The following is a 115,343-nucleotide window of genomic DNA, read 5'->3' on the forward strand; positions in this document are numbered from 1 at the left end:
AAAAAGCGCCTGATATTGTCAGTAAAACCGAGCTTGTTGAACATATTTGGGGAGATGAATCTCCATCAAGCGATGCATTAAGAAGTCATTTATATACAATTCGAAACGCCGTTGACAAAGGCTTTGACACACCAAGACTAGAGACCATTCATGGAAAAGGCTACCGACTTAAATAATCGCTCACATCAACCGAGCTTTTTTAAAAAAATCCGTTGGACATTTGCCGTCCTTACCTTTTTGATGTTCGGGCTATTTTGGGCGATTATTTATATCGCAGAAGATCAATTAGAAATCATTAGCCTACATCACTGGTTAGATACCGAAGCCAGTCAATACACCAGAAAATACGCTCAATTAGGCAAAGATACCCCACTGCCTAATGAAGAAGAGTTTTCTACGTATTGGAGTGAAAGGGAGCATCCTCTTTGGCTTAACAACTACAAAAAAACCGGGTTATACGAACAACTTCTAGGTACAGAAGATAAGCACTTTATTGTCATCGACCATCCTTCTGGTGAGGGTTTACTCTATATTCTCTTTCAAGATGATGCAGATGATTACTTAGATGAATATGAAGCCAACTTACACTCGATTACTGTCGGTCTTGGTATTCTTACCACTATTCTAATGATCTTATATGGAATTTATTTTGTCCGTAGTATTTCAATACCTCTACGTCATATTCAACACAAAGTTGATCTAATGTCGCCTGAGCATCCTGATTTCACTATTGATACTAAATACCAAGAAACCCAAGACATTGAACGATCATTACTAAAAAGTAAACATCATATTGCTCAATTTTTTACCCGAGAAAAAGAGTTTAGTCGCTTCGCTTCTCATGAATTACGTACACCAATTATGATCATTCAAGGCTCAGCTGATTTGCTCGCAAAAGTACCCGACCAACCTAGAATCGCACTCAAAGCGATTAATCGATTACATCAAGCGAGTGAAGAGATGACACTGCTTACTGAAACCTTTTTGTTATTGGGTAAGCAAGAAATTGAAACTCATCATTTCCATCATTATCAAATAGAAGAGATCTTAAAAACACAACTTGAACATCTACAGCCTCTATTCGCAAAACAAGAGATGGGCGCTCAACTGACGATTATTGAAGATGATCCTTGCCTTGCTCCGAGCAGTTTTATAACGGTTGTGATTAATAACCTAATAAAAAATGCGTTCAATTACAGTGCGGGGGATATTCAGATAAACCTAAATAAAAACCACCTATGCATTATTAATTGTCATGATGGTAACGACACTTATAACGCAGGTTATGGCTGTGGGTTGGTTATTGTGGAACGTATTTGTGAGCGAATGAACTGGGAATTTGAGATACAAAAAACCGAAAAAGATTTCATGACAACCGTTATGTTCAGCTCTTATGAACTCTCATAATGGTCAGGCACAGATAATAGACAGTAAAATAAAATAGATTTTGATACACTTTACATAAATAACACCACAAAGAATGGATGCCAGCGTGAGCCAAATTAATTCAGTTTCAAATTTATCGAACATCAACGTATTCCCTGTAAAATCAATCGCAGGTATTTCACTACCTAGCGCTCAAGTTGAAAAGCAAGGCTTACAATGTGACCGCCGATTCATGGTTGCGTCTTTAAATGGTAACATGATTACCGCACGTACTCATCCACAAATGGTAAAAATCAAAGCCATTATTGAACCAGATGGATTAGTTCTATGCTATCCAGGATTGATTGATCTGCATTTCACCTTTGATGAATTAGAAATGAAAGAGATCGATACTACGGTTTGGAGCGATACTTTTACAGCTTACTCTACTACAGAAGAAGCTAATCAGTGGTTCAGCTCTATTTTAGGTACTGAAGCACAATTGCTATTCTCTGGTCAGCAATCCAATCGTATGCGTGAAAAAATTCAAACCAATGTGAGTTTTGCCGATGGTTACCCATTATTAGTGATCAGTGAAGCCTCACTAGCGGAACTGAATAAGCGCAGTAGCAGCCACCATACTATGGCTCAGTTTCGAACTAATTTAGTGGTTTCAGGCAACGAAGCCTTCATTGAAGATTCTTGGAGACGTATTCGTATCGGAGAGGTAGAGTTTGAAGTGGTTAAGCCTTGCCAACGCTGTATCTTAACCACGGTAAACCCAAATACCGCTCAATACCATCCAAATAAAGAGCCGTTAAAAACCTTCTCAACATTCCGTGCTGATGATTCTGGTAACGTATATTTTGGTCAAAACCTCGTTGCTAAAAATGAAGGAACAATAAGAATAGGCGATAAGATCGAAGTCTTAGAAACCAAAGAAAAAGAGTATTATGCAGACTCAAATAAACACGCTGTTACTTCAGTTACAATTCAAGATAAGCAAACAGATACCGTATCAGAAGAAGTCACCATTAGCTTAAATGGGCATCTGTTTAAAGGTAATACACAAGACCCATTATTAAATCAAGCTGAAGCTGCTGGCCTTAGCATTAACAACAGCTGTCGTGCTGGCTTATGTGGCGCTTGCCGTGTGACGTTAGAATCTGGAGAAGTAGAACAAGAAGACTCTCCTGCACTAAATCAGAATTTAAAAGAAGCAGGAATGATCTTAGCCTGCTGCTCTATTCCTAAAAGTGATATTGAAGTAATTGACTAACATTATTATCATACCACGAGATAATAATGTGATAGAGAGAAGAGACTAGGCTGAACTCCTTCTCTCAGTTACAATGAGCACAATTCGTAATCAAAGAGATCCCCATGTCAGATCAAGAAGAATTTGAAGTAGAAGCGATTGGTGTTGAAGTTAATGTTCAACCTATCGAACTCTATAAAGTATTAAAAATTGCCAATGTTGTTAGCGGTGGCGGTGAAGCCAAACATGTGATTGGTGAAGGCTATGTGGGTGTAAATGGCGAATTAGAGCAACGTAAACGTCGTAAAATGTACGATGGTGATGTGATTGAATTCAATGAAGAATATTACGTAGTTATTTGTGACACGCCTATTGGTGAGTTACCTGAGATAAAAGAAAAGCCTCAACCTATTCCTGTTGAGCCTGAATACTCAGAGCCAAAACCTAAGAAAGAAAAAAAAGAGAAAAAGAAAAAGCAAAAACCAGAAATCCCAACAACGATTGATCCAGAGAGTGGACGTCGTTCAATTAACTTCTTCTAAAAAAAGGCTCAATATTTAACGATATTGAGCCTTTTTTATAAACATACACGACCTGCATTAGATTTAACAAAACAAAGAGGTTTTATGACAACACAAACAAAGAAAGTGTTGATACTTTTTGCACACCCTTCTCAACACCGCTCAGAGGTAAATACCTCATTAATAAAGGCCGCCAACAAAATCAACAATATAACGGTTGTTGATTTGTATCATGACTACCCAAAATTCAATATCGATATTGATAAAGAGCAGCAGCGTCTACTTGAACATGACGTAGTTATTTTCCAATTTCCACTTTACTGGTATTCAACCCCTGCGATTTTAAAAGAATGGCAAGATATGGTCCTCGAATATGGATTTGCTTATGGCACAGAAGGTAAAGCGCTGAAGGGAAAAATCTTTTTATCCGCAATTACTGCCGGAGGCAAAGAAGAAGCTTATCAAACCAATGGTTATAACCAATTTACCATTCGAGAACTGCTACACCCTCTTGAACAAATGGCGTCGTTAACCAGTATGGAATACATTGCCCCATTAGTTTTATTTGGTGCCCGTACCGCATTAGAAGATCAAAGAGTAGAAAGACATACTGACCGTTTTATGAACTTACTCACTGCATTAATTGAAGACCGTGTTGATATTGACGTCGCGAAAACACTGCCAAAATTAAACCACTCGTTTGATCTATTTATTAAGGAATCAAGCTAATGACAGGATATTTTCTACAAGCCTTTATTTACCTGTTTGCCGCAGTGATTGCTGTTCCTATCGCCAAACGTCTTGGACTTGGTTCTGTACTTGGTTACTTAATTGCAGGTGTAGTTATAGGCCCAATCATTGGTTTAGTTGGTGAGGAAACAACCACTATCCAACACTTTGCTGAATTTGGCGTTGTTATGATGCTGTTCCTAGTTGGTCTTGAGCTAGAACCCAAAATGCTATGGGGAATGCGTCACCGACTAATGGGCTTAGGCGGTTTGCAAGTTGGTGGAACGACTGCAATTGTTATGGCAATTGCCTTTTTCTTTGGTCAACCGTGGACCATTGCACTAAGCATAGGGTTAATCTTTGCACTCTCTTCAACCGCGATTGTTTTGCAAACCTTTAATGAAAAAGGGTTAGCAAAAACAGAAGGTGGACAGAATGCCTTCTCTGTCTTGCTATTTCAAGATATCGCCGTTATTCCAATGTTAGCTTTCATTCCATTATTAGCCTTACCTGAGTTAGTTGAAAAAGCACAACTGGCAGCCGCAAGTGCCGCTGAACACCATGAAGAAATCAGCCTAGTTGCAGGGCTTCCTGGTTGGGCCTATGGCATTGTAATTTTAGCCTCTATTGCTGTGGTAGCGGTTGGTGGTCATTATCTAAGTCGCCCACTTTTCCGCTTTGTTGCAAGCTCAGGTTTACGAGAGATCTTCACTGCGACCGCATTAATGCTCGTAATTGGTATTGCAGCATTGATGAGTTTAGTGGGGCTATCTCCAGCACTTGGAACCTTCTTAGCCGGAGTTGTATTAGCCAACTCCGAGTTTCGACATGAACTAGAATCCAATATTGACCCATTTAAGGGGTTGTTGCTTGGACTCTTTTTTATCACCGTTGGTGCGGGTATCGATTTTGGTATTCTGTTTGATGACTTTTTTACCATTATTGGGCTGACTCTTGGCGTAATGGCACTAAAGGCTGCGGTCTTATACGTTCTTGCCTTAATTTTTAAGATCAAAAACAGCAACCGTTGGTTATTTACATTAAGTCTAGCGCAAGCGGGCGAGTTTGGTTTTGTTCTACTAAGTTTCACGGTTCAAAGTCATGTACTTCCTCCTGAAATAGCACAGCCATTATCGTTAGTGGTTGCACTTTCTATGTTCCTAACTCCGGGGCTATTCATTCTGTTCGATAAAGTGATCTTACCTAGATTTGAGCAAAAATCGAATGATCGAGAAACAGACAGCATTGATGAAAAAGGGACTGTAATCATCGCTGGCGGAGGCCGTTTTGGACAAGTAGTCAACCGCTTCCTAGTTTCAAATCATGTTAAAACAGTAGTACTAGATCATCAGGCAGATCAAGTTGATACACTACGCCAAATCAATACCAAAAGTTACTTTGGTGATGCAACCCGTCCTGATCTTCTTCATACTGCGGGGATTGAACACGCCGCCATGTTAGTGGTCGCTATCGATAACCAAGAGAGCAGTGTTGAGTTGGTCAAATACGTTAAACACACTTACCCTAACGTAAAAATTCTTGCTCGTGCGTTTGATAGAGGCCATTCTTATATGCTTCGTTGTGCAGGTGCTGATTTTATCGAATCAGAAACTACGCGCTCAGCACTAGAAGTAGGTGCAGAAGCCATGCGTGGCTTAGGTCAACACCCCTTCCATGTTGAACAACAAAAAATAGCGTATAAAAAGGTTGAAAATCAAAGCTCTGACAAATTGTATCAAGCATGGTTAGATGATTCAGAAGGCGAGAGATTTGATAATAACTATCGTAAACTCTTCATTGAGCTTGAAGGCACCATTAAGCATGCCATGAGTAAAGATCGTTCTGATAAACACAACCAATCAGAACGTGCGTGGACACCACCACCAAAAGGTTATGCTGATGATCTTGATGAGTAATCACATTAGTAAATAATTAAAGTCTCTACACATAAAATGCCCTACTCATTACAGACTAGGGCATTTTTCTTTGCAATTAAACAATCCTTATTCTTTGCATTCAGAGTAACAACTTGGCTTTCTTGGGCACACAGCTCCACGAGAACAAATCACTCTCGCATCTGTTTCTAAACCACGTTCAATCCAATTGATATTTAATATCTTAGCGACACTGATTAGCTCTCTTTTTATTCCTTTTGCTATTGGACTCTCTCCGCCATTTTTGACACACGCTTTTTGCAAATCTCGCGCTAATGACACCGCATCTTTACCCTGTGCTTCAATGGCCGGATTTAAGTCAATTCCGGCACACAGCACACGATTATTACCCGCAGGGTCAGTCATGTTGACCGATTCACAGCAATAAATACGAGGCTCATTATTAACATTCAGGATAGATATTTGCGCCGAACTCCCCTCTCTTGGCTCTGATAATCGACGAAATACCGCCCAGTGATGGCAAGGATCATTCACTTGTTTCATGTTCCCCCAAGGCAGAGGAATACCATTACCTCGATACACCGCTTTAAGCTTACCCGGTGCATACGCATCAAAATAATGCCAATGTGGATAAGGAGAAACCACCGTCATTCGTCTCATCGCAACCGAAGGAGACACTCCTGCTAAACGATGGGTATCTATTTCATATCCATGTCTATCAAGTAATTGTCTAAACGGAACTCGTGGACACAATAACGCACCAGCAAAGAAACTGGATTCAAAATCACGCCATGCATTCAAAATATCTTGTGCATTGAGAGAACTGTCTGTGTGATGTATTTCATCATCAAATACACGATGACTACCAACAGACAAAGAACTCTTCAGTCCTTCTTTGTTATGTAAAACACAGTGCCCAATATAAACCGCTAAATCGTATTTTAATCGTGTTGGGTGATTCTTTAAGATCTCATTCAAATACACCGTACATGGGGGTTCAAAAAAAGAGGTCAACAGCTCCTTACCATTAACACCGAATTCATCCACCATTGATTTAGGCGTTTCTTTTACCCATTTGAATATCAAACCATGCTTAGCGGCAATATCCATCATCTGCTCAACGCTGAGTGGCAATTGTTTTAATCCAACCTCTTCAGCAGCACGTTCTAGATCAGGGAAAGTGATTTTGATTATTTTCTTGATGAGCACGAATAAGAAGATGAGCAAATTGACGGCCTGTCACCCCTGTTTGATTAAGCATTTCAGGAATAGCAATTTGAAGAATATCGTTAGAGAACAGAAAACTCGGCTCCAATGCCATCCCACTTATCCCGCCTTTTCGTCCTTTATCTGGCGTGATGGCCTGCGGTTCTGGTTCACTGTCTAAAAACCATGAGGATTCTTTTTGAAATACCGTAGCGATGACTTCTAACATATCAGCGCTGGGAACCCGCTTCCCTCTCTCAATCATTGAAAGATAAGACACAGAAGGAGAGTTTTCAGGGTCCACACGAATACAGCGAGTGGAGAGATCTTCCATCGTTAAGTGATTGCGTTTTCTCAGATTACGAATTTTTGTTCCAAGAAAATGACTTTGTCTAATGATACTTTTTGACTGACGCATCTTGTAAAATTCACACTGTTAAGTTTTTGTTGTGAAATTGTAATCAAAACTAAGCTAAGCTTCAATACAAGTAAGCAAACAACTCTGACCAGTGTGACTTACTTACCAATGTCGACAAGAAGTTGACATTAATTTAAGGACTATTTATTCGAGGGCAAGACTATGGCTATCACAAATATAAACAACACTAATAATGCACAACAAGAAACTCCGTTTATGGCTGAAGCTGTCTCTGCCGTGGAAAACATGGATGCAGGTCATACAGAAGAGAAACAGCACCAAATCAAAAATTTACTCGATCAACTGTTCCCTTTATCAAAAGGATCCCATCAAGAGGTAAGTAACTATCTATTGGATTATCATCATTTAGTTGTATTTTTTAAAGATGGCAGTTGCAGTGGTTTACGTAATCCAGGGAAGTTTGTGGCATTTACAGGTCACCGCTCATCTCCAGATACTATTCTTTTAAAAGACAACAGTGGCAGTCATGTTGAAATCATTTTTGGTCATCATGAACCGGGGAAAAATACATTAGTGACCATTGAAGATATTGAAATGGAAACCTGTACCACCTTTAGTCAAGATTTCAGTCTAGCGGCGATGAGGCATTGGATAAGCTTATTAAAACGTGATGATAAATCTCACCCTAAGGCACGTAAAGAAGATAAAGAATACACAGCCAAAAACGGAGACGATTACCAATTGGCTTGTTGTTTTAGTCTTTAATCTCTTTATTAATCAAGACTCATATTAATTCATAAACAAAAGCAAGGAGGCTACTTTAATGAAAGTGGCCTTCTTTTTACCAAACTACATTAATATTGAACCCATATGGCCTTGTTTATCAGAGTACATGCTACGATCAGCTTTATGTAATAATTCATCAACCGAGTTCATTTTTGAATCAAACCGACTATAACCAATGCTAGTTTTTACTGTGATCAGGTGATTCTCAAACGTAATTGGATCATCCCCGATACTGCTTCGGATCTTATCAATTACCTTGTGTATATCTTTAATCTCATGAATTCTTGGCAATAAAATTACATATTCATCACCCACCAATACGAGCAACAACATCATTACTTCTTAATACCTTACTCACACGATTTGCCACTTCTTTAAGAACAACATCTCCTGCTATATGACCATAAGTATCGTTAATATCTTTAAATTTATCTAAATCTAGATTCAATAATACGAATTTTTTTCCTTCTTTTTTTCCTTTAGAAAAATTAACATTCAATGTATACATGAAGTATCGTCGATTTGGCAGTTTTGTTAATTCATCTTCAAAACAGCGATTCATCGCCACTACATATAACCGAAACATTATAGTTATTGACAACAACATAACAGTAAAAAAAGTATAACCAACCAAGCGCATGACATACACTCGATACCATGAGTACACCTCTGTAATATTAATTTGTTTGATGGCTATTTGCCAACTTCCATAAGGCAAAGCAACATTTTCTATTATGATAGGGTTATTAAAAATACGTTTCTCACCAAGAAAAACATCACCATCAGAACCTTTACTGTCTTTCCCTCTCATAGCAACAGGGTAATCTGACGCCAATTTAAATATTCCCGTATTAGTAAATAATGTATCACTGTTGATCACTATACTAACGGAGCCCCAATATTCTTGATTAAGAGGCGGATCAGAAAATATAGGCATTCGAGCAATAAAAGCACGCCCACCTTGAACAAGATCGACTGGCCCTGCCACAAATATACTCTTCATTTGACGTGCTTTTTTAAGTGTTAACCACTGAACGGGTAAAGTTCTAAAGTCTAACCCCAATGCTTTTTCATTTCCTTTAAAAGGGTAGACATAGCTAATAACATCATTAGGAGCTATGGCTAAATGACGAATATGACGAGAATCTCGATACAGTTCTTCAGCAATTAAAGCCCATTGCTTTAGTGTTGCATTAGGGTTTACCGTTAACAATGTAGCTAAACTATTTGCATAATAGATATCAGAATGAATCGCGCTCTCTAAGTTAGAACGTACTGCGCCTAGCTCTGCTTTCGATTGAGTATTAAGTTGATTTTGTAGAAACTCTTTATGTCTAAGGTGCAAGTTTTCAACAATCAAAAATATAGCCAGAATACAAAATCCTAAAATGGCTATAATTGTCGATTTCTTTGTTAGGAATAACTTAACTCTCATATTAATTTTCCTGCCAATAGTAAGACCAGGTCATTAATTCTATAATCTGTTTATAATGTTGGTAAATCATCTAATAACAAGTTACACCTGATGATTAAGTTCTTTTTTAATCAATGTTAATACTGTTCTCAAGCAACTAAAACTATAAGAATAAACAAGTAACTAATGACATTCATAGGGCTTAATTTTCATCCTTTCTGATTTTGTTAGTTTAGATACAACTAATTCATATGAATGATCAATCCACTCTTTAACCATACCGATTGGTACTTCACCATCAATGGTTACCGTAATCCAATGCTTTTTATTCATATGATAACCTCGCTCAATACATTGAAATTCCTCACTCAAAAAAGTGACATTTTCAGGCTTTGCCTTAAGGGTTATTGCTAGTTTTTCATTTCGATAACCAATAAGGCCAAACATTTTATCAAGAACTTTAAAAACATGAGCTTCTGGGCCAAATGGATACGATGCTACACAATATGGCTTAGCAAGCAGATATCCGCCTAATTCTCTTTCTGTCATTTCCTTTCCTTCAATTACAAACCTTGATTTCAATGGTAATATTCACTTCTAAATCTATCGAGGAAGCCATTATGTTATCCGAATTAAAGCTTATTCCTATTGCACTATTATGTGCCTTTCTTTCAATTGTAGGTCATTTTATCCTTAGTAGCCTTTTTTCTGATGCAGATTGGCTTGAGTATGCTGCCGCATTAATCCCACTAAGTATGATCGTTATTGTTTATTTTGCTTTCCAGTTTGCAGAAAAGAATGATGAAAGATAGCTCGTTAAGCTAAATAGAGTGCTTCAGTTTATACTGTTCCGGAGTACAATCTGCATACCGCTTAAACATAGTAATAAAAGGGCTAGTTTGATTATAGCCTAAGCTAAAGGCTATCTCTTTAATTGACATTTTTTTACGCAATAGCTCCAAGGAATAAAGATATCGGATCCTTAAGCGCCATTCGGTAAAGCTCATTCCTAACTCATTTTGACAATGACGTGCCAACGTCCTTTCTGTCGTATGATTTCTAGCTGCCCACTCAGCTAAAGACGTTTCGTCGGCAGGATTTGCTTCTAACGCTTCTAATATTGGTTTTAATAATTTGTCTTTTGATGTTGGTAAAAAGCGTTCACTTTGTTTAGCTACCAATAATTGATCAAATAAAACCTTAATGAGTCTATCTTGTTGTTCATTCTCTGGTTGTTGAATATTCTGTTCTCGTAATTCAGCAATAAGAGCCTCTACCAAAGGGCTTACTTCTAACAAACACGTATGAGAAGGTAATTGTTGAGCTAATTCAGAAATAATATTCACAGAACAGTACGCTATTGGTTTACGGTTATAACTTTGGTGCTGCACACCAGCAGGTACCCAAATAGCGAAATGGGATGGTGCTAAAAATCTCTGACCTTCGGTTTCTAACTCTAAAATACCACCACTAATAATCTGTAATTGCCCCCATGAATGAAAATGAGAGCGTGTTTCTGTATTTGATCTAAAAGCATCAAATAGTAAAAAGATCTCAGAGGGTAAGTTCTCAAAAGTAACTGATGCTTGTATATGCCGTAGATGTATCATTATACCCTCAAAAATATTACAGGTTAGTAGCTAAAGTAAAACAAAAATAACTAACAATAATATATAAACACAGTTAGTTACTGCTAACAAGGTTATTAATAGAAAAAGAACAGAATGTAGTTAAAAAGTAAATTCATTCACAAGTTAAAATATAAGGGTAATTATTTCTTTCTATTACAATTTTAGTCGATTACTTTTAAGGTGAAATTATTTGCATTACAAATTAATAATGATTAACATCTATAAAAATAGTCAACAAAACATTAATATCACAGAAAAATCAATAAAATAGAAATAAATCATTAAACTAATTTAATTACGCACTAAATTAGTTTAAAAGAACTAATTAAAACATCAAATTTGTAATGAAACGATTGTTAAAAATTGATAACAAACATTCATGAAGTTTATTTAGCTCCTATTATAAACATACTGGAAATAAATTTCATAATATATTAAATCGTTTCCTAATATTAATAACTTAAACATCCCTGAGGTTTATTGTGTTAGATGAAAACACCTCTATGGAAAGTATTTCTCGACGGATTGAGGCTAGAAAAACAGAGTTACGACTCACAAATACTCAAATAGCAACTGCTTGTAATGTATCGACAAGAACTGTGATTAACTGGACTAGTGGACTTTCAAGTCCACACATATCTAAGTTGATCCCATTAAGTTTTATCTTAAAAAAAGAAATTAACTGGATCATTTCAGGAAGTGAGAATATTCCTGACTGGTTAGGCGTAACCATGCCTGATGTGATCGAATTCCATCAAGAACTATCCAAATATTCTAAATCTGAACGTACCATGTTGTTTCGCTCAATAAGCAATCTAATACAACAATTTGGCTTCATTTTGAAAAACAATAAACGAATCTAATTTCAGGCTAGCCCATCGTAATCTACGTTTGCGCTAGCTATAAACTTGAAGTCAATCGCAAAAACAAACCATAGACATGTAACATATGCTCTTTATTGTTAACTCCGTCACTTTACATTGACAAATTTAACATTAGAATGTCGCTGAATTAAAATAACGGCACATTATTCTATTTAGGCGGAACTCACTATGTCATTTAAACTTCTGAAAACTTCTCTTGCTCTAGCGATCAGCGCAAGCCTTCTTGTTGGTTGTAATGATTCAGATGATAAAATTGAATCTCCAGCGGTTAAAATTGCTACTTATAATTTATCTTTCGACCGTAATACTTTCGAAGATCTAGTTGCTGAAATGCAAATTTCACCAGAAGCACAAACAACATTAGTTACTGCTTATTTAGATAACACTATTTCTGATGCGGATAAAACAACGGCTGAAAAAGTCATTCAAATCCGTAACGTTGCTGCTGTAATTCAGAAAAACCGTCCTGATGTAATCATGATGGCTGAATACAACAATGATGGGACTGGAGAGAACAAAGACGCATTAGCTGGTTTTCAAACTAACTACTTATCTGTAGCTCAAAGTATTGATGGTGCAGGCGGTATTGCTAATCTATCTGCTATTTCCTACCCATTCTTTGAATCATACGCAACCAATACAGGTTTAGTAAGTGATCTAGATTTAGATAATGATGGTCAAAAAGGCCAGCTTCCTGGTGATGCTTGGGGCTTTGGTTTCTACCATGGTCAATATGCTTTTGCTCTAATGTCAAAATATGAAATTGACACTGATAAAACTCGTACTTTCCAAGAATTTAAGTGGAAAGATCTACAAGGGGCTGAAATCCCAACTATTACTAATTGTAATGACCCATACAACCCAATCCCTGAAGGAATGGTATTGTGGCGATAACTGGTATACAGCTGCTGAGTGGGAAGAAATTCGTCTATCGTCGAAAAACCACGTAGATGCTCCAATCATCATTCCAACAGAGAATGGTAATGAAGTTGTTCACTTATTGATGTCTCACCCAACCCCACCTGTATTTGATACAGGTAAAAACAAAGCACAAAACGCAGCAGAGGTTGAATTTTGGCATCAATACGTTAAAGGCCAAGAATTCTTTTATGATGATAACAATACCACTGGTGGTCTAAGTACAGATGCTCATTTTGTCATCATGGGTGATTTAAATCTTGATCCTGTTGCTGGTGACGGCATTAGTAGTGTTATGCAAACACTGCATAATGATCCATTATTGAACCAAAACGTAATGAATGGCAACCTATACCCAACAAGTACAGGTGCAGTGGAACATGCCGCTGATGAAGGTAAAGTTCACCCATCTCCTGAGCGTATTACTTCTACATTTGGCTTAGGTGTCGATTTCGCAATGCCATCAGCAACCCTTAACGTGATTGAGACTGGCGTATACTGGTCTGCCACAGGTGAAGAAGGTCGTAAATTATTCAATGATGATCGCATTGGTAAATACGGTAATGGCAAAGATGTTTCTTCAGACCACCGTATGATTTGGGTTAAAGCTCAATTCTAATTTGACTTTATTTTCAATGTAATAGCCTCGCTTATGCGGGGCTTTTTTTTATTTAGGAAAAGCCTCTACGCAATATTTTAAACCCATCACAATCACCCCTTAACTTGAGCTGATATTGTTTATTTTCATGACATATCGCAAATTCTGTTGTTTTATTTTCAGCCATACTTTGCACTTGTTTTCTTTTCAACTATGTAGAGTAATATTATGAAACAACTTGTTGAACGCTTTCTTTCTTATGTAGCTATCGATACTCAATCAAATCCTTCAGCACCTCAATGCCCAAGCACTGAAAAACAGTTCAATTTAGCTAATCAATTAATCTCTGAGCTAACTGAGCTTGAACTTTTCTGATGTATCTTTAGATAAAAATGGTTATGTAATGGCACGCTTACCTTCAAACGTCGATTACGATGTACCTGCCATTGGTTTTGTCGCTCATATGGATACGGCTCCTGACGCATCTGGTGAGAATGTTAAACCTCAACTTATAGAAAACTATCAAGGCGACATTATTACCCTTGGCACCAGTGGCGAAGAGTTAAACCCAGCTCAATTTCCTGATTTAAAAAACCTTATCGGTCATGATCTCATCACTACAGATGGAACGACTCTACTTGGTGCAGATAATAAAGCAGGCATTGCTGAAATTTTAACGGCCATTGCTGTACTAAAAGCTAATCCAGAAATCCCACATGGTGATATTTGCATTGGCTTTACGCCAGATGAAGAAATTGGTCGTGGCGCAAACCTATTTGATGTTGAAAAATTCAATGCTAAGTGGGCGTATACTATCGATGGTGGCCCTGTGGGTGAATTAGAGTATGAAAACTTTAATGCCACCAGTGCTGATGTTATCTGTCATGGTGTTAACGTTCACCCTGGCACAGCCAAAGACAAAATGATCAACTCGATGAACATTGCTGCACAATTTCAATTGATGATGCCAGCTAATGAAACTCCTGAAGGTACAGAGGGCTATGAAGGTTTCTATCACCTAAAATCAATGGAAGCTGGCGTTGCAAAAACTGAGCTTGGTTACATTGTGCGTGACTTTAGTCGTGAAGGCATGACTGAGCGTAAAGCCTTTATGCAACAAAAAGTCGATGAGCTAAATGCGAAACTAGAAAAAGGCCGTGTTGAACTGATTTTAACTGACAGCTACTTTAATATGCGTGAAATGGTAGAGCCTCATCCACACGTCATTGAACTGGCTAAAGAAGCAATGACAGTGTGTGACGTACAACCTGATATCAAGCCAATTCGTGGCGGCACTGATGGTGCTCGTTTATCTTTTATGGGTTTACCTTGCCCTAATATCTTTACTGGTGGTTACAATTTCCACGGTATTCATGAATTCATTACGATTAATGGTATGAAGCAAGCGGTTGATGTAATTGTAAAAATTGCAGAGTTGAACGCAATCAATAATAAATAATTACCTTTTTATAACCATAATCGAGTAGGAGGAGGCCTCACGGCCTCCGTCCTCTCACACCACCGTACAAGCGTGGATTGCATACAGCGGTTCCGAATACATTTTCAGTGCTTTATACCCATCAAACAATAAGTAAATATCGGAAGGCAACGCCTCAAAAGTAACTGATACTTGTATATGTCGTTGAAGTGCAACTGTTTAATCTCACTTTGTTTAGATTCCCTCTAGTAAACATATCTAAGCATAGTAAGTTATGGTGGACAAATAACATTGATATAAATGAATAGAATAACCAAAAAACAGCACACTTCATTCATATTTTTATATATAAAGTTTATTCTAAAATAGCCAGAAATAAATCGGAATAAATTTCTCATAAACTATTTGCAATAATATCCTAATGTGATTAATATGCATCTACAAAATCAATCCAATACATTCTTGTTGGATACTTATCAATAAATCAACGTGCTTATCTTAGATAGATACTTTGTTTTAACATGCAATATCAGCGCTCCATTCATTGGAAATCGCCCAACTAAAACTATATTTACAATTTGAATTACAAAACGATTATATCGTATAATCCAAGTCCGTAACTTTATTTACAATAAATACCGTTACTTAATGAAGTTAATTTCATAGCATGCCTCATATCTTGTCTATATTATTTCATCTTGAAGATTGAATCGTTTCTAATTTATTACATTTACATTTTCGAGGTATATTGTGTTAGATGAAAACACTTCAATGGAGAGCATCTCTCGACGAATCGAGGCTAGAAAAAAAGAACTAGGACTTTCTAATACTCAAGTCGCAACTGCTTGTGACGTATCAACTAGAACAGTGATAAACTGGACTAGTGGCTTATCTAGTCCACATATTTCAAAATTAATTCCATTAAGCTTTAGTATTAAGGAAAGAATTAAGCTGGATCATTTCTGGTAGTGAAAATATTCCTGATTGGTTAGGTGTAACTATGTCTGATGTGATAGAGTTCCATCAAGAGCTATCAAAGTATTCAAAATCAGAAAGAACCATGCTATTTAAATCCATTAGTAATTTAATTAATCAATTTGGCTTTATTATGAAAATCAAAGAGATTAGTTAAATTGTAAATTTATCTTTATATAAAATTAGCCGAAATGGTTTCAAATAACCATTTCGGCTTTATTTATTTTTGATTCAATAATATAGAAACCAGTTTATTGAAAGGCATTGGTTTGTAATAGTAATAACCTTGAATAATATCTATACCGTTCTCTATAACCAACTCTCTTGCTCTTTCATTTTCAACTCCTTCAGCTACAATTTTCAAATTAAAATTCTTAACCATTGAGATCACCGACTGAAAATATTGATTATGCTCACATCCTTGATTACAAGTTAATAATAACAATTCACGATCTAGCTTCACTGTATCAAATGGCAATGATGCTAAATGAATGATTGAAGAGTTTCCGGTTGAAAAATCATCTAGAGCTACACTGTAGTGGTCAAGTAAAACTGGCCACCGTTTTATATTCTAACCAATATTGTTGCTCTGCAAGGTTAGGTGGTAATCCATCATTGTGCTGATGAGGCCTGATATTACTGAAGTAACCAATTATATATTTGGTTATTGAATGTTTTGCTTCAGCAAAACTTTTATATCCATTCTTAGGAACCCATTCACTTTTTAAACTTCTAAAGAATCTTTCCATTGGACTATTATCCCAGCAATTACCACGACGACTCATGCTTTGAGTTATTTGATATTGCCATAATTTTTGCCTGAACTTTAAACTTGTATAGTGGCAACCTTGATCGCTATGGAACATGACATTTGATGGTTTTCCTCGTAATTCATACGCTATTGAAAGTGCTTTCGCTGTAAGGTTACTATCAGGTGAAAGTGACAATGACCAACCAATCGGTTTTCGTGAAAATAGGTCAATAACAACAGCTAAATAAGCCCACCTTGTACCAATCCAAATGTAAGTGACATCACCACACCAAATTTGATTTGGTTGCTTAACGTCAAATTGTCGTTTCAATAAATTAGGGGCAATAATACTCTCATGCTCCGCTTTCTTATAATTATGCTTCGGTATTTGCGTGCTTACTAAATTAAGCAATTTCATTAACTTAGTCGCACGATAGCGGCTAAGTGGTATCCCTCTTTGGGATACCATTTTTGCTATACTTCTCGCCCCAGCAGAGCCATTACTAATGCGATGTACTTCTTTAACTTCTGAGTATAGCTCTAATATTTCACCGTCAACATTTCTTGGTTTTGCCTTCCAATACTTATAACTACTCCGATGAATACCAAAGGTTTCACAAAGAATGCTTATACTGTGGCTCTGCCTGAGTTTATCTATTAATGCGAATTGTTCAGTGAGTCTGACATCAACAGAGCCGTAGCCTTTTTTAGTATTTCATTATGCTCCTCGAGACGAGCAAGTTTCTTTTTTAACTCGCGAATTTCTATTTGTTCGGGAGTGATGGGAGATGCCGCTGGCATCACTCCACTTAACTCATCTTTTAGCTGCTGAACCCACTTAGTCATCGCGGATTTACTTACGTTCATAACCTGGGAAGCTTCAGTAATTGAGTATCCTTGCTCAATGACTAACTGAGCGGCTTCTAACTTGTATGTTGCGCTATAGTTCTTTCTTGGACGTTTTGTCATTATGTACACCTATTTAATTCTGAAATGATTATATCATTTCTAATTAGGTGGCCAAATTCACTATGCCACTACACACTAAACCCAAACAATTTCAAGTCATTTAAGATATGAAGAACCTGCTCTTTATCTGAAATTAATTGTGTCTCTGTTAATTCTATCTGGAAGTAATGCGAAGCTATTTCATTTTCGATGATAAATAATTTTAGCTTTTCAATAACTTCTAAATTAAGTAATGTTTCAATAGAAAAATTAAAACTAACACAGAAACTGTTGGAAATTAGGTTTTTATTTATAAGATACTTTGTTACTAATATTGTATTTTCAGCAATCAAGAGATCGAGATCACTCACAACACCTTGCTGCTCTGCTACTGGAATAAATTCCACTGGACTAATATTGCCAAATTCACTTACTTCCCAACGAGCTAATGACTCAAAACCAACAATTTTTCCTGATTTAACTTCAACTTAAGGTTGTAAATGTATTGAAAATGACTTCTTAGAAATCGCTTTTACTAAATGAGTTTCGATGTATTTAAGCCGATTAAAGTCCCTTGCTATTTTTTCATCAAAATAGCTTAAACCTTTCTTTCCTTTAGACTTACTAATCAACTCAGACAAATGTGTTAGGATTTATTTAAATAAGAAATCTATGGAAGAATTTGACTATAATAAAATATTTAAGAAATCAAAAAACAATTTAAAAAACAATTTAAAAAACAAGTTACAAAACGAATCAGCCTATGCTTGAGCATCACATTCGAATTATTTTATAAAAAATGCCCGATGATTAATAACCATCGGGCATTTTATTTTACGTTATTACATACTTATACGCAGACTTCAGGCTCTGGGTTTAATACCTTTTCAACCTTCACCGCTGCTACTTTAAACTCAGGGATCTTCGCATGAGGATCTAGTGCTGTTGTGGTCAATTTATTCGCCGCCGCTTCTACAAAGTGGAACGGAACAAATATCACGCCTTCTTGCATACGCTTAGTCACAAATGCAGGCGCTTCAATCGTACCACGACGTGTTGATACTCGAACCATTTCACTGTTTGAGATACCTAAGCGCTCAGCATCTGCCACACTCATCATGGCGCGAGGCCCAGCAAGGTTGTTCAACCCTTTGGTTTTACGCGTCATGGTACCTGTATGGTACTGTTCTAATAAACGTCCCGTCGTTAATACTAACGGATATTCTTCATCCGGAAGTTCTGCCGCATATCTAAATGGAACCGCTGCCATTTGGCCTTTTCCACGTAAGAACTGCTGATTATGCATGATACGAGTTCCTTGCGGATTAGCATCATTACACGGCCATTGAAGTCCATTCTTACCAATAGCATCCCAATGCATCCCTTGGTACTGAGGAGTCACTTGAGTGATTTCTTCAGTAATGTCTTCAACTGATTGGTAATTCCACTCTCCGCCCATTGCATTAGCAATCTCTTGAATTATCCACCAATCTTCTTTCGCTTCACCCGGAGGATTAACTGCCGGAGAAATACGCTGAACACGACGCTCAGTATTGGTAAAGTGCCCCGCTTTTTCTGCAAATGAGCACGATGGTAAAATCACATCAGCATACGCTGCCGTTTCTGTCATGAAGATATCTTGTACTACCAAGAAATCTAACGTCTCTAAACCGTGAATTACGTGCGCTTGGTCAGGATCACTTAATACTGGATTCTCACCCATAATAAATAAACCTTTCACTTGCTCATGGCACGCCGCATCAATAATTTCGGTTAACGTTAAGCCTTTCTTACTTGGTAAGTTTGGCTTGTTCCATGCTTTTACGAATTTCTCGTAAACCGCAGGATTCTCCACTTTTTGGTAACCCGGAAAATCCGTTGGTAATGCGCCCATATCACACGCACCTTGTACGTTTGATTGACCGCGAAGTGGATTAATACCACCACCTTCAATACCAATATTGCCACACAACATTTGCAAATTAGCAATAGAGCGAACATTGTCATGACCAGTAGTGTGCTGCGTAATACCCATTGAATAGTAAATTGCAGTACGCTCGGCAGTGCCAATATAACGCGCCATTTCAATCACATCTTGCGCTTTCACGCCGGTGATTAATTCAATTTTTTCCGGCGAATATGTCTCTGACATCACTTCTGCTTTCAGTTCATCGAAGCCTTCAACACGCTCAGTAATGTACGCTTGATCATGCCAGTTATTCTTAATGATCTGTTGCATAATACCGTTAAGTAGCATGACATCCGTACCCGGACGTTGCGCGACATACAGCTCAGCGTGATCAGAAATATCCACTTGCTTTGGATCGGCAACAATCAAACGCGCACCGTGATGGCGGATGGCTTGTTTAATATGAGAGGCAATGATCGGGTGAGCAGATGTCGTGTCTGAACCAATAATAAAGATCAGGTCTGAATGCTTGATACTTGGAATATCATTGGTCATTGCACCGCTGCCAATAGAAGCTTCTAAACCCGTTACCGTAGTTGAGTGACACAAACGTGCACAATGATCGAGGTTATTGGTTTCAAACTCACGACGTACCAATTTTTGGAACGCGTAGTTATCTTCATTGGTCGTTTTTGCAGAAGAGAATCCCGCTAATGCATTGCCGCCATGTTGAGATTTAATTGCAGTGAACTTATCTGCGACTACTGTGATCGCCTCTTCCCAACTTGCTGGAACTAACTCACCGTTCTTACGAATTAATGGCGTTTTTAAGCGTTCATCACTGCTAACAAAATCAAAGCCAAAACGACCTTTCACACACAGCATGCCTTCGTTTACCGGAGACGATTTCGCACCTTGAACGTATTTAATTTTGTTTGTTGATTCATCAACCATCATGGTTAACTTACAACCCACACCACAATAAGTACAAATCGTATCAACTGGTTTTAATATTTCGATTCGACCTTGAGATTTATCACGGGAATCAACCAATGCACCAACAGGACAGGCTTGAACACACGCACCACATTGCACACAGTTTGAGTTACCCATGTCATAACCGTGTTCAAAACCAGCACGACATTCAGGACGAGAAGCATTGGTACCATCTTCATTTTTCATGAAGCTTAATACACCATGCACGCCTTTTTCGTTACACGCTTCGACACACTGACCACAGCTAATACAACGGTTCGCATCAAACACAATGAATTCAGAGCTAGTATCGATAGCAAACTTCTGCTTACTTTCGTTGCTTAAATCGGTTTCATTGGCTTTGTATTCCGTTGCATAGTCACGTAAACCACAGTTGCTGTTTGCCTGACATGCACACTCTAAACAACGTTCTGCCTCACTAATTGCATCCGCATTATCAAAGCCCGTTTCGACTTCTTCAAAACTTTGCTCACGCTGCTCAGCCGTAAGTTCAGGCATGATCACGCGCATCGCTTTTTGGATATGTTCAAAGTACTGAGGATCAACCTGCTTCGTCTTCTTCTCTTTTTGAGAATTAAACTGTTTGGTTGGAATTTTTTCCATATCACCTTTAAAGAAACGATCAATCGCTTCAGCCGCAATACGACCATCAGCAACCGCTTCAATCGCTGTCGCTGGCCCGCGACGGAAATCACCAATGCTAAAGATGTTTTTCACACCGCTATGCATGGTTAGACTATTAGAATCAGCCGTGTTCCAACGTGTTAACGGCAAATCAATATTGTCATTTTCTAAAAAGCTTAAATCTGGTTTTTGAGATACCGCAGAAATTACAGTATCAAAGTCTTCAATGAAGAATTCACCAGTTGCTTTTGGACTACGACGACCAGACGCATCCGGCTCACCCAATGCCATTTTTTCTAAGCGAACTTGGGTAACACGACCTTCTGAATCCGCAATATTCTCAACAGGATTAGTTAAGAAATGGAATTTAACGCCTTCATGTTCAGCTTCAACCACTTCGTAATCTTCAGCTGGCATATCTTCACGAGTACGACGATAAATAAGCGTAGTGTCAGCACCATCACGCACCGCAGTACGAGCACAATCAATTGCAGTATTACCACCACCAATCACAGCCACTTTTTTACCAGTGATCAGTTTAGATTCAGTCACATAGTCTTTTAGGTAATCAACACCTAAATAACAGCCACCAAGTTCACTGCCTTCATAATGCATTTCTACCGCTTTTGAGGCACCAACAGCCAAACAGACAGCATCGTACTCATCACTCAATTGAGACAATGAGAAATCTTCACCTAACTTAACTGAGGTTTGGATCTCCATACCATTACGGCACATCAGTTCAATTTCTTTATCTAGAATCGATTTTGGTAAACGATATTCAGGGATACCATAACGTAGCCAACCACCGGCTTTAGGCATCGAATCAAATACCGTTACATTGTAACCTTCATTAGTGAGGTAATAGCCACAGGTCAAGCCTCCAGGGCCACTACCGATCACAGCAATAGATTTACCCTTGTCTGCTTTTTTCGGTGGTACGTAAGATTCCTGCGCATTCAAGTCTGCATCCGCAGCGTGACGTTTTAACTGACGAATAGCCAACGGTTCATCAACTAATCCACGGCGACACTCGGTTTCACAAAAAGCAGGGCAAACGCGACCAATCGATAATGGCATTGGTAATGTTCGTTTAATAACTTCAATCGCTTTTTGGTGATCATTTTGCGAAATATGGTACAGATATGATTGTATATCTACGCCAGCAGGACATGCCGTTTGACACGGGGCCTCACAATCTGCGTAGTGATCAGAAAGAATTTGATTCAATGCACTTTGTCGACGCTTCACTAATGCTTCAGACGAAGTAATCACTTTCATACCTTCAATCGCTTTGGTTTCACAAGCGCGTTGAATACCTTGCCCCTCAATATCTACGACACACAAATCACACGGTATTTTTTCACCATTGATATTGTTTCCGCACAGTGACGGGATCTCGACATTGCATTCCTTTGCAGCAGCTAAAAGTGTTAACTCTTCATCGATAGTGAATGTTTGGTTATCTATAGTTATTTTCATCATTCAGTACCCTAGATTTATTACTAATTATCTTGATTATATCATTTGATCTCTATGCAATTTGAAGTGCATCGCAAATCTGAGGCTGACTCATTCGAAAACGCGCAAATTATTCTCTCTACCATCGGGTAAAACCTCATAAAAAGCCTTCGTTTAATGAAAAACATGTGACTCATGTACCATCGCGAAAATAAAACGAAAGCGCGAACGAGCATAATTGCGCTAAATCAAAGAAAGTGTAGAAGATAAATACCATCATAGATTCATACATAAAAAGTGGTAAAAAGAGAGTGAATTATGGACAAAACGTCTCGATTAGAAACTTCCGTAATCATCATTGGAGGTGGTGCGACAGGCTCGGGGATTATGCGTGACTGTGCTCTGCGCGGTATCGATTGCATTTTGATTGAAAAAGACGATTTAGCTTCTGGAACCACAGGGCGAAACCATGGTTTACTTCACTCAGGGGCTCGCTATGCCGTTACTGATAATGAATCCGCCAAAGAATGTATCCATGAAAATAAGATCCTAAAAACTATCGCAAAGCACTGTGTTGAAGATACTCAAGGCCTATTTATCTCTCTTCCAGATGATGATTTAGATTTTCAAAAGCAGTTTATTGAGTCATGCCAAGTTGCTGGTATTGACGCGAAACAACTCACGCCTAAAGAAGCCTTATTACTTGAGCCAAACGTCAACCCTAACTTAATTGGTGCGGTTCAAGTACCAGATGGAACACTTGACCCTTTTCGTTTATGTGCGGCAAATGTACTTGATGCGAAAGAAAATGGCGCTCGTTTGCTCACACATACTCATGTCACCTCGCTTATTCGTCACCAAGACACAGTACTTGGGGTTAATTGCATTGATGTTAGAACCAACCAAAAGATTGAAATATTTGCTTCAGAAGTCATTAACGCCGCAGGTATTTGGGGACAAAACATTTGTGAATACGCTGATTTAAGTATCAAGATGTTCCCAGCTAAAGGCTCATTATTGATCTTAGATTATCGTATAAATAATTTGGTGATAAACCGTTGCCGTAAACCTTCTGACGCCGATATTTTGGTACCGGGTGACACTATTTCATTAATAGGAACAACCTCTGAGCATATTGATTATGACAAAATAGATGACCTTCATGTCAGTGCTAAAGAAGTGGATATCCTACTAAGCGAAGGCGCGAAACTTGCCCCTATTATGGCGAATACTCGAGTACTTCGTGCTTATGCTGGTGTTCGTCCGCTAGTCGCTGTTGATGATGATGGATCTGGCCGTAATATAAGTCGTGGGATTGTCTTACTTGACCATGGAGAAAAAGACGGACTGAACGGCTTTACGACCATTACGGGTGGTAAGTTAATGACCTCTCGTTTAATGGCTGAAATGACCACCGATCTTGTGGCGAAAAAACTAAGAAACACTCAAGAATGTACCACTCATCTTCGTCCACTCCCTGGCTCAAACAGTGCTTCTATTGCAGCGAAAAAAACCGCAAGCCTTGCAAAACCGGTCTATCAAAGTGCGGTTTATCGTCACGGTGAACGAGCACAAAGCTTCTTAACTGATAATGCTAAAGATCAAGCGGTGATCTGTGAATGTGAAATGGTGACTCAAGGTGAAATTAACTACGCCATCAATCAATTAGATGTTCACAACCTGGTTGATCTTCGTCGTCGTACCCGTTTAGGTATGGGACCGTGCCAAGGCGAGTTATGTACGTATCGCGCTGCTGGGCTTTTTGAAGAGTGTGGGCAAGTCTCTGGCAATCAATCAAGCCAATTATTAACGCACTTTTTAGAAGAACGCTGGAAAGGCATTAAGCCCGTTTTTTGGGGTGATGCATTGCGTGAAGCAGAATTCAGCTATTGGATTTATGAGGGATTATTTGGCGCAAGTGATATACCAACCGCTAGCACCAATACTGATACAGCGATAACGTCAGAACAAACAGAAGCGTCTCAACAACAAAAAGAACAAGAGGCAACATTATGAATTTCGATACCATTATCATTGGCGGTGGCATGGCTGGCTTAAGTTGTGCTCTACGCTGCTTAGAAGCCGGATTAAAAACAGCGGTGATTGCCTCTGGTCAAAGTGCCCTACACTTCTCATCAGGCTCTGTTGATGTATTAGCAAAAACACCCGATGGCACGCATGTTATCGACCCAATGTCAGCAATTGATGGATTTTCAACTCATTACCCTGAACATCCTTATGCCACATTAGGAAAAGAAACCGTAAATCGTGCAATTGATTGGTACCAAGCAACGTTATCTAGTATTGGCGTTCCATTAGCTTCCCAAGCAAACGGATGTAATCATTATCGATTAACGCCTTTAGGTACAATGAAATCAACATGGTTATCACAACCTTTTGTTCATCAATTCCCGATGGCATTAGAAAATAATACAGTGCAAAAAATCGTACTGATCACAGTGGATGGCTTTCGTGATTTTCAACCAAAGTTGGCGCAAGATAACTTAAAGCAAATCACTCAATTATCTGAGGTTGAAATTTCAACAGCAACCGTCTCTTTGTCTGCTTTTAATGACATTCAACGTAATCACTGTGAGTTACGATCCATTGATCTTTCTCGATTATTAGCAAAACGAGCGAACCTACAAGAATTTGCACATGCATTGCAGCAACACGCCAACCCCGGTGATCTTGTCGTGATCCCTGCTATCTTTGGTAATGGCAAAGGCTTGGGACTTTTAAAAGAAATTGAAGCATTAACTCAACTGACTTTATGTGAAGTTCCAACCATGCCACCGTCATTATTGGGTATTCGATTAGAAGAAACCATGAAACACGCTTTCATAGATCAAGGTGGAACGCTACTCAATGGAGATCATGTTATCCAAGGAGAGTTCTCTTACGTTGATAAAGAAGATCCTGAACATTCACATTACCGATTAAACCGAATTTTTACTAAAAATCATGGTGACTTCCCACTACAAGCAAAGCAGTTTGTACTAGCCACTGGCAGTTTCTTTAGCCAAGGCTTAAAAGCAAGTGCAGATTCAATGGAAGAGCCTATTTTTGGCTTAGATATGGATCAAACGGCTTCTCGAACAGATTGGTACAGCTCTGCTTTTTTTAGTCCACAATCGCACCCGTTTTTAAGCATGGGTGTAAAAACGACGTCACAACTACAAGCGATAAAATCAGGTCATGTTATTGATAACTTCTATTGCGCAGGTGCCATCTTATCTGGTTATAACCCTGTATTAGAAGGTAGCGGCAGTGGTGTGGCAATTAGTTCTGGCTTTCATGCTGCCGAATCAATAATCAAGCAAATAAAACCTGAGTTTTTATCAGACAATAAAATGAAACAACAAGAGGTCGCATTATGAGCAGCCCACTATTTCGATCTGATCTATTAAAAGACAGATTTGCAAAAGACAATCTAATTTTTAGAGCACCAGCAAATACTAGCTTTGATCAATGCTTAAAATGCACCGTATGCACCGTGTATTGCCCTGTTGCTAAAGAGAATCCTAATTACCCCGGTCCAAAACAATGTGGACCTGATGGTGAGCGTTTACGTTTTAAAAGCCCAGAATATTATGATGAAACCTTAAAACTTTGCACCAATTGTAAACGTTGTGAAACCGCTTGTCCGTCAGGGGTTAGAATTGGAGACATGATTGCGGTAGCTCGTGGAATACACGGAAAACCGGCTTATAACATGAAGGGGATCCGTGATTTTGTACTAAGTCATACTGATCTATTTGGCTCAGTAGCAACGCCTGTTGCCCCTATTGTAAATGCCATGACTAGCGTGCCATTAGTTAAAAAAGTGATGCACAAAACCATTGGGGTCCATGACCATAAATCGCTGCCTAAGTATTCTCACGGTACTTTCCGCCGTTGGTATAAAAAAGAAGTATCAGATCAATCAATCTATCAGCAACAAGTTCATTATTTCCATGGTTGCTTTGTAAATTATAACCATCCACAACTGGGTAAAGATTTCATTAAGGTCATGAACAACATGCACATTGGCGTGCAGTTATTAGATAAGGAAAAATGTTGTGGTGTGCCATTAATTGCTAATGGATTTCACAAAAAAGCACAGAGAAACGCCGAGTTTAATGTCGCTAATTTAGAAGCCGCCATTGAGCGCAGAGATGTGCCAATTTTATCAACCTCTTCAACGTGTTCATTTACGTTACAACAAGAGTACCCACACGTATTAGATGTAGATAATAGCAAAGTAGCGAAGAAAATCGAATACGTTACCCGCTTCATATTAAAAGAGATCATGAACGGCCGTGGTCCTAAAATGAAACCACTTAATAAGAAGATTGTGTACCATACGCCTTGTCATTTAGAACGCAGTGGCGGCAATATTTACACCATCGAATTGTTACGTGCGATACCCGGTTTAGAGGTACAGGTATTAGATAGTGAATGTTGTGGTCTAGCAGGAACTTACGGCTTTAAAACAGAAAACTACGATACTTCAATCGCTATTGGTAAAAACGTATTTGACCAAATAAAAGTCGCTAAGCCAGATTATGCCATTACCGATTGTGAGACCTGTAAATGGCAGATTGAAGAAAATACTAATGTTACTACGATTCATCCAATTTCTTTGTTGTGTGAAGCATTAATATAATAAACAAGCTAATAGTATTTATCGGTAAAGTAAGGTTTCCCCAACCTTACTTTACCTTTAATTAAGAACCTTTAATCTATCTAAAGGTTCTATCTACCTAAAAAAGACTAAATAAAAGATAAACGAATTAACTTTTAACAGTCACTGTGACATTTGAAGATGATGTTTTTCCTTCATTATCTGTTACGGTTAATTTAAATGTTAACGAGCTTTCAATATGTGGCGTTAATACATACGCATATCGAGTATTTGGATATGCAATTTCTGTTTTAGGTCCACTAATTTGTTCCCATTGATAACTTACAACATTACCGTCAGGATCTGATGATTCTGTACCATCTAATGCAGCCCATTGATTGGGGCTACTCCATATATCTTGAACAACTGCAATAGGTGCTTTGTTATTATCCATTACACCAACTGTGATCGTTTTAATTGCAGAATCAGATACACCTGATTTATCTGTTATAGTTAATTTAAATTGTACAACAGAGCCATCATTAGGGCTGATAGCATAAGCATATCGGCTGTTTGCATAATCAATACGTACTTTAGGACCTGAAATTTGTTGCCATAAATACGTAACATCGCTCCCTTTAGGAATAATTGATTGAGTACCATCTAAAGCAACCCATTGATGCGCTTGCACGGTAATATCGTTACCAACATTAGCTTTCAAACCATCATTTTCTACTTGTATATTTCCTTGGTATGCTTTGGCATTATGCTCTGTTACCGTTAAGCTCATATTACCTTCTACTGGCATATCAAATTGAGCAACGCCATTCTCATCTGTTGTAACAACATAAGATTGGCCAGAGGTTGTTACTAATGCAACACGAGCTTTTGCTAAACGATCACCTCCTTCACGGACAATAACATCAAAAGTTGCTTGCGATGTTTTCTGCAATTGTGCTGGGTAAGTTACGGTAAGCTCACTTGGTCTTTCTGTTCTTAGCTCAAGTTCTGGATCACCAAACCAGCTAAAGAAACGTGAAGTTAATACTGCAGTATTATTCTGCGTGCCATAATGTCCAAAAAGACGATCTTTAGCTCGGTTTACAGCCATAGCTGGTCGCCATGAAACAGGATAAATATCACTCGACCAATTACCATCATAGTCATCCCATAGACTATCTAAAATAGCAGCATGCATTAAATCGTTATAGCCAGAGTAACTGACTCTCGCAGCGCCTGTAAATCCAACAGCACCGCCATTCGCGTTACGCATCCACGATTCTGCAAACGAGTCCTTACCATCAAACCAGCCTGTTGCACAGTTTAAGCTAAATACAAATGGGGCCATGTTGTTATTAGTTAGAGCGTTTACTTCCGTTGCCGTATAATGAGGGTCTGCCCAACCAGAACCGTCACCATAACCATGGTCTCGATGCATAACAAACCCCACACCTTGATTAATAGCATCTGCAATTTGAATATGGTTTCCGTTACCTTGATCTTTCCAAACCTGTGGAACCGTTTTAGGTGGTGTAACGCGAGCAGTACCATAATTCCAACCACCATATTTTAATTCTTTAGTTAAATCTGCATCCCACTGTAATGCCGTATGGATTTGATATCCTTTACTAAATAAATCACCTTCACCTGAGAAGAAATCATAATCTGCCCCTAAAAAATCAGCAGCACGATGAAGATCTTCCATAAACATCCGATCTGCAACTTTGTTATCGTTGCTATCTTGATATTGTCCTGCTAGTAAAACATGGTTATAACGATCTGAATCAGCCGGGTTTTTATCATAATTCAAGCTACGGTTAACCATGGTTGTAATTTGTGCTTCGGTATCTCCAGGAAAACGGCCTAATACGATATCTGCATAATTATCATCTCCATCAACCAATGCATATTCATAATCTGTATGCCAACGGTGTGCATCACCATGATAAGGATGCCCTACTACCTCATAAGCAGGCACATCTTCATGATCCCCGACCAAAAGCACATAAGATGTCATTGTTCCTTTACTATACGAGTTTTTAATGTAGTTTTTTATTTTATCTTGAGTATTACCGACCTCAGTGATCGTCGCGACATGAACTTGGTAACCTTTTTTACGCTTCCATTCAACGAAAGGAACTAATGTTTCTTCAAATCTATCAGCAGTAATAATCAAATAATCGGCTTTTTGAGCGGGTGTTAATACAGCATTATTATTTGAATTCTGTTTATCTATAACATCTATATGTTCGCTATTTAAATCAATCGCTGACCCATTATTTTTATCAAAACTAAGTTTATCTTGACGCTTTGGTTCTGCGGTTTCAGGTAAAACATAGTTAACATTAAAGCGAACATTTTGTGCAAATCGGACCGTTTTTTCTATTGGATTAAAATCAATTGGGCGATATGAGATTACCGCATAACTTTGACCACGGACACGTATTGTCTCAACCACAGAGATTACAGGAAGTGAGTGTTCAGCTAATGCTTGATAGGCCGTTTCATCTTTAACAAATGGCATGTTTTGGTCTGGTCGATTTCCGTTTTCTTCTACTACATCAGGGAAAGGGAGCTGAACAGGATCAACCACCATATCGCTATATGTTTTTGACCATTCAACATGTTGAATATCGAGCTCTAATTGAGCTCCATCTGGTATCTGAATTAGCTGGCGATAACCTGTTAGGTTTGGCTTTCCTGGGTCATTTGGTGCGGCACCATCTGGTAACAAAATACGATTATAAACATTCCCATCAGCCATTTTTATTTTAGCAAGAGTAAGTTCTGTTAATTTGGCTTCAAAAGTAGCGCTATTATGATGTTTTTGTAAAACAGAAATATACTGTTCTGCACTAGTTTCGTTAATGCTAGATCTAACATCAGATAAAGGTGATAACTTAATCACTTGCTTATCAAATAAGGCTGTATCTGTATGTTCAACGCCATTTGCAGCCGCAAATAATGTCGGTGAAAATATAGCAAGACTTAATAAAAGTTTAGCGTGGTTTAATTTCATAATATATCCAACCGTTTAATTTATGTTACTTAAATGTTTATTTTGTTATTTCTTATAACACCAATAGAGATATATAAAAATAAAATGATATTTGCCTTATACATGCCTATGATGAATTATTGAATATATACATTAATAATATTGATGAAAGGGAATTTATTTAATTAACTGCATAATTTTATAAAAAGTAGACTTTAATTCCATTATTATTATAATCTCAAGAATAATTAACAACATGAGTAGATAAAATAAATTCCAACTGATAAATCACGCAGTAAAATAAGCAAGATTAAATTAAACTTTATTCGCTACAATTAATATCTAAAGACAAATGAATAATGAAAATAGAAAACACTTTTGATCGTGATTTATAGTTTAATTAATTAACATTCACTTATATTATGAATGAGAATCCCAAAAATTCTAATTAGCCCTATTAATTTATAAATTTTTTGTTTTAATAATTTAGAACTTTTATTTTTTATCCGAAACATAAATATCAAAAATAAAGAAGGACTTTATGAATAAAACACTTATATCACTCCTATGCTTATCTGCTTTTGGTAGCATATCTTCAGTTGAAGCTTCCGAATCATCCACATTTTATTCTGATCAAACTGAAATCCACTATGGTCTTGGCGCAGAAACATGTAAACCAGGGTTTAGAACGGTAACACGTGATGAAGCTTTGAGAGCAAAAGACTTTATTATGAATAAATTAGGTAAATGGGGTTATGTCACTTTAGCTGATGGTTGGATTATTATGGGTCCAGGTTATCAAGGTGAAATAAAAAAAGGTACCGCAGATTCAGCCGTTTGTTATCCATTAAATGTAAAAACAGAGATCAATAAATTTGACCCTGTTTACATTGATGAAGGAACAAAAAAACGAGTTGAATGGAATCTGTTAAATAATAAAGATAATTTCATTATCCCTGCCGCCCAATTAGCCCATATATTAGGTTTTGCATGGGTTGGTGGTTCAGCTTTACCAACCGCTGGTGAAGATATGAAAGTATGGTGGGATTCAGCAGAACAAAATTGGAAGATCCGTGGTAATGATGGACCTTGTAATGGGTATCGTTGTAACGAAAAAAGTACAATCAGTGTGAAAAACTTTTCTTATACAATGGACCCTAAATCCTTCCATGTTGATGGTAATATTGTAAATTCTAATAAGAAATTAATTAACACTATTTCATCAAGTGCTATTAATAAAACGAGTATCCCTCAACAATATGTAATTGATATTAATTATAAAACATCAACTAACTGGTCTCAGCATAATGATTATAGCTTTAGTGAGAGCATTGCTGTAAGCACTTCATTTAAAAGCCCACAAGTTACAGGAGGTGTAGATAAATCGATTCAAGTTACAATAGGGGCAACTCAAGGCTGGGGAGAAAACAATGGAGGAGATGAAAGTAATACTGTAACGATTCAAGCTCGCCCATTAGTGCCTGCAAATAGTGCATTAAAGGTATTATTAAACGTTTATCGAGCTGATGTTTCTTACCCATACGTGTTTGATGCTGATGTTTCTTATGAGCTTGGCTTTTCAGGCTTCATGCGCTGGAGTGGTAATGGTTTATTATCTCACCCAGAAGATAGACCAGAAGAAACTGCTACTTTTGCCATTGGTCATTTTGCGGGTGAACAAAAAAGCCTTGATTTTCAGTGGGATCACCGTGATATCCCTGGCGTTAATCAAAAATGGGATTGGAGTTGGGTTTCCCAAAATTCAGGCTCTAAAGCCACGCGTTATTGGCTAGGTAAAGTATTGTCACCTAAAAAAGCACGAGTAAAAGGGATGTTTTATGCGGAGGACCAGTACACTGGTGAATTGTATTTTGAAGAAATACCACTATCACAAGATGAAAGTAGTGAAGTCTTGATGGCAAAAAATATTAAACAACAACTTGAAGATGCAGGCTTAAAAGAAGTGAATGTCTCAGTTAAGAAGAGTGATAGTAATTTAGATTAATTATCTAAATATAGTTATCAATAATAAAACCAAAATATTTAGCATTTAAAAAATAGTTAGATATTTTGGTTATCTTCATCCAGAGCACACCACTATTTTTTGATTAAGATCCTGCCGACGAGAAAACATTAACTCCTTTCTTATTATAAAGATAACTATCAATTAGTGCTGAATTTTCAAACGATCTTTTGATATAATTATACCCTTTAAATAAAATTTTATTATCTCAATGGGCGTTGTTGACTAAATCAAGGAACCTTTCGTAAATCTTGTGATCAGATCATTATCACTGATTTTAAAAGACTCATCTGATGAAAAAGTCGAAGAAGAAAATCACAAATTGACCAGCGTATAACCGTGCGTTAACTCAACGTAACTCAATTATATTTTTGGGTCGACAACTCTGCCACAGAAGCGTGGTAGAGGATTTCAATTCTCTGACGTGGTGATCCAATATTTTCTCTGATGAATGTGCCACTACATAGTCCCAATTATTCGAGTATTAGTAAACGAGCCAAAACAGTTGAAATAAAATATCGTAACCCATCGAGAGCTGCTATTCAAAAAACGCTCCTTCTGTTATTTATAACAACAGAAATAATCACAATTTTTCACTCATTGAGTTTACTATATGGTATTTCTTTGAAATTAATTAATAACTTATAGCTGCCAAAATCAGCATGAACACCTTGGATCAAAGAATTCCACTTTTTTAAAACAAGAATATGTGCAAAAAGAAAAAAACCACAAACCGATACCAAAGGAATACTTATAACAAAAATAATAATTAAATGTGCAGATATATGACTATTAATCAAAATAGTTCTTTCAAGAAGTTCAATCAAACCAAAAACACTTCCTCCGCCAAAAAAACTTAAGAAAATAATTAATTTTGCGCCTTGATAACCAATGTAACTAAGTGGCCTCTTTAATATTGGGCATGATTTAAACGAATAATAAGACCACAAACTAAATTTCCTTGCCTCTATTTCATTTCCTCTAACAATATGTTTTTTTATAAAATCACTGCAAAATTTATCCTTGTCAATAAAAAAATAACCACAGAAAAAGAAAAATATAAACAAAAACAAAATTATGCTTGTGAATAATACACTTACAATGCCAAACTCATGAAGGTTAAATACCATTGATACTATTGAATAATGAAATGTACTAAGATATAGATATAAAAAAAGTTGATTCCAGTGCTTTACAAATGAATTAACTATTCTATCCTCTGATTTAGTTAAAGTATAAATAATAAAAACAAATGATGGAATTAAGTATATGTATACTAAAAAAAACTGATAACTATAATCATAATTCAAAGAATAAGTTGGTATATTTAAAATACCAAAAAAAACATAAAAAAAACATAGAGTTGATTTAATTGCAAATGAAAAATCATCTTTATCTTTATTTTTCATACTATATCCCTATTAAAAATCATACATATCTAAACCATTCATTTTATTTACGCCAGTCCTGTTGACTAAATCAAGGAACCTTTCGTAAATCTTGTGATCAGATTATTATCACTGATTTTAAAAGGCTCATCTGATGAAAAAGTCGAAGAAGAAAATCACAAATTGACCAGCGTATAACCGTGCGTTAACTCAATTATATTTTAGGTCGACAACTCTGCCACAGAAGCGTAGTAGAGGATTTCAATTCTCTGACGTGGTGATCCAATATTTTCTCTGATGAATGTGCCACTGCATAGTCCCAATTTTTCGAGTATTAGTAAACGAGCCAAAACAGTTGAAATCAAATATCGTAACCCATCAAGAGCTGCTATTCAAAAAACGCTCCTTCTGTTATTTATAACAACAGAAATAATCACAACATTTCACTTATTAAGTTCACGATATGGTATCTCTTCAAAATTAATTAATAACTTATGGCTGCCAAAATCAGTATGAATACCTTGAATCAAAGTATTCCATTTTTTTAAAAAAAGAATATGTGCAAAAAGAAAAAAACCACAAACCGATACCAAAGGAATACTTATAACAAAAATAATAATTAAATGTGCAGATATATGACTATTAATCAAAATAGTTCTTTCAAGAAGTTCAATCAAACCAAAAACACTTCCTCCGCCAAAAAAACTTAAGAAAATAATTAATTTTGCGCCTTGATAACCAATGTAACTAAGTGGCCTCTTTAATATTGGGCATGATTTAAACGAATAATAAGCCCACGGACTAATTTTTCTTGCCTCTATTTCATTCCCTCTAACAATATATTTTTTAAAAAAATCACTGCAAAATTTATCTTTATCAAGGAAAAAATAACCACAGAAAAAGAAAAATATAAACAAAAACAAAATTATGCTTGTGAATAATACACTTACAATACCAAACTCATGAAGGTTAAATACCATTGATACTATTGAATAATGAAATGTACTAAGATATAGATATAAAAAAAGTTGATTCCAGTGCTTTACAAATGAATTAACTATTCTATCCTCTGATTTAGTTAAAATGTACATCAAAAATAAAGATGCTGGGATTAAATATATGTACACTAAAAAAAACTGATAACTATAATCATAATTCAAAGAATAAGTTGGTATATTTAAAAGACCAAAAAAAACAGAAAAAAAACATAGCGTTAATTTAATTGCAAATGAAAAATCATCTTTATCTTTATCTTTATTTTTATTTTTCATATTATACCCTATTAAAAATCATACATATCTGAACCATTCATTTGATTTACGCCTATCATCTGCTGTAAATCCATGTCATTTTTTTCTATTTGAATATTGATTAAATTGTTAAAAAAATCCCTATAATAAATTGCCTCTAAAAGATTCATATTTGTTGCATTAGGAAATGCCTCTTTTAAAAACATCTTAATATCTTCTTTCAATCTATACTTATTATCCATGTAGTCTAATAAAACACCAACGCCAACGGTTACTACCATACCCATTCCTATTATAACAAAAATTGGAATTGCAACTTTAAACAATCCCATGATAAAAGCAATAAACGAGGAAACGGTAATTCCAACAACTGTTGCGGTAAAAACTTTAAAAAAAGTAACCCCTAATGCTCCAGCTAGTTCCGCAAAATTTTGTTCTGTTAAATCTTTTGAAACAAAATCATAAACATCAAAACTTGAAGAGAAAACTAAACCAATTGCATTTGCACCCCGCAGTGGGATAGCATCTGAAAGTACTTGCTTGCTAGCTTTAATTAAATCACCAGATCTTACCTTACTCACTATTTCAGCGTAACCACTGACAACACTGATTTTATCATTATTCACACCATAATTAATAGCTGTAAGAAAAGTACGAGAGTTTTTATTCCCCTTAAAAACAATTCCTAACTTTCCATTCCACTGACTCATTTTTTGAACACTAAATCGCCCGCCCATCATAACTTCATTAAGAAATGAGCGAGCTGAACCTCGACCATAAACAGAGTCATAATGGTCCATCAACTTAGCATATTTTATTCCATCGTTCATTACAGATGCAAAACTATTTGATAATAATGAATTATTTTTAAATGTCTCCATTAACGAATTAATTTGTTCATCATCCAAAGTATCCAATTTATAAGTATCTTGTGGGCTATTTGGTATAAGATCTAACGATGGCGAAGCTAGAAAAAAATTCAAATACTCCATTTCAATATCAGCATTACCAGTAAAATAACCATTACTTATAGTTTTTTCAGGTTTTGTACATAGTATTGTTGCTGCACGTAAATCTCCAGGCTGATTAATATATTCTGTTGGGATATTATCAACCAACGTATAAGCTTGGTTATTAATATACAATTCTAATGAATTACATGTATTATTAATTGAATTAGATAATAATACTGATTTTTTCGTAAATTCTTCTGGTAATGAATCAGTTTTTTTTCCATTGACAGAAAATTTGATATCCATTGATTGACCACTTTGATTATCAGCCCAAAACAAATTACCCGCAGGAGTTGTAACAACGACTGGCTCTCTATCTTTTGAAGTCGTTGTTTTTGCATTACCCAAATAAATCCATTCTTCATCAACCATTATATTTCTCTCCAAAAAATATCGAACGCTTGCTCTAAATCTTTACTGTTAATTAAGCTCGTTTCACCTTTCGTATTTGTCACACCTTCAACCACTTTTCCATCTTCAAAAACCAATTTATAATTCTTAAATGCGTGAGGGAGGCCGCTCACATCATCTTGAAGAACAATTTTTTGGTTAAATCTCATAATCTCTTCAAACGGTTCCATTTTAATTTGTTTCGAAGCAGCTGCACTTGGGTTGATTAAAACCTTACTACCTTGAGCCTTAACAGAGGATTGTCCATCAATAGTAATATCAGACCCATACAGATGGATTAATCCATTTTTCTTCATTATCAAGCCTGAATAACCTGACTGAACTTTTATTTCCTCAGCACTGATTATGGTATGACCTCCATCAGATTTGATTGATGCGTTATTACCCACTTCTATCGTTAAGTTACTGCCAATATTTAACACATCATCAGAACCTATATCACTGGTTCTCGCCCCCATGATTACCGTACTTTGCTCGCCCTCTACTGTCAGATCATCATTCTTACCTATCGTACTATTGCGGTTTCCATTTATTTCTAATTTATGCTCAACTGCTACATTTTTTTCCATGTTAGCGTTGTAGTTTATGTCAACATCTTGATGAACTGTTTCTGTAAACGTTTGGTGAGTCATTGATGTTTTATGGCCTTCGATGGTTTCTTTTCTATCATGTTTTATTTCATTGATTTGATTACGTCCGACCTCTAACTCTTCATCATTTCCTATGGTTCTGAATCGGTTATTAAGCACCTTTGTCTTCATGTCTTTTTGAGCATGAAAATAGACTTGTTCTTGATTAGCTTCATCTTCAAACGACATTTCGTTATAACCTCCCCTTTATGAGTTTGGGTACGAAACACCGTTTTGGTTTTATGCTCTGGCAAGGCGTAAGGTGGCGTGTTCAAGCCATTGTATACTGCACCTGTAACTAAAGGTCTATCTGGGTCGCCCTCTAGAAAAGCAACCACCACTTCATGACCTATTCTTGGTAAATAAACCGCTCCCCATGTAGGAGCTGCCATCGATTGACTTACACGTAACCAACAACCAGAATTTTCATCGTTATTACCATAGCGGTCCCAATGAAATTGGACTTTAATGCGCCCCATTGGATCGGTATAAATCTCTTCACCAACAGGCCCAACCACTACAGCAGTTTGAGAGCCATTAATCACAGGAGCAGCTAACTTTTGTGCTTTATATTCAACATCACGATGGATACAAGTAAACTGGTTTTGATACGTTGTTGGTAACTCGCTTGATTCTTCTTCATGTACTTGTGGGTTGTAACCACTGTGCGTCACTGAGATCAACATATAATCACGATTGATTTCACTTCTTGAATGCTTTGCTAGATCGAAACTGTAGCCTGCGGTTAAGCGCATAATATTACTTGCCGCTTCAATTTTATTATTTTCAACCTGATTATCAGCTAATAAGTAATTAGCACGTTGCTGACCTTGATGCGTATTATCGTAACGACCTGGATAATCAAAGAATGCTAAATCGGCATCACGCTCGCCTTGTTGCTGCACTGATTGCGGAATACGCGGTTGCTCGTAGTTATAATCTGTTTGAGTGACATGACCCGTACGTACACAGTTATAGGCATTTAACTCAAAGACATGCTCTCTATCCGAGTTTCCACCACCATCCGATTGATAAACCAACGGACCAACATAAGAAGCATTCAATGGCGAGCTTATTAACTCAGGAATAGCATCACTTTTATCTACAATTACCATTGTATGGTTACTAACTGTATGTTCGAAGTAATACCATAAGCCATGCTCTGCCAATAGACGCTGAACAAAATGACTGTCTGTCTCGCGATATTGGAGTAAGTATTCTTGGTTAGGATAGGTATTCGACAGCTCAAAGCGATAATCTGTCACTACTGCACCATCAAGCACTTCCGTTAATATATCGACAATAGATTTATCTTGGAAAATACGACAATCTTGGCGTTGAGTCAAAAACCATAATTGAGGAACGAGCGTAACTTTATAACGTGAAAAACGACGACCAGCGCCTAAATAACGCACTTCATTCACTACCACATGAAATAATCGTCCGCTATCAAGACCTTGCCCTAGCACCTTTAACAAGGCAGGTTTTCTACTTAAGGCACTAAACTCAATATCAGGATCTAATGATAGCAACGATAACGTCATGGTAAATGGCTGAGAAACGGCTTCAACCACATTAAAACTTTCAATCCGAAAATCGTGGTTTGTGCCAACAACTTCAAATTTAAACTCTATCTCGCTGCTCATTGTATTCACTTGATAGATAACAAAGATAAATAGAGCCACATGAAGCTCTAATTTTTGATAGTGGTGACGTTCACCTCTTAATTTAGTAAAAGCAATTAATGAGCCAATAAAAATCACTTTAAATACAATGAGTTAAAATACAGCATTAAAGTAAAACAAGAAGTAGATACAATAAATTAGATAATTATCCAATTTATTGTATCAAAAAGGCGTTGTTGACTAAATCAGGGAACCTTTCGTAAATCTTGTGATCAGATCATTATCACTTCGGTCTTACACTGCTCAAGTCGATGAAGTCTATGCCAATGTTAAAGCGATCAACAATGCCATACATATATGTGACATTCATCTCGTTATTTTCAGGTGTTCATGTAGGATCAGTCTAGTAAAGCGTGATAAATTAGAGTTAACGTTAATATGGATATCATCAATAATATGCTTGAGAACAACTACTTTATTTATCAACCAAACTACTTCAAGGGGTCTATTGTCTCTTATGAAGCACTACTGAGGTTCAAACACTCTAATGAATTACCTCAGCACTTTATTTCAACCATTAAAGACAAAGTAAGATTTGATAAAGATGTTATTACTCATGTGATTGCAGATAAACTAAGTTTACGCTATCAACATAATATTCATATATCGATTAACATCTCAGTAGAAAGTTTAGAGTCTGATGATTTCCTCACTTATTGCGAAACCATTTTTAAAGAACATAAAGGATTTACTTTAGAGTTTAATTTCAATAAGAAGACGTTTGATATAAATAAAGTTAAAATAAATATGCAACGTTTAAGGAAGCTAGGAATATTCTTAACATTAGATGATTATGGTACTGAATGTGTTTATTCAGACCCATTACTAGAATTAAATTTTGATTATATAAAAATAGACCGCTCTCTCATTAGTACAATTAGTGATGATTATCTATCCTTTTGTTTTTTACGCTCACTTTATCACAAGTTAAATACATTTTTAGGAAATACAGTTGTAATTAAAGGTGTGGAAAATATAAATCAACTTAATTTAATTAATTCTTTTGGCTCTGTTATTTCTCAAGGCTATCACCTTTCATATCCACTGCCTTTATCGGAACTAGATAACAATCGTAACATAAAAAATATATTGTCAAAAACTGATTTATCACCTCAAGCTCAACCTATTGATAGGTTTATTTATAACATTAACATCGCAAAAAATGAAAAAGAATTAACAAAAGCACTAGAAAAATTAAAGCCTCAAGACCCGTTTAACTTATTAGCTATCGATTATAATGACTTCAATTTAGATGTATTAAACAAAAAATATCAAGAATTACTAGAAGGAATTAAATCCCCTTCTATACTCTTCACTACAAATCTAATGAAGCATTGTAATTGTCTCTTTATTTTAAGAGATGAACATGGTGTAGCTATATACAATAACAAAAAGCACATTGATTATTTAGGCTGTGATCTCATTGGTATGCCAGTTCAGGAAGTATTAGCTCGATTTCCTGATTATCAAACATGTTTACAGCTTGATCAGCAGCTATTAAATAAATCGTCGGATATTTTAATATCTAATGAAACTGTTGAAGTTGATTCACAAACAACTCATTTCCATACATATCGTCAAAAAATACAATACTTTAATAACACCTTTATTGTGATTTTTATTTATGAAGATGATACCGCTGCTAAAATATCAATTGATAGCCTAACCTCATGTTTTACAAAAGAAAAATTAGACCACATTAATGTAAATGCATATAACACCATGGTTTTCATTGACTTAGATGGTTTTAAAAATATTAATGATAAATATGGTCATCAATTTGGAGATCAGCAATTAAGAAAATCCGCTCAATTTATCAACCAATCACTGAGGAAAGAAGATCTATTAATTCGATTCGGAGGAGATGAATTTGTACTTTGCTTAAATTCACACTCAATCAAAGATATTAATCAAAAAATGTATACTATCCGTTCTAATTTTGAACAACATTTTAAAAAAAATAATTTAGAATTATCATTTTCTTTTGGCTCAGCTCTACTGGATAATGATATAAAATCTGCAATAGAAACAGCAGATAAGCAGATGTATATCAATAAAAGAAAACGTAAAAAATGTCTGTAACATTAATTAAGACAAGTAGTTATCCTAATCATTAAACAATAATTGCGGCTTTCTCACGAAAGCCGCTTTAATATTTCTATTATTTACAGTCTTTATTAAAAATACTTTCTACCCACTGTGGATTATCAACAAACGGGTTACGATTTCCTTGAATATTTTGAATCTTACTATTACGGTTAAATTCAAATGTATCTACACTATCTTGTTTATGCCACTCTAATAAGGCACACACATTACCAAGTGCATTTCCATTATCTGTTACCGAAGGAACCAACTCTAGATCTGGAGTTTTTGGGTCCTGTCCTTCATAACGAGTTGCCATGTAGAACATCATTCGTGCTACATCACCTTTAACTTCATCACGAGGCTCAAAAGAATCACTGTCTCTTTTATTCCCTGGAGCTTCAGATAGTTCAGTGCCACCGTTATCGAACTCTAAGTTCCCACGAGCACCATTTACCGATTCATCACTTGGTCTTAAATGATGGATATCAGTATAACCGTAAGCACTTTTATCATTAAAACCACCGTTAGATTTAGGGTAGCTATGCTCTCTGTTCCAGTTATCCTGACCTAAATTACCTTGTCCTGATTTTTGACCTTTCTCTTGAGAACGCCCAGTATATATTAGAATAACGTTATTCGGATTATTTGGATCTTCATCCGTAATATCTAACGCATTCCCACACATCAAAGCTACTTGAAGAGTATGGTAACTTAGTGATACCTGTCGAAATAATATGGTTTAATGCTGATTTAAGCTCATCACCTGATTTATTTAACGCACTATCATAATAGCCATTTGGATTATAAATCTCTCCAGGTTCTACAGGTGGATCTACAATCATAGTTTGGCAAGTTAATGTAGGTAAACCACCAACAACATGAGGATCATGAGCCTGTTCATAAGCGGCATTAGCGTTAAAAGCACATGATATCAATAAGGTTAATACTATTTTTTTCATAACTTTTTGATTAGAGGCATTTAGACCTCTCTCCTATAAGAAAGTTGAAGATTATTTATTTTGCTTGCTACGCAAAAAACCAAATCCAAGCAGTGCTAATAACCCACTAACTCCTGCACTACCACCATCGCTTTCACTATTTTTAGCAACCACTAGTGTTGATGAGTCAATCATTTCACCATCTACCGTTGTCGTCACAGCATATTGACCAGCAGATAAGCCTTGATTAAAAGTAACTTCTGTCCAACCTAATGCAATCTCAAACTCATTTAATGTATCTTTAGCAACATTAGACGCTGTTGCTACGTAAGCGCCATTAGCATTAGTGATACTGACAACCACCTCATCTCCCACTTTAAGATACGTGCCAGCACCTGCCGCCGTTAAATCTACAAAATGCTCAAAGCCTTGCCCATCAACAGGAGTGATTGGGCGAGGCTCATTCAGAGGTTCAGAAGGAAGCTTAACGGGTGTACCTGGTACAATTGGTTGATCTGGGTTTTCAGGATAAATAGGATCAACAGGTTCAATCGGTTTACCATCAAATGAAATTGAAATGACGACAGGATCATGAACTGCCGAACGGAATTCATCACGGTATTCTTGACCTAAAGCCGCTGCATTTTCGTAGGAAAGTAACGCTGACTCTCCCGCGTTAATATTCCATTGCATAGCATCAATAATCTTAGATTTTAACCCTACAGAAGTCAGGATGTAATCTAAACTCCCAACTTTGTCATTGCTTACTGTATTATAAGAGTTAGGGTGTAAAATCTGTAATGGGTTTTCATAACCATAACTTGTTTCAATCACACCTCCCGCTTCGCCATGTAGCTTTTTATCATCAACATAGGTGTTGATAGCTGCATGAATTTGATACTCTTCGTCAATACCCTCACGCTGAGTAAGTACTAACATTGGGTCTTCACTAGCGTACGAGTTTAAACTACCTAGGATAATTTTCTCGCCTTCAATCTCCGCCAATTTCTGTCCTAAGTAATCAGCAGCAGAAACACGTAAATTCTCACAAGAACCTTGATAATCACTATCTAAAAGCTGTTCACTAGTCGCCATATCATCCAAACATGGTGTCTGCTTATCTTTTAAATGACTGACGGCAACGGTTAGTTTTTCATCGCGATCTTTAAACGTAAAAGTTGGAATAAGTGCATCATGCTGAGAGAACGTTTCACCTGTATTTTCTCCACGTTGCTCTGGCATTGACCATACTTCTAACGTATCTAACCCTACTTTACTAGCACGATAAATTACTTGGTTACTTGTCGCTAAAGAACCAACATAAGTTAGTCCTTCATTACTTGCAATATGGTATTGATCAGCTTCATCCAGCTCTAAGTTCAATTGGGTAACTAAGTATGATATTGCTGAACTTTCATCAAACCCATTATTTTCAATTTCCATCAAACCCACAATATCTGCGTTTAATGCTTTCAAAGCTGTAACCAGTTTTTCCGTTTGAAGAGTAAACGCCTCAGAGCTTTGTGCGCCATATTCAATATCAGAAGATAGATGAGGATTATTACTGCCACCACCCTGCAAACTATTAAAATATTGCTGAGTATTAAATGTAGCAATACGAATATCACCCTCATTTAATGTCAATAAATTATCACGATCGGTATCACTAACAAAACTGTCTTTATTTGCATTTTCAGTAACATAAAAACGGTAATCAGAATAAGAATAGCCGAGTACACCTTCCATATTGTTAACTATATCTGCGACTCGAATATAGTCATCAGTTGATCCGTTTTGATCAACATCAGTTACACCAAATTCTGGATACCATGGTGGCGTGCCTGATGTCACTTTTTCAAATGACTCTACAACTAAACGCTTATCTGTAATGCAGTCGGCTTGTTTAAGTGATTCATCAGAGCTAGGAAACGCGTGTTGATTTGGATGCTCACTTAATACGGCATTTGATAACACCATATTAAAACGTTTTGGACCGCTATCTAATGCATAGCTACGTGTCACTTTCATGTCTGACACTGAGGTTAATTTAACCAACATCCCTTCATGACGCTCTAAGGTAAAGTCAAAATCTGTGTCGCTAAAAGATGCCTCTAACTCTGTTGCTGTAACCGTTCCTGTACCAACCACTTTCGATTCATTAGCAAGTAATCGAGTCCAGCCATAGTGCTCTTCTACCAGACCTGTAACTTCAATTTTATCTCCAATCGAGATACCACTAACATCAGATACGACAAAAATACCATCTGATGTTTTTGGATCATTATCTGGTGTTTCATCTTGCATAAAGAAGCCAACAGGTAAATCACCATCTAGTGCTTCTGTTTGAACTGCAGTAATAATGCCGACAACGGTAAATTTTTCATCTGAAATAAATTTATTATTAGCAGGATCAGTATAAGGAGATGCCCAACCTGAGCCTTGAAGCTCACTAATTTTAATACTCGGTTCAGGATCTGGTGTTGGTTCAGGAGGCGTTACTCCATCTACAAGCCCTAATCCATCATTGGTATTTTTAGAAAACTCTTCCCATTCAGCTTCATTATATAATGCTGATGGTGTGGTATTTAATCGACGTAATGTTTTATCTTTACCCCAATTTTTAGTGGTTGGAACATCACCAACAATATCCATCACGCTGCCATTGTGCATCAATGCAACCGCATCACCACCGTTATGTACTAATGAGCTACTAGTAATCACTTTAATTGAGCTTGATAGTGGCGTATCCGTTTCATTATTACGAACGACTACAACTTCACTTGGTTTTAAAACATTACCAGAAAGATCAACCATAGTTGATTCAGTTTCATTACCATCTTTAAATCGGGCTAATGAATATCCATCTAGACTTTCAACGTCACTGCCATTGTTAAATAATTCAATAGCTTTATTACTTGAGCTACCTTCAACATATTCAGTAATGACAATATCTGCATAAGCACTAGCTGATAAAATAGAACTAATAGAAAGTGCAATTAAACTCTTTTTCATAAATAAACCTTAATAATACCAATCAAATCAACTGACGCTGTGCAGTAGATATAGATTGATATGAAGAAAATTATATTTCACTCTATTAATGAGATCTCTGACGTGCAGAAATAAGCATCGCATACACGAAATAGAAAGAAATATATTAAGAGGGAGTTTTAGAAAGAAATAAGGCTAGTAAATACTAGCCTTAATTTAATTTTCTTGATTAAGAACGGCGACGGCGTAAGAAGCCTAAACCTAGAACAGAAAGTAATGCGCCAAATCCAAATGAACCACCTGAGCCATCATATACAGGCGTTGTTGGTTTCACATTATTTGAATCACGCTTAATTAAGTTTACTGCCATTGATTTGCTTTCAACAACTGATGAAGTTTCAACAGCGGCTTGCGCTGATACATCTCCACTAGCACGGGTAAGCTTCATCGTGAAAGTATAAGCTCCTGTAGATAAACCAGCCGCATCAAACTTAACCGTTTGAGCACCATCTTTAGCCAAAGTTACTTGAGATAAAGCGACACCTGCTGGTGCTGGTGAGATTGTGATTTTAGCAATATCACCCGATTTAGCTTCTGAAGACAATGCAAATGGAATATCTGCACGGCCACTCTTCGTTGCTATTGTCACCATATTTTCGCCCGCTTCACCGTATTTATATCCAAGTGAAACTAAAGCTGGATCATGATCTGATGAGCGATAAGCCGTTTCAGCATAAAATGGATTCGGCTCGTTAGTATCGCCACCTTTATATTTATGATTATAATCATACAACGATGACTCAGGAGCATTGATGTGCCAATCTACCGCATCAACTAAACGATCTTCTAGTGCTCCAGTAATAAGAAGGTGATCCAATGAGCCCACTTCATCATTGTATGAATAACTCCACGCTGTTTTCCCTTCTGCTGTTTTTAAATCAACCGCATTCAGGTATCCGTAAGTTGTTGTGATTTTCTGACCGTTTGCTCCAAACTGAGGCTCTTTACCTAAGAAAGTATACCCTGCTGCATAAATATCTTTTTGAGTTGGGTTACTCGTTAATACTAGCATTGGGTCTTCATTTGCATAAGAGTTCATGTCTCCAAGAACAACTTGATCACCACCAATTTTCGCCATTTCGGCACCTAAATGGTAAGCAGCGGCTACTCGGAAATTTTCACATGAACCTTGGAAATCATCATTTCTTACGTCATCTTCAGCTGGATCGAAATTAGACCATGTTTCCCATCCTAACCAATCTTCGTAACACGTTGAACCTTTAGATTTCAAGTGGTTAACAGCAACAGTCAGACGTTTACCTGTATTTAGAATATTAAAGGTCGCAGCAACTGTACTACGTTGGTAGTTATCACCACTTTCACGGATCTCACCTTTACCATCAATAATTGGAGCACCGTTTTCATCAACAATCATTGGTGCGTGTTGCTCTGGCATTGGAATGACCTTACCAGAAACTACAGCTACTTTTGATGGACGATAAATAATACCAGTTGTAATAGCATCACTGCCTACCGTATCTTGATCATCAAGGATCACATCAGCATTTTTGTCAAAACCCACAAAAACATAACGATTATGGATAGAGTTTTTATTATTTCTATCGCCGTAGTCTTCATCGTAATATTTTGCGTTAATCGCAGCCAGTAATTCATTAATTGCACTGAAATCACCAAAGCCATTATTTTCAATTTCCATCAGGCCAATGATATCTGAATCTAGGCCGTATACAGCTTCTACGATTTTCGCTTGTTGACGCTCAAACTCTTGCTGAGATTCAGCACCACGGTTATCACCAAAGTTATTATCTGAACCACCAAATGGAGAGTTGAAGTAGTTTAAAACGTTTTGTGTTGCGACTTTTACCGTAAAGCCATCTGTACCGTAATCAGTATCAATAACTGGTGATTCAGTACGGTCAGTATTATGGTCAAAATTAATTGTATTCGCGTTCTCTAATGCTTTTGGCACAATAATACGGAAGTCGCCATAAGAGTAATCAACAACACCAGTTAGCCCAGTAACACTATCATCAATACGAACATAATTTTTTTCAGGGTCAGCAAAGAATGCTGGGTAATATGGAATTTGACCATTTGGTGCTTTACCATCTGATTCAAGGTATACACGGAAATCACTGTTTTCTTCCGATTGCATCATTGATTCAATAGACCCTGCAATATGGTCTTGGTTTGGTTGGGTATTTGGACGCTTATACGCCAGTACCATGTTATTGCGGAACGAATCATAGTCAAAGCTAAAGCTTCGAGATACTCGCATAGTTTGAGCGCCACTTTCTGTTCCATCCATATCAGAAACAGTTTTAACTAGCATTCCTTCGTAACGTTCTAGTGTTGACTCGAACGTTGTATCACTTTCAATACGCTTCAACTCTACAGGGGTTACTGATTTAGCTGTTGAATCAACAACTTCCCACGTATCGCCTTCTGGAACTAACTGAGTTAAGCCGTAGTTTTCTTTAACTTTCGCAACCACACATATTGTTTGGCCAACCATAGCTTCTGTCGCAGTCTTCGTTGCAACAAAAATACCATCAGAACTACGCTCTTTTCCATCAGCATTATCATCAAACAGATAGAAACCACTTGCAGGATAAGCGGTAACTGCAGACACAACACCTGTGACTTTGTAGTTCACATCAGATTCATAAGCACCACTTGGGATAAGAGGTGAGAATTTACCTTCACCTTGTACTGCACCAATTAATTGCGGTTCTAAATCAGTTGCATCAAGACACGGAGTATTTGCTGGAGGAGTTACTGGATCATTATTCACATCCGTTGGATGCCCTAATCCACCAAAATCGTCTTTTTCTGCAGTAGTCCAATCAGATGCTGTATAAGTTTTTGCTGGTGTCAATTTGGCCGCATCACGACGTAATGTTATATCTTTCCAATCATCTTGTTTAGACTGGCCATAAACACCCATAATATCGTGAATATCAGCTTCATCTGCTGAAGTGCCAAGCCAAACAGCATCATCACCACTAAAGCTTAATGCACCGTACTTAACTTCATCGTAAGTACCCGCAACAACTAGAGCTTCACTACCACCTAAACGCTCAATGTACTGGCGGATTTCAGCGCCAGCTTCACCATTAAGCACAACAATGCTTTTTCCTGAAGGAAGTGTTATGCCTTCTAAAACATTGCCACCCGTTGGTTTTTCAACCATATTTTTATATGAGCTGTAATATAAACCAACAGAAGAATCAAACACATGATCTGTTGAGCCTACATTACTAATTTCAACGGCTTTATTATTTGATGAGCCTTCAACGTATTCTGTTATCACAATATCGTTAATATTTGCTAATGCCGCGCCGCTTAAAATACTGCTGATTGCACCAGCTAAAATCGTTACTTTTTTGTTCATGGTAAATATCCTTAGTGGTTTAATTAGAAGTACACGCGAGCATAAGCGTATGCATCTTGAGCCGCTTCGCCCATGTTGAATTCAACCGCGATAATCGTAGAAGAGGTTGGTTTGTGGTTTACACCCACAGTACCCCAAGTGCGGCTTGAGCCCCATTTGTTGTCTTTACCGTCCCATACATCGCCATTTTTATCCCACTTCTCATACTCTTCGTAGTTCGCTGAACCTACAATTTCCCACTGAGGATTGAAGATATATTTAGCAGATACAAGTCCACCTTTGTTCTCTTCTGTTTCAAATTCGTTATATACGTATACTGGATTTTCAGGATCAGTATTGTCGATAAGTGTTTTGCTTTGAGAAACGTCTTCTTGCTCTAAGAAAGCATTAGCACCAACGTGGATAGACTCTGTAATCGCATAACGTATACCAACACCAATCAAACGCTGTTCACCATATTTTGATTTACCATCTGCACCAGCACGGCCTTCAAGACCTAATACCGCCGAGAAGTCTTCACCAAAATAGCCCACATAACCATTTACCACATCGCCGACTTCTGCACCCGAAGAAGATTGTGCATTATAAGAGTATGACGCACCTACTTTTACTACCTCGAAGTAACGACCTTCATATTTAAATGTTTTTGCTTGGTCTCCCGCTTCGCCTGTTTCAACGGTAGTATCAAAAGTGAAATCACCCCACTTATCATAATCATCTAAAGCAGTATCGGTTAGACCTACTTCTATATACTGGTTTTCAGCGACATCGTAACCAATAAACAATTTATCAATCGCTAATACCATATCGCCAGAACCGTATTTCCAGTTCTCACGTTCATAATCTAGCTCTAACCGATAATGCATTTTTCCATTCATACCCTTTACGCCTAATGTCGCAAATGAGTCATCGATATAGCTTTCTTCATCAGTGTAGAATTCGCCATAATCGTAATCGGCACCAAAGTGACCACCAACGCCTACTTCACCGTACAATTTTAAAAAATCACCATTGTCATTTTCATAGATCGTAGCTGCACTCGCACCGCCAGCAACAAAAAGGGATGATAACGCTATCGCTATCGCAGTTCTCTTTGTCATTTTTATATCCTTATTTTAAATTAGTATAATTATTCAATTATCATTAACCAGGTTAATATCTACTTCTTGTGTAAAATGAAAAGTATAGAAGCAGATAAATGAGATGTGAGTCTCATATAAATTTTGAACTTTTTGCCTTTTTTAAAAGTTTCAACATTTATGGGTATAAGTAAGTAAAAAAATGTATTTTTAGTAATTTATGAGGCATTCGTCATAGACTAATAACTAAAAACACATTAAGAATACTCACAGAATATAAATAAGGAATATGAAGAAAAAATGACAATTATTGATATAGACAAAGAAACATACCGTAGAAAAACCAACCTTGTTATGGTTTGTTTTGTTGGTTTTCTTGCTGTTTTATCTCTGCTATTTGGTTCAATATTGATTGCACTATTTGGCTCACAAAGTGTTACAGAATCAGGATCTACTGGCAATTTCCACCTGAACATGATCGGTGTTATTTTCGCGGTCATAACTTGTGCTTTTATGGTAAGTAAAATTAAAAACCATTCTTATTTTAATGAGATCATGTATGTATGGAGGCTCAAACAAATCCATAACCGTATTTATCGAAAGATCGCACAAATTAATGCCAAAGCAGAAAAAAATGATCATGATTCCCTGTTAATCCTTGCTTTCTATTACTCTACACAAAAACAGGTATTTAATTTAGATAACAACACACTCACCATTACTGATGTACAAAAAAACATAACCCGTGTTTATGAACAAGCAACTAAGGTAAATTTATCTCTTAATCTTGAGGACTTTGATGTGAGATTGCTTGATTAAATATCAACATTAATTAATTTCATCATTACCTATTAATAAATCTCAATATTGATCTATGTCAAATTGTTACAAGCTGTGTTTTAATCATCAATAACAACAGCACATAAATAAGGAATGACATGGAAATCACTAATGTTAGCTTCATCGGCTTAGGTGTGATGGGCTACCCAATGGCTCGCCATCTGCAAAATGCCGGTTTCTCAACAACGGTTTATAACCGTACAGAAGCTAAAGCAAAGCAATGGGCTGCTGAATATAAAGGTCAATTTGCTTCAACTCCTCGCGAAGCAGCTGAAGGCTCTGACATCGTCTTTGTTTGCGTCGGCAATGATGACGATGTTCGCAGTGTTATTTATGGTGAAGATGGGGTTCTTGCTAACTTAAAACCAGGTGCAATCTTAGTCGATAACACCACCACATCTGCAACTTTAGCAATTGAACTAGCAAAAGCATGTGAAGCACAAGGCAATCAATTTATTGATGCTCCTGTTTCTGGTGGTCAAGCCGGTGCTGAAAACGGTGTATTAACCGTAATGTGTGGTGGCAATGAAACTGCCTTCAATACCGCTAAACCTGTAATTCAAAGCTTTGCAAAAGCAATTACTCTTCTTGGTGAAAACGGCCAAGGTCAACGCTGTAAAATGGCAAACCAAATCTGTATTGCTGGTGTATTAAAAGGCTTAAGTGAAGCTCTTATCTTAGCTGAAAAATCAAATCTAGATATCGATCTTGTGGTTGATACACTAAAACACGGAGCTGCGGGTTCATGGCAGATGGAGAACCGTGCAAGTACGATGGCACAAGATAAATTTGATTTTGGTTTTGCTATTGATTGGATGCGGAAAGATCTAGGTATTTGCTTGGATGAAGCGAAAGCCAATGGTGTTAGATTACCATTAACCGAAGAAGTAGACCAAGAATACCAAAGCCTACAAGAACAAGGCTTAGGTCGAATGGATACATCAGTGCTCATTAAGGCCATTAAAGAAAAGAGTTAATCTCATAACAATCTAAAATAATTTAAAAGGGCGAAAGATTAATTCGCCCTTTTTACCCTCAAAAAAACAACTATTATTCCCCTCTACATTCCCATTTATTGCGACCTATTTAGGTAAACCTGTGATCTTGGATTACTTTTGTTTACCCTACACTTTCTGCTATCTCACCTCGTCTCGTCCTACAAAATGTTACCAATTTCACATTTTTAACTTATCAAAGAGCATGAATACCATGGATATCGTTGCGGTAGATAACATTTATCTATGTGATATGTCTTTTTTCTATGGCTGGCCTTTATAAATTGCATTTCACGCCCCCTTTCCGACGGCCTATGATAAATCCAATGACGTTAGTCTAATAACAAGATAAATATGTATCGCAGGAAGCACCTTTAGAGATACCAAATTAACTATATAAACTGTTGATACCATTAATTTATACCAACGTGATTTTATCGGTTTAAAACTCTATCCCTTATTAAGGAAAATCAAATGATTAAGAAAATATCGCTTGCCGTTTCAGCAGCCCTACTACTAAGCAACACAGCAATGGCTGCAGAAAATATTGTTATCGGTGTAGAAAAAAGCTATGTACCTTACTTCACCGAACTGGCTGAGCAATTCAACAAAGGTAAAGACTTTAAAGTTGAAGTCGCTGCAACAAGTATGTTTGATTTACTGGCTGCCCTACCGACTCAAAAAGGCAATATTGCTGATATTTTCATGATCCCAAATGACCGTATTGGTGAACTAGCGGACCAACATTTAATCGCTCCAACCAACTTTACTGTTAATGGTTATACCGATGCAGCAACTAACGCATCAACTTACAATAATCAAGCTTATATGCTACCAATGTCTACAGATACAACACTATTCTTGTACAACAAAGACATGCTAAAAGAAGCACCAAAAACACTGAAAGAGATCCCACCTTCAGAGTGGGCTGCTAAATTTACTGATTTCTATTTCACTGGCGGCCTATTTATGTCTAATGGCGGCTACATTTTTAAAGACCACAATCCTCAAGATATTGGCCTAAACACACCTGATTCAATTAAAGCAGGTTTGGCTGCTCAAGGTTTATATAAAAGTGGAGTGAGCCACTGGACACTAATGCAAGATGATACCGTTGCTTATGACATCATGATGAAGTACTTCATGGAAGGTAAGCTAAAAGCAATCATCAACGGTCCATGGGCAATTGCTGACATTGAAAAAGCAGGTATTAACGTTGGTGCTGCACCAATCCCAAGCTGGGATGGCAGCCATCCATATAAAGCGCTAACAGGCACAAAAGGGATGACAGTTAACGGCTATAGCGATAATAAAGAAGGTGCTCGCGCATTCATCAAATTCCTTGCTACACCTGAAAATGCAAACAAATGGTATGCAGAAACTCGCGAAGTATCACCTAGCCTATCTGTAAGCTACAAAGAAGGTTCACTACACAAAGCTATCTTTGATGCGACAAACATTGGCCAACCTATGCCAAGTATCCCAGAATTCATGAAGGTTTGGGGACCAATGAAAACGGGTCTTGCACAAATTGCACAAGGTCAAGATGTAAAAGCGGTACTAGATGCAGCCGTTGATACTATCGAAATTGATATCGAAGATATGTAATCAATATTTACACCTTCTTCACTTAACTGCACAGTGCTTAATAATGGCACTGTGCAATACAAAGACATGACGTATCTACACAACACTAATAAATAAGTAGGTTATTTACATGAGTCAACAGTTTGTATTCTGGCTCTCTATGCTTATACCGGGCAGTGGGCACCTTCTATTGCGCCGAACAAGAGAAGCTTTATTCGGGTTCTCAATACTGGCTTTAGAGATATTGGTTTTTATTCAATTCACCCTTCCAAATTTTCGTCTGTTAGCTGTCGAACAACCCAATGGAAAAATCACCATTGGTGCTGAGCGCTTTGTTGATGATTCATTTCTTATCATGGTTGGTTCAACCGTTGGCGCAATGATGATTTTGGTCTTTTTTGCACTGCACTACGCTTTCGCTCGTGATGCAAAAGACGTTAAACGACAAATAGATGAAACTGGTTTTGCAATTACGTTTACAGAAAAAGTACGTGGATTATCACACGAAATCGTACCGAATCTAATTACAGCACCTAAATTCATATTACTGTTTGTATTTGCTTTATTACCAGCAATCGTTTCCATTGTCGTTGCTTTTACTAACTTTAAACGTCCCGTCTTACCACCAGCATTTCTAATTGAGTGGAAAGGCTTCACTAACTTTGAGCGTTTGTTCACGAACGAACGTACAGCTGCTGCATTCCAAGAAACCTTGTCATGGACATTAACTTGGACTTTCTGTGCTTCTGCCCTGACGATTGTTCTAGGTACAGTCCTTGCCGTTGTAGCAAACAATAAACACATCAGAGGGAAAAAATTCTTCCGTACTGTGTATATTTTACCTTGGGCAGTTCCTGCTTTTTTAACCATTCTTGTTTTCCAACTTTTCTTCTCAAAGATTGGCGGCATGAACACCATGGTTATCCCGTTTTTCACAGGTAACGAATACGATGTAAGCACAGCTATTGGCTTCTTCCTAAACGCAGATTACGCCAAAATCACCATCATCTTAATTCAAGCATGGTTAGGCTTCCCTTACGTATTTATCTTGGTCACGGGCGTACTACAAACCATTCCTGATGACTTGTATGAAGCCAGTGCGATTGACGGCGGTAACGCATGGACCAACTTCTTCGATATTACATTACCTTTAATATTAATTAGTGTCGCTCCAGTATTTATTACCCAATTTACCTTCAATTTTAATAACGTCACCATCGTTTATATGTTGGGTGAAGCAACGGTTCAAACCGTAGGGTCAATCTACAAACCACTCGATACGATTTCATCTCTTGGTTTCCGCTTAATGATGGATGCTAAATACAACGAAGCGGCGGTATATACCTTAATCACCAGTACTATTGTTGGTGCCGTAGTCTTGTATTCATGGCTTAAAGCTGGTGCCTTTAAAAATGAGGAGGTCATGTAATGGACAAAGCAATCCCTTTAGCACGCCAAACCAAAGCGAAACGTTTTAATCGTCATATCATCACGAAGAACATGGGTGTGGCTTGTTGTTATGCGTTTCTGATCTCGATGGCTGTGATCATTCTTTACCCAATCTTAGTTACCTTAATGAGTGCGTTTAATGTCAGTAATTCACTGTATTCAACCTCATTTTTCCCTGAAAATTTCAGTCTAACGGAAAACTTTGTTCAACTTTTCAATAATACGCCTTATTTAAGTTGGTACCGAAATACCTTCTTAGTGTCAATAATCACTATGATCCTCTCTACGTTTATCGTAACTATTTCGGGGTTTGTTTACTCTCGTTATCGTTACCAATCTCGTAAGAGTGCATTAATGTCATTACTGATCATTCAAATCATTCCATCAGGCAGTGGCTTAATTGCTCTGTATGCGATTGCGAACTCTATCGGTATTTACAGCTCTGCTAATGCCACACTTTATACGTATATCTTTATGATCCTCATCTATACAACAGGTGGTATCACAATGAATACGATTTTAATGAAGGGTTACTACGATTCTATCCCTCGTGCATTAGATGAATCAGCCAAGATTGATGGTGCAACACAAATGCAGATCTTTAAAGAAATACTGCTGCCATTAGTAAAACCGATGATCATGGTTATCGCTATCTTCTGTTTCTTAGGCCCAATTGGCGACATCATCATGCCAAAATTCCTGATTGCAAGCATGGATTCAGAGGCGAAAACATTAGCAGTAGGCCTTATGGGTCTTATAAACAATATCAAAGAATCTAGCTACAACGTATTCGCAGCAGGCGCGGTCTTAGCAGCAATTCCGCCTGTTATTGTGTTCTATAAATTTCAAGATTATATCGTGGGCGGCTTAACGTCTGGTGGAGTAAAAGGCTAATGAGCAAGATTTCATTAAGAAACATCAATAAAAAATATCCAAATGCTGATACCTGTTCAGTACGTGATTTTAATCTCGATATTGAAGAAGGCGAATTTATTGTCTTAGTTGGTCCATCGGGTTGTGGTAAATCAACCACTTTACGAATGATTGCAGGATTAGAAGATATTACTGACGGCGAATTCATTATTGACGGTGAAGTCGTAAACGATGTCAGCTCAAAAGATCGTGATATTGCGATGGTATTCCAAAGTTATGCGCTTTATCCACACATGTCAGTTCGAGATAACGTTGGTTATGGCTTAAAGCTGCGTAATTACCCAAGTGACGAAATTAAGGAGTCTGTTGATAACATTGCTGAAGATCTGTTCTTAAAGGAATATCTTGAGCGTAAGCCTAAAGAACTTTCAGGCGGCCAACGTCAACGTGTGGCTTTAGGCCGTGCCATGGTTCGTACGCCTAAATTGTACCTAATGGATGAACCATTAAGTAACTTGGATGCGAAATTACGTACTACAACACGTACTGAAATCTCTCGCATGCACAGAGCTAAGGGCGCAATCACCATTTATGTAACCCATGATCAAGTCGAAGCAATGACCATGGCGGATCGTATCGTATTAATGTCGATGGGTGAGGTTCAACAAATTGGCTCGCCAAAAGAGTTATTTACTAATCCTAAAAACTGTTTTGTCGCTACTTTTATGGGTATGCCATCAATGAATTTGATTGAGGGAACCTACGAAGGCGGCCAGTTCATGTGCCACTCTTTTACTATTACCTTAAATGAGAGTGATCAAAAAATCTTAAATGACGCAGGCTATAACGGTAAATCAGTTACGTTAGGCGCTCGCTCTAGTGCCATTCGTTCTGGCAAGAAATACCGCGATGCGTTCCCTGATTGTTGTTTTGAAGTCACCGCACTTAACAGCGAATACTTAGGTGATGCGATCAACGTGTTCTTTAATGCCTCTCCAATGAACATGTTTGTTGGTACTTTAGGCACTGGTGAACCAGATGTTGATATTGATGAAAAAATCACCTTAGTTCTCGACAATACCAAGCTGCATTTCTTTGATACTGAGACAGAAGAGTCCATCAAATACTCAATAAAATCAGCTGAGTTTAACAAATAATCTCAAAACAAGTTTCTAACAAAATAGCTCATTACCCTCTTTAATTAAGAGGGTAATAGCATAATAAAAACAAACCATTACAGAACTGGTATTGATAATAGAGGAGTTACACTTTGAATTTTCGCGGCCAACTTCAACGCATTCACGACTACATGCTTCATATTGCTGTTGCTGTCGTTATTTTTATTACTGGTTTCATCATTGCATACAGTAGCCTTCCTAAGCCAACATTCGACTATTCAACCTTTTCTGAACAACAAAATCACTTTGCACAATGTGTAAATAATGATGCCCTATTTCTTTCTGCTAAGCGTTTTGAAAACAGTTACCTAACGCTTCCTCTAGAAACCATTAATACCGAATACAACACCCTGCGTGAGCAGATCCCAAGTAATTGTGGCTCTTTTCATGTAGAGAGCAGCTACGAGCAATTACAAGAGATGGCACTTCCTGTATTAGCTGAGGCTCAACGCTTTTATGGCTCAAAAAACGTCAAAGCTGTAAATGCCGTTTATACCACCCCATCCCAATACAACGCTTTACTTAAGCAACCCCAGCCGTATCTATTTTTTATCTCAGATAACGAACAAGAACGCATTGTTGCGATTAAAGTTATCCCTACTAAAGATGATGTAAAAATAACACCTCTTTGGGGATACGAAGAGAGCAAAGATCTCGCGTATACCCAAGGGGAAGTACAAAAGCTGTTACTTGTTTATAACGAAATAAAAAGCTAACTATATAGTCCCCTGTTAAATTTACACTCAATTAAAAGCCGTGTAAATACAGACCAACATTTGACATTTAATTGTAAGGTTCACATGAAAATCTCTCTTTCTAAAGCTAATTTTCGCGATATGAATCGCCTTGAAGAATCAAATTACCTACTAACTAATGGATTAGGTGGTTATTCTTCTCTTACCCTTGCTGGCTCTTGTAGCCGAAGTGATCATGCGTTGTTTATGGCAAGCCTTGTTGCGCCAAACAATCGTTTCAGTTTTGTTCGCCATTTGGATGACCGTATTACCTTAGCAAGTGGAGAGTCTTATCCATTGTCATCACAGGCCAATGTAAATCCATATGACACGGTTGATTCAACTCTATTATTTGATAATTTCACTCAAACTTACCTTCCAACTTTTACTTATCGTATCCGTGGGATTGAAATTACAAAAACCATTGTTATGGAACAAGGGGTTAACCGCCTTGCAGTAAAATATCATGTGTTTAACCCACTACAACAAGCATTTACTCTGCATGTGACGCCAAAATATCAGTTCTGTTCAAAAGGACAAAATCTATCAAGAGAACAAGTGTTTTCACATAATGAAGGAAAGATCAGTAGTAATGGTCAGCACCTAACATATCGTCATAATGGTGCAAACTCAGCACTAGACACGCCTCGCTATGAATCAGGGCTTTATTTCTCTTATGATGCACGAGATGGTCGCCCTGCTACTGATGCACAAATGGCGCTTCATACTATTGCGTTCGTTGGCACTGAAACCAATGAGCAATTTTACGTTCTCTTTGAGGCTGAAGAAAAACGTGCAACCTCGCTACCGACACAATCCGTTGATGTTATGATCAACACTGAAATTGAACGCCAAAAAGCCTATATTGGTCAAGCTAAACTAAAGAGCATATTTGGTCAGCAATTAGTTCGAGCCAGTGAACAATTTGTTGTTGATCGTGACTCTACCGAATCGAAATCTATTATTGCAGGTTACCCATTTTTTGCCGATTGGGGTCGCGATACCATGATTGCGCTTTGGGGCTGTAATTTATCAACCAATCAGTTTGAAGATGCAAGGCAAATCTTCCGCACATTTATCCGTTATGAACAACGTGGTGTGCTACCAAATCTCTTCCCTGAAGCTGGGGTTGAGCCAATGTATAACACCATTGATGCATCGCTGTTGTTTATTGTTAGCCTATATGAATACTACCAAGCTAGTGGTGATTTAGAATTCATTCGTGACGAAGCGTACGAGTGTATGATGAACATCTATCAGCATTATCGAAACGGCACTGATTTTGAAATCAAGATGCTTGATAATGGCTTAATCAGTGGCGGCAGCGGTTTTGATCAGCTTACTTGGATGGACATTCGTTATGGCGATATCGTACCAACCCCAAGACATGGTTGTGCAGTAGAGATCAATGCACTGTGGTTTAATTCACTTTCAATTTTAGATTTCTTCAATCAAAAATTGAATAAATCGATGCCAGAGCTACCAGCACTAGTAGAGCAAGTGAAAGCAACATTTAATCAAGAATTCTACAACGATGCTGGCTATCTAAATGATTGGATTAAAGAGGGTGAAATAAACCAACAAATCCGTCCAAACCAAGCTTATGCGGTTGGCCTTCCTTTCCCAATATTAAGTCAAGAAAGGGCCCGTTCTGTCATTCTAACCATCTACAAAGAGCTGTATTCACCACTAGGTTTACGATCTCTATCTATGGATGATCCTGAATTTAAAAACGTATGCACTGGCTCTCATTTTGACCGTGATATGGCTTATCACCAAGGCACCGTTTGGGGTTTTATGATTGGTCAATTCTTAATGGGTATATTGCGTCAATTCCCACACGATACTGATTTAACACGTATTGTTGAACAATTTATTGAACATAACCAAGACGGTCTTTATGAAGGTTGTATTGGTCAACTCGCTGAAATCTATGATGGCTATGCACCAAGTCAATCTCGTGGTTGTTTCGCGCAAGCGTGGAGCGTCAGTGAAGTATTACGCGTCGTGAAATATTACGAACAAACGCATCAAAAATAGAATTTCATATTTAAATAATTATACCAATCACAGTAAGTAAGTGAACATAAATAGCGCAGGAAAAATGCTTGAGAACAAGGCGGCACTTTTCAACAAAATAGTTTCGATAAGTAGTTATTCTACAATCAAAAATTTCAACACAGTTATCGAGCATTTTAACCAGCTAGGATGATCAGTTATTTACTACGATTGGTATTATCCCAACCTGAGTGGCTATTACGTCAGATAGTTATTCGGGTTGGTACTTTCATTAAACGGTATTAATCATGATTACAAAAGCAGCGATCTATCATAGATCTCATTCAAGTTATTCTTATACTTATGATAAGGATACACTTCACTTACGTATTCGCACCGCAAAAGGCGAAGTCGATAATGCTACGCTAAGAATTGGTGACCCATACGATTGGACATCCGGTGGCGGTGGCGGCAACCTCAATGCAGAAGATGCAATGGGTTGGAGTGGCGGCGAAAACTTTGTCATGAAAAAAGAGTGTGAAACAGAATTATTTGATTACTGGTTCTGCGAAGCGCAGCCACGATTTCTCCGTGCTCGTTATGCTTTTATTCTAGAGAGCAAAGAGAACGAAAAACTACTTGTCACTGAAAAACAAATTTTCACCATCACAGATGATTCAGATCCAGTATTAAGTCAATTACTCAACTTTTACTGCTTCCCATACATGAACCCTATTGATGTATTTAGCCCACCTGAGTGGGTAAAAGATACGATTTGGTATCAAATATTCCCTGAACGCTTTGCCAATGGTGATCCATCAATCTCACCTAACAATACACTTCCTTGGGGCTCAGAAGATCCAAAGACCAATAGTTTTTTTGGTGGCGATTTACAAGGCGTAATTGACCACCTTGATTACTTGCAAGATCTCGGTATTACCGGATTGTATTTTACGCCAATAACTCAAGGCAAGACTAATCACAAATACGATACTGTTGATTATCTAAAAGTTGACCCTGCCTTTGGTGACAACCATACCGTAAGAACCTTAATTGAAGAAGCCCATAAACGTGGCATGAAAGTCATGCTAGATGCCGTATTCAATCATATTGGTGCAGATTCTATTCAATGGCAAGATGTCATCAAAAACGGCAAAGACTCCAAATACATTGATTGGTTCTATATTGAACAATTCCCACTCGTGGACGATTCTAAAAAAGATCAACACAGTAAAGAGTATCTCAACTACCGCGCTTTTGCCTTTGCGCAGAACATGCCAAAATTAAATACCGAAAATCCAGAAGTGATGGAATATTTACTTGAAGTCGGTCGATACTGGGTTCGTGATTTTAATATTGATGCATGGCGCTTAGACGTAGCAAACGAAGTTGACCAACGTTTCTGGCGACGCTTCCGAGATGAATTAAAAGCCATAAAACCCGAGATCTATATTCTAGGTGAAGCATGGCATGACTCGATGAATTGGCTTGCAGGTGACCAATTTGATGCCGTAATGAATTATCCATTATCAGATGCCATGATAGGCTTTTTTGCTAATGAAAATCTCAGCGCTAATCAGTTCAAATATGCCGTAAATGATGTTAATGCAAGTTACCCGATTGGGGTTAATGAAGTGGCATTTTCATTATTAGATAGCCATGATACCGCTCGTATTATTCACCGTTGTTCTGGCAATAAAGAAAAAGTTAAATTGGCTTATTTATTCCAGTTCACTCACAGTGGCACACCCTGTATTTATTATGGCAGTGAGATAGGTTTAGATGGCGGATCAGACCCATTAAATCGTAAGTGTATGATTTGGGAAGAGAGCCAGCATGATATGAATATGAAACAGCACATCATGCAGATCATTAAATTACGTAAGCTACACCCTGCATTGCGTGCTCATAATATTAACTGGCTAACAACAGATGATGAGCAGCAATGCCTTATCTACCAAAAAGTCTTAAATGATGAGTGCATTACTATTGTTATCAATAACAGTGCGAGTACGGTAAATCTGCCCCTTCCTAATACATTGGCAAACCATAATGTTATTGATATTTATAATGAAGTGACTTGTAAATTAGAAAAAACAATAACATTGCCATCGTTTGGCTTCGCTATGTATCAAAACGAGTAGTAACCACTAGAAATTAGACTGTAAGCAACATAAAATAGCTCTTTCTTATTTAAGTAAAGAGCTATTATGTTTAAATTAATGATTCAATTCATTCAAGTAGCTAAAACTCAAAACGTAACCCAAGCGGCAAATAATCTCTGCTTAAGCCAGCCAACCTTAAGCCATAACATGCAGAAGTTAGAAGAAAAATTGGGCAGTAAATTGTTTAACCGTAACTCTAAAGGGATCACGCTAACCTCTAGCGGAGAGTTACTTTATGAACAAGCCAAAATGATGCAAAACCTCTATGAAAACACCCTCAACAAATTAGAACAAAATAAACTAAGGCATCAGACCGAATTAAAAATAGGTTGCGGTGATGCATGGTGGCAACTATTTATTCGCGATTATGTTCAGGAATTTAAAGATACCTATCCTCATAGTAATATCTCAATTGACGTTGGTAATCACCTACAATTAATGAACCTTTTACTCAGTGATGAGATCAGCATCTTCGTGGGTCATGAAATATTAGGTCTAGCACAATATGAAGATATTCTATTTCACCCTCTGTTCCGTTGTAGCGAAGAGGTTTATGTAAGAAAAGGGCATCCTTTACTAGAAATAACTTGCAGTAATGAAGATATTGCTCGTTTTCCATCAGTTGATTTAGGCGCTGCTAAAAAACGTTTTTCACATTTAGTTCAAAAACAAAATGCTGAGCTCAATTCTTTTCAAAAACGTCACTACTTACAAGAAAAAGTTATCTACAATACTAATTCTTTACTAACCGCCATTGATTTATTACAAGATAGTGATGCTATTTTGCCTTATCCCATTACGATGAGGGAGTATTTCTCTCGCTTTGATATTGTGCCTCTAAAAATGAAAGAGTGTTTTAGTAAAGCTACTATAGGCGCATATTTACATAAAGATGGACAACAAAATAAACAAAGTATGGATCTTCTCAATACCTTTAAAGAACTCATTAAAAACAATCCTCAAATAAATGGGATTTCTAATAAATAGATAGTTCAAGTAAGAGATATACTCAATTAATTAACAAATATAAAAAAGGAGATCAGATGATCTCCTTTTATTATTTAGATTAATATTATGTGATTTAACCAATAATAATGACTAAAGATGGTATTACACTTTAAAACGCGATAAAGAAGCTTGTAGTGTTGTTGCAAGTTGAGCTAATTCAACACTCGATTGTGCGGTTTGCTCTGCTCCTAATGCCACTTCACTCGCTGATAAACTCATGCTTTGAATGTTACGACCAAGCTCTTCGGTTACTGAATCTTGTTGACTACATGCACTCGCAATTTGAATACTCGTATCTGTTACTTTCATCATGGTCTCTTCAATCATTTGGATTGAATTACCAGTTTGAACGCTTTGCTCTACACAGATACGGATTTTAGAACAACTTTGATCTGTTGCCGCTTTTGCATGTGTCGCACTTGCTTGAAGTTTCTCAATAATTTCAACAATTTCAGTGGTTGATGATTGAGTGCGACCCGCAAGAGAACGAACTTCATCAGCAACAACTGCAAAACCACGACCTTGCTCACCAGCACGCGCCGCTTCAATTGCTGCATTCAATGCTAATAAGTTAGTTTGATCAGCAATACCGCGGATAACTTCAACCACAACACTGATGTTATTTGACTCACGCTCTAGCTCTTCAACTAGCTCACCTGCTTGCTCAATATCACGAGACACGATTTGAATTTGTTCAATGTTAGACTGAACATCTTGGTTACCTTGCTTTGCTTCTTCAGATGCTTCTAGAGCTGATGTAGAGGCAGTTTCAGTATTGTTTGCTACTTCCGCGACAGTTGCTTTCATCTCTTCCATTGCAGCAGCTACCGTTGTAATGTCAGATTGTTGCTGTTGCATACCACGCGCAGATTGCTCTGAAATCGCGCTCATTTCTTCTACAGCAGCAGATAATTGAGTAACCGCAGAAATCGTATCTTCGATCAATACTCTAAGTTGATTTTGCATTTCAATGTTAGTATCTGCTAATTCACCTAGCTCATCATTACCAATTTCATCACGTTGAAGACGGAAAGTTAAATCACCCGCAGCAATCGCTTTAGACTGCTCAACCACTAAATTCAAAGGGCGACAAATTTGGCGAGCCAAGAAAAAAGTAATGGCAATCATAAATAGTATTAATGCAGAAAAAGACACTTTAGTTGCTGTCGTTACACTATCTACACTTCTTATTATTTCGGTTCGGTTATTAGCAATAAAGCCTAAGTTGATCTCAACTAGAGCATCCATTGCTGCACCTACTGCCTCAAACTCATCTAAAGACGTCACTAATTCTTCATGTGCTTTATCTAAGTTACGGCTTTTCACTAGTTGATTAAAATCAGATAAAATACTCGAATAGTTTTTCCACGAGCGCAATACTGTATCGAATACTCTACGCTCATTGCCACCAGCTACCGTTCTATCATAACTCTCAAGCATATTTTTAATTTTTTGCTCTGTCGTCGTTTGGCGATTAAACAATGCTTTTAATCCATCATTATAATCAGAGTAAGTTAATGACGCATATTGACTACGGCGTAATACTGACATTTCAAAATATAAATTTTCAACAGAGATAACACTTGGGACTGTAGAATCAGCAAAATTAATAACTTCTGATTCTACTTTATTTAGTTCTTGTAATAGGAAAATAGCAAACGCTATCATTACTAGAGAAATTGCCGCAAATACAACGGCAATTTTATTACGTACTACTAGATTTTTATAACTCATGTTTTTAACAACCTTTAGATTATTTTTGTAACTCACTCCATGAGCATAACGATATTATTAGAGATGATTTTATCTCCTAGCCTTAGGTAACGGCCAATCGTCGAGAAAGTAAAATAATTTAAACCAAAAGTCACACATTTTTATAAACCATCAATATGTTAACACCATTGACCATTCGTGATAAAAAACGACTTTAGACTTGAGGATTTAATTAAATTCAGTAATTTATGCTAATAGCCTGATCTTTTATGTTAACCAATCGACTGTTTAACTTTAAAAAGTAACCTATCTTTTTTCTAAATAGCTCAATAATAAAAAAATACTTCCTATATCGATAGAATCTGATAGTTATTAATGCAAAAAAATATTTAAAATAAATTTATCTAAAATTATTATTGGAGTTAAAAATACAAATTAACAATGAGTTTACCATGCTGTTTATTTTATTTGAGCACTAAAAAAGGAGACTAGTTAGCCTCCTTTTTTATTAGTTTTAAATGTTAGAATATAGTGTATTTAAAGTTATTCTATACCTTAAAGCGTGATAGTGAGGTTTGTAGTGTTGTTGCAAGTTGAGCTAATTCCACACTTGATTGTGCCGTTTGATCTGCACCTAACGCTACTTCACTTGCAGATAAACTCATACTTTGAATATTACGACCTAGCTCTTCTGTTACTGAATCTTGCTGACTACATGCACTTGCTATTTGAATACCGGTATCAGCCACTCTCATCATTGTCTCTTCAATCATTTGAATTGATTGACCTGTTTGAACGCTTTGTTCTACACAAACGCGAATTTTAGAACAGCTTTGGTCGGTTGCAGCTTTCGCATGTGTTGCACTTGCTTGTAGCTTCTCGATGATCTCAACAATTTCACTGGTTGATGACTGAGTTCGACCCGCTAAAGAGCGAACCTCGTCAGCAACAACAGCAAAACCACGACCTTGTTCACCTGCCCGTGCTGCTTCAATTGCTGCATTCAGTGCTAACAAGTTCGTTTGATCAGCAATACCACGAATAACTTCAACTACAAGACTAATATTATTTGATTCACGCTCTAACTCTTCAACCAATTCACCGGCTTGTTCGATATCACGAGAAACAATTTGAATCTGATCAATATTCGATTGAACATCTTGGTTGCCTTGTTTCGCTTCTTCAGACGCTTCTAGCGCTGATGTAGAGGCTGTTTCAGTGTTATTTGCTACTTCAGCTACCGTTGCCTTCATCTCTTCCATCGCTGCGGCTACCGTCGTAATATCAGACTGTTGCTGCTGCATACCGCGTGATGATTGCTCAGAGATGGCGCTCATCTCTTCTACAGCAGCAGAGAGTTGAGTTACTGCTGAAATAGTGTCTTCTATCAACATACGCAACTGATTTTGCATTTCAATGTTAGTATCCGCTAACTCACCTAATTCATCGTTACCAATTTCTTCACGTTGAAGACGGAAAGTTAAGTCGCCTGAAGCAATTGCTTTAGATTGTTCAACAACTAGATTTAATGGACGACAGATTTGACGGGCTAAAAAGAAAGTAATAAATATCATAAAACCAATAAGAGCAGTGAATGACACCTTAGTCGCCATAGTCACGTTATTTACACTAGCCATAATTGTTGTACGATTATTCGTTACAAAAGCAACATTGGCCTCTGCTAGTACGTCCATCGCGGCACCAACCTCTTCAAATTGGCTTAAAGCATTCACAAGATCCATTATCGCTATATTTTTTTCACCATTTTGTATTTTTTGAGTAAACCCTTTTAAAACACGTTGGTATTCAGACCATCCATTTGCTACTCGATCAAATATTCGACGTTCTTCATTACTAACAACTGTCGCTTCATAAGTGGCTAATTCTGCTTTAATCGAATTGCCTTGTTCAGAAAGAGTAGAAAATAAACGGGGTAAATCTTTTTCTTGGTAACTTAATGCTGCATATTGATTTCGGCGGTACGCATTCATATCAAAATAAATATCTTCAACAGCTAACACACTTGGAACAGTAGAATCTGTAAAGTTAATAACTTCAGCTTCTACTTTATTTAATTCTTGTAATAAAAAAATAGCAAACGCTATCATTACCAGTCCAATTGTAGAAAATACAACGGCAATTTTTTTTCGTACTGCTAGATCTTTATAACTCATGATTTATATAACCTTGATATGTTGTAATTGACCATTTATAAAATAATTATTGGATAAATTGAATATCCATCCGCTCTAATTTAATAGCGGTTTATAAATAAAATATTATAAAAAATATTAAATGTCACATATTTTATATTAGAGATAAGTGATAATAAAGATGCGAGAATGTTATATTTAATAGGTAACTGAAGGGTTGCTGCTTTCGTTGTGTAGATCAGGTTACCATTTTGCGCTCAAATGTAGGCGTAAAATGGCAACCTTTGTATTTAAAATGTATATTTATTTCTTGATTGGCTCAATGGTCAAAATAATACCGTCAACAGATACAACATGAACTAGTGTACCCTTTGGAATATTTTGAAAACTTTTTGCAGACCAAGTGGTATCGCCTAGAACAATTCGGCAAGAACCTGCAATAATATCCTCTTCCAAACGAGATGTTTGTCCAATTAATTGCTTATCTTTTTGATTCAATACCCGTTTAGCATCCGATGTTTCATCTTTTTTATGCTGATATCTCCACCACAACCACGTTGCAAAAAGAGAAAAAACAGCAAAACTTACCCATTGTAATTGCCAGCTGAGTGGAATAATGGCATACAATATACCAACCACCACAGCAGATAGCCCTATCCACAAAAAGTAACCCGCGGTTCCTAATAATTCACCAGCAAGTAGCAGTAAACCAAGCGTTAACCAATGCCAGTGATTCATTTGCTCAAAAAATTCCATTATGAACTCCTATTTAGAACCCTCTTTATCGACTTTAAACATTTCAGCAATACCCGCAACTGAGCCCATTAAGCCCGATGCTTCTAAAGGCAGCATAATGATTTTACTGTTTTCTGCCTGTCCTATTGATTTTAATGCTTCGGTATAGCCTTGCGCAATAAAGTAATTGACCGCTTGCATATCACCTTGAGAAATCGCTTCTGATACCATTCTTGTTGCATTTGCTTCGGCTTCGGCGGCACGTTCACGGGCCTCAGCTTGTAGAATTGCCGCTTGCTTGTCACCTTCAGCTTTTAGGATCTCGCCTTGTTTATGACCTTCTGCTTTTAGTATTTCAGCCTGACGTTTGCCCTCAGCTTCTAGTACATCGGCACGCTTATGGCGCTCAGCCTTCATTTGTGCGTTCATCGCTGCTGTTAGATCTGCTGGTGGTTGTACATCTTTAATCTCAATACGTGTAATTTTTACGCCCCATGGATTGGTTGCCGCATCAACAATAGCTAAAAGCTTCACGTTAATCATGTCACGTTGGCTCAGCATTTCATCAAGCTCCATAGAACCTAACACAGTACGCATATTCGTTAATGTTAAATTACGAATAGCATGCTGAAGATCGCTCACTTCATAAGCAGCTTTTGCGGCATCAACGACTTGAACAAAACATACAGCATCAATGGTTACATTCGCGTTATCTTTTGAAATAACTTCTTGCGCAGGAATATCTAGTACCTGCTCCATCATATTTATTTTATGGCCAATCGTATCAATAAATGGAATGATCAAATTCAGACCCGGTTGTAACGTCTGGGTATATCGACCAAATCGTTCTACCGTCCAGTTGTGACCTTGAGGTACGGTTTTTACACCCAGAGCAATTAATATGAGTACAAGAAAAACCAGTACTCCAATTGTTATTAACGTATCATATGCCATTATTTTCTTCCTTGTATAATTGATAATTATCTAAATATATCTGAACTTTACGAATAAATGTTTATTTTTCAATCATACCTAATTTTATTATAAATGTATGGGCACATTCCGCAGTATTAATGAAAAATAAGACTACCTCTTACGAAATAGTCTTATTAAATAAATTTAAGTATCAAAACTTGAACGTCACTGATAGTTCATAAATAGGGGTATATAATCAGGTAGTTATTAGTGGCAACCAATACAGTCACGTCCTGATTCTTTTGCTTTATACAATTGGCGATCAGCATGACTAAATATGTTTTGAACTGTATATGTAGTATCTGTCACTGTGCTAATCCCCATACTACATGTCATCGTTAAGCGTTTCTCACCAACCGGAACTGAGATCGCTCTGATTATTCTTTGCAATTTTTCCGCAATTACTTTTGCTTGCTGTTGGTTTTTATTTGGTAAAAGAATAATAAATTCATCTCCACCGAAACGTCCAACTATCTCACCGTCTTCGAGGTTCAATATACAACCATCAGTAAATGCCGTGATCATTAAATCACCAATATGATGCCCGTATTGGTCATTATATTCTTTAAAATTATCAATATCACACATGATCACTGTAAAAGGTTGTTTACTAGCATTATACCTTTCTAATGCTTCTCCAACTTTAATCTCAACTGCACGACGATTATTCACTCCAGTAAGGTAATCGTTATACGCTAATTCAGAATACTTTTCTTTTTGTGCTTTAGTTCGTTTTACATAATGGAGATTAAATATCAGCAAAAGCATGATCACAAAACAGATTCCAATCACGCTTAATAGGGAAATAGATATCATAGTTTGCCAATAGTCTTGTTGCTTAGTAACTACAACAATAAAAGGTAATCCTTCGACTTTACGAGCATAAACGGTATCAATACTACCATTCTTATATATATCAGAAGCGAAACTAACCTCATTGTTGGCGTGTAATTTATCTAGAATATAAGGTTCGATATTTGATGAGTCAATTGTCTTACCAATCGAATCTCCTCCTTTTGGAACCACAGAAAGAAGCCTTAAGTTAGAGCTCAAGATCGCAATTCCCATTGATGGGGGAAGGTCTAAATGACGTAATGTTGAGTTAAAGAACTTTAAACTAGTTGAGAAACCAACCATGCCAGCAAACTCACCATCATCACTTTTAATCTTATGACCCTGAACCACAACATCACGTCCTAAAAGATCAACAAATGGTAAAGTAACTACTCTTTCTTTTTCTAATCCCTTTTTTAAAACACGGCAGTATTCTCGATGAGAAACATCTACATTATGTAAAATTCGATTGTGGGTAATAAGGCAGTTTTCATCAATAATAAATGCTGAAATAGCATTAGGAAGCACATCTTCTTTTTCTGCTAAATAGTTCAGTTCAACTTGATAAGCAGATGGATTATCTTCTTTTTTATTAGGGCCATTGCGAGATAGATCAGCCACCATGTCTTCTAAGGCTCTCTCTGAATCACTAAATGACTTAATTAACCAAAGTTCAACAAAGCTTGCATTAAAGTGAAGGCGAGCATTAATACGATCATGATCACTTCTATAAGAATCATAAACATAGAAAATGGATAAGAAAAACAGAAGTAAACCAATCACCATTGAACTATAAAAAAAAGCGCTTCCGTTCTTCATACTATCTCTATAATACTGTCTTACTTATGCATTTGACGCGCGAATATAACACAACTAACCATCTTGTAAAATTAATGAGTAAATGATTACTTTTATTTATTTTGAAAAAAAGTCTAGATAATTACTTATCTAGACTTTTTATTAAACAACGGTATTCATAAGAGCTAAAAGTAGATCTTAACCATCTTGAGTAATTGTTTTAATCAATATTTTTTGCACTTCATCCGCTTTTTCTATTGAAATCTGACACGTACCAGCAGCATGATGGCCACCGCCACCGTATGCTAGCATCAGCTCACCTATGTTAGTTTTCGAAGAACGATCAAAGATAGATTTTCCGGTTGCAAATACAATGTTTTGTTTTTGGAAGCCCCACATTTTGTGAATTGAAATATTACATTGAGGGAATAATGCATAAATACTAAAGCGGTTTGACGCATAAATTGTTTCTTCACCAGTCAAGTCCAGAAAGACCAAATTCTCGTATTGTGTCGCACAGCGTAAAATTTGCTCTTTACTCTTCTCTTCATGTTCAAAATAAAGATCGATTCGTTCTTTCACGTCTGGTAATTCTAAGATTTGTTCAATCGAATGTTCTTTACAGTAATCAATCAAATCCATCATCAATGCATAATTAGAAACGCGAAATTCACGGAATCGGCCTAAACCGGTACGAGCATCCATTAAGAAGTTTAATAAATTCCATCCTGTCGCGTTCAACACTTCTTCTTGATTAAATTGTGCGGAGTCTCCTTTATCTACCGCTTCCATCATATCCCCCCATGCTTGTGGGAAACGCTCAAAGCCTCCGTAATAATCCCATACAACACGAGCAGCAGAAGGAGCGTCAGGATCAATGATATGATTTGGACGTTCACCAGTATTACGAATTGTCTCTGATAAATGGTGATCAAAGATTAAATGTGCTTTTTTAACATAAGGAAGGTTAGTGACAATATCTCTTTCAGTAATATCAATAATGCCATCTTGCATGTCTTTCGGATGCACAAATTTAATGTCATCAATTAAGTTCAATTCTTTCAATAAAACAGCGCATACCAACCCATCAAAATCACTTCGTGTAATCAAGCGGAATTTTGTTTCAGACATAAAATAATCCTTTTAATAATATCATTATTCACTTACTACTCAGTATAGCATTCCACTAAAAAATCACTAGTAGAAGCTCACGATAATCTAAAACCAGTCATCCTATCCAGCTTGATGTTTTTATAGACAGAAAAAGTGTGATCTCTCTTGCTTTTTATGCCTCTTCTCTTTACTCTGCCCCCATTAGGCAATTCTTATTTTGCTGCTACTTGTTTATAGGACATCACCTTGAGCCAAACATCTTTCTCATCATTAGAACTGAACCCATCTCTTCTTCAAAACCTAGATACTTTAGGCTATAAAGAAATGACTCCAATTCAAGCACAAAGCTTACCATTCATGCTGAAAGGGAAAGATCTCATTGCCCAAGGAAAAACGGGCTCAGGTAAGACTGCTGCATTTGGTTTAGGTCTACTAGCAAACTTAAATGTAAAACGTTTTCGTGTTCAATCATTGGTCTTATGTCCAACACGTGAATTAGCAGATCAAGTTGCGGTAGAAATTCGTAAGCTTGCTCGCTCTATTCATAACATCAAAGTATTAACACTATGCGGTGGTGTTCCATTTGGTCCACAAATCGGTTCACTTGAGCACGGCGCGCACATCATCGTTGGTACTCCTGGCCGTGTTGAAGAGCACTTACGTAAAGGTTACTTAAACCTAGACAATCTAAATACATTTGTTCTTGATGAAGCTGATCGTATGCTAGAAATGGGCTTCCAAGACGCGATTGATATGGTATTGGATCACGCTCCGGCTAAACGTCAAAACTTACTGTTCAGTGCAACTTTCCCACCGCAAATTAAGTCTATTGCCGATCGAATCATGAACGATCCAATCATGGCAAAAGCTGAAGATAAAGTTGAAAACACATCTATTGAACAGCATTTTTACAAAGTAGATGATTTTGAAGACCGCTTAAAGGCACTTCAACTGCTTCTTCTTAAGCACCGCCCAGAATCGACAGTTATCTTCTGTAATACAAAGCGTGTTACTCAAGAAGTTGCTGACGAATTACGTCATTTTGATTTCAGCGTAACTGCACTTCATGGTGATTTAGAACAGCGTGATCGTGATAAAGCGTTAGTTCGCTTTGCCAACAAAAGTACTTCTATCTTAGTTGCTACCGATGTTGCAGCTCGTGGTCTAGATATTGATTCACTAGATGCGGTAATCAACTTTGAAATATCTCGTGATCCTGAAGTTCATGTTCACCGTATTGGTCGTACTGGCCGTGCTGGTAATAAAGGTATTGCACTAAGCTTATTTAACAATAAAGAAACTAACAGCATTGCTCAAGTCGAAGATTACATGAGCATTACTATTAATGATGAACCACTACCAAGTGAAGATCACTTAAGTGAACAGCCTCATTACCCTGAAATGGTAACACTTTGGATTGATGGCGGTAAGAAAAACAAACTACGCCCTGGTGATATCCTTGGTGCATTAACTGGTAAAGACGGCATTGATGGTAAAAAAGTAGGTAAAATCAATGTATTTGATTTTCACGCTTATGTTGCGGTTCACAGCTCTATTGCTAAAGCGGCATTAGATAAAATGGCAACAGGCAAAATGAAAGGCCGTACATTCCGTGTAAGCCGCATGCGCGGCTAAGCACGAACGACAGGATTTATAACAAGCTGTTTAGTCTCGTACTAGGCAGCTTTAATATCCGCTTAATATATTTTTTATTTGAAGTACTTAAATCGAGTTTACAATAACTCCAACTATTGCCGTCTCCTTTCAACTTTTTCGCCAGATTTATCCACTAGAATCTGAATATTATCAAACACCGGATGAGCCGTTTACTATATGAATGAGCAGGCCTTAGAGATTGAACAGCGCCAAAATAGATATGATTGTACTATTTTTAATAATGCCATCAACGCTGTCATTGATGGCATATAATCATTTATTGATAAATAAAAATTATTCTTTTATTGATTCAACATCACTAATAACTTCACTGTAAATAATACGAGAAACATCACCGAGTGTGAGTTGGTTATTTTGTTCCCCTTTATAATCAAGATTATCACCTGTACAGAATTCGATACCTATAATGTCTTGATATCCTTCGTCGTCATAGTACCCTACATAAAAACCTTCATTAATATGCATAGATACAGTGACGTCCGCATGAGTAAAGTATTTTTGAAACCAAATTACGTAGCCTCCATCCTGTGGTTTCCCAGTTTGCCAGCCACGCTTTTCTAACGTACTGCGCATACGAGAGGTCAAAAATGTTTCCTTTTCATAAGCGGAGAGCTCCTTATCTGAATGATTCTTTTCTGGTAACGTAAAGATAGGACGTGACAGTTGAATGAAAGGAGGCACTATCTCATAATCGGCTAATAGCGTTTTCCATTCCACGCAGCTTGCTTCATCTAGTGTTAATAGGTGAACGACAGAGAAAGTGCAGTTGCTGTCTAAGATGATTATCTCATCCTCAATATCCACAAATTGATTGCTTTCATCTAAACGGGCAAGAGTTAGTCCTTCTTTATGGTGGATATTCCATACCACACGACGAGCAATATAGCTAAGTATCGGATTACTGCCCCACGTCTTATTGAATAACGAAAATGAAAAAATACGCTCTGTCACCATCGCTTGCTCTAAACGTTCAACGGCATTGTTATACACTTGTTTTATGTGTTTACGCAGCGCTGTTAGCTCTGTACGACGAGTTTTTAAGTGCTCTGCATCATCATTTTTTCGGGTTGCAGGGGCTGATTTCTTCATCTTCCCCTCTACATTGATTAAGAGAGTACCTTCATCACTGAGCGTTAACCTAAGATCTCGTTCACCAAATGGAAAGTGGTAATTGCCCTGCTGATCGAAACCAAGAGCGGTGACCGCTAAATCAGAAATTTCATCTCGAGAGATCCCTTTTTCTTTCGCTAAACGATTTAATGCACCAATACTACGAGCTTTTAATCCTTTACTGCGGGCTTTTCGTGACCAATGATCAAGCCAAGTTAATGCAACAGTAGAGCTATTGCCTGCTAGAATCTCAACTTTATAAAAGGCAATTTTAGATCCACCATTACGCGATTCCTCATCTAAATCTTTACCCAAAATGTGCATCAAGGCATCATCACCTAATAACGCAGCGGCAAACAATACCCAACCTGAACGGCGAGTTTTATCATCTACCTGCGCATATAACGCTTCCCACAGAGGTTTAAACTCTGTGCTGTCACAATATGAAATCACTTGTTCAAGCAGTACTGAGTGCTGTGTTGAACTTTCTTCAGATAACTTAGAGATTACCCACTGCATTGTTTTTGCCGATAAAGCACGACCAGTTGACCAAGTTAACGAGGGTAAATTGTCTAGCTCGATACCTTTTGGAAGACCCCCAGCATATTCACTAAGGATAAGTTCAAGTTGCGTAAGGTCTTCTGTCGAGAGAGGCGCTTTCGAGATTAAATTTTTCTCAATACCACTTTGAGATAGAGCAATCATAAAAGCCGTATTATTCATTAATAAACTTAACTTATGGTTTTTTTCTTTGGATCTTGCTTTATTTAAAGCAGGAAGCGCATCAGCATGAGGTAATTGAGCTAATGCTTCGGCGGGTTTTCTGCCTTACTGCGAGTTTTTTATGGGCAAGTAAATCAAGAACAATCGGCAAAGTGTCCTGTAAAGACAATTTAAGAGCCAGTACTATTAAATGACTCGATGCGTTCGAGCTATATGTTTTAAATACAGACAAGGTATTAGGCGATTTTAATGGCAAGTAGAGAGACAATAAATGGTCTAGATCTGCTAGTGGAATTGTAGGAAGGTATATTTCAATAGCTTTAATTGCATTATCTTGATAATACGAAGTAAAAAAATCAAAAACTATTTCACCACAACTACCTGTATACCTCTCAGGCTGTCCTATATATTCATGCAATAAATAAGTCAAAAAAAGTAATGCGTTGGTTTCACTACTTTCATTGAACTTAGTGAGTTTTTTTAATAATTTTATTTCATAGTGTATAGATAGTCCATTCATCATGGCACTAAGAGCAATGACAAAAGCACGATCACCCTGTTGAGCTATTAATGTAGTAAAAATATCTTCTATATAAGAATCCACTCTTGATCCCCAACTTTTTGAAGTTCGAGATAATTGATAGCCACAGTCACAAGAACAAGGCTTATTTTTAATAGAGGTAATGGCATTTTCGAACTGTCGGTGTTCATCCTCTGACACATTTTGCAGTAATTGCTTAGCATAATTTATAGGTGTCGCGGTTATCTCTAATCTTCTTTCTAGCCCAGAAAGGCTCGCTAATAGGTGTTTTATCTCTGCCACACTTTCTTTTTTAGCTAATAACATTGTGGTTTCAATAATACGGTTTGCAACGCTAGGATCAGAAACCAAAGAAAGTAATACTTCACAAACATGATAACGTACTTGCTTTTTACAGGATAATAACGCACCCAGCAACGCTTCAGTGGCTGCGGTTCCTTGATGGATTAGCCCTTTCACCGCCGCCTGTCGTACAACCTCAAGAGTGTCATCTAAATAATCAATAAACGTAGGAATAACGGCAGGATCAGTAGATACACTTAATGCCTCCAGTAACCAGATACGAGGTTCTATATTTTTGGACTGAAGAGTAGTAATTAACAAGTGTGGATAATGCGTGCCAATAACCGCTAGACCTTCACGATCAAGTTCACTTCTGAAAAACTGGTTATTAGCAATATACTGAACCATTTTTGTAGCTACTTTTTCATTACAAAAGACACAAAGCAACTCTTGATAATCAAGGTGATTAAGTAAAAATTTCTCGACTTGTTCTTTTGGTAGTACCATCAACAGTTTTTTATTCATGATGGCCTCATGAATACTTAGATGATTAACAAGAAACTCAACCCTTTCACTATCTAGTTGCTTATTTTGTTGGTGTAAACACAAAGCAAGCCAAGAAAATAACACTTTTGCTCTAGGATGCATTGTTTGGGCTTTTGCTCTTGGTATCCTTTCATTTAATGCTATCTCACAAATAGCGTCACTGTGTTGCTCAAAGTAGGGGTAGATTTCATTAACATCATGCTTTACATGTTTAGCAATTAAGACTAATTCTTCAGGCGTCGCTTCTTGATGTGTTAGTGTTAAAAAATTAAGAACATCAATCTTTTTTGATTTGGACGCTACACGGTTAACTTCTTGAGCTACCTGTTGTGCTGGCCAAATATCTAACATCATATTGAATATTTGGTCTGACTTATCGGCAATTGTGTATCTTGCCATTGTCGTTATTAATTTTTTAGGGAGTTGCTCGCTAGGGATCTTCTTTTGTATCGCCAATTCTATGTATAGAGAAAAAGCGAGCCTTTCTTGTAACCTTGGCAATATATCAATAAGTGGTTGCACATCACCTTTTGCATTCTTCAATAATTCAGAAGCACCTAATAGTAAATGTTTACAGCTTCTCCAGCGGTGAATATTGTCAGAGAGCTCACAGGCATTAGTGAATAATTCGATAAGCTCTAATATTGAAAACTCATTAGAAGCGTAACTTAAATCATACCAATGACTAATATGAAAAGCTAAATTGATGTGTTTTTTTCGGTGTAATTCCCAAAGGATATTTTCATAGCAGTTATCCTTTCTAAAGTGTTTTTTTAAATCATAGGCAACATCGTAAAAAGAGGAATTACTTTCGACAATTTTCTTTGCTATTTCTAATTCAGACTCAGTTATCATATCACTCTCGTTATTTGTTATTATTTTTTGGATAACCATCTATTTAAAACAGTTTCCTAGCCAGTAGGATTATTAATCCGTAAGTATAAATAAAAGCCAATTGTAATGTAACCCCCTATAAAAATAGAATATTTCATTTAAAATACGTCCACTAACACGGCTATTTTTAACCACAACATTTAATGTTATTTTTTTAAAAAAGTAACGAAAGTTAAACATACTTACTATTTATCTGGATGCGGTTGAACGCTTTAACATTCGCATAGATTCCACCGACTGAACATTGTAAGACAGAAGTCATAATATTCCGTTTGTGAGCATTTTATACCGATACATCGTAGTTTCCGATAACAATCTATCATGATAACCAGTATCAGCTTTCCACTATTGTTGTATCAAAACTATTTACTAAACTCTTATTAATTATGAGTAATTTATTGATTATGATTAAAAAAAATGGCGCTTATCATTTTAAAAAAATAATAAACGCCATTTATAATGACTAACTTATATTATATAAAGTTACACAGCCAGAGGCATCTCACTTGATGGTGGAATTGAATGCACTTTACGTAGCCCATACACTGCAAGTAATGACATTAGGAACATAATCAACCCTACTGGCATTTGACTGTTTGCAGGGATCATAGATGCTACCATTGTCGCTAAACCTGCACCTAAGTTTTGCATTCCCCCTAATAACGCACCTGCTGTGCCTGCGTGTTGTGGGAAGGGTGATAATGCCCCCGTTGTTGCTGCTGGAAATAAAATCCCTGAGCCCAAGAAATACAATACCGCGCCGCCAATCAATGTTGGTGCTGTTGTTAATCCCATAACACCAGGAACCAATACAATCGCCGCCCCTAAAACAATAGACACAAGACCTACATCTAGTGATTTCTTCTCAGACCAACGTTTTGCAATCACACTTGATAGAGCTGCACCCGCTAAATAACCCGGGATAGGTAAAATAAACAGAATACTTACTGTGGTCGCCGCCAATTTAAGTTTACCACCCAATAGTACACCTGCTGCCGCTTCAAACACTGCAACACCTGCAAATGTAGCAACCAAGCAAATCAAATACCCTTGAAAGCGGTGCTCTGATAATACGTGACGATAACTCTTCAATACTGGCTCTTTACGACGAACTTCTAGTGGCAAGGTTTCTTTCATTGATGTTGTCATTATGATCAATACCGCAATACTGAACAAAGCCAAAAATAAGTAACTTGAACGCCAACCAAATGCTTCAGTTAAGTAGCCACCTAATACAGGTGCAAGTAAAGGTGAAAACATCATACACATACTAATAATACTATTAGTTCTATGCAGCTCATCACCAGAGAAGCAGTCACGAGGAAGAGTACGACACATCACACCCGCAGCACCAATACCTAAGCCTTGAATAAAACAACCCGCTAGAAATAACGAATAATCATGAGCGAATAACGCTAATATTGTACCAGCAATATATAGAGTCAATCCTGACAAGATCACTACTCGACGACCAATACGATCAGAGATTGGGCCATAAAAAAACTGAGATAAACCATAAGGAATTAAATATACAGCCATTACTGCTTGTAATGATGCTGGGCTTACTTTGAATTCACTTGCCATGTAACCAATTGAGGGTACATACATAGTTTGGCTCATTTGACCAACAGCAACTAAAATAACGATCAAGAAACTGAACGTCGCAAGTGAATATGACTTTTGCATGACTGCTCTCCAAAAAAACAGCAAGATATTAATAAGATATGTTAATTCAATTAACGTTTATTAATAATTAATAATAAAATAGAGCAAGTATGTACGAATATACCCAGCTCTTATATCGCGAGATAATAAGGCGATTATATAAAACAGGCAATCTAATTTATGCTGATTTCAGGAGAGATTTTTTATATGTTTTGGATTAGTTTTTCTAATCATAAAAGGCAAATTTAAAATAAAAAAAACCAGCCGACTTAGCTGGTTTTTACTGTCTCACACTAATAAAGTTAGTAAGATAATCTATTTTTGTGGTTGAGGCTTACGTGCAGGACGAGGCCCTTGACGACGTGGCTTTGTACTGTCTACTTTCGATGAGCTATTCGTCTTTGGTTTTCCAGCACCTTGTGGTTTACCACCACTAAAGTTACTGCCATTACCTCGATTTTCACCATTACCTTTCGATCTTGGTTTACCAGATACTGATGGTTTACCTGAAGGCTTACCGCCATCTATAGTTCGCTTCTTACTGCTACTACCGCCTTCATTCTTTGCGCCGCCTGTACTGTTTTCAGTATTGCGACGTTGACCTGGCTTAGCACCTTGTTTATGACCACTACGGTTATCACCAGAACGCTGACCGTCTCTATGATCTTGTCTTGGCGCGTGTGTTTTCTTTGGTTTTTTCGCTTTAATAGGGCGAGAATCTAATCTTGATTCAGGCACTTTCATCTCTGGTTCAAAACCTTCAAGCGTATGACGAGGTAAGATTTTTTTAATCAGACGTTCAATCGCGAATAATTCACTTGCTTCATCTTCACTAACAAAAGAAACTGCTTTACCTGTTGCACCGGCACGACCTGTACGACCAATACGGTGTACATAATCTTCAGGCACTTTTGGTAAATCTACGTTAATCACTTGTGGAAGCTGTTCAATATCTAAACCACGAGCAGCAATATCTGTCGCAACTAATACACGAACTTGACCACTCTTGAAGTTAGCCAATGCTTTAGTACGTGCACCTTGACTCTTATTACCATGGATAGCCGCAGAGCTAATGCCTTTCTCTTCAAGTGTTTTCGCTAAACGGTTTGCACCATGTTTAGTTTTGCTGAAAACCAATACCTGCTTCCAATCATTGTCTTTAATTAGCTTAGTAAGTACACGTGCTTTTTTAGTCTTATCTACAACATAAACTGATTGTTCAACTGTTTCTGCTGTTGTGTTACGCGTTGCTACTGAGATCTCTACCGGGTTATTTACAAGCCCTTTTGCTAACTGACGGATTTCATCAGAAAACGTTGCAGAAAACAGAAGATTTTGACGATTCTTAGGCAATTTAGCTAAGATTTTTTTGATGTCATGAATAAAGCCCATATCTAACATACGGTCTGCTTCATCCAACACTAGAATTTCTAATTGATCAAATCTGATTGCATTTTGATTAGCAAGATCCAATAAACGGCCAGGTGTTGCGACTAATACATCAACTCCTTTACGAAGGCGTTGCATTTGTGGATTCGCTTTCACGCCACCAAATACAACATCAGAAGTGAGAGGAAGGTTCACACTGTATTTTTCAACACTCTCATGAACCTGTGCAGCTAACTCACGCGTTGGAGTTAATACTAAAGCACGTACTTGGTTAAACTTACGTTTAGGGCCATTTGAGAGGCGCTCAAGAAGAGGAAGAGTAAAGCCTGCTGTTTTACCTGTCCCCGTTTGAGCTGCCGCCATAACGTCCTTCCCCTCAATTACCGCAGGAATCGCTTGTAATTGGATTGGTGAAGGCGTGTTGTAACCTTGTGCTTCTACAGCTTTTAAAATTGGGGCAGATAAGCCCAGAGAGGTAAAACCCATACTAAAATGTTCTCTAATAAATGTTCATTAAGCGCAAAACTGCGAGCGCTGTAGGATACAGCAACTATTAAATTACTCAATGATTGATTAAGCCGTGTTGAAGCTTAAACAAGGTAGGAGCTTTGATATATCACTAATACCAATCTAAAAAATAGCTCTTAGATTGGTATTAGTGCAATAATTAGTAATGTTTCACTGTTGGAATATTTAAAAAATCGGATAACTCATTCAGTTGATTTATAGCCTGTTCTAAATTGCTTAACTCGATAATATGGAAGCGCTCCCCATTATTTAATACCGCATTTAACTCATAACTATAAGCTACACCTTCCTCTTTTTTTGATAATAACTGCAAAATAAGAATATCTGAAAAATCACCAATCACTTCGTATTTATTTTTAAAATCAAGCAAATGCCTTTTTTTAGATTTATAAAAAACATGGCTATCGCGATTAAAAAATACATTATTATCAAGATATACAATCAATGCTGACATACACAAAAAGATAAGAGCTACGCTAAAAGGAATGATTGGATTAGGCTCTGCTGAAATAGCCATATCAGCGAAACCATATAAAATAAACACTTGAGCAACCAACAAGCTCGTAACAAATAACGAAAAAAAGTAAATATTCTTTTTTATCTCAAAATGCCCATCTATCTTCTCTAAGATATGCATATTCAATAATTTTCTTGCTGAACACATTGGTTCCCATTCAATTTTTTGATACATATAACAGCCTTTACAAAACACAAACTTGTAAAGTGAATGTAACAAATTGGCAACAAGATAGAAAGGTTCAGGCATAAAAAAACCGAACATTTCTGCCCGGTCTTATTGGATTAATCTATATAGTAGGGGTTTAACCTCTACTCTTTATACCAAAATTGTCATTGGTATTATAATTAATCTTCTAATTCAGCGTTATGATAAACCTGCTGAACATCATCACAATCGTCTAGTAGGTCTAAGAATTTTTGGAACTTCTCAGCATCTTCACCTGTGATAGCCATTGGGTTTTGAGGAACAAATGTAATCTCTTCCACATCAACAACTAACTCAGGAAACTCTGCACCTAGAGCTGTTTTCACTTTAAAGAACTCAGTGTGTGGTGCAAATACAGTGATTACGCCATCTTCAAGTTCAATATCAGTAACATCAGCATCTTGCATCATTAGAGCTTCAAGTACTGCTTCCTCATCTTCACCTTTAAACTGGAATACAGCTTGGTGATCAAACATATGAGCACTTGTGCCTGGGCTACCAATTTTAGCACCAGTCTTAACGAAGCATTGACGAACGTCTTGGAAAGTACGGTTACCATTATCTGTTAAACAGTCAACGATTACGCTTGCGCCGCCAGGAGCAAAACCTTCATAACGAGCGTGTTGGTAATCTTCGCCGCCACCGCCGTTTGCTTTGTCGATTGCTTTATCAATGATGTGTGTAGGTACCTGATCTTTTTTCGCTTTTGAAATAAGATGCTTTAGAGACAAATTCATGTCTGGATCAGGACCGCCATTCTTAGCACACATGTAAATTTCTTTACCGTATTTAGAATAAACTTTGATTTTTGCGCCTTGTGTTTTAGCCATTGAAGACTTGCGCACTTCAAAACTTCTTCCCATCGGAATTCTCTCTTTTTTGTTTATGGACTTAAAATTATCGGCAGATTCTACCAAATTACGCAGGGGATAGGCTAGTAAAGATCAAGGAACCTTACACTACGCCCATTTTTAATTTATATTTTTCGATAGATTGCTGAAAAAACAAGCGCTCGTTCTCGTCTTCTAGCTTTTCAGCTTCTTTCCACCAAAGATCTGGACCTGCCTTAGCATTTTTTACCTTCCATACAAAGAACGCGGCTTGCTTATCAAGTTCAATTTGATTTTTTTCTTTTGGAGGTAATAACGACAGGTTATTCATCACAAACTCACTTACTTAATTAATTATTCGCATTTCATTAAGAATAAAGTGTAATGCTTCGCCGTTCTCTTTTCTAGCACTAAAACAGCCCCTAAAGCCTAATATAATTAATGATAGGCAACAAAAATGCGCCATAATTGGCGCATTAATTAGTTTCTTTTGAAGGTATGGAGGTAGAAATCAAAAATTAATGGATAAGACCCAAGTCTTTCGCTTCATCAAGCGTAAGACCACTCTCTCTAATTTCTCGCATTGCTTCAATGCGACGACGCGCTGCTGCTTTTTTCTGACACTCTGGAATATTTGTTGCTACTTCATCAACAATTTCGTACTTGCCTTTCATGTCGGTGATTTCACCGTGATCAATAGAATTAATAGACATAATAACCTCCTAAGTCCATAGCCTTCAGACCTATGTTTAGCAAAGCCGATTACACTTGTTAATCCTATTTAGTCGATAATGTGATCCAAGCTAGATTTGTCATTTATTTCTAAAAAAACACTATCTTTAATTATATCAGTTGGTCTACATTTAAGGTTCTACCCTAGAGAAAACTCACTGCGCGACATCACTTTTTAGCTCCCTTATTTTTCATCACTTCTTTTTTGCACTATTTGATTTTATCGTTCGAGATATCTCCAGTTCTGAGTTATCCTAGGTCATATATTGATAAAAATAATGATACCTATGACCATCAACGCTATCGACATTACGGTTCTTACCGAGTCATCTTCAACAGAATCACTGTTAACCACAGCATCCTCTAATACCGCTTCTGGCATTACTTGCGAGAATTGCCAAGCGTGCTGCTGTAAATTAGAAGTGATGATCATTACCGATACTGGTGTACCAGAAGAATACATTGATCATGATGATTGGGGTGGCGAGGTTATGTTACGACTGGATGATGGTTGGTGTGCTGCTGTTGATCGTGAAACGCTAATGTGTACAATTTATGAAAATCGTCCATGGATCTGCCGTGAGTTTGAAATGGCCTCTTACGAATGTGAAGAAGAACGCAAAGAACAGGGCATCGATAAATAGACACCCCGACTTGCTAGCCAACATCAAATCTAAAGTGTTTCTAAATACGTTAAATACAAACGCGCATCAAACTCTAGCTGGTGGTAATCAGGCTCCATATGGCAACATAACGCATAGAATGCCTTGTTATGAGCTTTCTCTTTAATATGAGCTAGCTCATGCACCACCAGCATACGTAACAAAGGCTCAGGCGCTTTACGAAACACACTCGAAATTCGGATTTCATTTTTGGCTTTTAGCTTATTGCCATGAATACGAGAAACGAACGTATGCAACCCTAGTGCATTATTCACAATATGAATTTTAGGATCGTACACCACCTTACTTAATGGTGAAGACTTTTTAATGTACTTATTCTTTAGCGCTTGAGTGTATTCAAACAGCGCCTTTTCAGAGGTAATATCATGCATCTTTGGGTATTTATTCTTCACCCATTCCGCTAATTTACCATTAGCAATCATAGGCTCAACTTGTGCCAAAATATGCTCAGGATAGCCTTTTAAATAACGCAGTGTTGTCATTCTTCTTTACTCATATTCTTATTCTACCGTCTTCATCTATTGTACCCGAGATTCTTTCTCGCTACTCTTCCTGTTACTTTTTTCTTTCCTTCTTCTATTTATAGGCACAACATGAGCATTTCCACCTCTCTTTCCCACACGTTTAAACGCATAGCTAAAGCAGTAGGTGAAGTCATCGAATTTCAGTCACGTATTTGGATTATAAATATTCATGAAGGCACGTTAAATGATGAATCTTTCATTATTAATGAAGACAGTTTTCAAGAACCAATGCAGTGGATGGTAAAAAGAAAATACAGTACAGAAATGATAGATAAAGTCGACATGATGAAGCGTTCACAAGTTATCGTGCTAATACTTAATAACGTAGAGCATCGTCTCATTCGTGTAAAATAGAATTTACAGATTGATATATTGTTAATAATTTGTAACTATGCTGAGATACCCTTAGCCAAGTGATGGACCGTATTTATGTCTTATACCCTATTAGAAAACATGCGAATTACAGAGCAAGATATCGAACACCGATTACACTTGTTGCAATTTAGCTCTGATGATGCCGCCTGTTTACGTCACCATTCAGCTTGGCTTACCACAACGGCTTCTACATTAATGAGCCAACATCATAAGCAACTTTATTCTCTATCGGATACCCAAATTCAAGGAACCGACAGAACCGAACTGCTGTTCTTCATTTACCAATACCTAAAATCTCTTTTTAGTGGCAAATACACACATGGCTATATTGAAAGTCGCTTGCACATAGGCAAACGTTACCAAGAGCTTAACATTCCAATCACGTCATTCTTATCGAGTTTAGGGCCATTACACCTATCAATTATTGATACTATTCAAAATAAAACAGTAGAGCGAGAACAGAGCGAGACACAAGTATTAATTAACGCAATACAAAAGCTCTTCTATTTAGATATTCAGCTTATTTCTGAATCCTACTATGTGGCTAAACAAGCCGTTGCAGAGCATAAACAACAGCAAAATGCCCTAATTGATTCGCTCACTCAAATCATGAACAAACGCGCTTTTTCAGCAGAATTAGACAGAACCATCGCCATCACTAAACGCAGTAACTCAACAGTTACCCTGTTGTATATCAATATCAATAACTTTAAAGACATCAACTCAATTTACGGATATGAAGAAGGGGATAACGTCTTAAAATCCTTTACTGGTGTCGCGTTAGAGCAATTACGAAAATCTGATTCTATCGCGCGTATCCATGATGATCACTTCTGTATCATTATGCCTAATACCCCCATTGAAAATGCTCGCCTTGTCTGTGAAAGAATGGTTGAGTTGGTTGATGAAAGTATTGATATTCCAATCAGTTTAAGCGTCGGGGGCTCCTCTTATACCTCAGGGGAAGATACCACTCTTGAAGATTTAACAGGCCTAGCCAATGAGCAAATGTTCAACGCTCAACGTCGCTCTCAACTTACTGATAATCATGAGTTTTGCTTTGAATTTCATAAAAAGGCAGACAACATTCTGTTTTTAGCAAAAAAATAACTAACTTCATTTTAGATACAACTCAACCTTGCGATCAACATCTAATTAATAAGGTTAACAATAATACATTATTGTATGGAATACTGTATAATGCAATTATTCGGACCAAATTAGTCCACCTTGCATCTTATTGGGAGAGCCATTCATGTTTAAAATGAGTGTTAGAAAAAAATTATTATCGGCCTTCAGCAGCATTGTTGCTCTTATTATATTTACGGGCGTCATTATATCGTTTCAATTAACCAAAGCTGAAGATGTGGCTAAAGAGATCGAATACGATGATGTACCCGGCGCACAACTGTATTTAATCCTTATCGATGAAGCGGGTGATGTATATCGAGATACACTAAAAATGATTGCAGGTATCAATGGTGCACAACAATCCTTTAATGCCAACATCAACGAGTTTAATACTGCGTTACAAGCATTAATCCCTCTTGAAAATGCTAAAGCTAGCGATCGTGAAAACATGCGAAAAATTGAGCAATACATGTCTCAATATCAACAGCGAGTTACTCTGGATATCCTACCTAAATTAACGAATATCCACACGATTGAAGATCAAAAGAAAATATACGATGTATTCGATAAAGTTATCGCCTCTACTTTAACGCCACTTGAAGAGCTATTAGACATTCAATCTCAAATAGAAAAAGAAGACGCAGAAAAATCATTAACTCACCTTGTCTACCTTTTTGATTGGATGGAAGTCGTTCTGATAGCATTAACGATTATTACTGCCATTTTTGCATCAATTATTGCTTATGTGTTGTCAAACTCTATCACTAATCGTCTTACTACCCTTGATCATGTTTCCAAGTGTATTGCAGAAGGTGACTTAACCTTAGCGCCAATTGAAGACAACTCTGGTGATGAACTTGCTAACTTAGCCACCTCAGTAAATAGCATGCAAAACTCACTGCGTGAACTGCTTGGTTCAATCTCTTCTGTGGGTTCTCAAGTAAAAACAGTGACAAGCGATCTTTCACAAGTTAGTCAAAACGTCGTTAAAGGCGCAACAGAGCAAGCAAATAAAGCCACGCTCATTGCAACCGCCTCTGAAGAGTTAAGCTTAACCATTGGTGAAGTTGCTCAGCAAAGTGTCTCTACATCTGATCTGGCTAAACAATCTGGTGAATCTGCTCATCATGGCCGTAAAGTCATTGGAGATATGGTTGGAAACATCAATCAAGTGTCGGTTCAAATGGAACAAATGTCGATAAAAATGAGTGAACTTGATCAACGTAGCGATGAGATTGGCAGCGTCATTAAAGTGATTGAAGACATTGCAGGTCAAACTAACTTACTGGCTCTAAATGCAGCGATAGAAGCCGCACGAGCAGGTGAAACAGGTCGAGGGTTTGCCGTTGTTGCTGATGAAGTTCGCGCCCTTGCAGAGAGAACAACCAAGGCAACTCAAAAAGTTGGAGCTATCATTCAAGCGATTCAATCAGGCACACGAGATGCAGTAAACGTAACACAAGAAAGCCAACAATTAGTTGAAGCTGGTTCAGCACAAAGCTCAGGTGCAAGCGATGCTCTTAATTTGATTGTATCAAGTACCGATGATGTGCAGCATATGATCCAATCTATTGCGACTGCAACTGAAGAGCAAACTGCCGTAACCAAAGAAATCGCAATGGACATCACCATTATCAGTGATATTTCAGAGCAATCTCTAGAACTTGCCGCACAAAGCTCAAACAACATTCAGAGCCTAGAAAACAAAGTAACCGAGTTAGAAACGCTTCTTGCACGTTTTCGCTTAGTATAAACAAGAGTTACCATACAAAAATAGGCCTACTCATTATTAATGAATAGGCCTATTTATTATCTTAGTTATACGTATAGCGAAGTAATTACTTCACTTTATCCCATGCCATTGACCAATCAGAGCCAACACCTGGTGCAAAGTTTGTTGCTGTTTCTGTCCACTGAACACAGTAACCAGAGTATGGGAACTCTTTACACTGATAAACAGCACCATCTTCAGCCAATACTTTTGTTCCTGCTGTGTAATTTTTTACATTCTCAGGGAACACGAAATCATAATCACCTGCTGGTGGCGGTGTTTGCTCTTCCATCAAATGGAAATCAGACGTGGTTTGTTCAATTAACTCACCCTCTGTATTTTTGATGCGAGAAACAAGCATATGATGACCTTTTTCTGATTTAGATAATGTCATTAATACCGATTTAGCATCACCATCTTTTAAATCAACAACCGCATTCGATAACGCTTCTTTTGCATGGTTGTAAACGGTCAGCTCAACATTCATATCACCCACAGCATATAGGTTAAGATCCAATTCTGTCGCTGTATCACCAATGGTATACATAGACTCTAGACCTTGAATAGCTAACTCATAGCTTGGCTCTGGCGTTTCGATTTGGTAACCAATCTCAACACTCTTTAGGCCACTGCCTGCTTTTAAATACACAGGATTTGAACCAAATACAGGAACAAATTCACCTTTATCATTTAGCTGACCAGCACCAATATTAGCTTGCTCTTGGTTAACCTTAGTTGCTAATGCATGTGTCCAGTTATTCGCTTGGCCTTGAGTTGCGTTCTCAATCGTTACGCTAGTTGATAACGTGCTGTTTTCACCCGAACCGTCAAATACACGAGTAAACACACGATCACCCACATTTAGATCACGCGTTGGGTTAATTTGACCACCTTGAGTCCAAGTAGGGTCAACCACGCCGCCGTCACCTTCAAATTTCACATCAATTACGTTATAGAATGCAGCAGCCGTATCGCCCACATCCCAAACCGCAAGGATCACTTGGTAACCTTCACGCTCAGGAACCACACACTCATGAGAGAATGTTTGTGGATATAGCGGCGGTTTTTCCATGTTGTACTCAAGTTCACAGAACGGCGTCAAATCAAAAGAGTCACGCGTTAATACTGAATTTTGATTCCAGTTCTGCTTTGTCACGTAGTACTTCCACCCTCTTGTCACGTGGTTAGCCGTAAACGTCCATTCAAACGTTTGTTGTCCTGCTGTTATTGGGCGCTTTACCCAACGATCAGACGTTTGTTCATTTAACTCAGAGAACTGAACTAAGCCTGCACCTGCGATTTGACCATCTGCTGGGCCTTTTTCAGGAAAACCTTCAGGGCCTTCAACACTTTGAGGTTCCCATTGCACAGAGCCACAATTTGTATTTTTTTCTTGAGTATCAGACGTTGGGAACTTACACAGTGCCGCACGAGATCCAGCAATGCCACCGTTTGTTTCAGAAACATAACCATGGGCAGAAACACCAGCACTAGCCGCCATTAATGACAATGCTAATATTGTTTTTGTTGAGCATTTATTCATAATTATTCCTTTTAGTATTATTGTTTTTCTCGCGAAAACTTAGTCGATAATAAGAATATAAACGACTGATATAATTACTAATTGGAAGTCAAATCACAAAACAAAATAGCTATACAAACCTCGTTACAATTTGTTCATACACCCATTCATAAAATTCCATTAGTTATTTTATAAATCACACTAAGTTGTAAAATAGATCATCAACATACATAGCTAAAAGACGAAAATCACAAATAACAATTAACACAAAAACAACAACTTTGGATGTAAATCTGTTTAAAAAGTGAGTGCCCGCATAGTTATGAAATCCTCAAAACGATCTAAACGACAATCTTGATAACCTTTTATTTACTACGGTTAATATTCTGTAACAATGGCGATCAAGTTAAGTCTGAAATTCATCGTTAGAATGGAGCTCATCATGCACAAAAATGAAATAGATAAAAATGAATATATGCCTCTACCCACCAATACCAAGGAATGGTTTCTGAATAAAAACAGTTTTATCATTCTCATTGATATTATCCTCTTTGCTCTTCTATATAATTTTTTACCATTCGAACAAAACGTCGTTCTTGGTTTAAGTATCTTAGCGTTTGTCGCTATCTTATGGTTAACCGAAGCCTTACACGTCAGTATCACCGCTTTGCTTGTTCCTATTTTAGCGGTAGGCTTTGGAATATTTGACACCACAAAAGCATTAAGTAACTTTGCTAACCCAATCATCTTCTTATTCTTAGGGGGATTTGCTTTAGCTGCTGCTTTACACAGACAAGAGCTTGATAAAGTCATTGCTGATAAAGTATTGATATTAGCTAAGGGAAAAATGAGCACCGCAGTCTATATGCTATTTGGGGTAACTGCTGGCTTATCAATGTGGATAAGTAACACCGCTACGACAGCTATGATGCTACCATTAGTACTGGGTGTACTTAGCAAGGTAAACTCAAAAACAGGTCATAATACTTACGTTTTTGTCCTACTTGGTATCGCTTACTGTGCCAGTATTGGTGGAATATCTACCATCGTCGGCAGCCCTCCTAACGCCATTGCTGCGGCAGAAGTAGGTCTAAGTTTCACAGAATGGATGTCGTTTGGCGTACCAATGACCCTCATTCTATTACCCGTTACTGTTGGTTTGTTATACGTAATGCTAAAACCAAACCTTAATGAATTATTTGAACTGAATCATGAGCCAGTCACTTGGGATAAAGGAAAAGTCGTTACCCTAATGATCTTCGCATTAACGGTTACATTATGGATCTTCAGTAAACCAATCAATGCCATGCTAGGCGGCTTTTCAAAATTCGATACTCTGGTTGCTTTAATGGCGATTGTCTTGCTTGGTTTTGCTCGTGTCGTACAATGGAAAGACGTTGAAAAAACCACAGATTGGGGTGTATTGCTGTTATTTGGTGGTGGTATTTGTTTAAGTAACATCCTAAAAACGACAGGAACGAGTACCTTCTTAGCTCACAGCTTAAGTGATGTTTTATCTCAAGCTGGGATTATATTTACCATTCTTGCCGTTGCGGCTTTTGTTGTGTTCTTAACCGAATTTGCCAGTAACACAGCCAGTGCTGCGCTGCTTATTCCTGTATTTGCTAGTGTTGCCGAGGTACTTGGTATCTCGCCTGTGGTGCTTTCAGCCATGATAGCTATCTCAGCCTCTTGTGCCTTTATGCTACCTGTTGCAACGCCACCAAACGCGATTGTATTTGGCTCTGGCCACATAAAACAATCTGAGATGATGCGCGTAGGTATTTATCTAAACCTAGTGTGCATTGTTATCTTAACGGCGTTTGCTTCTGTCTTCTGGGCATAACCTAGACCGCGCTTAATTAAGATCTACAGTATAAATAACAGCATGACCTTGGCTATTTACCGCCAAGGTCACTTTTTATTACCCAATTCATCTCCCCTGACTTTACTGCGTATCACACCTTTAAATAAAATAGCAATTATAGGACCCTATCTGACAATTTTTTCACATTAGACTTCCTATACTGAGTCTAATCTCATATAGGAAGCATCATCATGAAAAAACCACTTCTTGCTCTACTTATTGCCGCTTCACTCTCTGCGTGTGGCACCTCTTCTACAACAGCTGAGGCATCGACTGATACTGCAAGCAATACAGCAACAAACATCGAAGGTCATCAAAACTTTCGTGGCGCGGAGCTTATTGTGGAAGGGCAAGAAAATTGGTATCGAGAATTACGTTTAGATAGCTGGGTTGAGATGGGCGTTACTGAGGCAGAAATTGCAGCAGTACTTACTCGTATTGATTCAGACAAAAAACTGCGTGATGAGAGCAATGAGGATACAGAAGGTCACTGGACGTTTGAATTCTCAAAAGAAGCACAACACTTTAACCTACAAGCAAATCACGTAACTGGTATTGCTGCTGCTACTTTATATCAAAAAGCATCTACATTTTGGTTAATTGCGAGCTACCCTAATTTACACCAAGCCAATGAATTAGTTGCACTAAACAAATCTGTTGATGCATATGTTCAAGCTGCGCTATTACGTGGTGAAAATGTAGAAAAAGTAAAATTACCATTAGCTGATAAATCAATCTCACCATCATATATTATCGGCTTACTTCATTTACCAAAAATTGAAGCTAACAAAAAAGCACCCGTTACTTTATGGACAGGTGGCGTAGATAAAGCATTAGTTGAACATCATGGTTCTCTTATTGATACCGTAAACAACGGCACAGCGGTATTAACCTTTGATATGCCAGGCGCAGGCTTAAACAACAACATTATTTTAGAGTTAGATAAAGAAACCGAAGCACACGATGCCGCATTAGCTTACGTATTAAATGATGATCGTCTAGACAACTCACGTATTGCTGTGCTTTCACAATCTGGCGCTGGTATTCCACTAATGGAATTTGCGATAAATAACCCAGAGCTGAAAGCTATTGTTGCTCGCTGTGCTGTAGTCGATGGCGTATTAACGAAACCTTTCTTATTCCCTAAACTGCCATTAATGACATCACAATCTTTTGGTAAACGTATTGGTGCCGACATTACAAAACTGGATTCATTTGGTGACTTAACAGTGCCATTATCACTAAAAACTAAAGGTTACTTTGATGGTAAACCACGTATAAACACCCCAATGCTAGTGATCAACACCTCTGGCGATATGGTTGCCTCAGCAGAAGACATGCAAAAAACCGCAGCACTATCAACACAAGGTGTGGTTGAATTTTATGGTACAGATGGACACTGCCCAGAAGGTCAAGAAGCAGCAGATTCGATCACTAACTTCATTAATGACCGTATCTAATCATCTTGATTTAACCCTACAATAAATATTAATGGCCGCGTTTCTCACTTATACTGCCTTAGTGATAATCGCAGCCATTTCTCACTTTAACACTCTAAACTTCACGCCAAAACTCATCATTAGGATCGCTCTCTACACACCACGTATTATCTCGACGCGCCGCCAAATACCATTGCAAACCATCAAACAGCGCAAATGCCGTTGGCCCACCCAAGTGCTCAAATGCATCAAAAAAATCATCTTCTTGCTCAATTAAGATCTCTAATGTAGTGCATGAATGGGTAATAGCCCATTCGATAGCCTCTGGCTGAGCAATCGCCTCATTCATAACGACAGCAACAAGAGGAAGGATAACACTTGATTTTTCAGCCTCATTTAACTCACGAAGATCGTCTTTATCTTGCTCTTGATTTTTTATCTCATCAATAATCGCCAGACGATCTCGATAAGAGACTTCACGATTTAACGTTGCAATACGTAATGCATAAGCAAAGCGCTCAGATCCAACAATTTCTACAACCGTCTCTAATAACACCAAATCCAACGACAAGGCTTTTACATGATACTCAATACAAGCTTGAATACTCAAATAACGTATACCATTGAATTCATAGCCATAACTTTCATCGTAACCCTCTAATGGCTCGTTATCGACCGAGATATCCCAACCAACATATTCCACCCGTGCCTTCGCTATTTCATACATTGGCCAGGCACTTTTACCAAACCCTTCCAAAATAGCGCCATCAAACTCAGACTCTTCTAACTCTTCTTTAGTCCACTGCAAGCCAATACCCAAATGCTTAGCGTACTTATTCATTAATGCATGTTTGATTTGATCACGAAACGACCAGATAGATTCAGACACCCCAGCCGATGGTAAAGCCAGACACTCTTTACATGCAGGTAATTCAATTGGTTGATGAGAGATTTTATGTACTTGATGTGATGATTTAGGAAAAGAAAGTAAATCGAACGAAGGCTCACCGCAGAACCAGCAGGTGTGTCTGAGGTTAAAAGGAATATCAATAAGAGAATAGTGAGCCATAGGGTTTCCGTACTAAAAAAGAAAACCCTATGTTACCTCATAATTTATATTAAGAAAGAAAGTCGGGACTATTCTTTTTCTCTTAATATACGTAGCGTCTGTATTGCCATAGGTATAATGACTATTGCTAAAACTGAAATCAAAAAACCCATAAATATCATGAATGTACTTTGATTATTACCAAAAAACATTTTACGTACCTCACAAATTAAGCCGTGTTCACCTAGCTCAGCTGTACTTTATATTGCACATTACTGATACTTTTATTGTAGGGGCTTACCCCTATCTTTTTATGATTAACATTATGCGGTATTTTTCTTTTTATTTGAATATTTTATTTACAAATAACCGATCTTGATTCACAAACATAAATAAAGATAAGCTACTGATAATAAACACATTAAATAAAAAACAACTCATCTTAAAAGTGAGACTTTTTATCATTAGATTTCATTTATTTTTATGACCACTCGCAACTTCCTTTATTTACTCTTTTCACGATTCTAAAACCTTTTATCCTATTGCTCACATAAAGTATGTAACAGGGATGTTAAGTGATATTCATATTAAGCACACGTCAACTCACAAGTGGTACAAAAAAAGCTCAATACACCAATGAACCCGGTGATGCGCATTACCTTATATTGCCAGATGAAGCGACAGTGCCAGACCACAACCTTCATCATGTAGACGCTGAAAAGTGGATAACCCAATTAACTCAAGAAGCCACTACAGGGCATCATCCTAGCCACCACCCATTAGCTCAATTTAAAACAGGTAACATTCTTTTCTTTGCTCATGGGTACAACAACAGCCAAGAAGAGGTTATACAGCGTCATAAATTACTGGATAAACACTTAAAGCAACATGGGTTTACAGGGACCATTGTCAGCTTTGATTGGCCCTGTGCTACTTATACTCTTAATTATTTAGAGGACAGAATAGATGCCTACCAAAGCGCATTAAAACTGGTCACTGCTGGTATTACACCATTGGCGATTAACCAATTAAAAGAAGATGAAAACCAGTGTGATATTGATATCCATTTACTTGGGCACTCGACTGGCGCTTACGTTATTCGTGAAGCATTTTATCAAGCGAGTAAAAACCGAACTCTGCAACGTATTCACTGGAACGTAAGCCAAGTATGTTTTATTGGAGGAGATATTGCGAGACAGTCATTAAGCCAAGATGACCGAAAATCAGCTCCGCTGTTTGCTCAATCAACCCGTATTACTAACTATCAAAGCCCTTTTGATAATGCATTAAAGATCTCAAATATAAAACGTGCAGGACTTGCCCCACGATGCGGACGAGTTGGATTACCTGACGATGCCCCAAGCCATGTTGTAAATGTGCATTGTGGTGATCATTGGCAGCAACTTACCGAGCCACATAAAGAGATAAAGATTGGTAACTGGAGCCACTCATGGCACTTTCACTGTACCCATTTTGCTGAAGATTTGGCATTAACCTTAATGGGGGATATTGATAGACAAGCGATACCAACAAGAGAGCGCAACAATGGTGAGCTAAGCTTAAGAAGCAAGAGTAATATTATTGAAAAGAAACAAAAACGTAGAATTAAAGAGTGGGAGTAAAGAAACTCCCACAAAAGATTACCACTCTCTAACAAGTAAGCGAGTTTGTACCCCTTTAATTTGAAACCCCATCGCATCAAACACCTCTTCAAAATCTCGGCATTGAGGAGGAATATTTGGTAATGAAAGAGCAGCTTCATTAAAGAACCGTTGTTGCTCACTAGACTCATCCCAGGCTTGTTTCCACCACTCCAAAATCGCAGGTTTGGCCTTGTCTAATCTTGCTAAAGAAGGAACACGATCTCGCTTCTCTAAGTTTGATTTGCTACACGTCGGTAATAAATTCCAATGATCATTATTCGGCCAATGAGCAAAAGGTAAACAGTGGTCGACATGATACTCACCTTTCAACTTGTGATGGCTCCAAACACAATGAATAACTTGATTTCTACTTCTCAGTAGCTCGACTTTAGCGCGTACTCTATTGGTATCATGCTTTTTATCTATCCAAACTAAACAATCATGATACGTTTGTAATGTTATATTATTCTCTCTGTTCGCCTCAAATCGCTGCATTTCAGAAATCCATTGGTTCACGACTAATGGCTCAATCCACGAATAATAAAGACGGAAACACTCCCAAAGATTTAGCTTTAATACAAACGAACCAAAGCTCTCAAAAAAATCAGAATCGAGCACAATACTTGATTCTACTTTACGCCTTTTAGAAGGAGCTACTGTAGAAAACTCTTGATTATTATCTTTCAAAGATCCTGAATAAATAAACTTAATAGGTCCATCTTTCATTGTTTTTATCGTCGCTTGCATCGCTTTTTGTAAGGCTTTGGCATCTTCATTACAAAATACAGCGCCAATAGCTAAATCATCAGCCGATAAATGAGTCAATTTTTCCCATCCATCTTCAGTGATAAACGCTAGGCCTTTTTTGGTATTACTGTTTTGTTGGATATTTCCGACATCAATTAACCGTTTATACGCTTTAATCCAATACAGAGCGACTAACCCTAATGGAATTGAAACTTCACCATCAGTGCGATCCATAACACAACCAGAATGAGCATCTGCAATACGCAATAACACACGTAATAGTGCTAATTTATAGGTTGAGCTTTTGCTGTCATTAACAATGATACGACGAACTTTATTAAGATCACCAAAACCATCATCAGGTAAACTCATCACCACAGTTTGCCATTGAACCTCACCACGCGTTAACGCATCAGATTCAACCTCAGTAACTAACCGAGTATGTAAACAAGCATCTTTTGAAAATTGAGCTAATTCATCAGTTGAACATGAGTATGAACTTCTACCATCAGTGAAATCACCATGACGTAAACTGATAACCAAACGTCCATTTGGAGCAAGAAGATTAGAAAGCTTTCGAAAAGCACGAGCACGGGAACTAGGTGGAATGTGCATCCAAACAGCACTAACCAAAATCACATCAAAACGCATACCTAAACCAACAGTCTGATTCAATTCAGGTAACGCATCATCTAACCATTGCACTTGCTTGCCAGTGTGTTTTTTACCTAAATCTCGCATTTCCTTTGCAGGTTCTAGCGCAATAACCGTACACTTTTGATCTAAAAACCATTTAGAATCTCGACCAATACCGGCTCCGACATCCAAAACTTTCTCGCCAGAAAGTGGCCAAAATAGCTTCCAACTGGCGTGAACTTTCTCAAACGTTACTGATGTGTAATTTTGAAGTAGTTCTTCTGAATGTTGATTATAAAATTGAATGTTTTTCATGACTGCTGTGTACTGCCTTGTTTGCCTTATGGTAATTTCGGTTTAAAGCGATAATTAATATTATCGACCTTTAAACAAAATAGCCCGATGGTGATTTAAATATTTACTATGCTCTCTATTTATATGCACACTCATTCCATCTCTAATACCTAGAACCTCTGGCTTTTCTAGCTGCTTAGATACCATTAATTGTCCTGAATTATCAAAAGATATAAACCCAAGATCAAATGCTCTATCTAAATTAGCAAGTAATAACAGACCATTAAATTTATCTAATCTTTCATCATTGTTAGCATCTCGCCAAGGTTTTATATGTGAAGCAATTAGCATCTGTGTATTTTTATACCCTGTTACCGAGCATCCCTTCCACATCTCTATAAGCTGCTTTCTAAATGTTCCCTGTCCTATTCTGGTATTAATCATTATCGACTTTTCAGTTTGGCTTAATTTTTTATCTTGAAAAATGTCTTGAATATCAGCTTTTACATCTATTTGAGATAAATCAGAAAGAAAATGTTTATATGAGTTTAATGCAGCACTATACATGTTGTTTCCTCTAGCATTACATTGTTTGAACTGCTCAAGAGAACGAGCACTTTCTGAAAGACGACAAAACTTTCGAAAAGACTTCACTTCTGTTAATGGCGTATCTATAAGGTTCTCTTGTACCATCCAATTAGAAATAGAGCCTCGAATTGCTTGAGAGTATTTTTTAGCTGTGCTTTCTGACTTACCAATATCAATAAGCCATTGAATATAAAGATCGGTTAAGTCTGACAAACTTTCTACTAACGCATCTTTAAGACTATTAACCACTATTGGACTTTTTAAATAATCAAACAACTCCCCATCCAAATAAGCATAATTAATTGCTTTATTTGAATAGCCTTTGACAAGGGATTCGTCAATTCCTTCCTGATAATTTAGATGCCAGAAACCTTCAGTCTTTAAATGATAAAAAGGATTTTCTGGGGTATCTCTATCCTGACCTTGCTTACGCTCATTAAAAAAATAAGTGAAACGCTCTTTCAAAGTCACATCGAGTTTAATCTTATTCTCATAAATGTATCCTGCTTGTATTAAATCCATAACAGTAAGTAACATGCATACTTTATGGGGGCTTTTCTTCCCCTTATTACTATTCATGTTTAAATTACGGAACTTGTCTAGATAATAATCAACAGACATACTTCATCCTATAAATAGATTTAAGTTAGAATAAAAGCATAAGATTAGTAATACTATACATTCTAAAAACTCATTAATAATGACTAGATTTTATCGTAAATAAACATGGAAAAACATGGAAAATATCACTAAATCAGAATGTTACTTTATTTAGTTATTCATCACTTTTTTTAATCGAATATTAAACTATAATTCGGATAATATTCTTGTTCCGAGTAGTACATGGCTGAGTTAATACCAACATTAAACACCTGCTTATCAAAAATGACATCAGGTGAAAGACGCTTTGCACAGCGCCTAGAGAGCTTATTAGAAGATGATTATATATGTTGGTATGACATTCCTGTAGGCCGTTTACGTCGCTATCCAGACTTTATAATTTTGCACCCTGCTCGTGGGTTATTATTTCTTGAAGTGAAAGACTGGAAACTCGATACCATCAAAAATATTGATGCCGCCCGTGTTGAATTGCTGACCCCTAAAGGCATTGAAACAACCAGTAATCCTATTGAGCAAGTTCGTCAATGCAGCTACCAAGTTATTGATAAGCTCAAACGAGATAAATTACTCATCAATCAAGAAGGGAAATACAAAGGAAATTTATGTCTTCCTTACGGTTATGGTGTGGTACTCACCAATATTACTCGAACGCAACTAGATAGAGCGATTCCATTAGAGGCACAAGACTCGATACTCCCTCACCATTTGGTTATCTGTAAAGATGAAATGGTAAGCACAATAGATCCTGAGCGTTTTCAATCTAAGTTGTGGCATATGTTTAATTATCAGTTTGGGAACAAATTAACATTGCCTCAAATTGATCGAATCCGTTGGCACCTTTTCCCTGAGATTCGGATTTCAAGCTCTGAGCAACAAACATTATTTCCCTTAGAAAACGAAGATGAACCGTTAAGCCAAAATACCTATATCCCTGACATTATTAAAATTATGGATATTCAACAGGAACAATTGGCTCGAAGTTTAGGTGACGGGCATCGTGTTATTCATGGTGTAGCGGGCTCAGGAAAAACGCTGATCCTAGGTTATCGCTGTTTACATTTAGCCGAACAGCTACAAAAACCAATTCTAGTTCTCTGTTTTAATATTACGCTAGCTGCAAGGTTACGCAGTTTTATTGATGATAAAGGTATTTCAGGACAAGTTCAGGTTTATCATTTTCACGATTGGTGCGGACAACAAATTAAAACCTATCATTTAGATGTAATAAAAGGTGAAGCGCCTTACTGGGAGCGACAAGTAGAAACCGTTATTAATGGTGTGGAAAAAGGGGATATTCCAAAAGGACAATACGGTGCATTATTAATTGATGAAGGCCATGATTTTGAAGCTGAATGGCTGACATTAATTACTCAAATGATCGATCCAGATACTAACTCTCTATTACTGCTTTATGATGATGCTCAGTCAATCTATAAAAAGAAGAATAACTTAGATTTTAGTTTGGCGAGTGTTGGTATTCAAGCTCAGGGTCGAACAACTGTATTACGTTTAAACTATCGTAATACAAGAGAGATCCTGTCTTTTTCTTATCAGTTCGCTAAACAATATTTTGAAAATTCAGACGCTAAAGAAATCCCATTAATTCATCCAGAATCAGCTGGAATTACGGGTACGCACCCTGTCGTTAAAAAGTTTTCTACAATAGAACAAGAAGTAGAATACGCGATAAAATGTTTAGTTCATTGGAAGAAAAATGGTTATTCATGGAGTGATATTGCGATTATCTATCCGTGTAAACATATTGGAACCAAAGTCGCTGAAGCACTAAAATCAAAAGAAATCCCTCATATCTTACTGGCCAAATCAGAATATAAAAAACAGTACAATCCGAACAAAAATGTTGTTAACGTTCTGCCTATTCCAAGTAGTAAAGGGCTAGAATTTAAGACGGTTGTGATTCTAAATGCTTCTAATATTCCCAAAAAAAGCTCTGATAGATCAGAAGATATTCGTCGCCTATATGTGGGAATGACAAGGGCAACGCACAATCTTTTAACCACTTACCATAAAGAAAACGAGTTAAGTGAAAGTCTTGAGGCGGCTATTGCCATAAATAAATAACTGATTTATTGAGATAACATATCACCCATTAACTCAACCTCTCCATTATATAATTTACGAGCTTTTCACCACGGACTTCAATGGTTTGCTCATTAACCACTGAAAAGCCCAAATGCAGATAAAAAGGTTTCGCTGTAATGCTGACCTCAGAATAAAATCGCGTAATGTTTTGAGACTTTCCTTGCTGCATTACGTGTTTCATTAAAGCGCGCCCCACCCCTTTACCTTGGTACTCATGATGACAAAAGAAATGATCTATTAATCCACTGCTTTGCAAATCCGTATACCCAACGATGACACCATTAAGCTCTGCAACAAACGGCTTTATCGCCCTCATTTTCTTTTGCCACACGTTAAAATCAAAGCTCTCGGGAGCCCATGCTTCAACTTGCAACTGAGAATAGTCACGAGAATTAATAAGCCGAATAGTGTTAAAAAATAGATGCCAAAGGGCCTCGGCATCTTCTTCTGCATAATGTCTAATTAGAACCATTTCACTCTCGTTTTTTATTGATACTTAGCTGACGTAATAAATTCGCCAAAGGTCTCGCACCATATAATAACGGTATTGTATTTAGAGGCATTGATACCTTGCGGTATTTTAATTGCAAAGTTTTCAAACGTTTTAACATCACCAATGCGAACCATAGTGGCTTTCAAACGATTAAAATCAGATTCTGTTTCGACAAATTCAGTTGATAGGTACAGTTTGTAATCAGGACCGGGGGCAAGGTTTCCAGTTAATGTAATGTATTCAGGGCCAACAGATACTTGACCTTCTCCCCAATGAAAGGAATCGCTGTCTTTAAGATCTTTTTTGAACGTCGCTGAATATTGTGCTTGAGAAGATAATTGAGTGACTTCAGATTCAGTTGGTGATGTCGGTGCAGTAAGGATCGGCAACAGATAAATGCCTAAACCAACCCCAAATACACCTACAGATATATGGGTGATTAAAAGTAATATCATTGTTTTTAGTTTCATAACTCTAACCTTCCTTGGTAATTTTAACCTAACTCATTGTCCCATATGGATTTAGCATATCATAGCCTGTTAAGCTGAAGTCCACACTTAGTTTTTTGGATTGAAAAAACTAAATTACATCATTAAACAAATTACTATTGCTGGTAAACCTCAATAAATTAAGGCTTAGTTGATAGCATCTCTTCTAGGCCACCACCATTATGTATTTGGGTGAAACCTGCTTGTTTTAAATAACTCATGGCTTGGCCTGAACGGTTTCCACTTCGGCAATACACAACGATAGGTGTATCTTTATCAATATTGGCAAAGGCGGTATCAACAGTGCTTAATGGGAGGTTTGCAGCGTCTTTTAGGTGCCCTTGATTAAACTCATTTGGAGTACGCACATCAATAAGTAATGCGCCTTGCTCAACAAGACTCCACGCTTGCTCACTGCGCTCTGAAGCCCAATTACCAAAAGAGATAATCGCTAATAATAGCCCTAACCCTACTTTAATCTTCATTTTACGTCCTTTTTTATTCTAATATTCATTTTTAACTTTATTACAGCAAAGCTCACTGCCATGACTTGCAGACAATGCTCTACTTTATGCTACGCTTTTAATAACTGCTAATAAAATTAAGTGAGCTTGATAATGCAAAAATACCTTTTATTATTGATACTGTTTTCTGGATCTACTGTTGCTAATCCAAATTTCTATATGAGTGCTAATGCCTTATCGAATGAAGGATCTTACTCTGTTCAATATGGTTTTTCTTATTCAGCTGGCCCAGGAATAGATATAGGTTACGATGTAGATTACACCCAGTGGAACAAAGACATTCATTCGTTTGGGATGAACGTTAAGCCTGTATTTCGTATGCAACCGTTTTATGTTGCTCCTGTCATTGGCATAAATTATTTCAATGATGATATTGATTGGGGTTATAGCGTTGGTGCTGAGCTTGGGTATGAAACAGAGCAAGCGACATTCAAGGTGGGCTATAAAGAAAGCTCTGAAGATTTTGCAAATAACGATGCGTTTTATTTTGGTGTGGCTGTCCATTTTGCAACAGCCATGGGGTTCAATTAATATGGTTAATATTAAGACAACTTATTAAGCTTTCTCTGTTGATCCATATATATTCTTAAGCGATAAGCGCGTGACTCTATCTCTTTTTCTCTGAGTTCGCCTCGCTTTAGAGCAAAATCAATGGCTTGTTGATCATAAACACTAGCACTGCTCATTTTCATATCAATGATGCTACTTTTGAGTGATTCTTGGCGTCTATCTCGTGCTATCGATTCTGTTTGAATTTTACCTACGGCTTCTACTTTCATATCTGCTCTATAGTTTTGATGATTTAATTAAGTAAAACTCTAGTTCTTAGTTTTAGGGCGGTCAAGCATCATTTTTACATATTTGCCTGAGGCTATCATTAATATTTTTAAACTGAGGCTTTATTGGCCGCGTCAGAGTCTAATATATAGATTGTCGTACCTTATATTAAAAAAGAGTTAAGTTGTGAATATGAACACTCTACTTACCCAAACTCGTATTACTCGGCTAAGTAGAGCATGAATGAAATAGATATCCTTACTCTGTTAATTGAGCAAGTTGTTCAAATTGAGCATCAAGGTGCTTCATATCTTCTATTGTTTTCTCTACTAATTTAACCGACGATTGAGAGGCGACTTCAGCTTCCGATGACACATTTTGAATCATGATACTAAGATCTGTTGCTTGCTTAATACATTGATGTTGAGCATCACTCGATGTTTGGATCTGTTTTACTAGCCCATTGATATCTGATGAATCATTACGTAATTGGCTAATAATACTGTTGTTGTTCGTTACATTATGTTTGGTTAACTCTGCAAGGCCTCTAACTTCATCAGCGACAACAGCAAAACCTCGTCCTTGCTCCCCAGCACGAGCCGCTTCAATGGCAGCATTTAACGCAAGTAGATTGGTTTTGTCTGCTATTTCAGTGATGGCATTAAACGCTGAGTTGATCTCTCCAGTATTACTATCAAGTGTTGTAACTGTTGCGTTAAGGGTTCCACGTAGCGTATTTTGCTCGGTTGTTTTTTCGAGAACTTCATGCAACACGCTGTTAAGGTTACTTTGCTCACTCTGTACTTTTAATGAAATAGACGCGAGTGATTCTAAAGATCCTGCACAATTATCAATAATCGCAGTGTAATCCCGCGTTTTTTCTAGCATATCTCGTTGTAGATTATTCAAAAATTGCTCTGCTTGAATTTGTGTCTGCGCATGATACGTTAAAAACCGAGATATCGTTGATGGGAAACTAGAGACAGAGTGATGAACCTTATTTCCTTTGTGATGCAATACTAGGCTAACGTTAGTGCAGTTGGCGTGTTGGTACATTGTTTCACCAAAAGAACTGTATCCTGCGCCTTGAAATGGCATTGAAACCGCTTGTTTATCTTTATCCTCACTGCCTAATCGACGTAATACACAATCAATCATTAATGCGTCAATAGGTTTACCTGGCAGCTCTCGCATAAAAGTTTGCATATCTGAATTAAAACTTTGACTCATTGATGCTGAGGCTCGTAATGTGATCACTTCACCAAAGTTCATATCAGAGAATAAAACTAGCGCTTTGTTATCAATATCAACTGCTGCGATACTTCGTACTAATGTCTCATTACGACCTGTTTGAATAGTAAAGTGACAACCACTTAATTTAGATTCTAATTGCTCAGGTTGGCAGTTAAGACTCTGGCATAACTCATCAATTGGGTTGTTAACCTGTTTTGTTTTATTAATAATACTGGTTAAGGTTCGAGTAGAATTATCACATTTGGCAACAGTCATCTCGCACAATGGAGTTCCTGTTACTGAGTGGCTACTCTTAAAGGCATATCCAAAATCAGCGCCTACTTTTACCATCATAATTAACGCTTTACTGTCTTGTACTTTTCCATTTAATCCAAACACCGCACGTTTAAATAATACGCCACCTGCACTTCCGCCAATTAAAGGGACATTGATGTTACCTGATGAGTAAGCGGCATCAAGAAATTGCCCTTCTTGTGCTAAGTGTCCGTCGAAACAGGTATAGGCAAAAGTGTCATAGTGGTTTTGTTCGATCTTCCAACGAATTGCCGATATTTGTTGTTTCATGGTTTCAGTATGCTGAGCAATACTGTGTTTTCCGGTATGAGAAGGAAGCGTTATGGTTTGGGGTTCAACTTGAGTAATTAGTGCTTGATCAAATACGTGCAGTACAATCTCATCTGTTTGATATATATTATTTGCTTCGCTGTTTAAGTTTCCTGCTGACATAATAGCTACGGTTTGACAGTCATGCTGTTGAAATAATCGATGTAAATGCGCTGTAGCTGCATCAATTACCTTGGTATCTTCATTTTTAGAGTGAACATAAGCAATACAAAGTGAAGGACGAGCAATGAGTTGGGTGATGCTCTCAATGCTTGGCCAACGGTTTGCTGGAAATGAAAAAATTTTAGAAAGCTCAGTGTTAGGCTGTGACTGAGAGGCTTGCTGACGGAAAAGGCGTGTAAAAAATGTCATTATAAAGCTTACCTGTTTATTACTGCGATAGAGTTACTACGATAGAGGTAGATATCATTTAATTCTATGGAACAATATACAATATATAAAAACAAGTAATATAAGAGTTAACTGTGGAGTACACCTATGTTTTAAAAGGATTATATTACCTTGATCACACTATCTCAAAGCACACAAGTCATCACTTAATAACTTAAGATACAGAACAAATGTCAAATGCGGGTATACTGGCGATACTACATTTGGTGTATAAATCTACACTCTCATTCCCCCCCTTCATCGATATAAAAAGATCAAAAAAGCCAGTTGTTCTTAATTGTATTTAAGAAGAAACTGGCTCTAGTTATTTATATTCTAATGGCGATTAATTAGGTGTTATTTGTTTTCGGTGTTTAAAATCAACCAATAAACCTAAAATAAATACACCAATGGTGACAAACAAAATACTTTGAAATACATGATGATATTGAGTTGCTGATACAATCAAATCTAATGCGCCCGTATGTGCGTTTTCCTTTATTGAAGTAAGTTGTGCAATATCAGCAGCTAAATAGTTAGCAACTGAGCCTCCTGCAAGCATATAGATACCTGCTAATGTACCAGTTGCGCCTTGTGGATTTAATCGAGTAATTGCAGCAAGCGCGACAGGGTCAATAAATAACTCGGCAACACCAATACACAATAAACCCATCATTAACCATACGAAAGTCGTTTCGCCACTTGCCATAGCCAATTTTGATGACAAGGTGATTAAACTAAAGCCTGCGGTTAATAGTAAAAGACCTATGTTTAGTTTGGTTAAGGTTCTCACTGAAATACTTTTTGCATCCAACACCTTCCAAAGCCACGCAACAGCAGCGCCACCAACAATAACGGCTACTGGGTTTATAGATTGAAAGAAAGCTGTTGGAATGGTAAAACCACCTACATTAGTGTTTATATTACGCTCAATAAACAAACTAATTGAGCTACCACCTTGTTGGTCAAACGCCCAAAATACGGTGCCAAATAGCATGAAATACATGATTGAATTCAATTTTTGGCGATCTTCAGCATCACTTTTACGATATAAATTAATGATATGAATAATGGAGAAGAAAGAAATAATCGCCAATATATAACCAGCCCAGAGGTTTTTAAGTACTAAAACTAGCCCCATTGTTGCCGCAGTAATAACAACAATTAATAATATCCAATGAGGTAGCCCTAGGCTTTTTTTCTGTAAAGCAGGAAGATTAGGTTGGCTTACGTGCATAAAATGTTTACGGCCAGTAATGAATACACCTAAGCCAACAAGCATACCAATACCTGCTAATGAAAAACCAACATGCCACCCCCATTTCATAGCAGTAAATCCACACAGAATGGGGGCGATCATTGAACCAATATTACCCCCAATGTAAGAAACTGAAAACCCTGCTTCACGGCCACGTTCTTGCTCTTTAGTTTGATATAATTCCACCTAACAAACAACTTGAGTTAGTTTTAAAAAAGCCATAACCACAGATAATTAATGATAAGGCTAAATACAGTGTTGAGTGGTCTCCACTTGGGATACTAAGAACAAAGTGCCCCGCAACCATCAATAAGCTACCAAGAATTACTGACCAATAATTACCTAGGTATTTATCAGCTAAATAGCCTCCAATAATCGGTGTGACATACACTAATGACGTATACGCACCATATAAAGCGTAAGCATGATTATCTGTCATTAATAGCTTTTCTGTTAAGAAGAGGATCAATAATGAGCGCATGCCGTAATAGCTGAAAAACTCCCACATTTGAATCGCAATAATGTGAAAAAGCCCTTTAGGTTGTTTGATCGTATTCATTGCTTATCTCGTAGCTGTACATTAGTTCTACATCGACATAGGTATCGATACTTATTCATCAATAGTAGATAAACATACACAGCAACAATTGGAACACCAAGAAGTTTGCGGTAAATCTCGTGCAACATAAGTTTCCAAAAATAGAGAGTAACTGTCCACTGAATTATCACTGAGAATATTTAACCAAAAGTGATACAAATAATAACTATTAAAGACTTTTTACCACCTAGAACTTATCACTTCTTAATATAGATTAATGTTTCCTCTAGCAGTTGGCGCTAATATTGGCCGCTTGTTGTTAACGATGACAATAATAAAAATACCAATATCTATTTTTAAGAGGATTGCACTTGAGCACTTTGTTTACAGAAACCCATATTGGCAAGATGACCTTAAAAAACCGCTTTATTCGAAGCGCAACGTGGGAAAATATGGCAACTGATGATGGTCATATGACAGATAAACTTTACGACATCTATGAAGAACTTGCGAAAGGTGATGTTGGCTTAATAGTGACAGGTTATGCAAATATCGTTGTGGAAGAGAAACCCAACGCTGGCATGATGGGTATGTATAACGATTCTTTTATTGCTGAATACCAAAAGCTGACTGAGTTAGTGCATAAATATGATTCAAAAATTGCGATGCAACTGGCGTATGGTGGCACAAAGACCACTTATAACGTTGGCGAACGTGTGATCTTTGCACCAAGTGAAATATGCGAAAGAGGCACAAAAACACTTGGTAAAGCGATGACTAAAGATGAGATTGATTACATTGTCGATGCCTTTGCTCAAGCAAGCCGTCGTGCTCAAGAGTCTGGCTTTGATGGTGTTGAGATCCACGCTGCACACACTTATTTAATAAATCAGTTCTTAAGCCCGTATTACAACCGTCGTGAAGATGAATACGGCGGTAGCTTAGATAATCGCATGAGATTTTTAATTGATATTTATTCTAAGATCAGAGAGCTAGTGGGTAACGACTTCCCTATTTTGGTTAAGCTGACAGCAACGGAATTTTTTGAGGGCGGTTTAACGTTTGATGAAACGCGCATCATCTGTAAAAAATTAGAAGAAGTTGGTGTTGATGCCATTATCATTTCAGGCAACATTCATGGTAATGCAAATACCATGATTGGTGAGTCGTTTGATGGTTATACATTACGAGAAGAAGGCTATTTCCATGAATATGGTGATGTGATCAGCCAAGAGGTTTCTGTACCTATTATTACTGTCGGCGGCTTAACAAATATTGATGCGATGGAAGAGATGTTGGCGAATACCAATATTCAATATTTCGCACTTTCACGCCCTTTGCTTGCTGAACCTCAATTAATTAAGCGTTGGAAAGAAGGTAACCGGAAAGAAGTAGATTGTGAGCGTTGTTCTAAATGCCGCACTAAACGTGGCAACTTCTGTGTGGTGTATAAAAAGAGAAAACCGAAGAAAGAGCAAGCATAAAATAGATTGTAATCAGTAGATAATAATAAATATCAATAAGGGCTAACGTAGTGCTAGCCCTTACTCTATGTTTTATAAAAAATATCCTTCGTATTTCCCTGCGTTATTAAGGCGATAAGTACAGCATGTTTATTCTATTATTCTCATCTCCTGAGTGATAACAAAACAAAGAAAACAACAACAATTACTTTGTACTCAAATCATTTTTAAAAAGTACTGGGGTACTTAGCCTTCACGCCACAATACCAAAGTATTATTATCTTTTTTACACCATAACCATCCATTACAAGCGCGACCTCACAAAACAACAACTTAACCCTAAAGTTTCAATATCTTACCAAAAAATCTATCAATGAAATCAAACGATAATTATAACAAAATATAACATATGATTCACTTTACAGAACTTCATTCATTGATAAACTCCTAAAAATTACTTATAGTACTAACGAATTAACAATAAGATTACCTTACAAAGGACTTAAAAAATGAATCCCATACTGGAAGTTAAGGGACTGTACAAAGTGTTTGGAGAGGACACTGATCGCGCATTTACTATGATTAATGAAGGTGCGAACAAAGATGACGTTTTTGAAAAAACAGGATTAACCATTGGTGTTAATGATGTCTCTCTCAGCATTCAAGAAGGTGAAATTTTCGTTATTATGGGCCTATCTGGTTCAGGAAAATCCACTCTAGTTCGCCTTCTCAACCGACTTATCGAGCCGACTCAGGGTAATGTTCTTCTTAAAGGGAAAGACATTGCGCACATCTCTGAAGAAGAACTCCGCGAAGTTCGCCGCAATAATATCTCAATGGTTTTTCAAAATTTTGCCCTGATGCCACACATGACTGTGATTGAAAATGCTGCATTTGGTTTAGAGCTCGCTGGTGTTGAAATTGAAAAACGCAAAAAATCCGCGCTAAGCGCATTAGAAAGAGTTGGGCTTGATGTTTACTCTGAATCTTATCCTGATGAATTATCTGGTGGTATGAAACAGCGTGTTGGTCTAGCAAGAGCACTGGCTTGTGACCCTGATATTCTTTTAATGGATGAAGCATTTTCTGCTCTTGATCCTCTAATCAGAACTGAAATGCAAGATGAACTGATTCGTCTACAAAATGATGATAAACGTACCATCGTCTTTATCTCTCATGATTTAGATGAAGCGATGCGTATTGGCGACAGAATTGCCATCATGCAAAATGGTGAAGTGGTTCAAGTTGGCACACCCGATGATATTCTAAATAACCCTGCCAATGATTATGTTGAAGCCTTTTTCCGTGGTGTTAATGTCGCTAATGTTTTAACAGCTAAAGATATTGCTCGTAAAAAGCCTGCTGCAATGTTTAAAAAATCAGAACACGACGGCCCTGCATCTGCTCTTCAGTATCTAATGGATAACGACAGAGAATATGGCATCGTCGTAGATAAAAGCAGCCTCTATTCTGGCATTGTTTCTGTTGACTCTCTTCGAGAGGCCCACAACGATAATAATTCACTTGTTAGCGCTCAACTCCCTGATGGACTAACACTGAAACCAAATCAAGCTATCAATGATATTTTAGGTTTAGTTGCGAATGTACCTTACTCGGTACCAGTGGTTGACGAAAATGGTAATTACTTTGGTGTTGTGACTAAATCACGACTACTTCAGACGTTAGATAAGGGGTAGAACGATGTCATCAGAACAAACAAACAATGACCCATGGTCACAAACAACAACTGCGCCAAGTGCTGATCCTTGGGGTCAAACTGGCGATACATCAGCGTCGGCAGATTGGTTGAATAGTGAAGTTGTTGAAGTTAAAGCATTTGACCCATTAAACCCATTCGAAGAAGCCGTACTCCCTGTTGATGTTTGGGTAGAATCAGGATTGAACTGGTTAGTTGAGCATGGCCGCCCGTTGTTTCAAGCTATTCGTGTACCTATCGATTTTATCTTGAGCTCTTTTGAAACGGCACTAGTCTCCACGCCTGCTCCTATTATGCTCATTATTCTATTTTTGCTCGCGTGGCAATTTTCGAACCTTAAACTAGGTATCTCAACGGCAGCTTCATTACTTGTCATTGGGCTTATCGGTGCTTGGTCTGAAGCCATGACCACACTTTCACTTGTGATGACCTCTGTCTTTTTCTGTCTGCTTATAGGATTACCTATGGGGATCTGGCTGGCAAGAAGTAAGACGGCAGCAAAATTTGTTCGACCCGTTTTAGATGCCATGCAAACCACGCCAGCTTTTGTTTATTTGGTACCTATCGTAATGTTATTTGGTATCGGTAATGTTCCTGGTGTTGTGGTAACCATTATCTTTGCCTTACCTCCAGTTGTACGCTTAACGATTCTTGGTATTCAACAAGTACCAGAAGAATTAATAGAAGCAGGCCACTCATTTGGTGCTAGTAAGAAACAGATGCTATACCGAATTCAACTTCCTCTTGCATTGCCAACAATTATGGCTGGTGTAAACCAAACCCTGATGTTGTCACTATCAATGGTAGTAATTGCTTCAATGATTGCCGTTGGTGGATTAGGCCAAATGGTATTAAGAGGCATCGGACGCTTAGACATGGGTCTCGCTGCTGTCGGTGGTTTAGGTATTGTTATTCTTGCTATTTTACTCGACCGAATTACCCAAGTACTAGGTGTAAACGCCGGCAATACAAAACTACGCTGGTATCAGATGGGTCCAGTAGCTATCGTATTAAATATTTTTGCTCAAAAGAAAGAAACAAAATCAGAATTAAAACTTAAGGAGAAATAAGAATGATTAACTCATGGAAGAAAGCACTGACAGTTAGTATCGTTTCCACTTTGGCTTTATCGTCAAATGTTTGGGCTGAAAAATTACCAGGTGAAGGCGTAGCGGTTCAAGCCCTTCAATCAACAGTTGCTGAAGAAACCTTTCAAACATCAATTGTAAACAAGGCACTTGAGCAACTTGGTTACGATGTTAAACCAACAAAAGAAGTTGATTACAACGTTGCTTATACTTCAATCGCAAAAGGCGATGCAACATTTTTAGCTGTAGGTTGGTTCCCTTTACATGCTGACAAATACAAAATGTCTGGCGGCGATGATAAGTTCTACCGCCAGGGACAATACGTAAGTGGTGCAGCTCAAGGTTATTTAATTGATAAGAAAACCGCCGACAAATACGGCATCACGAATATTGGGCAATTAAAAGATCCAAAAATTGCAAAATTGTTTGATGCAAATGGTGATGGTAAAGCAGACCTAACAGGCTGTAACCCAGGTTGGGGCTGTGAAATGGTTATTGAACACCAAATATCGGCATTCCAACTTGAAGATACGGTAACTCATAACCAAGGTAACTATGCCGCGATCATTGCTGATACCATTTCACGCTACAAAAATGGTGAGCCCGTTATCTATTATACTTGGACACCTTATTGGGTAAGTGGCGTTCTTGTTCCTAATAAAGATGTGGTATGGCTAGAAGTTCCTTTCTCAGCACTTCCTGGGGATCGTAAAAACGTAGATACAACCTTATCTAACGGTAAGAACTACGGTTTTGAAATGAACTCTATGCGTATTATTGCCAATAAAGAATTTGCGGCACAAAACCCTGCAGCAGCGAAATTATTTGAGATCATCAAATTAAATATCAATGACGTTAGTGCACAAAACATGATGATGAGTAAAGGTAAAAACAGCTCAGAAGATATTGAATCTCATGTTAATGGCTGGATAAAAGCAAACCAAGGACTATTTAATTCTTGGGTAACAGAAGCAAAAAAAGCAGCATTATAGCAATCTCTAATCATTATCTTTAAGCTTACCCTTTCTAGTTTAGGTAAGCTTTAGATAAACTGATATAAAGGCCAATAGCATCCGTTCTTGGCCTTTTTATTTTTTCCCTCTCTGCATATCCTTATATACCAACCCCAACCTAGATTTTAGAAAACTCACTTAGTTTTATATCATTATGTTAACTAAAGTTGCTCTATTGTCACATTACATTACATAGCCCTTTGGGATTATGGAAAATTAACTATATAGTCACATAATTCTAAATAATAACTATAAAGCAGCCTAATGTTCTCAACAATCACATCAAAACTTCTAATTACTCTTATCACTGTATTTACTTGCGTACTCGTGATATCTACCTCCTATCAATATTTCCAGCAACGCCACCTGATTAACTCAGTATTAAGTGAACAACTGCATGATAAAGCCAGTAACTATTTTGATAGTCTAAATATGATGATGCTTACTGGTACCATGGCACAAAAAGAGACTCTTCGACAAAAAGCGCTTACTCAGGAAGGTATTGAAGAAGTTCGTGTATTACGAGCTGACGCTGTCAGTAAGATCTATGGATTAGGGCAGGATAATCAAACTCCGCTTGATGATATCGATCGTCGAGCACTTGCTGGTGAAACAGTGATTGAAGCATTTAATGCCGATTGGGGAAAAGGATTAGTCGTTGCACTGCCAATGAAATCAAGTAAAGACTACCGCGGTACAGATTGCGTCGCTTGTCATTTAGCACCTGAAGGTGAAGTTCTTGGTGCGATTCGTTTAGAATATAATTTAAATCACGTCAATCAAATGATCAGTAAACGAACTATCCTTGCCGTGATAATTATGGCATGTATTGCATTTGTTGGTTTTGTTATCACCATGGCTGTAATTAGAAGAATAGTAATTCGTCCAATACAAGCGACCTCAAAATATATGACATTAGTTAGCCAAGACAAAGATCTCTCGTTACGACTCTCTAATAAGAAAAAGGATGAAATAGGTACGTTATCCAATGCCATCAATTCTTTCATGGATACCGTATCTGATAGCTTAATGAAGGTACAAGAGACTTCTCACTCTTTATCTCACTCTGCAACTCAATTGACAGATGTCGCTCAAACGACAAATCAAGCAGTAAACAATCAACAAAATGAAACCGCTGAAGTACAAAGTAATATTGGCCATATGCAAAATCAACAGCTCAATGTTGAACAAGCGACAGTCGATGCTTCTAACTTGATCAACCATACTACGGATGTTGCTCAATCCAGTGCTAAACAAGCACATTTAGCTAGCCAAGATATAAAAAACCTTGTAGGTCAAATAGAGACTGTAAAATATAAGATTTCAGATCTTAATCAGCAAACAGGGCAAGTGTCTTCTATTCTTGAGGTGATTAACGGTATTGCTGAACAAACCAATTTATTAGCGCTAAATGCAGCCATTGAAGCGGCCCGAGCTGGTGAACAAGGACGAGGTTTTGCTGTGGTAGCTGATGAAGTTAGACTTTTATCTTCGCGAACCGCTGAAGCGACAAATAGTATCCGAAGCATTATTTCTGAATTTAAACAGGGCAGTGAAGAATCTTTAGGATCGGTAGATACTGTATGTACTTTAGCTCATCAACGTTCAGCTGATATTGAAGATCTGTCTGCAACTATCAATACAATGGTAAGTGAGATGAAACAAGTGCTTCAACTCGCAACCAATATTCAACAACAAACTCAAACGACGACTAGCCTTAGTACAGATGTGCAATCAAAGGTGAACATAATAACCCAACATGCTGATGATACCTCAAGATCTGCTGAACAGACGCATGATATTAGCATAAATCTCGAGCAACTTTCTGGTCGCCTTGAGGTACTACTAAGCCAGTTTACTTTGACAACAAACGATACTGCACGTAAATAACTTACTCTAAATAAACGGTTTTTCTCATCATATACTTGTTCAGAATCATGCTTCTGGACAAGTAATAGTTACACCTATTCCATTAACTATTTGATCATTATTATTGGTTAAATCAATTTTCTTTCCTACACTATTATATCGGTAAAAATAACCAAGCACTTCTATAACAAATACAAACATTGCTTTTGAGGTTTATTTACGATGAATAAACCTCATAGCAATATGAATAACTAGACTAAAGCACCATAAAAATAACAAGCTTACGGTTGTATAGGGACATATTTATGATTAATCAATTACGTATCTCGACCAAAATTCGTTTATTTATTACGACGATTTTATGTGTCATTTTCTTTAGCGGGCTCTACATATATAAAATGTTTACACCAGTAACTCAAAGTTGGAACCTCTACCAAGATCAAGTTGCTAGCCGGCAGGTCATGCTAATGGATATTAAAGCCCAGTTTGGTTATGGCGGTATGATTCATAATTTTAAAAACTATGTGCTACGAGGTGATGATAAATATACTTCTCGAATAGCAAAAAATTATCAGGCTCTATTGAATGATATTAATAAATACCAACAATTAAGCTCATTAGCTACAGAGGAGCGACAAGCTCTTACTGCCATAAAAACTGTCGCTAAAAATTACTTTGATAATAGCCGTGTTGTCCAACGTATGTTTACTGAAGGAGCAACTGCTGAATATATCGACTCTCAAGTAAAAATAAGTGACTCCCCGGCTCTTAAGGGATTTGAGGTCTTAGATAAAAAATATCATGAGCTTACAAGAGATTATGGTGTCGTTATTAACACTACCATTAGTGACGGCCAAGCGGCTACATTAATAGGGTTAACAACCATTGCTGTACTCGTTATTATAACTTTGACTCTACTTTATAGATCAATTCTTGATCCCCTTCGTACGTTACGTACCACTATGCAAGATATCGCACAAGGTAAAGGTGATTTGAGTGTTCGCCTAAATACCAATCGAAAAGATGAATTTGGTGAACTTGCTACCTCTTTCAATACCTTTGTTTCTTCGTTAGATTCCCTAATTAAAGAGCAACGTGAAATTATAAACAACATTAAACTAAGTGCAGATTCTCTTAACGACATTACGACAAAAAGTGATCATTCAATTCAGACGCAACATATGAATACCGAACAACTGGTAACAGCAATAGATCAATTAACTGCAACAGTTCATCATGTTTCAACCAACTCTAATACCGCAAAAGAGATGGCAATAACAGTGAGTCAGAAAGCACACAGCGGTCAACACGCCGTTGAAAATACCATGTATCAAATTCAAAACATTAATACCCACCTACAAGAAGCCTCGGGTATCGTTATGGATGTGAATAGAGCCTCAGATAATATTGGTCAGGTACTAAATGTTATTTCTGAGATTGCAGAACAAACAAATTTATTAGCTTTAAATGCGGCAATTGAAGCAGCACGAGCTGGCGAGTCTGGTCGAGGATTTGCTGTCGTTGCTGATGAAGTTAGGGGATTAGCTCAACGTACAGGAACGTCTCTTGATGATATTAAAAAGATAATTTTAGATCTACAATCTGGAGTAAGTAATGCTGTTGATGCAATGTCAAAAGGGCGTTCAGAAGTAGAAGAAGGTAACTCTGTTGCACAAACAGCAAATACTAATATCAACGAAGTAGTCAGTTCGATAAATGGTGTTGAGGAAATGAATATTCAGATTTCAACAGCCTCAGAACAACAAAATGCAGTAGTAGCAGAGATGAATAGTAATGTTCATAAAATATCCGAAATGACAACAGCGATCAGTGATGATTCAGAAAGTATTGTTCTCCAATCAGAAAGCCTGGCTCATATGACATCTAAACTGACAACGTTAGTAGCTAAGTTTAAAGTCTCAGCATAGCAATATTAACCTTTATTAATTTAGCGTAACTTTAAAGCCAAGATCTGAACTGACCCCCAATAATTGGACAACCAATTACTGAGGGTCTTTTTTATGTCCAAATATAGTCGTGAGCTAAAACTAATTATTGCTAAGCAGTGCTTAGTTAGTCGTACATCAATTCAATTATCTAAAGAATATTCGATATCTGCTCGTCAGATACGATATTGGACTCAAGTATTTTCTATCCATGGTAAAAACTCATTTTTACCAACTACACATGCCGATAATGCCAAAACAAAATTACAAGCATTGAAATTAATGTGGACTAACAGTTGGTCTCTCACTCACACTAGTGCAGTATTAAACTTATCCTCCCCTGGCACGCTATCAGTCTGGCTTAAAACATATAATGAAGCGGGGTTTAAGGGACTCAAGAATAGCAATATAGGAAGGCCTTCAATGAAATCATTATCCAATACTACACAAAAATCAGATGACGAAATGACCATTGAAGAGCTAAGAGAAGAGTTAAGTTATTTACGAACAGAGAATGCTGTTCTAAAAAAGTTCGAAGAGCTGAAACAGAAAAAACGCCAACAAACAAAGAAAAAGCGTTAATTGTTTTAGCTCTTAAAGCTAATTACCCTTTAAAATATTTACTTCGTATCACCAGTTTGGCAAAAAGTGTCTTCTATTATCAGGCTCAAATAAGTAGAAGGCCTGATACTTATGAGCATGAGTTAGAGATGATTGAGTCTATCTACCATGAACATAAAGGACGTTATGGCTATCGACGGATCCATTTAGCTATGCGAAGAAAAGGTGTAGAGCTTAATCATAAAACAGTACAAAGGCTGATGGCGCAACTAAACCTAAAATCTATAGTAAGACCCAAAAAATATCGTTCTTATCGAGGAGAGGTGGGTAAATCAGTCCCAAATGTACTTGAAAGGGATTTTAGTGCTACGAAACCAGAT

At 37.4% G+C, this 115,343-nt stretch carries 83 protein-coding genes and 9 pseudogenes (2 of these 92 cut by a window edge); 48 read left to right on the forward strand and 44 right to left on the reverse strand.

The genetic code is table 11. The features are described from left to right. From ACU5DF_RS04040 to ACU5DF_RS04065, 6 genes are all read left to right on the forward strand, one after another. Positions 1 to 176: the 3' portion of a response regulator transcription factor gene (locus tag ACU5DF_RS04040; RefSeq protein WP_446711880.1), read on the forward strand. Its footprint begins 490 nt before the window's first position; only the last 176 of its 666 coding nucleotides appear in the window; its start codon lies beyond the left edge, outside the window; the stop codon is at positions 174 to 176. Beyond that, positions 151 to 1,407, forward strand: a complete 1,257-nt coding sequence (locus ACU5DF_RS04045) for a sensor histidine kinase (RefSeq protein ID WP_446711881.1) — start codon at positions 151 to 153, stop codon at positions 1,405 to 1,407. Before ACU5DF_RS04040 ends, ACU5DF_RS04045 begins: the two co-directional genes overlap by 26 nt. 73 nt (positions 1,408 to 1,480) lie before the next feature. Then, a complete protein-coding gene (locus ACU5DF_RS04050) occupies positions 1,481 to 2,644 on the forward strand; it encodes a YcbX family protein (RefSeq protein ID WP_446711882.1) in 1,164 nt (387 codons plus the stop codon). 104 nt (positions 2,645 to 2,748) lie between these two features. Beyond that, on the forward strand, positions 2,749 to 3,165 hold the full coding sequence (locus tag ACU5DF_RS04055; protein ID WP_446711883.1) for an RNA-binding S4 domain-containing protein: 417 nt from the start codon (positions 2,749 to 2,751) through the stop codon (positions 3,163 to 3,165). An 84-nt stretch (positions 3,166 to 3,249) separates the two neighbouring features. Continuing rightward, positions 3,250 to 3,873 carry an NAD(P)H-dependent oxidoreductase gene (locus tag ACU5DF_RS04060; protein ID WP_446711884.1) on the forward strand — a complete coding sequence of 208 codons (624 nt, stop codon included), beginning with the start codon at positions 3,250 to 3,252 and terminating at the stop codon, positions 3,871 to 3,873. Then, the gene (locus tag ACU5DF_RS04065; protein ID WP_446711885.1) at positions 3,873 to 5,789 is read left to right on the forward strand and encodes a monovalent cation:proton antiporter-2 (CPA2) family protein; all 1,917 of its coding nucleotides are present in this window, start codon (positions 3,873 to 3,875) and stop codon (positions 5,787 to 5,789) included. The genes ACU5DF_RS04060 and ACU5DF_RS04065 overlap by 1 nt, the downstream gene beginning before the upstream one ends. An 87-nt stretch (positions 5,790 to 5,876) precedes the next feature. Here ACU5DF_RS04065 and ACU5DF_RS04070 read toward each other — a convergent pair. Further along, positions 5,877 to 7,308 (reverse strand): annotated as a pseudogene (locus ACU5DF_RS04070) (DUF3612 domain-containing protein). A 246-nt stretch (positions 7,309 to 7,554) separates the two neighbouring features. On the opposite strand from ACU5DF_RS04070, the gene ACU5DF_RS04075 reads away from it, so the two are divergent. After that, complete coding sequence (locus ACU5DF_RS04075; protein WP_446711886.1) at positions 7,555 to 8,118, forward strand: aldolase/citrate lyase/malate synthase family protein; 564 nt, start codon at positions 7,555 to 7,557, stop codon at positions 8,116 to 8,118. Positions 8,119 to 8,202: 84 nt separating this feature from the next. Here ACU5DF_RS04075 and ACU5DF_RS04080 read toward each other — a convergent pair whose 3' ends face one another. The 3 genes from ACU5DF_RS04080 to ACU5DF_RS04090 form a co-directional block, all read right to left on the reverse strand. Beyond that, complete coding sequence (locus tag ACU5DF_RS04080) at positions 8,203 to 8,475, reverse strand: GGDEF domain-containing protein (protein WP_446711887.1); 273 nt, start codon at positions 8,473 to 8,475, stop codon at positions 8,203 to 8,205. Next, the gene (locus ACU5DF_RS04085) at positions 8,447 to 9,574 is read right to left on the reverse strand and encodes a diguanylate cyclase (protein ID WP_446711888.1); all 1,128 of its coding nucleotides are present in this window, start codon (positions 9,572 to 9,574) and stop codon (positions 8,447 to 8,449) included. The genes ACU5DF_RS04080 and ACU5DF_RS04085 overlap by 29 nt, the downstream gene beginning before the upstream one ends. Before the next feature lie 162 nt (positions 9,575 to 9,736). Continuing rightward, complete coding sequence (locus ACU5DF_RS04090) at positions 9,737 to 10,102, reverse strand: MmcQ/YjbR family DNA-binding protein (RefSeq protein ID WP_446711889.1); 366 nt, start codon at positions 10,100 to 10,102, stop codon at positions 9,737 to 9,739. A 71-nt stretch (positions 10,103 to 10,173) separates the two neighbouring features. Here ACU5DF_RS04090 and ACU5DF_RS04095 point away from each other — a divergent pair, with 71 nt between their 5' ends. Next, on the forward strand, positions 10,174 to 10,365 hold the full coding sequence (locus ACU5DF_RS04095; RefSeq protein WP_052662876.1) for a hypothetical protein: 192 nt from the start codon (positions 10,174 to 10,176) through the stop codon (positions 10,363 to 10,365). A 9-nt stretch (positions 10,366 to 10,374) separates the two neighbouring features. Here the strand turns inward: ACU5DF_RS04095 and ACU5DF_RS04100 are convergent, their stop codons facing one another. Continuing rightward, a complete protein-coding gene (locus tag ACU5DF_RS04100) occupies positions 10,375 to 11,166 on the reverse strand; it encodes an AraC family transcriptional regulator (protein WP_446712473.1) in 792 nt (263 codons plus the stop codon). A gap of 500 nt (positions 11,167 to 11,666) precedes the next feature. Between ACU5DF_RS04100 and ACU5DF_RS04105 the strand changes: the two genes are divergently transcribed. The 5 genes and pseudogenes from ACU5DF_RS04105 to ACU5DF_RS04125 all read left to right on the forward strand — a co-directional run bounded on the left by ACU5DF_RS04105 (position 11,667) and on the right by ACU5DF_RS04125 (position 16,154). Continuing rightward, complete coding sequence (locus tag ACU5DF_RS04105; protein WP_446711890.1) at positions 11,667 to 12,047, forward strand: helix-turn-helix domain-containing protein; 381 nt, start codon at positions 11,667 to 11,669, stop codon at positions 12,045 to 12,047. A gap of 189 nt (positions 12,048 to 12,236) precedes the next feature. Continuing rightward, positions 12,237 to 13,605, forward strand: a pseudogene (locus ACU5DF_RS04110) (endonuclease/exonuclease/phosphatase family protein). Positions 13,606 to 13,812: 207 nt separating this feature from the next. Next, a pseudogene (pepT, locus tag ACU5DF_RS04115) lies at positions 13,813 to 15,043 on the forward strand (peptidase T). A gap of 750 nt (positions 15,044 to 15,793) precedes the next feature. Next, positions 15,794 to 15,991 (forward strand): helix-turn-helix domain-containing protein, encoded by a 198-nt coding sequence (locus ACU5DF_RS04120; RefSeq protein ID WP_446712474.1) that lies wholly within the window; start codon positions 15,794 to 15,796, stop codon positions 15,989 to 15,991. A 31-nt stretch (positions 15,992 to 16,022) separates the two neighbouring features. Next, positions 16,023 to 16,154, forward strand: a complete 132-nt coding sequence (locus ACU5DF_RS04125; RefSeq protein WP_446711891.1) for a hypothetical protein — start codon at positions 16,023 to 16,025, stop codon at positions 16,152 to 16,154. Positions 16,155 to 16,217: 63 nt separating this feature from the next. Here the strand turns inward: ACU5DF_RS04125 and ACU5DF_RS04130 are convergent, their stop codons facing one another. The 4 genes and pseudogenes from ACU5DF_RS04130 to fdhF all read right to left on the reverse strand — a co-directional run bounded on the left by ACU5DF_RS04130 (position 16,218) and on the right by fdhF (position 22,710). Beyond that, positions 16,218 to 16,565: an EAL domain-containing protein gene (locus ACU5DF_RS04130; protein WP_446712475.1), complete on the reverse strand. Its 348-nt coding sequence runs from the start codon at positions 16,563 to 16,565 to the stop codon at positions 16,218 to 16,220. Continuing rightward, positions 16,540 to 17,717, reverse strand: a protein-coding gene (locus ACU5DF_RS04135) for an IS3 family transposase (RefSeq protein ID WP_446711892.1) whose coding sequence is annotated in 2 segments (ribosomal slippage) — positions 16,540 to 17,450 and positions 17,450 to 17,717 — 1,179 coding nt in all. Because the reading frame shifts where the segments join, the coding sequence is not laid out codon by codon here. Before ACU5DF_RS04135 ends, ACU5DF_RS04130 begins: the two co-directional genes overlap by 26 nt. 68 nt (positions 17,718 to 17,785) lie before the next feature. Beyond that, a pseudogene (locus ACU5DF_RS04140) lies at positions 17,786 to 18,172 on the reverse strand (EAL domain-containing protein); the annotation flags it as partial. A gap of 374 nt (positions 18,173 to 18,546) precedes the next feature. Next, the gene (gene fdhF, locus ACU5DF_RS04145; protein WP_446711893.1) at positions 18,547 to 22,710 is read right to left on the reverse strand and encodes a formate dehydrogenase subunit alpha; all 4,164 of its coding nucleotides are present in this window, start codon (positions 22,708 to 22,710) and stop codon (positions 18,547 to 18,549) included. A gap of 294 nt (positions 22,711 to 23,004) precedes the next feature. Here fdhF and glpA point away from each other — a divergent pair, with 294 nt between their 5' ends. From glpA to glpC, 3 genes are read left to right on the forward strand one after another with little or no spacing between them, the layout of a single operon-like run. Beyond that, positions 23,005 to 24,702 (forward strand): anaerobic glycerol-3-phosphate dehydrogenase subunit A, encoded by a 1,698-nt coding sequence (glpA, locus tag ACU5DF_RS04150; RefSeq protein WP_446711894.1) that lies wholly within the window; start codon positions 23,005 to 23,007, stop codon positions 24,700 to 24,702. Further along, a complete protein-coding gene (gene glpB / locus ACU5DF_RS04155; protein ID WP_446711895.1) occupies positions 24,699 to 26,066 on the forward strand; it encodes a glycerol-3-phosphate dehydrogenase subunit GlpB in 1,368 nt (455 codons plus the stop codon). The genes glpA and glpB overlap by 4 nt, the downstream gene beginning before the upstream one ends. Then, complete coding sequence (glpC, locus tag ACU5DF_RS04160; RefSeq protein ID WP_446711896.1) at positions 26,063 to 27,334, forward strand: anaerobic glycerol-3-phosphate dehydrogenase subunit GlpC; 1,272 nt, start codon at positions 26,063 to 26,065, stop codon at positions 27,332 to 27,334. Before glpB ends, glpC begins: the two co-directional genes overlap by 4 nt. A 127-nt stretch (positions 27,335 to 27,461) precedes the next feature. Here glpC and ACU5DF_RS04165 read toward each other — a convergent pair whose 3' ends face one another. After that, complete coding sequence (locus ACU5DF_RS04165; RefSeq protein ID WP_446711897.1) at positions 27,462 to 30,311, reverse strand: C25 family cysteine peptidase; 2,850 nt, start codon at positions 30,309 to 30,311, stop codon at positions 27,462 to 27,464. Between the two features lie 520 nt (positions 30,312 to 30,831). Here ACU5DF_RS04165 and ACU5DF_RS04170 point away from each other — a divergent pair. Beyond that, positions 30,832 to 32,295, forward strand: coding sequence for an aerolysin family beta-barrel pore-forming toxin (locus ACU5DF_RS04170; RefSeq protein ID WP_446711898.1), 1,464 nt, complete (start codon positions 30,832 to 30,834; stop codon positions 32,293 to 32,295). A gap of 311 nt (positions 32,296 to 32,606) precedes the next feature. Next, positions 32,607 to 32,856, forward strand: a pseudogene (locus ACU5DF_RS04175) (IS5/IS1182 family transposase); the annotation flags it as partial. A gap of 50 nt (positions 32,857 to 32,906) precedes the next feature. Here the strand turns inward: ACU5DF_RS04175 and ACU5DF_RS04180 are convergent. Next, entirely contained in the window at positions 32,907 to 33,722 is an 816-nt protein-coding gene (locus ACU5DF_RS04180; protein ID WP_446711899.1) for a hypothetical protein, read from the reverse strand. Positions 33,723 to 33,986: 264 nt separating this feature from the next. On the opposite strand from ACU5DF_RS04180, the pseudogene ACU5DF_RS04185 reads away from it, so the two are divergent. Continuing rightward, positions 33,987 to 34,094, forward strand: a pseudogene (locus ACU5DF_RS04185) (IS5/IS1182 family transposase); the annotation flags it as partial. 50 nt (positions 34,095 to 34,144) lie between these two features. Here ACU5DF_RS04185 and ACU5DF_RS04190 read toward each other — a convergent pair. The 3 genes and pseudogenes from ACU5DF_RS04190 to ACU5DF_RS04200 all read right to left on the reverse strand — a co-directional run bounded on the left by ACU5DF_RS04190 (position 34,145) and on the right by ACU5DF_RS04200 (position 38,650). Next, positions 34,145 to 34,972: a hypothetical protein gene (locus tag ACU5DF_RS04190; RefSeq protein ID WP_446711900.1), complete on the reverse strand. Its 828-nt coding sequence runs from the start codon at positions 34,970 to 34,972 to the stop codon at positions 34,145 to 34,147. 11 nt (positions 34,973 to 34,983) lie between these two features. Then, positions 34,984 to 36,336: a hypothetical protein gene (locus tag ACU5DF_RS04195; RefSeq protein WP_446711901.1), complete on the reverse strand. Its 1,353-nt coding sequence runs from the start codon at positions 36,334 to 36,336 to the stop codon at positions 34,984 to 34,986. Further along, positions 36,336 to 38,650, reverse strand: a pseudogene (locus ACU5DF_RS04200) (type VI secretion system Vgr family protein). Before ACU5DF_RS04200 ends, ACU5DF_RS04195 begins: the two are co-directional and overlap by 1 nt. Before the next feature lie 417 nt (positions 38,651 to 39,067). Here ACU5DF_RS04200 and ACU5DF_RS04205 point away from each other — a divergent pair. Continuing rightward, positions 39,068 to 40,771, forward strand: a complete 1,704-nt coding sequence (locus tag ACU5DF_RS04205; protein WP_446711902.1) for a GGDEF domain-containing protein — start codon at positions 39,068 to 39,070, stop codon at positions 40,769 to 40,771. 79 nt (positions 40,772 to 40,850) lie between these two features. On the opposite strand, the gene ACU5DF_RS04210 is transcribed toward ACU5DF_RS04205, so the two are convergent. The 5 genes from ACU5DF_RS04210 to ACU5DF_RS04230 form a co-directional block, all read right to left on the reverse strand. Further along, positions 40,851 to 41,462 carry an endonuclease I family protein gene (locus tag ACU5DF_RS04210; protein WP_446711903.1) on the reverse strand — a complete coding sequence of 204 codons (612 nt, stop codon included), beginning with the start codon at positions 41,460 to 41,462 and terminating at the stop codon, positions 40,851 to 40,853. Further along, positions 41,431 to 41,736, reverse strand: coding sequence for a hypothetical protein (locus ACU5DF_RS04215; RefSeq protein ID WP_446711904.1), 306 nt, complete (start codon positions 41,734 to 41,736; stop codon positions 41,431 to 41,433). The genes ACU5DF_RS04210 and ACU5DF_RS04215 overlap by 32 nt, the downstream gene beginning before the upstream one ends. Positions 41,737 to 41,787: 51 nt before the next feature. Beyond that, positions 41,788 to 44,727, reverse strand: coding sequence for an ExeM/NucH family extracellular endonuclease (locus ACU5DF_RS04220; RefSeq protein ID WP_446711905.1), 2,940 nt, complete (start codon positions 44,725 to 44,727; stop codon positions 41,788 to 41,790). Between the two features lie 208 nt (positions 44,728 to 44,935). Continuing rightward, a complete protein-coding gene (locus tag ACU5DF_RS04225) occupies positions 44,936 to 48,121 on the reverse strand; it encodes an ExeM/NucH family extracellular endonuclease (protein ID WP_446711906.1) in 3,186 nt (1,061 codons plus the stop codon). 23 nt (positions 48,122 to 48,144) lie between these two features. After that, positions 48,145 to 49,221, reverse strand: a complete 1,077-nt coding sequence (locus ACU5DF_RS04230; protein WP_446711907.1) for a porin — start codon at positions 49,219 to 49,221, stop codon at positions 48,145 to 48,147. Positions 49,222 to 49,500: 279 nt separating this feature from the next. Here ACU5DF_RS04230 and ACU5DF_RS04235 point away from each other — a divergent pair, with 279 nt between their 5' ends. The 10 genes from ACU5DF_RS04235 to ACU5DF_RS04280 all read left to right on the forward strand — a co-directional run bounded on the left by ACU5DF_RS04235 (position 49,501) and on the right by ACU5DF_RS04280 (position 62,006). Next, entirely contained in the window at positions 49,501 to 50,019 is a 519-nt protein-coding gene (locus ACU5DF_RS04235) for a DUF3087 domain-containing protein (protein ID WP_446711908.1), read from the forward strand. Positions 50,020 to 50,138: 119 nt separating this feature from the next. Further along, a complete protein-coding gene (locus ACU5DF_RS04240; protein ID WP_446711909.1) occupies positions 50,139 to 51,017 on the forward strand; it encodes an NAD(P)-dependent oxidoreductase in 879 nt (292 codons plus the stop codon). A gap of 492 nt (positions 51,018 to 51,509) precedes the next feature. Beyond that, on the forward strand, positions 51,510 to 52,643 hold the full coding sequence (locus tag ACU5DF_RS04245; RefSeq protein ID WP_045103584.1) for a sugar ABC transporter substrate-binding protein: 1,134 nt from the start codon (positions 51,510 to 51,512) through the stop codon (positions 52,641 to 52,643). A 109-nt stretch (positions 52,644 to 52,752) separates the two neighbouring features. Then, entirely contained in the window at positions 52,753 to 54,051 is a 1,299-nt protein-coding gene (locus tag ACU5DF_RS04250) for an ABC transporter permease subunit (RefSeq protein ID WP_045103583.1), read from the forward strand. After that, a complete protein-coding gene (locus ACU5DF_RS04255; protein WP_045103582.1) occupies positions 54,051 to 54,965 on the forward strand; it encodes a sugar ABC transporter permease in 915 nt (304 codons plus the stop codon). The genes ACU5DF_RS04250 and ACU5DF_RS04255 overlap by 1 nt, the downstream gene beginning before the upstream one ends. After that, positions 54,965 to 56,101 (forward strand): ABC transporter ATP-binding protein, encoded by a 1,137-nt coding sequence (locus ACU5DF_RS04260; protein WP_446711910.1) that lies wholly within the window; start codon positions 54,965 to 54,967, stop codon positions 56,099 to 56,101. Before ACU5DF_RS04255 ends, ACU5DF_RS04260 begins: the two co-directional genes overlap by 1 nt. 113 nt (positions 56,102 to 56,214) lie before the next feature. Then, positions 56,215 to 56,838, forward strand: coding sequence for a hypothetical protein (locus tag ACU5DF_RS04265; protein ID WP_446711911.1), 624 nt, complete (start codon positions 56,215 to 56,217; stop codon positions 56,836 to 56,838). A gap of 84 nt (positions 56,839 to 56,922) precedes the next feature. Beyond that, positions 56,923 to 58,896, forward strand: coding sequence for an amylo-alpha-1,6-glucosidase (locus ACU5DF_RS04270; protein ID WP_446711912.1), 1,974 nt, complete (start codon positions 56,923 to 56,925; stop codon positions 58,894 to 58,896). 266 nt (positions 58,897 to 59,162) lie between these two features. Then, entirely contained in the window at positions 59,163 to 60,998 is a 1,836-nt protein-coding gene (locus tag ACU5DF_RS04275) for a glycoside hydrolase family 13 protein (protein ID WP_446711913.1), read from the forward strand. 66 nt (positions 60,999 to 61,064) lie between these two features. After that, positions 61,065 to 62,006 (forward strand): LysR family transcriptional regulator, encoded by a 942-nt coding sequence (locus ACU5DF_RS04280; RefSeq protein WP_045103577.1) that lies wholly within the window; start codon positions 61,065 to 61,067, stop codon positions 62,004 to 62,006. Positions 62,007 to 62,129: 123 nt separating this feature from the next. Here ACU5DF_RS04280 and ACU5DF_RS04285 read toward each other — a convergent pair whose 3' ends face one another. From ACU5DF_RS04285 to ACU5DF_RS04310, 6 genes are all read right to left on the reverse strand, one after another. After that, on the reverse strand, positions 62,130 to 63,761 hold the full coding sequence (locus ACU5DF_RS04285) for a methyl-accepting chemotaxis protein (RefSeq protein ID WP_446711914.1): 1,632 nt from the start codon (positions 63,759 to 63,761) through the stop codon (positions 62,130 to 62,132). 527 nt (positions 63,762 to 64,288) lie between these two features. Next, positions 64,289 to 65,914, reverse strand: a complete 1,626-nt coding sequence (locus ACU5DF_RS04290) for a methyl-accepting chemotaxis protein (protein WP_446711915.1) — start codon at positions 65,912 to 65,914, stop codon at positions 64,289 to 64,291. Positions 65,915 to 66,196: 282 nt separating this feature from the next. Then, positions 66,197 to 66,649 carry an NfeD family protein gene (locus ACU5DF_RS04295; protein WP_446711916.1) on the reverse strand — a complete coding sequence of 151 codons (453 nt, stop codon included), beginning with the start codon at positions 66,647 to 66,649 and terminating at the stop codon, positions 66,197 to 66,199. 9 nt (positions 66,650 to 66,658) lie between these two features. After that, positions 66,659 to 67,582: an SPFH domain-containing protein gene (locus ACU5DF_RS04300; RefSeq protein ID WP_045103573.1), complete on the reverse strand. Its 924-nt coding sequence runs from the start codon at positions 67,580 to 67,582 to the stop codon at positions 66,659 to 66,661. A gap of 228 nt (positions 67,583 to 67,810) precedes the next feature. Beyond that, positions 67,811 to 69,256, reverse strand: coding sequence for a sensor domain-containing diguanylate cyclase (locus ACU5DF_RS04305; RefSeq protein ID WP_446711917.1), 1,446 nt, complete (start codon positions 69,254 to 69,256; stop codon positions 67,811 to 67,813). Between the two features lie 177 nt (positions 69,257 to 69,433). Beyond that, complete coding sequence (locus tag ACU5DF_RS04310; RefSeq protein WP_446711918.1) at positions 69,434 to 70,366, reverse strand: exopolyphosphatase; 933 nt, start codon at positions 70,364 to 70,366, stop codon at positions 69,434 to 69,436. A 228-nt stretch (positions 70,367 to 70,594) separates the two neighbouring features. Here ACU5DF_RS04310 and dbpA point away from each other — a divergent pair, with 228 nt between their 5' ends. Next, complete coding sequence (dbpA, locus tag ACU5DF_RS04315; RefSeq protein WP_446711919.1) at positions 70,595 to 71,983, forward strand: ATP-dependent RNA helicase DbpA; 1,389 nt, start codon at positions 70,595 to 70,597, stop codon at positions 71,981 to 71,983. Positions 71,984 to 72,298: 315 nt separating this feature from the next. On the opposite strand, the gene ACU5DF_RS04320 is transcribed toward dbpA, so the two are convergent. The 8 genes from ACU5DF_RS04320 to ACU5DF_RS04355 form a co-directional block, all read right to left on the reverse strand. Beyond that, on the reverse strand, positions 72,299 to 73,858 hold the full coding sequence (locus ACU5DF_RS04320) for a DUF4132 domain-containing protein (protein ID WP_446711920.1): 1,560 nt from the start codon (positions 73,856 to 73,858) through the stop codon (positions 72,299 to 72,301). Positions 73,859 to 73,919: 61 nt separating this feature from the next. After that, the gene (locus ACU5DF_RS04325; protein ID WP_446711921.1) at positions 73,920 to 76,082 is read right to left on the reverse strand and encodes a HEAT repeat domain-containing protein; all 2,163 of its coding nucleotides are present in this window, start codon (positions 76,080 to 76,082) and stop codon (positions 73,920 to 73,922) included. Between the two features lie 522 nt (positions 76,083 to 76,604). Further along, entirely contained in the window at positions 76,605 to 77,807 is a 1,203-nt protein-coding gene (gene emrD / locus ACU5DF_RS04330) for a multidrug efflux MFS transporter EmrD (protein ID WP_446711922.1), read from the reverse strand. Positions 77,808 to 78,101: 294 nt separating this feature from the next. Then, positions 78,102 to 79,661: a DEAD/DEAH box helicase gene (locus tag ACU5DF_RS04335; RefSeq protein ID WP_446711923.1), complete on the reverse strand. Its 1,560-nt coding sequence runs from the start codon at positions 79,659 to 79,661 to the stop codon at positions 78,102 to 78,104. A gap of 181 nt (positions 79,662 to 79,842) precedes the next feature. Further along, the gene (locus tag ACU5DF_RS04340; protein ID WP_446711924.1) at positions 79,843 to 80,394 is read right to left on the reverse strand and encodes a hypothetical protein; all 552 of its coding nucleotides are present in this window, start codon (positions 80,392 to 80,394) and stop codon (positions 79,843 to 79,845) included. 173 nt (positions 80,395 to 80,567) lie between these two features. Further along, complete coding sequence (locus tag ACU5DF_RS04345; protein ID WP_045103567.1) at positions 80,568 to 81,290, reverse strand: YebC/PmpR family DNA-binding transcriptional regulator; 723 nt, start codon at positions 81,288 to 81,290, stop codon at positions 80,568 to 80,570. A gap of 91 nt (positions 81,291 to 81,381) precedes the next feature. Beyond that, on the reverse strand, positions 81,382 to 81,588 hold the full coding sequence (locus ACU5DF_RS04350) for a DUF3283 family protein (RefSeq protein ID WP_446711925.1): 207 nt from the start codon (positions 81,586 to 81,588) through the stop codon (positions 81,382 to 81,384). 187 nt (positions 81,589 to 81,775) lie between these two features. Then, complete coding sequence (locus tag ACU5DF_RS04355; RefSeq protein ID WP_045103565.1) at positions 81,776 to 81,970, reverse strand: hypothetical protein; 195 nt, start codon at positions 81,968 to 81,970, stop codon at positions 81,776 to 81,778. 306 nt (positions 81,971 to 82,276) lie between these two features. Between ACU5DF_RS04355 and ACU5DF_RS04360 the strand changes: the two genes are divergently transcribed. After that, complete coding sequence (locus ACU5DF_RS04360; protein WP_446711926.1) at positions 82,277 to 82,633, forward strand: YkgJ family cysteine cluster protein; 357 nt, start codon at positions 82,277 to 82,279, stop codon at positions 82,631 to 82,633. A gap of 29 nt (positions 82,634 to 82,662) precedes the next feature. On the opposite strand, the gene ACU5DF_RS04365 is transcribed toward ACU5DF_RS04360, so the two are convergent. Next, a complete protein-coding gene (locus ACU5DF_RS04365; RefSeq protein WP_045103564.1) occupies positions 82,663 to 83,154 on the reverse strand; it encodes a M48 metallopeptidase family protein in 492 nt (163 codons plus the stop codon). 111 nt (positions 83,155 to 83,265) lie between these two features. Here ACU5DF_RS04365 and ACU5DF_RS04370 point away from each other — a divergent pair, with 111 nt between their 5' ends. The 3 genes from ACU5DF_RS04370 to ACU5DF_RS04380 all read left to right on the forward strand — a co-directional run bounded on the left by ACU5DF_RS04370 (position 83,266) and on the right by ACU5DF_RS04380 (position 86,455). Next, entirely contained in the window at positions 83,266 to 83,550 is a 285-nt protein-coding gene (locus tag ACU5DF_RS04370; protein ID WP_045103563.1) for a hypothetical protein, read from the forward strand. Positions 83,551 to 83,625: 75 nt separating this feature from the next. Beyond that, complete coding sequence (locus ACU5DF_RS04375; protein WP_446711927.1) at positions 83,626 to 84,681, forward strand: diguanylate cyclase domain-containing protein; 1,056 nt, start codon at positions 83,626 to 83,628, stop codon at positions 84,679 to 84,681. Positions 84,682 to 84,835: 154 nt separating this feature from the next. Then, complete coding sequence (locus ACU5DF_RS04380) at positions 84,836 to 86,455, forward strand: methyl-accepting chemotaxis protein (protein WP_446712476.1); 1,620 nt, start codon at positions 84,836 to 84,838, stop codon at positions 86,453 to 86,455. Between the two features lie 85 nt (positions 86,456 to 86,540). On the opposite strand, the gene gbpA is transcribed toward ACU5DF_RS04380, so the two are convergent. Then, the gene (gbpA, locus tag ACU5DF_RS04385; RefSeq protein ID WP_446711928.1) at positions 86,541 to 88,016 is read right to left on the reverse strand and encodes an N-acetylglucosamine-binding protein GbpA; all 1,476 of its coding nucleotides are present in this window, start codon (positions 88,014 to 88,016) and stop codon (positions 86,541 to 86,543) included. 436 nt (positions 88,017 to 88,452) lie between these two features. On the opposite strand from gbpA, the gene ACU5DF_RS04390 reads away from it, so the two are divergent. Continuing rightward, the gene (locus ACU5DF_RS04390) at positions 88,453 to 89,841 is read left to right on the forward strand and encodes an SLC13 family permease (protein WP_446712477.1); all 1,389 of its coding nucleotides are present in this window, start codon (positions 88,453 to 88,455) and stop codon (positions 89,839 to 89,841) included. A gap of 212 nt (positions 89,842 to 90,053) precedes the next feature. Further along, positions 90,054 to 91,322: an alpha/beta hydrolase gene (locus ACU5DF_RS04395; protein WP_446711929.1), complete on the forward strand. Its 1,269-nt coding sequence runs from the start codon at positions 90,054 to 90,056 to the stop codon at positions 91,320 to 91,322. A 94-nt stretch (positions 91,323 to 91,416) separates the two neighbouring features. Here ACU5DF_RS04395 and ACU5DF_RS04400 read toward each other — a convergent pair whose 3' ends face one another. Continuing rightward, entirely contained in the window at positions 91,417 to 92,370 is a 954-nt protein-coding gene (locus ACU5DF_RS04400) for a hypothetical protein (RefSeq protein ID WP_446711930.1), read from the reverse strand. A 554-nt stretch (positions 92,371 to 92,924) separates the two neighbouring features. Here ACU5DF_RS04400 and ACU5DF_RS04405 point away from each other — a divergent pair. Continuing rightward, positions 92,925 to 93,971 (forward strand): alpha/beta hydrolase, encoded by a 1,047-nt coding sequence (locus ACU5DF_RS04405; protein WP_446711931.1) that lies wholly within the window; start codon positions 92,925 to 92,927, stop codon positions 93,969 to 93,971. An 18-nt stretch (positions 93,972 to 93,989) separates the two neighbouring features. Here ACU5DF_RS04405 and ACU5DF_RS04410 read toward each other — a convergent pair whose 3' ends face one another. After that, on the reverse strand, positions 93,990 to 95,690 hold the full coding sequence (locus ACU5DF_RS04410; RefSeq protein WP_446711932.1) for a class I SAM-dependent methyltransferase: 1,701 nt from the start codon (positions 95,688 to 95,690) through the stop codon (positions 93,990 to 93,992). Between the two features lie 60 nt (positions 95,691 to 95,750). Beyond that, complete coding sequence (locus ACU5DF_RS04415; RefSeq protein ID WP_446711933.1) at positions 95,751 to 96,878, reverse strand: HNH endonuclease; 1,128 nt, start codon at positions 96,876 to 96,878, stop codon at positions 95,751 to 95,753. 222 nt (positions 96,879 to 97,100) lie between these two features. Here ACU5DF_RS04415 and ACU5DF_RS04420 point away from each other — a divergent pair, with 222 nt between their 5' ends. Continuing rightward, positions 97,101 to 98,960 (forward strand): 3'-5' exonuclease, encoded by a 1,860-nt coding sequence (locus ACU5DF_RS04420; protein ID WP_446711934.1) that lies wholly within the window; start codon positions 97,101 to 97,103, stop codon positions 98,958 to 98,960. Between the two features lie 28 nt (positions 98,961 to 98,988). On the opposite strand, the gene ACU5DF_RS04425 is transcribed toward ACU5DF_RS04420, so the two are convergent. From ACU5DF_RS04425 to ACU5DF_RS04435, 3 genes are all read right to left on the reverse strand, one after another. Beyond that, positions 98,989 to 99,453 carry a GNAT family N-acetyltransferase gene (locus ACU5DF_RS04425; RefSeq protein ID WP_446711935.1) on the reverse strand — a complete coding sequence of 155 codons (465 nt, stop codon included), beginning with the start codon at positions 99,451 to 99,453 and terminating at the stop codon, positions 98,989 to 98,991. Between the two features lie 14 nt (positions 99,454 to 99,467). Continuing rightward, positions 99,468 to 99,944: a DM13 domain-containing protein gene (locus ACU5DF_RS04430; RefSeq protein WP_446711936.1), complete on the reverse strand. Its 477-nt coding sequence runs from the start codon at positions 99,942 to 99,944 to the stop codon at positions 99,468 to 99,470. A 158-nt stretch (positions 99,945 to 100,102) separates the two neighbouring features. Beyond that, on the reverse strand, positions 100,103 to 100,447 hold the full coding sequence (locus ACU5DF_RS04435; RefSeq protein ID WP_045103551.1) for a rhodanese-like domain-containing protein: 345 nt from the start codon (positions 100,445 to 100,447) through the stop codon (positions 100,103 to 100,105). A 132-nt stretch (positions 100,448 to 100,579) separates the two neighbouring features. Here ACU5DF_RS04435 and ACU5DF_RS04440 point away from each other — a divergent pair, with 132 nt between their 5' ends. Continuing rightward, positions 100,580 to 101,017 carry a hypothetical protein gene (locus tag ACU5DF_RS04440; protein WP_446711937.1) on the forward strand — a complete coding sequence of 146 codons (438 nt, stop codon included), beginning with the start codon at positions 100,580 to 100,582 and terminating at the stop codon, positions 101,015 to 101,017. Between the two features lie 11 nt (positions 101,018 to 101,028). Here the strand turns inward: ACU5DF_RS04440 and ACU5DF_RS04445 are convergent, their stop codons facing one another. From ACU5DF_RS04445 to ACU5DF_RS04455, 3 genes and pseudogenes are all read right to left on the reverse strand, one after another. Continuing rightward, positions 101,029 to 101,265 carry a hypothetical protein gene (locus ACU5DF_RS04445; protein ID WP_045103549.1) on the reverse strand — a complete coding sequence of 79 codons (237 nt, stop codon included), beginning with the start codon at positions 101,263 to 101,265 and terminating at the stop codon, positions 101,029 to 101,031. 256 nt (positions 101,266 to 101,521) lie between these two features. Further along, on the reverse strand, positions 101,522 to 103,492 hold the full coding sequence (locus ACU5DF_RS04450) for a methyl-accepting chemotaxis protein (RefSeq protein ID WP_446711938.1): 1,971 nt from the start codon (positions 103,490 to 103,492) through the stop codon (positions 101,522 to 101,524). 364 nt (positions 103,493 to 103,856) lie between these two features. Continuing rightward, positions 103,857 to 105,327, reverse strand: a pseudogene (locus ACU5DF_RS04455) (oligopeptide:H+ symporter). 350 nt (positions 105,328 to 105,677) lie between these two features. Here ACU5DF_RS04455 and ACU5DF_RS04460 point away from each other — a divergent pair. From ACU5DF_RS04460 to ACU5DF_RS04495, 8 genes and pseudogenes are all read left to right on the forward strand, one after another. After that, positions 105,678 to 106,790, forward strand: a complete 1,113-nt coding sequence (locus tag ACU5DF_RS04460; RefSeq protein WP_446711939.1) for an NADH:flavin oxidoreductase — start codon at positions 105,678 to 105,680, stop codon at positions 106,788 to 106,790. A gap of 488 nt (positions 106,791 to 107,278) precedes the next feature. Beyond that, positions 107,279 to 108,466, forward strand: a complete 1,188-nt coding sequence (proV, locus tag ACU5DF_RS04465; RefSeq protein ID WP_446711940.1) for a glycine betaine/L-proline ABC transporter ATP-binding protein ProV — start codon at positions 107,279 to 107,281, stop codon at positions 108,464 to 108,466. A 4-nt stretch (positions 108,467 to 108,470) separates the two neighbouring features. Beyond that, the gene (gene proW / locus ACU5DF_RS04470) at positions 108,471 to 109,556 is read left to right on the forward strand and encodes a glycine betaine/L-proline ABC transporter permease ProW (RefSeq protein ID WP_446711941.1); all 1,086 of its coding nucleotides are present in this window, start codon (positions 108,471 to 108,473) and stop codon (positions 109,554 to 109,556) included. Positions 109,557 to 109,558: 2 nt separating this feature from the next. Then, positions 109,559 to 110,566 carry a glycine betaine/L-proline ABC transporter substrate-binding protein ProX gene (gene proX / locus ACU5DF_RS04475; RefSeq protein ID WP_446711942.1) on the forward strand — a complete coding sequence of 336 codons (1,008 nt, stop codon included), beginning with the start codon at positions 109,559 to 109,561 and terminating at the stop codon, positions 110,564 to 110,566. 285 nt (positions 110,567 to 110,851) lie between these two features. Continuing rightward, the gene (locus ACU5DF_RS04480; RefSeq protein ID WP_446711943.1) at positions 110,852 to 112,477 is read left to right on the forward strand and encodes a methyl-accepting chemotaxis protein; all 1,626 of its coding nucleotides are present in this window, start codon (positions 110,852 to 110,854) and stop codon (positions 112,475 to 112,477) included. 284 nt (positions 112,478 to 112,761) lie between these two features. Beyond that, a complete protein-coding gene (locus ACU5DF_RS04485) occupies positions 112,762 to 114,384 on the forward strand; it encodes a methyl-accepting chemotaxis protein (protein ID WP_446711944.1) in 1,623 nt (540 codons plus the stop codon). Between the two features lie 93 nt (positions 114,385 to 114,477). Further along, the gene (locus ACU5DF_RS04490) at positions 114,478 to 114,984 is read left to right on the forward strand and encodes a helix-turn-helix domain-containing protein (RefSeq protein ID WP_446711711.1); all 507 of its coding nucleotides are present in this window, start codon (positions 114,478 to 114,480) and stop codon (positions 114,982 to 114,984) included. Next, positions 114,948 to 115,343, forward strand: a pseudogene (locus ACU5DF_RS04495) (IS3 family transposase); its annotated part runs 483 nt beyond the window's last position; the annotation flags it as partial. The gene ACU5DF_RS04490 and the pseudogene ACU5DF_RS04495, both read left to right, overlap by 37 nt.

Source organism: Aliivibrio wodanis, from assembly GCF_052920805.1.

Bases quoted from the DNA above. Each gene is read 5' to 3' on its own strand.
- ACU5DF_RS04045 (WP_446711881.1), top strand. From the start codon at position 151: ATGGAAAAGGCTACCGACTTAAATAATCGCTCACATCAACCGAGCTTT.
- ACU5DF_RS04050 (WP_446711882.1), top strand. From the start codon at position 1,481: ATGGATGCCAGCGTGAGCCAAATTAATTCAGTTTCAAATTTATCGAAC.
- ACU5DF_RS04055 (WP_446711883.1), top strand. From the start codon at position 2,749: ATGTCAGATCAAGAAGAATTTGAAGTAGAAGCGATTGGTGTTGAAGTT.
- ACU5DF_RS04060 (WP_446711884.1), top strand. From the start codon at position 3,250: ATGACAACACAAACAAAGAAAGTGTTGATACTTTTTGCACACCCTTCT.
- ACU5DF_RS04065 (WP_446711885.1), top strand. From the start codon at position 3,873: ATGACAGGATATTTTCTACAAGCCTTTATTTACCTGTTTGCCGCAGTG.
- ACU5DF_RS04075 (WP_446711886.1), top strand. From the start codon at position 7,555: ATGGCTATCACAAATATAAACAACACTAATAATGCACAACAAGAAACT.
- ACU5DF_RS04080 (WP_446711887.1), bottom strand. From the start codon at position 8,475: ATGATGTTGTTGCTCGTATTGGTGGGTGATGAATATGTAATTTTATTG.
- ACU5DF_RS04085 (WP_446711888.1), bottom strand. From the start codon at position 9,574: ATGAGAGTTAAGTTATTCCTAACAAAGAAATCGACAATTATAGCCATT.
- ACU5DF_RS04090 (WP_446711889.1), bottom strand. From the start codon at position 10,102: ATGACAGAAAGAGAATTAGGCGGATATCTGCTTGCTAAGCCATATTGT.
- ACU5DF_RS04095 (WP_052662876.1), top strand. From the start codon at position 10,174: ATGTTATCCGAATTAAAGCTTATTCCTATTGCACTATTATGTGCCTTT.
- ACU5DF_RS04120 (WP_446712474.1), top strand. From the start codon at position 15,794: ATGGAGAGCATCTCTCGACGAATCGAGGCTAGAAAAAAAGAACTAGGA.
- ACU5DF_RS04125 (WP_446711891.1), top strand. From the start codon at position 16,023: ATGTCTGATGTGATAGAGTTCCATCAAGAGCTATCAAAGTATTCAAAA.
- fdhF (WP_446711893.1), bottom strand. From the start codon at position 22,710: ATGATGAAAATAACTATAGATAACCAAACATTCACTATCGATGAAGAG.
- glpA (WP_446711894.1), top strand. From the start codon at position 23,005: ATGGACAAAACGTCTCGATTAGAAACTTCCGTAATCATCATTGGAGGT.
- glpB (WP_446711895.1), top strand. From the start codon at position 24,699: ATGAATTTCGATACCATTATCATTGGCGGTGGCATGGCTGGCTTAAGT.
- glpC (WP_446711896.1), top strand. From the start codon at position 26,063: ATGAGCAGCCCACTATTTCGATCTGATCTATTAAAAGACAGATTTGCA.
- ACU5DF_RS04165 (WP_446711897.1), bottom strand. From the start codon at position 30,311: ATGAAATTAAACCACGCTAAACTTTTATTAAGTCTTGCTATATTTTCA.
- ACU5DF_RS04170 (WP_446711898.1), top strand. From the start codon at position 30,832: ATGAATAAAACACTTATATCACTCCTATGCTTATCTGCTTTTGGTAGC.
- ACU5DF_RS04180 (WP_446711899.1), bottom strand. From the start codon at position 33,722: ATGAAAAATAAAGATAAAGATGATTTTTCATTTGCAATTAAATCAACT.
- ACU5DF_RS04190 (WP_446711900.1), bottom strand. From the start codon at position 34,972: ATGAAAAATAAAAATAAAGATAAAGATAAAGATGATTTTTCATTTGCA.
- ACU5DF_RS04195 (WP_446711901.1), bottom strand. From the start codon at position 36,336: ATGGTTGATGAAGAATGGATTTATTTGGGTAATGCAAAAACAACGACT.
- ACU5DF_RS04205 (WP_446711902.1), top strand. From the start codon at position 39,068: ATGGATATCATCAATAATATGCTTGAGAACAACTACTTTATTTATCAA.
- ACU5DF_RS04210 (WP_446711903.1), bottom strand. From the start codon at position 41,462: ATGTGTGGGAATGCGTTAGATATTACGGATGAAGATCCAAATAATCCG.
- ACU5DF_RS04215 (WP_446711904.1), bottom strand. From the start codon at position 41,736: ATGAAAAAAATAGTATTAACCTTATTGATATCATGTGCTTTTAACGCT.
- ACU5DF_RS04220 (WP_446711905.1), bottom strand. From the start codon at position 44,727: ATGAAAAAGAGTTTAATTGCACTTTCTATTAGTTCTATTTTATCAGCT.
- ACU5DF_RS04225 (WP_446711906.1), bottom strand. From the start codon at position 48,121: ATGAACAAAAAAGTAACGATTTTAGCTGGTGCAATCAGCAGTATTTTA.
- ACU5DF_RS04230 (WP_446711907.1), bottom strand. From the start codon at position 49,221: ATGACAAAGAGAACTGCGATAGCGATAGCGTTATCATCCCTTTTTGTT.
- ACU5DF_RS04235 (WP_446711908.1), top strand. From the start codon at position 49,501: ATGACAATTATTGATATAGACAAAGAAACATACCGTAGAAAAACCAAC.
- ACU5DF_RS04240 (WP_446711909.1), top strand. From the start codon at position 50,139: ATGGAAATCACTAATGTTAGCTTCATCGGCTTAGGTGTGATGGGCTAC.
- ACU5DF_RS04245 (WP_045103584.1), top strand. From the start codon at position 51,510: ATGATTAAGAAAATATCGCTTGCCGTTTCAGCAGCCCTACTACTAAGC.
- ACU5DF_RS04250 (WP_045103583.1), top strand. From the start codon at position 52,753: ATGAGTCAACAGTTTGTATTCTGGCTCTCTATGCTTATACCGGGCAGT.
- ACU5DF_RS04255 (WP_045103582.1), top strand. From the start codon at position 54,051: ATGGACAAAGCAATCCCTTTAGCACGCCAAACCAAAGCGAAACGTTTT.
- ACU5DF_RS04260 (WP_446711910.1), top strand. From the start codon at position 54,965: ATGAGCAAGATTTCATTAAGAAACATCAATAAAAAATATCCAAATGCT.
- ACU5DF_RS04270 (WP_446711912.1), top strand. From the start codon at position 56,923: ATGAAAATCTCTCTTTCTAAAGCTAATTTTCGCGATATGAATCGCCTT.
- ACU5DF_RS04275 (WP_446711913.1), top strand. From the start codon at position 59,163: ATGATTACAAAAGCAGCGATCTATCATAGATCTCATTCAAGTTATTCT.
- ACU5DF_RS04280 (WP_045103577.1), top strand. From the start codon at position 61,065: ATGTTTAAATTAATGATTCAATTCATTCAAGTAGCTAAAACTCAAAAC.
- ACU5DF_RS04285 (WP_446711914.1), bottom strand. From the start codon at position 63,761: ATGAGTTATAAAAATCTAGTAGTACGTAATAAAATTGCCGTTGTATTT.
- ACU5DF_RS04290 (WP_446711915.1), bottom strand. From the start codon at position 65,914: ATGAGTTATAAAGATCTAGCAGTACGAAAAAAAATTGCCGTTGTATTT.
- ACU5DF_RS04295 (WP_446711916.1), bottom strand. From the start codon at position 66,649: ATGGAATTTTTTGAGCAAATGAATCACTGGCATTGGTTAACGCTTGGT.
- ACU5DF_RS04300 (WP_045103573.1), bottom strand. From the start codon at position 67,582: ATGGCATATGATACGTTAATAACAATTGGAGTACTGGTTTTTCTTGTA.
- ACU5DF_RS04305 (WP_446711917.1), bottom strand. From the start codon at position 69,256: ATGAAGAACGGAAGCGCTTTTTTTTATAGTTCAATGGTGATTGGTTTA.
- ACU5DF_RS04310 (WP_446711918.1), bottom strand. From the start codon at position 70,366: ATGTCTGAAACAAAATTCCGCTTGATTACACGAAGTGATTTTGATGGG.
- ACU5DF_RS04320 (WP_446711920.1), bottom strand. From the start codon at position 73,858: ATGAATAATACGGCTTTTATGATTGCTCTATCTCAAAGTGGTATTGAG.
- ACU5DF_RS04325 (WP_446711921.1), bottom strand. From the start codon at position 76,082: ATGATAACTGAGTCTGAATTAGAAATAGCAAAGAAAATTGTCGAAAGT.
- emrD (WP_446711922.1), bottom strand. From the start codon at position 77,807: ATGCAAAAGTCATATTCACTTGCGACGTTCAGTTTCTTGATCGTTATT.
- ACU5DF_RS04335 (WP_446711923.1), bottom strand. From the start codon at position 79,661: ATGGGTTTTACCTCTCTGGGCTTATCTGCCCCAATTTTAAAAGCTGTA.
- ACU5DF_RS04340 (WP_446711924.1), bottom strand. From the start codon at position 80,394: ATGTATCAAAAAATTGAATGGGAACCAATGTGTTCAGCAAGAAAATTA.
- ACU5DF_RS04345 (WP_045103567.1), bottom strand. From the start codon at position 81,290: ATGGGAAGAAGTTTTGAAGTGCGCAAGTCTTCAATGGCTAAAACACAA.
- ACU5DF_RS04350 (WP_446711925.1), bottom strand. From the start codon at position 81,588: ATGAATAACCTGTCGTTATTACCTCCAAAAGAAAAAAATCAAATTGAA.
- ACU5DF_RS04355 (WP_045103565.1), bottom strand. From the start codon at position 81,970: ATGTCTATTAATTCTATTGATCACGGTGAAATCACCGACATGAAAGGC.
- ACU5DF_RS04360 (WP_446711926.1), top strand. From the start codon at position 82,277: ATGACCATCAACGCTATCGACATTACGGTTCTTACCGAGTCATCTTCA.
- ACU5DF_RS04365 (WP_045103564.1), bottom strand. From the start codon at position 83,154: ATGACAACACTGCGTTATTTAAAAGGCTATCCTGAGCATATTTTGGCA.
- ACU5DF_RS04370 (WP_045103563.1), top strand. From the start codon at position 83,266: ATGAGCATTTCCACCTCTCTTTCCCACACGTTTAAACGCATAGCTAAA.
- ACU5DF_RS04375 (WP_446711927.1), top strand. From the start codon at position 83,626: ATGTCTTATACCCTATTAGAAAACATGCGAATTACAGAGCAAGATATC.
- ACU5DF_RS04380 (WP_446712476.1), top strand. From the start codon at position 84,836: ATGAGTGTTAGAAAAAAATTATTATCGGCCTTCAGCAGCATTGTTGCT.
- gbpA (WP_446711928.1), bottom strand. From the start codon at position 88,016: ATGAATAAATGCTCAACAAAAACAATATTAGCATTGTCATTAATGGCG.
- ACU5DF_RS04395 (WP_446711929.1), top strand. From the start codon at position 90,054: ATGAAAAAACCACTTCTTGCTCTACTTATTGCCGCTTCACTCTCTGCG.
- ACU5DF_RS04400 (WP_446711930.1), bottom strand. From the start codon at position 92,370: ATGGCTCACTATTCTCTTATTGATATTCCTTTTAACCTCAGACACACC.
- ACU5DF_RS04410 (WP_446711932.1), bottom strand. From the start codon at position 95,690: ATGAAAAACATTCAATTTTATAATCAACATTCAGAAGAACTACTTCAA.
- ACU5DF_RS04415 (WP_446711933.1), bottom strand. From the start codon at position 96,878: ATGTCTGTTGATTATTATCTAGACAAGTTCCGTAATTTAAACATGAAT.
- ACU5DF_RS04420 (WP_446711934.1), top strand. From the start codon at position 97,101: ATGGCTGAGTTAATACCAACATTAAACACCTGCTTATCAAAAATGACA.
- ACU5DF_RS04425 (WP_446711935.1), bottom strand. From the start codon at position 99,453: ATGGTTCTAATTAGACATTATGCAGAAGAAGATGCCGAGGCCCTTTGG.
- ACU5DF_RS04430 (WP_446711936.1), bottom strand. From the start codon at position 99,944: ATGAAACTAAAAACAATGATATTACTTTTAATCACCCATATATCTGTA.
- ACU5DF_RS04435 (WP_045103551.1), bottom strand. From the start codon at position 100,447: ATGAAGATTAAAGTAGGGTTAGGGCTATTATTAGCGATTATCTCTTTT.
- ACU5DF_RS04440 (WP_446711937.1), top strand. From the start codon at position 100,580: ATGCAAAAATACCTTTTATTATTGATACTGTTTTCTGGATCTACTGTT.
- ACU5DF_RS04445 (WP_045103549.1), bottom strand. From the start codon at position 101,265: ATGAAAGTAGAAGCCGTAGGTAAAATTCAAACAGAATCGATAGCACGA.
- ACU5DF_RS04450 (WP_446711938.1), bottom strand. From the start codon at position 103,492: ATGACATTTTTTACACGCCTTTTCCGTCAGCAAGCCTCTCAGTCACAG.
- proV (WP_446711940.1), top strand. From the start codon at position 107,279: ATGAATCCCATACTGGAAGTTAAGGGACTGTACAAAGTGTTTGGAGAG.
- proW (WP_446711941.1), top strand. From the start codon at position 108,471: ATGTCATCAGAACAAACAAACAATGACCCATGGTCACAAACAACAACT.
- proX (WP_446711942.1), top strand. From the start codon at position 109,559: ATGATTAACTCATGGAAGAAAGCACTGACAGTTAGTATCGTTTCCACT.
- ACU5DF_RS04480 (WP_446711943.1), top strand. From the start codon at position 110,852: ATGTTCTCAACAATCACATCAAAACTTCTAATTACTCTTATCACTGTA.
- ACU5DF_RS04485 (WP_446711944.1), top strand. From the start codon at position 112,762: ATGATTAATCAATTACGTATCTCGACCAAAATTCGTTTATTTATTACG.
- ACU5DF_RS04490 (WP_446711711.1), top strand. From the start codon at position 114,478: ATGTCCAAATATAGTCGTGAGCTAAAACTAATTATTGCTAAGCAGTGC.